General features: G+C 71.4%; 102 protein-coding genes, 1 tRNA gene and 2 pseudogenes (1 of these 105 running past the window's edge). 35 read left to right on the top strand and 70 right to left on the bottom strand.

Annotated features, from left to right (window positions below):
• The 3 genes from V6U90_RS09330 to V6U90_RS09320 form a co-directional block, all read right to left on the bottom strand.
• Positions 1–1,729, bottom strand: partial view of an ABC transporter ATP-binding protein gene (locus V6U90_RS09330; RefSeq protein WP_334433511.1) — the 5' portion only. Its footprint begins 257 nt before the window's first position; the window shows 1,729 of its 1,986 coding nt (coding positions 1–1,729); the start codon lies at positions 1,727–1,729; the stop codon falls past the left edge of the window.
• A gap of 177 nt (positions 1,730–1,906) precedes the next feature.
• The gene (locus V6U90_RS09325) at positions 1,907–2,671 is read right to left on the bottom strand and encodes an enoyl-CoA hydratase/isomerase family protein (RefSeq protein WP_334433449.1); all 765 of its coding nucleotides are present in this window, start codon (positions 2,669–2,671) and stop codon (positions 1,907–1,909) included.
• 46 nt (positions 2,672–2,717) lie between these two features.
• A complete protein-coding gene (locus V6U90_RS09320; RefSeq protein WP_007462679.1) occupies positions 2,718–2,945 on the bottom strand; it encodes a helix-turn-helix domain-containing protein in 228 nt (75 codons plus the stop codon).
• A gap of 206 nt (positions 2,946–3,151) precedes the next feature.
• On the opposite strand from V6U90_RS09320, the gene V6U90_RS09315 reads away from it, so the two are divergent.
• Entirely contained in the window at positions 3,152–3,748 is a 597-nt protein-coding gene (locus V6U90_RS09315; RefSeq protein ID WP_334433509.1) for a cadmium resistance transporter, read from the top strand.
• A 205-nt stretch (positions 3,749–3,953) separates the two neighbouring features.
• Here the strand turns inward: V6U90_RS09315 and V6U90_RS09310 are convergent, their stop codons facing one another.
• Positions 3,954–5,558, bottom strand: coding sequence for an ABC-F family ATP-binding cassette domain-containing protein (locus V6U90_RS09310; RefSeq protein ID WP_334433361.1), 1,605 nt, complete (start codon positions 5,556–5,558; stop codon positions 3,954–3,956).
• 244 nt (positions 5,559–5,802) lie between these two features.
• Here V6U90_RS09310 and ypfJ point away from each other — a divergent pair, with 244 nt between their 5' ends.
• Complete coding sequence (ypfJ, locus tag V6U90_RS09305; protein WP_334433360.1) at positions 5,803–6,720, top strand: KPN_02809 family neutral zinc metallopeptidase; 918 nt, start codon at positions 5,803–5,805, stop codon at positions 6,718–6,720.
• A gap of 64 nt (positions 6,721–6,784) precedes the next feature.
• Here the strand turns inward: ypfJ and V6U90_RS09300 are convergent, their stop codons facing one another.
• The 10 genes from V6U90_RS09300 to V6U90_RS09255 form a co-directional block, all read right to left on the bottom strand.
• Complete coding sequence (locus V6U90_RS09300; protein WP_334433358.1) at positions 6,785–7,426, bottom strand: acVLRF1 family peptidyl-tRNA hydrolase; 642 nt, start codon at positions 7,424–7,426, stop codon at positions 6,785–6,787.
• A gap of 26 nt (positions 7,427–7,452) precedes the next feature.
• Positions 7,453–8,076, bottom strand: a complete 624-nt coding sequence (locus V6U90_RS09295) for a LysE/ArgO family amino acid transporter (RefSeq protein ID WP_334433355.1) — start codon at positions 8,074–8,076, stop codon at positions 7,453–7,455.
• A 303-nt stretch (positions 8,077–8,379) separates the two neighbouring features.
• The gene (locus V6U90_RS09290; protein ID WP_334433353.1) at positions 8,380–8,766 is read right to left on the bottom strand and encodes a metal-sulfur cluster assembly factor; all 387 of its coding nucleotides are present in this window, start codon (positions 8,764–8,766) and stop codon (positions 8,380–8,382) included.
• Positions 8,763–9,236 carry a Fe-S cluster assembly sulfur transfer protein SufU gene (gene sufU / locus V6U90_RS09285; protein ID WP_334433351.1) on the bottom strand — a complete coding sequence of 158 codons (474 nt, stop codon included), beginning with the start codon at positions 9,234–9,236 and terminating at the stop codon, positions 8,763–8,765. Before sufU ends, V6U90_RS09290 begins: the two co-directional genes overlap by 4 nt.
• Positions 9,236–10,540, bottom strand: coding sequence for a cysteine desulfurase (locus V6U90_RS09280; protein WP_334433348.1), 1,305 nt, complete (start codon positions 10,538–10,540; stop codon positions 9,236–9,238). The genes sufU and V6U90_RS09280 overlap by 1 nt, the downstream gene beginning before the upstream one ends.
• A 32-nt stretch (positions 10,541–10,572) precedes the next feature.
• Positions 10,573–11,346 (bottom strand): Fe-S cluster assembly ATPase SufC, encoded by a 774-nt coding sequence (sufC, locus tag V6U90_RS09275; RefSeq protein ID WP_334433346.1) that lies wholly within the window; start codon positions 11,344–11,346, stop codon positions 10,573–10,575.
• Complete coding sequence (locus V6U90_RS09270) at positions 11,343–11,672, bottom strand: non-heme iron oxygenase ferredoxin subunit (RefSeq protein ID WP_334433344.1); 330 nt, start codon at positions 11,670–11,672, stop codon at positions 11,343–11,345. Before V6U90_RS09270 ends, sufC begins: the two co-directional genes overlap by 4 nt.
• Positions 11,672–12,817, bottom strand: coding sequence for a Fe-S cluster assembly protein SufD (sufD, locus tag V6U90_RS09265; RefSeq protein WP_334433341.1), 1,146 nt, complete (start codon positions 12,815–12,817; stop codon positions 11,672–11,674). Before sufD ends, V6U90_RS09270 begins: the two co-directional genes overlap by 1 nt.
• 55 nt (positions 12,818–12,872) lie before the next feature.
• Complete coding sequence (sufB, locus tag V6U90_RS09260) at positions 12,873–14,303, bottom strand: Fe-S cluster assembly protein SufB (protein ID WP_334433339.1); 1,431 nt, start codon at positions 14,301–14,303, stop codon at positions 12,873–12,875.
• Entirely contained in the window at positions 14,300–15,064 is a 765-nt protein-coding gene (locus V6U90_RS09255) for a helix-turn-helix transcriptional regulator (protein ID WP_334433337.1), read from the bottom strand. The genes sufB and V6U90_RS09255 overlap by 4 nt, the downstream gene beginning before the upstream one ends.
• Before the next feature lie 119 nt (positions 15,065–15,183).
• Between V6U90_RS09255 and V6U90_RS09250 the strand changes: the two genes are divergently transcribed.
• Positions 15,184–16,122: a COX15/CtaA family protein gene (locus V6U90_RS09250; RefSeq protein ID WP_334433507.1), complete on the top strand. Its 939-nt coding sequence runs from the start codon at positions 15,184–15,186 to the stop codon at positions 16,120–16,122.
• A 110-nt stretch (positions 16,123–16,232) separates the two neighbouring features.
• Here V6U90_RS09250 and V6U90_RS09245 read toward each other — a convergent pair whose 3' ends face one another.
• Together V6U90_RS09245 and V6U90_RS09240 are read right to left on the bottom strand one after the other, a co-directional pair.
• Positions 16,233–16,568, bottom strand: a complete 336-nt coding sequence (locus V6U90_RS09245) for a hypothetical protein (RefSeq protein WP_334433335.1) — start codon at positions 16,566–16,568, stop codon at positions 16,233–16,235.
• 264 nt (positions 16,569–16,832) lie between these two features.
• Complete coding sequence (locus V6U90_RS09240; protein ID WP_334433334.1) at positions 16,833–17,789, bottom strand: heme o synthase; 957 nt, start codon at positions 17,787–17,789, stop codon at positions 16,833–16,835.
• Between the two features lie 343 nt (positions 17,790–18,132).
• Between V6U90_RS09240 and tkt the strand changes: the two genes are divergently transcribed.
• Genes tkt through pgl form a run of 6 tightly spaced genes read left to right on the top strand, consistent with a single transcriptional unit; the run spans position 18,133 to position 26,544 of the window.
• Positions 18,133–20,271: a transketolase gene (tkt, locus tag V6U90_RS09235; protein WP_334433331.1), complete on the top strand. Its 2,139-nt coding sequence runs from the start codon at positions 18,133–18,135 to the stop codon at positions 20,269–20,271.
• 15 nt (positions 20,272–20,286) lie between these two features.
• The gene (gene tal / locus V6U90_RS09230; RefSeq protein WP_334433328.1) at positions 20,287–21,489 is read left to right on the top strand and encodes a transaldolase; all 1,203 of its coding nucleotides are present in this window, start codon (positions 20,287–20,289) and stop codon (positions 21,487–21,489) included.
• 49 nt (positions 21,490–21,538) lie between these two features.
• A complete protein-coding gene (locus V6U90_RS09225; RefSeq protein WP_334433325.1) occupies positions 21,539–23,194 on the top strand; it encodes a glucose-6-phosphate isomerase in 1,656 nt (551 codons plus the stop codon).
• Positions 23,195–23,225: 31 nt separating this feature from the next.
• Complete coding sequence (gene zwf / locus V6U90_RS09220) at positions 23,226–24,740, top strand: glucose-6-phosphate dehydrogenase (RefSeq protein WP_334433323.1); 1,515 nt, start codon at positions 23,226–23,228, stop codon at positions 24,738–24,740.
• Complete coding sequence (locus tag V6U90_RS09215; RefSeq protein WP_334433321.1) at positions 24,737–25,783, top strand: glucose-6-phosphate dehydrogenase assembly protein OpcA; 1,047 nt, start codon at positions 24,737–24,739, stop codon at positions 25,781–25,783. Before zwf ends, V6U90_RS09215 begins: the two co-directional genes overlap by 4 nt.
• Entirely contained in the window at positions 25,783–26,544 is a 762-nt protein-coding gene (pgl, locus tag V6U90_RS09210) for a 6-phosphogluconolactonase (RefSeq protein ID WP_334433318.1), read from the top strand. The genes V6U90_RS09215 and pgl overlap by 1 nt, the downstream gene beginning before the upstream one ends.
• Before the next feature lie 240 nt (positions 26,545–26,784).
• Here pgl and secG read toward each other — a convergent pair whose 3' ends face one another.
• The 10 genes from secG to V6U90_RS09160 form a co-directional block, all read right to left on the bottom strand.
• The gene (secG, locus tag V6U90_RS09205) at positions 26,785–27,048 is read right to left on the bottom strand and encodes a preprotein translocase subunit SecG (protein ID WP_334433315.1); all 264 of its coding nucleotides are present in this window, start codon (positions 27,046–27,048) and stop codon (positions 26,785–26,787) included.
• 100 nt (positions 27,049–27,148) lie between these two features.
• The gene (tpiA, locus tag V6U90_RS09200; protein WP_334433313.1) at positions 27,149–27,940 is read right to left on the bottom strand and encodes a triose-phosphate isomerase; all 792 of its coding nucleotides are present in this window, start codon (positions 27,938–27,940) and stop codon (positions 27,149–27,151) included.
• A gap of 4 nt (positions 27,941–27,944) precedes the next feature.
• Positions 27,945–29,144, bottom strand: coding sequence for a phosphoglycerate kinase (locus V6U90_RS09195; protein ID WP_334433310.1), 1,200 nt, complete (start codon positions 29,142–29,144; stop codon positions 27,945–27,947).
• Positions 29,141–30,145 carry a type I glyceraldehyde-3-phosphate dehydrogenase gene (gap, locus tag V6U90_RS09190; protein WP_334433307.1) on the bottom strand — a complete coding sequence of 335 codons (1,005 nt, stop codon included), beginning with the start codon at positions 30,143–30,145 and terminating at the stop codon, positions 29,141–29,143. The genes V6U90_RS09195 and gap overlap by 4 nt, the downstream gene beginning before the upstream one ends.
• A gap of 254 nt (positions 30,146–30,399) precedes the next feature.
• Complete coding sequence (gene whiA / locus V6U90_RS09185) at positions 30,400–31,380, bottom strand: DNA-binding protein WhiA (RefSeq protein WP_334433304.1); 981 nt, start codon at positions 31,378–31,380, stop codon at positions 30,400–30,402.
• Between the two features lie 54 nt (positions 31,381–31,434).
• Positions 31,435–32,409, bottom strand: coding sequence for a gluconeogenesis factor YvcK family protein (locus V6U90_RS09180; protein ID WP_334433302.1), 975 nt, complete (start codon positions 32,407–32,409; stop codon positions 31,435–31,437).
• A complete protein-coding gene (gene rapZ, locus V6U90_RS09175; protein ID WP_334433299.1) occupies positions 32,406–33,326 on the bottom strand; it encodes an RNase adapter RapZ in 921 nt (306 codons plus the stop codon). The genes V6U90_RS09180 and rapZ overlap by 4 nt, the downstream gene beginning before the upstream one ends.
• A 179-nt stretch (positions 33,327–33,505) precedes the next feature.
• The gene (locus V6U90_RS09170; RefSeq protein WP_334433297.1) at positions 33,506–34,408 is read right to left on the bottom strand and encodes an SWIM zinc finger family protein; all 903 of its coding nucleotides are present in this window, start codon (positions 34,406–34,408) and stop codon (positions 33,506–33,508) included.
• Between the two features lie 488 nt (positions 34,409–34,896).
• Positions 34,897–35,100, bottom strand: a complete 204-nt coding sequence (locus V6U90_RS09165; protein WP_334433505.1) for a DUF397 domain-containing protein — start codon at positions 35,098–35,100, stop codon at positions 34,897–34,899.
• Positions 35,101–35,116: 16 nt separating this feature from the next.
• Complete coding sequence (locus tag V6U90_RS09160) at positions 35,117–35,971, bottom strand: helix-turn-helix domain-containing protein (RefSeq protein ID WP_334433295.1); 855 nt, start codon at positions 35,969–35,971, stop codon at positions 35,117–35,119.
• A gap of 151 nt (positions 35,972–36,122) precedes the next feature.
• Here V6U90_RS09160 and V6U90_RS09155 point away from each other — a divergent pair, with 151 nt between their 5' ends.
• Positions 36,123–36,659, top strand: coding sequence for a hypothetical protein (locus tag V6U90_RS09155; RefSeq protein ID WP_334433293.1), 537 nt, complete (start codon positions 36,123–36,125; stop codon positions 36,657–36,659).
• Positions 36,656–36,826, top strand: coding sequence for a hypothetical protein (locus tag V6U90_RS09150; protein ID WP_334433291.1), 171 nt, complete (start codon positions 36,656–36,658; stop codon positions 36,824–36,826). The genes V6U90_RS09155 and V6U90_RS09150 overlap by 4 nt, the downstream gene beginning before the upstream one ends.
• 55 nt (positions 36,827–36,881) lie before the next feature.
• Here the strand turns inward: V6U90_RS09150 and V6U90_RS09145 are convergent, their stop codons facing one another.
• Together V6U90_RS09145 and V6U90_RS09140 are read right to left on the bottom strand one after the other, a co-directional pair.
• Positions 36,882–37,898: a hypothetical protein gene (locus tag V6U90_RS09145; protein WP_334433289.1), complete on the bottom strand. Its 1,017-nt coding sequence runs from the start codon at positions 37,896–37,898 to the stop codon at positions 36,882–36,884.
• 266 nt (positions 37,899–38,164) lie between these two features.
• A complete protein-coding gene (locus tag V6U90_RS09140) occupies positions 38,165–38,659 on the bottom strand; it encodes a winged helix-turn-helix transcriptional regulator (protein WP_334433286.1) in 495 nt (164 codons plus the stop codon).
• A 122-nt stretch (positions 38,660–38,781) separates the two neighbouring features.
• Here V6U90_RS09140 and V6U90_RS09135 point away from each other — a divergent pair, with 122 nt between their 5' ends.
• Positions 38,782–39,639 carry an SDR family oxidoreductase gene (locus V6U90_RS09135; protein ID WP_334433284.1) on the top strand — a complete coding sequence of 286 codons (858 nt, stop codon included), beginning with the start codon at positions 38,782–38,784 and terminating at the stop codon, positions 39,637–39,639.
• A gap of 90 nt (positions 39,640–39,729) precedes the next feature.
• On the opposite strand, the gene uvrC is transcribed toward V6U90_RS09135, so the two are convergent.
• A complete protein-coding gene (uvrC, locus tag V6U90_RS09130; RefSeq protein WP_334433282.1) occupies positions 39,730–41,670 on the bottom strand; it encodes an excinuclease ABC subunit UvrC in 1,941 nt (646 codons plus the stop codon).
• 9 nt (positions 41,671–41,679) lie between these two features.
• Positions 41,680–43,050: a jacalin-like lectin gene (locus V6U90_RS09125; protein ID WP_334433280.1), complete on the bottom strand. Its 1,371-nt coding sequence runs from the start codon at positions 43,048–43,050 to the stop codon at positions 41,680–41,682.
• A gap of 254 nt (positions 43,051–43,304) precedes the next feature.
• Between V6U90_RS09125 and V6U90_RS09120 the strand changes: the two genes are divergently transcribed.
• On the top strand, positions 43,305–46,577 hold the full coding sequence (locus tag V6U90_RS09120; RefSeq protein WP_334433277.1) for a penicillin acylase family protein: 3,273 nt from the start codon (positions 43,305–43,307) through the stop codon (positions 46,575–46,577).
• Between the two features lie 60 nt (positions 46,578–46,637).
• Here V6U90_RS09120 and V6U90_RS09115 read toward each other — a convergent pair whose 3' ends face one another.
• The 3 genes and pseudogenes from V6U90_RS09115 to rsgA form a co-directional block, all read right to left on the bottom strand.
• Positions 46,638–47,135, bottom strand: coding sequence for a Rieske (2Fe-2S) protein (locus V6U90_RS09115; protein ID WP_334433274.1), 498 nt, complete (start codon positions 47,133–47,135; stop codon positions 46,638–46,640).
• Between the two features lie 227 nt (positions 47,136–47,362).
• Positions 47,363–50,317, bottom strand: a pseudogene (gene uvrA / locus V6U90_RS09110) (excinuclease ABC subunit UvrA); the annotation flags it as partial.
• A 245-nt stretch (positions 50,318–50,562) separates the two neighbouring features.
• Positions 50,563–51,366 (bottom strand): GTPase RsgA, encoded by an 804-nt coding sequence (gene rsgA, locus V6U90_RS09105; RefSeq protein ID WP_334433272.1) that lies wholly within the window; start codon positions 51,364–51,366, stop codon positions 50,563–50,565.
• A 172-nt stretch (positions 51,367–51,538) separates the two neighbouring features.
• On the opposite strand from rsgA, the gene V6U90_RS09100 reads away from it, so the two are divergent.
• Both V6U90_RS09100 and V6U90_RS09095 read left to right on the top strand, forming a co-directional pair.
• Positions 51,539–52,255, top strand: coding sequence for a maleylpyruvate isomerase family mycothiol-dependent enzyme (locus V6U90_RS09100; RefSeq protein ID WP_334433270.1), 717 nt, complete (start codon positions 51,539–51,541; stop codon positions 52,253–52,255).
• A gap of 8 nt (positions 52,256–52,263) precedes the next feature.
• Positions 52,264–52,914, top strand: coding sequence for an MBL fold metallo-hydrolase (locus tag V6U90_RS09095; RefSeq protein ID WP_334433268.1), 651 nt, complete (start codon positions 52,264–52,266; stop codon positions 52,912–52,914).
• A 30-nt stretch (positions 52,915–52,944) separates the two neighbouring features.
• On the opposite strand, the gene V6U90_RS09090 is transcribed toward V6U90_RS09095, so the two are convergent.
• The gene (locus V6U90_RS09090; RefSeq protein ID WP_334433266.1) at positions 52,945–53,559 is read right to left on the bottom strand and encodes a DedA family protein; all 615 of its coding nucleotides are present in this window, start codon (positions 53,557–53,559) and stop codon (positions 52,945–52,947) included.
• A 70-nt stretch (positions 53,560–53,629) separates the two neighbouring features.
• Positions 53,630–54,352, bottom strand: a complete 723-nt coding sequence (locus V6U90_RS09085) for a class I SAM-dependent methyltransferase (protein ID WP_334433503.1) — start codon at positions 54,350–54,352, stop codon at positions 53,630–53,632.
• 150 nt (positions 54,353–54,502) lie between these two features.
• On the opposite strand from V6U90_RS09085, the gene V6U90_RS09080 reads away from it, so the two are divergent.
• Entirely contained in the window at positions 54,503–54,706 is a 204-nt protein-coding gene (locus V6U90_RS09080) for a cold-shock protein (protein WP_334433263.1), read from the top strand.
• A gap of 62 nt (positions 54,707–54,768) precedes the next feature.
• Here V6U90_RS09080 and V6U90_RS09075 read toward each other — a convergent pair whose 3' ends face one another.
• The gene (locus V6U90_RS09075) at positions 54,769–55,575 is read right to left on the bottom strand and encodes a hypothetical protein (protein WP_334433260.1); all 807 of its coding nucleotides are present in this window, start codon (positions 55,573–55,575) and stop codon (positions 54,769–54,771) included.
• A 288-nt stretch (positions 55,576–55,863) separates the two neighbouring features.
• Positions 55,864–57,267 carry a VTT domain-containing protein gene (locus tag V6U90_RS09070; RefSeq protein WP_334433257.1) on the bottom strand — a complete coding sequence of 468 codons (1,404 nt, stop codon included), beginning with the start codon at positions 57,265–57,267 and terminating at the stop codon, positions 55,864–55,866.
• Between the two features lie 135 nt (positions 57,268–57,402).
• Between V6U90_RS09070 and typA the strand changes: the two genes are divergently transcribed.
• A complete protein-coding gene (typA, locus tag V6U90_RS09065; protein ID WP_334433254.1) occupies positions 57,403–59,271 on the top strand; it encodes a translational GTPase TypA in 1,869 nt (622 codons plus the stop codon).
• Positions 59,272–59,379: 108 nt separating this feature from the next.
• Positions 59,380–60,246, top strand: coding sequence for a serine hydrolase (locus V6U90_RS09060; protein WP_334433251.1), 867 nt, complete (start codon positions 59,380–59,382; stop codon positions 60,244–60,246).
• A 47-nt stretch (positions 60,247–60,293) separates the two neighbouring features.
• On the opposite strand, the gene V6U90_RS09055 is transcribed toward V6U90_RS09060, so the two are convergent.
• On the bottom strand, positions 60,294–61,091 hold the full coding sequence (locus tag V6U90_RS09055) for a tyrosine-protein phosphatase (protein WP_334433249.1): 798 nt from the start codon (positions 61,089–61,091) through the stop codon (positions 60,294–60,296).
• 44 nt (positions 61,092–61,135) lie between these two features.
• Between V6U90_RS09055 and V6U90_RS09050 the strand changes: the two genes are divergently transcribed.
• A complete protein-coding gene (locus V6U90_RS09050) occupies positions 61,136–62,209 on the top strand; it encodes a mandelate racemase/muconate lactonizing enzyme family protein (protein ID WP_334433247.1) in 1,074 nt (357 codons plus the stop codon).
• Positions 62,210–62,282: 73 nt separating this feature from the next.
• Positions 62,283–63,206, top strand: coding sequence for a C40 family peptidase (locus V6U90_RS09045; RefSeq protein ID WP_334433245.1), 924 nt, complete (start codon positions 62,283–62,285; stop codon positions 63,204–63,206).
• A 135-nt stretch (positions 63,207–63,341) separates the two neighbouring features.
• On the opposite strand, the gene V6U90_RS09040 is transcribed toward V6U90_RS09045, so the two are convergent.
• From V6U90_RS09040 to pnuC, 3 genes are all read right to left on the bottom strand, one after another.
• Positions 63,342–64,343 carry a TerC family protein gene (locus V6U90_RS09040; protein WP_334433243.1) on the bottom strand — a complete coding sequence of 334 codons (1,002 nt, stop codon included), beginning with the start codon at positions 64,341–64,343 and terminating at the stop codon, positions 63,342–63,344.
• 343 nt (positions 64,344–64,686) lie between these two features.
• Positions 64,687–65,835 carry an AAA family ATPase gene (locus tag V6U90_RS09035; RefSeq protein ID WP_334433241.1) on the bottom strand — a complete coding sequence of 383 codons (1,149 nt, stop codon included), beginning with the start codon at positions 65,833–65,835 and terminating at the stop codon, positions 64,687–64,689.
• Positions 65,836–65,933: 98 nt separating this feature from the next.
• The gene (gene pnuC / locus V6U90_RS09030) at positions 65,934–66,554 is read right to left on the bottom strand and encodes a nicotinamide riboside transporter PnuC (protein ID WP_334433239.1); all 621 of its coding nucleotides are present in this window, start codon (positions 66,552–66,554) and stop codon (positions 65,934–65,936) included.
• Positions 66,555–66,704: 150 nt separating this feature from the next.
• Here pnuC and V6U90_RS09025 point away from each other — a divergent pair, with 150 nt between their 5' ends.
• On the top strand, positions 66,705–66,998 hold the full coding sequence (locus V6U90_RS09025; RefSeq protein ID WP_334433237.1) for an antibiotic biosynthesis monooxygenase family protein: 294 nt from the start codon (positions 66,705–66,707) through the stop codon (positions 66,996–66,998).
• A 151-nt stretch (positions 66,999–67,149) separates the two neighbouring features.
• Here V6U90_RS09025 and V6U90_RS09020 read toward each other — a convergent pair whose 3' ends face one another.
• The 6 genes from V6U90_RS09020 to V6U90_RS08995 all read right to left on the bottom strand — a co-directional run bounded on the left by V6U90_RS09020 (position 67,150) and on the right by V6U90_RS08995 (position 73,449).
• Positions 67,150–68,094 carry an STM4011 family radical SAM protein gene (locus V6U90_RS09020; protein ID WP_334433235.1) on the bottom strand — a complete coding sequence of 315 codons (945 nt, stop codon included), beginning with the start codon at positions 68,092–68,094 and terminating at the stop codon, positions 67,150–67,152.
• Positions 68,091–69,521, bottom strand: a complete 1,431-nt coding sequence (locus tag V6U90_RS09015; protein ID WP_334433233.1) for an STM4012 family radical SAM protein — start codon at positions 69,519–69,521, stop codon at positions 68,091–68,093. The genes V6U90_RS09020 and V6U90_RS09015 overlap by 4 nt, the downstream gene beginning before the upstream one ends.
• Positions 69,518–70,342, bottom strand: coding sequence for an STM4013/SEN3800 family hydrolase (locus tag V6U90_RS09010; protein ID WP_334433231.1), 825 nt, complete (start codon positions 70,340–70,342; stop codon positions 69,518–69,520). The genes V6U90_RS09015 and V6U90_RS09010 overlap by 4 nt, the downstream gene beginning before the upstream one ends.
• Entirely contained in the window at positions 70,339–71,532 is a 1,194-nt protein-coding gene (locus tag V6U90_RS09005; RefSeq protein ID WP_334433229.1) for an STM4014 family protein, read from the bottom strand. Before V6U90_RS09005 ends, V6U90_RS09010 begins: the two co-directional genes overlap by 4 nt.
• On the bottom strand, positions 71,529–72,458 hold the full coding sequence (locus tag V6U90_RS09000) for an STM4015 family protein (RefSeq protein WP_334433226.1): 930 nt from the start codon (positions 72,456–72,458) through the stop codon (positions 71,529–71,531). The genes V6U90_RS09005 and V6U90_RS09000 overlap by 4 nt, the downstream gene beginning before the upstream one ends.
• 82 nt (positions 72,459–72,540) lie before the next feature.
• Entirely contained in the window at positions 72,541–73,449 is a 909-nt protein-coding gene (locus V6U90_RS08995; RefSeq protein WP_334433224.1) for a GNAT family N-acetyltransferase, read from the bottom strand.
• Between the two features lie 83 nt (positions 73,450–73,532).
• Between V6U90_RS08995 and V6U90_RS08990 the strand changes: the two genes are divergently transcribed.
• Positions 73,533–74,324 carry an SDR family oxidoreductase gene (locus V6U90_RS08990; protein ID WP_334433222.1) on the top strand — a complete coding sequence of 264 codons (792 nt, stop codon included), beginning with the start codon at positions 73,533–73,535 and terminating at the stop codon, positions 74,322–74,324.
• Positions 74,325–74,405: 81 nt separating this feature from the next.
• Here the strand turns inward: V6U90_RS08990 and uvrB are convergent, their stop codons facing one another.
• From uvrB to rpsA, 3 genes are all read right to left on the bottom strand, one after another.
• Positions 74,406–76,505 carry an excinuclease ABC subunit UvrB gene (gene uvrB / locus V6U90_RS08985; RefSeq protein ID WP_334433220.1) on the bottom strand — a complete coding sequence of 700 codons (2,100 nt, stop codon included), beginning with the start codon at positions 76,503–76,505 and terminating at the stop codon, positions 74,406–74,408.
• Between the two features lie 385 nt (positions 76,506–76,890).
• Positions 76,891–77,841, bottom strand: coding sequence for a dephospho-CoA kinase (gene coaE / locus V6U90_RS08980; protein ID WP_334433218.1), 951 nt, complete (start codon positions 77,839–77,841; stop codon positions 76,891–76,893).
• 249 nt (positions 77,842–78,090) lie between these two features.
• Positions 78,091–79,584, bottom strand: coding sequence for a 30S ribosomal protein S1 (gene rpsA / locus V6U90_RS08975; protein ID WP_334433216.1), 1,494 nt, complete (start codon positions 79,582–79,584; stop codon positions 78,091–78,093).
• A gap of 358 nt (positions 79,585–79,942) precedes the next feature.
• On the opposite strand from rpsA, the gene V6U90_RS08970 reads away from it, so the two are divergent.
• From V6U90_RS08970 to V6U90_RS08955, 4 genes are all read left to right on the top strand, one after another.
• Positions 79,943–80,752 carry a class I SAM-dependent methyltransferase gene (locus tag V6U90_RS08970; protein ID WP_334433214.1) on the top strand — a complete coding sequence of 270 codons (810 nt, stop codon included), beginning with the start codon at positions 79,943–79,945 and terminating at the stop codon, positions 80,750–80,752.
• Between the two features lie 69 nt (positions 80,753–80,821).
• Entirely contained in the window at positions 80,822–81,445 is a 624-nt protein-coding gene (locus V6U90_RS08965) for a Uma2 family endonuclease (RefSeq protein ID WP_334433212.1), read from the top strand.
• A gap of 80 nt (positions 81,446–81,525) precedes the next feature.
• The gene (locus V6U90_RS08960) at positions 81,526–81,747 is read left to right on the top strand and encodes a DUF2945 domain-containing protein (RefSeq protein ID WP_334433210.1); all 222 of its coding nucleotides are present in this window, start codon (positions 81,526–81,528) and stop codon (positions 81,745–81,747) included.
• On the top strand, positions 81,734–82,102 hold the full coding sequence (locus V6U90_RS08955; RefSeq protein ID WP_334433208.1) for a DUF3140 domain-containing protein: 369 nt from the start codon (positions 81,734–81,736) through the stop codon (positions 82,100–82,102). Before V6U90_RS08960 ends, V6U90_RS08955 begins: the two co-directional genes overlap by 14 nt.
• Positions 82,103–82,170: 68 nt before the next feature.
• On the opposite strand, the gene polA is transcribed toward V6U90_RS08955, so the two are convergent.
• From polA to V6U90_RS08900, 11 genes are all read right to left on the bottom strand, one after another.
• Positions 82,171–84,861, bottom strand: a complete 2,691-nt coding sequence (polA, locus tag V6U90_RS08950) for a DNA polymerase I (RefSeq protein WP_334433205.1) — start codon at positions 84,859–84,861, stop codon at positions 82,171–82,173.
• A gap of 88 nt (positions 84,862–84,949) precedes the next feature.
• Complete coding sequence (locus V6U90_RS08945; RefSeq protein WP_334433501.1) at positions 84,950–85,702, bottom strand: amino acid ABC transporter ATP-binding protein; 753 nt, start codon at positions 85,700–85,702, stop codon at positions 84,950–84,952.
• Positions 85,703–85,734: 32 nt separating this feature from the next.
• Entirely contained in the window at positions 85,735–86,712 is a 978-nt protein-coding gene (locus V6U90_RS08940) for an amino acid ABC transporter permease (RefSeq protein ID WP_334433203.1), read from the bottom strand.
• A gap of 2 nt (positions 86,713–86,714) precedes the next feature.
• Positions 86,715–87,620 (bottom strand): ABC transporter substrate-binding protein, encoded by a 906-nt coding sequence (locus V6U90_RS08935; RefSeq protein ID WP_334433200.1) that lies wholly within the window; start codon positions 87,618–87,620, stop codon positions 86,715–86,717.
• Between the two features lie 32 nt (positions 87,621–87,652).
• Positions 87,653–88,363: an ABC transporter ATP-binding protein gene (locus tag V6U90_RS08930; RefSeq protein WP_334433197.1), complete on the bottom strand. Its 711-nt coding sequence runs from the start codon at positions 88,361–88,363 to the stop codon at positions 87,653–87,655.
• Complete coding sequence (locus V6U90_RS08925) at positions 88,353–89,138, bottom strand: ABC transporter ATP-binding protein (RefSeq protein ID WP_334433499.1); 786 nt, start codon at positions 89,136–89,138, stop codon at positions 88,353–88,355. The genes V6U90_RS08930 and V6U90_RS08925 overlap by 11 nt, the downstream gene beginning before the upstream one ends.
• A 55-nt stretch (positions 89,139–89,193) precedes the next feature.
• Entirely contained in the window at positions 89,194–90,303 is a 1,110-nt protein-coding gene (locus V6U90_RS08920; protein WP_334433194.1) for a branched-chain amino acid ABC transporter permease, read from the bottom strand.
• Positions 90,300–91,250 (bottom strand): branched-chain amino acid ABC transporter permease, encoded by a 951-nt coding sequence (locus V6U90_RS08915; protein WP_334433191.1) that lies wholly within the window; start codon positions 91,248–91,250, stop codon positions 90,300–90,302. Before V6U90_RS08915 ends, V6U90_RS08920 begins: the two co-directional genes overlap by 4 nt.
• 107 nt (positions 91,251–91,357) lie before the next feature.
• The gene (locus V6U90_RS08910) at positions 91,358–92,521 is read right to left on the bottom strand and encodes a branched-chain amino acid ABC transporter substrate-binding protein (RefSeq protein WP_334433188.1); all 1,164 of its coding nucleotides are present in this window, start codon (positions 92,519–92,521) and stop codon (positions 91,358–91,360) included.
• A gap of 253 nt (positions 92,522–92,774) precedes the next feature.
• On the bottom strand, positions 92,775–93,953 hold the full coding sequence (locus V6U90_RS08905; RefSeq protein ID WP_334433185.1) for a hypothetical protein: 1,179 nt from the start codon (positions 93,951–93,953) through the stop codon (positions 92,775–92,777).
• A gap of 82 nt (positions 93,954–94,035) precedes the next feature.
• On the bottom strand, positions 94,036–94,659 hold the full coding sequence (locus tag V6U90_RS08900) for an ANTAR domain-containing response regulator (protein ID WP_334433182.1): 624 nt from the start codon (positions 94,657–94,659) through the stop codon (positions 94,036–94,038).
• An 87-nt stretch (positions 94,660–94,746) separates the two neighbouring features.
• Between V6U90_RS08900 and V6U90_RS08895 the strand changes: the two genes are divergently transcribed.
• The 3 genes from V6U90_RS08895 to V6U90_RS08885 all read left to right on the top strand — a co-directional run bounded on the left by V6U90_RS08895 (position 94,747) and on the right by V6U90_RS08885 (position 96,393).
• Positions 94,747–94,829, top strand: a tRNA-Leu gene (locus V6U90_RS08895).
• Between the two features lie 14 nt (positions 94,830–94,843).
• Positions 94,844–95,611 (top strand): transcriptional regulator, encoded by a 768-nt coding sequence (locus V6U90_RS08890; RefSeq protein ID WP_334433179.1) that lies wholly within the window; start codon positions 94,844–94,846, stop codon positions 95,609–95,611.
• A gap of 146 nt (positions 95,612–95,757) precedes the next feature.
• A complete protein-coding gene (locus tag V6U90_RS08885) occupies positions 95,758–96,393 on the top strand; it encodes a DUF4304 domain-containing protein (protein ID WP_334433176.1) in 636 nt (211 codons plus the stop codon).
• 97 nt (positions 96,394–96,490) lie between these two features.
• Here the strand turns inward: V6U90_RS08885 and V6U90_RS08880 are convergent, their stop codons facing one another.
• Entirely contained in the window at positions 96,491–97,672 is a 1,182-nt protein-coding gene (locus V6U90_RS08880; protein ID WP_334433173.1) for a trans-sulfuration enzyme family protein, read from the bottom strand.
• An 83-nt stretch (positions 97,673–97,755) separates the two neighbouring features.
• Here V6U90_RS08880 and V6U90_RS08875 point away from each other — a divergent pair, with 83 nt between their 5' ends.
• Positions 97,756–98,235: an Lrp/AsnC family transcriptional regulator gene (locus V6U90_RS08875; RefSeq protein WP_208817593.1), complete on the top strand. Its 480-nt coding sequence runs from the start codon at positions 97,756–97,758 to the stop codon at positions 98,233–98,235.
• Between the two features lie 169 nt (positions 98,236–98,404).
• Entirely contained in the window at positions 98,405–99,409 is a 1,005-nt protein-coding gene (locus V6U90_RS08870) for an LLM class flavin-dependent oxidoreductase (RefSeq protein WP_334433167.1), read from the top strand.
• A 231-nt stretch (positions 99,410–99,640) separates the two neighbouring features.
• Here the strand turns inward: V6U90_RS08870 and V6U90_RS08865 are convergent.
• Positions 99,641–100,693: pseudogene (locus V6U90_RS08865) on the bottom strand (rhamnogalacturonan lyase family protein); the annotation flags it as partial.
• A gap of 165 nt (positions 100,694–100,858) precedes the next feature.
• Here V6U90_RS08865 and V6U90_RS08860 point away from each other — a divergent pair.
• Positions 100,859–102,322: a pyridoxal-dependent decarboxylase gene (locus V6U90_RS08860; RefSeq protein ID WP_334433164.1), complete on the top strand. Its 1,464-nt coding sequence runs from the start codon at positions 100,859–100,861 to the stop codon at positions 102,320–102,322.
• Between the two features lie 169 nt (positions 102,323–102,491).
• Positions 102,492–102,647: a hypothetical protein gene (locus V6U90_RS08855; RefSeq protein WP_334433162.1), complete on the top strand. Its 156-nt coding sequence runs from the start codon at positions 102,492–102,494 to the stop codon at positions 102,645–102,647.
• A gap of 88 nt (positions 102,648–102,735) precedes the next feature.
• Here V6U90_RS08855 and V6U90_RS08850 read toward each other — a convergent pair whose 3' ends face one another.
• Both V6U90_RS08850 and V6U90_RS08845 read right to left on the bottom strand, forming a co-directional pair.
• Positions 102,736–103,713, bottom strand: a complete 978-nt coding sequence (locus V6U90_RS08850; RefSeq protein WP_334433160.1) for a sulfite exporter TauE/SafE family protein — start codon at positions 103,711–103,713, stop codon at positions 102,736–102,738.
• A 120-nt stretch (positions 103,714–103,833) separates the two neighbouring features.
• On the bottom strand, positions 103,834–104,304 hold the full coding sequence (locus V6U90_RS08845; RefSeq protein ID WP_334433157.1) for an RrF2 family transcriptional regulator: 471 nt from the start codon (positions 104,302–104,304) through the stop codon (positions 103,834–103,836).
• Positions 104,305–104,484: 180 nt separating this feature from the next.
• Here V6U90_RS08845 and V6U90_RS08840 point away from each other — a divergent pair, with 180 nt between their 5' ends.
• A complete protein-coding gene (locus V6U90_RS08840; RefSeq protein WP_334433155.1) occupies positions 104,485–105,783 on the top strand; it encodes a protein kinase domain-containing protein in 1,299 nt (432 codons plus the stop codon).
• Positions 105,784–105,809: 26 nt separating this feature from the next.
• The gene (locus V6U90_RS08835; RefSeq protein ID WP_334433154.1) at positions 105,810–107,570 is read left to right on the top strand and encodes a substrate-binding and vWA domain-containing protein; all 1,761 of its coding nucleotides are present in this window, start codon (positions 105,810–105,812) and stop codon (positions 107,568–107,570) included.
• Between the two features lie 95 nt (positions 107,571–107,665).
• Here the strand turns inward: V6U90_RS08835 and V6U90_RS08830 are convergent, their stop codons facing one another.
• The 5 genes from V6U90_RS08830 to V6U90_RS08810 all read right to left on the bottom strand — a co-directional run bounded on the left by V6U90_RS08830 (position 107,666) and on the right by V6U90_RS08810 (position 115,223).
• The gene (locus V6U90_RS08830; RefSeq protein ID WP_442933552.1) at positions 107,666–108,535 is read right to left on the bottom strand and encodes an acyl-CoA thioesterase; all 870 of its coding nucleotides are present in this window, start codon (positions 108,533–108,535) and stop codon (positions 107,666–107,668) included.
• An 11-nt stretch (positions 108,536–108,546) separates the two neighbouring features.
• Positions 108,547–109,995, bottom strand: a complete 1,449-nt coding sequence (gene pyk, locus V6U90_RS08825; RefSeq protein ID WP_334433149.1) for a pyruvate kinase — start codon at positions 109,993–109,995, stop codon at positions 108,547–108,549.
• A gap of 308 nt (positions 109,996–110,303) precedes the next feature.
• Positions 110,304–111,650 carry a hypothetical protein gene (locus tag V6U90_RS08820; RefSeq protein ID WP_334433147.1) on the bottom strand — a complete coding sequence of 449 codons (1,347 nt, stop codon included), beginning with the start codon at positions 111,648–111,650 and terminating at the stop codon, positions 110,304–110,306.
• A gap of 237 nt (positions 111,651–111,887) precedes the next feature.
• Complete coding sequence (locus V6U90_RS08815) at positions 111,888–112,682, bottom strand: hypothetical protein (RefSeq protein ID WP_334433145.1); 795 nt, start codon at positions 112,680–112,682, stop codon at positions 111,888–111,890.
• 3 nt (positions 112,683–112,685) lie between these two features.
• Positions 112,686–115,223: an FtsK/SpoIIIE domain-containing protein gene (locus V6U90_RS08810; protein WP_334433143.1), complete on the bottom strand. Its 2,538-nt coding sequence runs from the start codon at positions 115,221–115,223 to the stop codon at positions 112,686–112,688.
• Positions 115,224–115,343: the final 120 nt, after the last annotated feature.

Genomic DNA, 115,343 nt, shown 5'->3' with positions numbered 1-115,343 from the left:
TCACCAGCGCGGTCCGGCCGGTCAGCGCCACCGCCAAGGCCCGCTGCACCGCCGCCTCCGACTCGGAGTCCAGGTGGGCCGTTGCCTCGTCGAGAATGACGATCGACGGCGCCTTGAGCAGCAGCCGGGCGATCGCGAGACGCTGCTTCTCCCCACCGGAGAACCGGTAGCCCCGCTCGCCGACCACCGTCTCCAGCCCGTCGGGCAGGGCCCGGACCAACCCGTCGACCTGGGCACCGGCCAACGCCGCCCAGATCTCATCGTCGGTGGCGTCGGGTTTGGCGTACCGCAGGTTCTCCGCGATGGTCTCGTGGAACAGGTGGGAGTCCTGGGTGACCACGCCGATCTCGTCGCGCAGCGACGCCAGCGTCGCGTCCCGGACGTCCACCCCGCCGACGAGGACCTGCCCGTCGGTGACGTCGTAGATCCGGCTGACCAGCATGGAGGTGGTGGACTTGCCGGCACCGGACGGCCCGACCAGGGCCACCATCCGCCCCGGCTCGACAGCGAAGGACACCCCGCGCAGCACCGGCTCGGAGAGCGTCCGGTCCAGCGTGGCGACATCCTCCAGCGAGGCGAGGGAGACCTCGGCCGCCGACGGGTAGCGGAAGTGCACGTCGCGGAACTCCAGCCGGCCGTCACCGCGCGGGATGGTCACCGCGTCCGGCCGCTCGGTGATGCCCGGGGTGAGGTCGAGCACCTCGAACACCCGGTCGAAGGAGACCAGCGCGCTCATCACGTCGACCCGGACGTTGGACAGCGCGGTCAACGGGCCGTAGAGGCGGGTGAGCAGCAGGGCCAGGGTGACCACGGTGCCGGCGCTGACCGCGCCGGTGACCGCGAGCCAGCCACCGAGGCCGTAGGTGAGTGCCTGGGCCAACGAGGCGACCAGCAGCATCGCCACGAAGAAGGTCCGGGAGTACATCGCCGACTGGATGCCGATGTCCCGAACCCGCTCGGCCCGCTGGGCGAACCGCTTCGCCTCGACCTCCGGCTGGCCGAAGAGCTTGACCAGCAGCGCACCGGCCACCCCGAACCGCTCGGTCATGGTCGCGTGCATCTTGGCACCGAGGTCGTACGACTCCTTGGTGATCTCGGCGAGCCGCTTGCCGACCCGGCGGGCCGGGATGACGAAGACCGGCAGCATCACCAGGGACAGCAGGGTGATCTGCCAGGAGAGGGTGAGCATGACCCCGGCGGTGAGCACGAGCTGGATGACGTTGCTGACCACCCCGGAGAGGGTCGAGGTGAACGCCCGCTGGGCGCCGAGCACGTCGTTGTTGAGCCGGCTGACCAGCGCGCCGGTCTGGGTCCGGGTGAAGAACTGCAACGGCATCCGCTGGACGTGGTCGTAGACCTGGGTGCGCAGGTCGAGGATGATGCCCTCGCCGATGCGGGCCGAGTACCACCGCTGGGCCAGCGAGAGCAGGGCGTCGACCACGGCCAGTCCGGCGATGAACAGCGCCAGCCGGACGATGGTGCTGTCGGCTGACGGGCCGCCCCGGGTGATCGTGTTGATCACGTCACCGGCCAGGACCGGGGTGGCCACCCCGATGGCGGCGGCGAACACCACGGTGACCAGGAAGACCACGATGTCACGTCGGTACGGCCGGGCGAAGGCGACGATCCGGCCGGCGGTCCCCCGGCTCAGCCGGTGACCGGCCACCTCGTCGGAGTCCCGCATGGCCCGGAGCATGCTCCAGCCGCCCATGCCGCCACCACCGGGCATCGGATGGGACACTCGTCACCTCCGGGTCTGGATCGCAGGTCGTCGGGTCCTATTCTCCCGACGGCTGCGACAACCTCAGAAGTAACCCGGATCTTCCCGAACGGTCCTTACTGTTACCCGGGCGACGGCAGCCGACATCCACGCCGGTCGGACGAATTTCCGGCCCGCCCCCGCGCACTACTCGCCGACGCCCGCCAGATCACGCAGGCGTCGGGTCTGTGCCTCCCGCTCGGCCCGTTGCTGCTCGGCATGGGACCGCCCGGCGGCCCCGGCGAGCAGGGCCTTGATCTCGACCACCGCGTCCCGGGGGCCGGCGAGCAGCGCCGCCACGAGATCGGCGACCGCCGGGTCCAGCTCGGCGGCGGGCACGACCACGGTGGCCAGGCCCAGACGCTGGGCCTCGACCGCGTCCAGCCGTCGGCCGGTGGCGCAGATCTCCAGGGCCCGGGCGTAGCCGACCAGCTCCACCAGCCGTTTGGTACCGGCCAGGTCGGGCACCAGACCGAGGGTGACCTCGGCCATGGACAGCCGGGCGTCTTCGGCGAGTACCCGCAGGTCGCAGGCGAGCGCCAACTGGAAGCCGGCACCGATGGCGTGCCCCTGCACGGCGGCGACCGAGATGATGTCCGGGCGGTGCAGCCAGGTGAACCCGGCCTGGAACCCGGCGATCCGGTCCGCGCACTCCTGCGGGGTGAGCGCGGTCAACGCCGCGATCGAGCCCTCTCCCGTGCCCCGTACGACGGACAGGTCGAGCCCGGCGGAGAAGGACCGGCCCTCACCCCGGACGACCACGACCCGGACGTCACCGGGCAGGTCCCGGGAGAAGTCGTGCAGCGCCCGCCACATGGTGGGGGTCTGCGCGTTGAGGACGTCGGGCCGGCACAACGTGACCGTCGCAACCGGCCCTTCGCATTCCAGCCGGACGCCGGCGTCGGAGGTCATCAGAACCCCCGACGCGGGAGCGGCCCGGACCAGACATGTGGGCGGGTCACGCCTTCTTGCGCCGGCGGGCTCCGCCGCGCTGACGCAGTTGCACGCCGGACTCGGTAAGCACGCGGTGGATGAATCCGTAGGAACGGCCGGTAGAGGCCGCGAGAGCACGGATGCTCTCCCCGGAGGTGTACCGCTTGACCAGGTCCTTGGCGAGCGTCTGCCGCTCGGCCCCGACGATCCGGCGACCCTTCTCAGTGCTGGTGGCTGTGCCGGTGGCTGCCATGTTGATTCCTCACGTCCCAGACTGTGCGGTTCGATACGGTCCCACCTATTAGACCGCCTCGGACGATCATGCGCTAGATATCAACTCTTCGCCAACCGACACGCACAGCATTGTCAGCTTCCGGATAGCGTGACGATGAGACCGACTAATGGCGCGAATCGCCCCGCTGACGGGCCATCGAACCAGGGCCGTACCCTGCGCCGGTGATGGACCTCCTCAGCACGGCGGCCGGCGCGGCCGTCATCTTCGCCGGCACCGACATCGACGACATCATCGTGCTGACCGTGCTCTTCGTCGCGGCCCGTCGGGGCGGGCGCCCCCGCCCCGGGCAGATCGTCGCGGGGCAGTACCTCGGCATCGGCGCCCTGGTCGCGGCGAGCGCCGTGGTGGCGGCCGGGCTGCTGGTCGTACCCGACCCGTGGACCGGGTTGCTCGGCCTGCTGCCGATCGGGCTCGGGGTACGCGCCCTGCTCAGCGGGGACGACGACGAGACACCCGAGGTGGTCGGGGGCACCCTGGGCGTGGCCGGCGTGACCATCGCCAACGGCGCCGACAACATCGCGGTCTACGTGCCGGTGTTCCGGGCGCTCGGCCCCACCCAGACCGGGGTGTTCCTGCTGGTCTTCGTCGTACTGGTCGCGCTCTGGTGCGCGGCGGCCGCCTGGCTGGGCGGCCACCCCCGGGTGGTACGCCTGGTGGAGCGGGCCGGGCGCTGGCTGGTACCGGCGGTGTTCATCATGATCGGCCTGGTGATCCTGATCAGCTCCGGCGTACCGGCGAGGCTGCTGGAGTTGGCCGGCTGAGCCGGTGGGACGGGATGCCCTGCCGGTACCCCGATCACGGCCTGCCCGGTCCACCAGGACTGCCCCACCGGCACCCGGTCCCTGGCCTACCCGGCCACCGGGACTGCCCTGCCGCGCCCCTGGTCCTGCCCTCCCGGCCGTCAGGGCTGCCCTGACCGCGCCCCTGCGACCGCCGGTGCCGGTTGCCGGTGGCCCGGCCCGGGCGTCAGGCCAACTCGACCAGTTCGAGCAGGTCGTCGCTCCAGGCGTCCTCGTCGCCGTCGGGCAGCAGGATCGCCCGGTCCGGCTTGAGCGCCAGCACCGCCCCCGGATCGTGCGTGACCAGCACGATCGCCCCGGGATACCGGGCGATCGCGTCGAGCACCTGCTCCCGGCTGACCGGGTCCAGGTTGTTGGTCGGCTCGTCCAGCAACAGCACGTTGGCACCGGAACAGACCAGGGTGGCCAGCGCCAGCCGGGTCTTCTCGCCACCGGAGAGCACCCCGGCCGGCTTGTCCACGTCGTCACCGGAGAAGAGGAAGGCGCCGAGGATCTTGCGCAGGTCGGTGTCGGACTGCTCGAAGGCGGCGCTGCGCATGTGGTCGAGCACGGTCCGCTCCACGTCCAGCGTCTCGTGCTCCTGGGCGTAGTAGCCCAGCCGCAGCCCGTGACCCGGTCGGACCTCACCGGTGTCCGGCTCCAGCAGGCCGCCGAGCATCCGCAGCAGGGTGGTCTTACCGGCACCGTTGAGACCCAGGATGGCCACCCGGGAACCCCGGTCGACGGCCACGTTGACGTCGGTGAAGATCTCCAACGAACCGTACGACTTGGAGAGACCGACGGCGGTGAGCGGGGTCTTGCCGCACGGTGTCGGACTGGGGAACCGGACCTTGGCCACCTTGTCGGCGACCCGGACCTCCTCCAGCCCGGAGATGAGCTTCTCGGCCCGGCGGGCCATGTTCTGCGCGGCGACCGTCTTGGTGGCCTTGGCCCGCATCTTGTCGGCCTGCGCCATCAGGGCACCGGCTTTCTTCTCGGCGTTGGCCCGCTCCCGGCGGCGACGCCGCTCGTCGGTCTCGCGCTGTTCCTGGTACGCCTTCCAGCCGAGGTTGTAGACGTCGACCACCGAGCGGGTGGCGTCCAGGAACCAGACCTTGTTGACCACCGCCTCCAGCAGCGAGGAGTCGTGACTGATCACGATCAGCCCGCCCTTGTGGTTGGCCAGGAAGCCGCGCAGCCAGGTGATCGAGTCGGCGTCCAGGTGGTTGGTCGGCTCGTCGAGCAGCAGGATGCCGCCGCCGTTTTCGCCGGCGTCGCGGAACAGGATCCGGGCCAGTTCGATGCGGCGGCGCTGGCCGCCGGAGAGGGTGCCGATGGTCTGGGCGAGCGCCCGGTCCGGCAGCCCGAGGTTGGCGCAGATCCGGGCCGCCTCGGCTTCGGCGGCGTACCCGCCGAGCGAGGCGAACTGGTCCTCCAGGGCGCCGTACCGCCGGACCAGCCGGTCGTCGACCCCCTCGGCCAGCTTGGCCTCGATCTCCTTCATCTGCGCCATCAGCACGTCGAGGCCACGGGCGGATAGCACCCGGTCCCGACCGGTGACCTCCAGGTCGCCGGTACGCGGGTCCTGGGGCAGGTAGCCGATCGCGCTGCGCCGGTCGATCTCACCGGCGTAGGGCTGCCCCTCACCGGCCAGCACCTTCAGCGTGGTGGTCTTACCGGCGCCGTTGCGGCCGACCAGGCCGATCCGGTCGCCGGGTTGTACGCGCAGCGTGGTGTCGGACAGCAGGATCCGGGCGCCGGCACGCAACTCCAGGCCAGTGGCAGTGATCATTTGTGCGGACTCGCTCTCGGGGGTCTGGAAGGGCTGACTCAGGGCACGCGAAAGCGCCGGCGGGAATAAACCCGTCGGCGCGGGGCGGTTCAGCCTTCGCAGCGCAGCACGGATCGATTGTACCGGGCGGTGTGGAACACCCCGCCGGATTACCGACCAAGATCATCGGGTACCGGATTCAGGTCCGGATCCGTCCGGCAACCCACACACCTGGAAACCGGATCACCACGCGATCGGGGTCACGATGGAGCTGAACGAGAACGCGCGAATCGACACCAGTCAGGTCGAGGACCGACGCGGGTCCGGTGGCGGCGGCGGGGGCATCCCCATCCCCATCCCGGCCGGCGGGGGCGGGCGCGGCGGACTGGTCGGCATCATCATCGCCGTCCTGGTGGCACTGGTCGGCGGCGGCTTCGGGCTGAACGCGATGAGCGGCGACGGCGGCGAGGCCGGCGACAACACCGCACTGGAGCAGAAGTGCGCGGCGGACGACGCGCTCCAGCAGCTCGACTGCCGCAACACCCTCTACGTCAACTCGATCCAGGCGTACTGGCAGCGGGCCCTGCCGGAGGCGTTCGGCGAGCGGTACACCCCGTCGAAGACCATCTTCTTCAGCCAGGGGGTGAGCACCGGCTGCGGGCAGGCCGACTCCGGCGTCGGGCCGTTCTACTGCCCCGCCGACGACCAGGTGTACATCGATCTCACCTTCTACCGGGTCCTCGCCGACCAGCTCGGCGCCGAGGGCGAGTTCGCCCAGCCGTACGTGCTGGCCCACGAGTACGGCCACCACGTGCAGGACCTGCTCGGCACCGAGGCGCAGATGCGCCGCCAGCAGCAGCGGGACCCGGGCGACGCGAACGCCCTGTCGGTCAAGCTGGAGTTGCAGGCCGACTGCTACGCCGGTGCCTGGGCCAAGAACGCCACCGGTACCGCCGACGCACAGGGACAGCGGATCTTCACGAGCATCAGCGAGCAGGACATCTCCCAGGCGATCGACACTGCCGAGAAGATCGGCGACGACGCCATCCAGCAGCGCTCCGGCCGCCCGGTCAACCCCGACGAGTTCACCCACGGCACATCGGAGCAGCGCAAGGAGTGGTTCACCCGGGGGTACCAGACCGGCGACCCGAAGTCCTGCGACACCTTCGGCAGCGGGAGCTGACCGCGTTCCCAGGTGTTAACAGGGGCCCCTTCCTATACCGAAAACGATAGGAAGGGGCCCTTCCTTACCGGACCAGGATGCGGACGGCGCGGGCGGCGGCGATCGCGTCGACCAGTACCGCGTGCCGGGGCTCCGGCACGTCGAGCAGCCGGTCGGCCCGGAGCGCGGCCAGCGGGGCGAGCCGCCGGTCGGCGAGTACCGTGTCGATCGCCCGCCGGTCGCCGCCGGTCACCAGGGTGGCCAGCGACGACGTCTCGGGCAGCAGCAGCCGGACGGCCAGCTCGGCGGCATCGCCCAGGGCCGCCCTGGCCTGGTTGTCCCGACGCCGGGCGAACCGCTGCTGCGACCAGCCACCGGCGGCGGTGCGGCCCTGCACGTACCGGGTGTCGACCTTCGAGGCGACCAGCTCGGTGCCGTCGGCCACCCCGACCGCCACCGCGCCCTTACGGGCGAGCAGCAGCCCGATCCGGCGCGGCGCCGCAGCGGCGGCGACGAACCCGGGGACGTCACCGGCCGGCGGGGCACCGGGCGGGGTGTGCAGCTCGGCGGTGGCGCCGTCCGGGGCAGCGAGCCGCAGGCCGTACTCCTCGACGGTGGTGGTGACCGGGGTGCCGTGCCGTTCGGCGAAGCCGTCGACCCAGCGCGGGACGCGGGCCGGGTCGACATCCACCCAGCGACCACCACCGGCAGCGGGTCGACTGGTCATGGGGCGACCGTACGGCACGCCGGTGCTCAGTCGGGCAGCAGCATGACGACCGCCAGCGCGGTGATCAGGGCGCTGGAGAGCAGGGCGGTGGTCAACCGGCCGCGCGGACCGGTCAGCACCCGGCCGACGAGGCTGCCACCGCCCGCGATGAGCAGCTGCCAGCTCGCCGAGGCGAGGAAGGCCCCCGCGACGAAGAGCCCACCGGCCAGCAGGTCCGGACCGGTGTCCGGGCGACCGAGGATGAGGGCCGTGAAGTAGAGCACCGTGGCCGGGTTGAGCAGGGTCAGCGCCAGTACCCCGGCGAACGCCCGCCACGGGGTGGTCAGCCCGGCACCGGTACGGCCCGGCGCGGCGGACGACCGGCGCCGGAGTGCCCGCCAGGCACCGTGGCCGGCGATGCCGAGCAGCACCACTGCGGCGAGGACGCGCAGCGGGCCGGCCACCGGGGTGATGAGATCGGCGAGGACTGCCCCGCCGAGCACGGCCACCATGGCGTAGAGACCATCGGCGGTGGCCACCGCGAGCGCGGCGGCGGCACCGACCCGGAACGAGGTACGGGCGCTGAGCCCGAGGATGAGCACGGCGATCGCGCCGACCGGGATCGCCACCCCGTAGCCGGCGAGCAGGCCGGCGACGAAGGCGCCGGTCACGACGGTCGGTGGCGGAGTGTCGAGGCACGGCCCCCGGTCGTCCGCTGTCGGCCCGTGGCGGTGGCCACGGCGACAGGGACGACGGGATACGGGGGCTTCTCGATCATCGGGCCATCGTGCTCTATCGGGGAGGCCGGCGCGACCGGTTATCCACTACCCGGGATCCGTCGCGGAACCGGAGTGGGCGGTCACGCGCCGGAGGAGGCGGAAAGGACAACGAGCGTGATACCGGTGAGGCATAAAAATGCCTCACCGGTATCACGCTCATCGGGACGATCGCGTCCCGTCGGCCGGTACGACCGGTCAGACGTTGAAACCGAGGGCACGCAACTGGTCACGACCCTCGTCGGTGATCTTGTCGGGGCCCCATGGCGGCAGCCAGACCCAGTTGATCCGGAAGTCCTGGACCAGGCCACCACCGGGCCCGGTGGTCAACGCCTGCCGGGTCTGGTCCTCGATCACGTCGGTCAGCGGACAGGCTGCCGAGGTGAGCGTCATGTCCAGGGTGGCGACGTTGTCGTCGTCGACGTGCACGCCGTACACCAGGCCGAGGTCGACCACGTTGATGCCCAGCTCCGGATCGACGACGTCCTTCATCGCCTCCTCGACGTCGGCGACGGCGGCCCTGCCGCCCGCACCGGCCGGCACCGCCGACGGCTCCGCCGCAGTCGCGGTCTCTTCGCTACTCATGCCTTCACCTCCGGGCTCGCGCCCACCCCGGCGCGTGCCGCGGCGTCCTTGAACGCCATCCACGGCAACAGCGCACACTTCACCCGGGCGGGGTAGCGGGCCACACCCGCGAACGCCACCCCGTCACCCAGTACGTCCTCGTCCGGCGTGACCTGACCACGGCCGGACATCAACTCCACGAACGCCTCGTGCACCCCGAACGCGTCCGGGACCGCCCGCCCGTGCAGTAGCTCGTGCAGCACGCTCGCCGAGGCCTGGCTGATCGAGCAGCCCATCCCGTCGTACGAGACGTCGGTCAGCACCGACCCGTCGGTGGCGACCCGGACGGTCACCTCGTCACCACAGGTCGGGTTGACGTGGTGCGCCTCCGCCACCCTGGCCCCCGGGTCGGTGCAGTCGCGCAGGCCACGCCCCTGCGGGTGCTTGTAGTGATCCAGGATGATGTCCTGGTAGAGACCTTCGAGCTGCATCAGCTGAACACCTTCCGCACCTGCTCCAGGCCACGCACCAGGGCGTCGATCTCCGCCGTGGTGGTGTAGAGGTAGAACGAGGCCCGGGTCGTCGCCGGTACGCCGTAGCGCACGCAGACCGGTCGGGCACAGTGGTGCCCCACCCTCACCTGCACCCCCAGGGCGTCGAGCACCTGGCCGACGTCGTGCGGGTGGATGTCACCGAGCGCGAAGGAGATGGTGCCACCCCGTCCGACCGGTACCGTCGGGCCGAAGATCCGCAGATCCGGCACGGAGGCCAACGCGTCCAGCGCGTACGCGGTGATCTCCTTCTCGTGCCACTGGACGGCCTTCATGCCGATCCCGGTGAGGTAGTCCACCGCCGCGCCGAGCGCCACCGCCTCGGCGATCGGCGGGGTGCCGGCCTCGAACCGGGCCGGCGGCGCGGCGAACGTGGACCGCTGCATGGTCACCGTCTCGATCATCGAGCCGCCGCCGAACACCGGCGGCATCGCCGCCAGCAGTTCGGCCCGGCCCCAGAGCACCCCGATGCCGGTCGGCCCGCACATCTTGTGCCCGGTGAAGACGATGAAGTCCGCATCCAGGTCGACGACGTCCACCGGCAGGTGCGGCACCGACTGCGAGCAGTCCAGCAGCAGCAGCGCCCCGACCTCCCGGACCCGCGCGGTGATCCGCGAGGTGGCGTTGACCGTGCCGAGGATGTTGGACATGTGCACCAGCGAGACGATCTTCGTCCGCTCGTTGACCAGTTCGTCGAGGTTCGACTCGTCGAGCCGGCCGTTCTCCGTGACGTTGAACCAGCGCAGGGTCGCGCCGGTCCGCTCGCAGAGCAGCTGCCAGGGGACGATGTTCGAGTGGTGCTCCATCTCGGAGATCACCACCTCGTCACCGGGGCCGAGCCGGAACCGGGGGTCGGCGTCCGCGCGCAGCGAGGCGTTGGAGAAGGCGTACGCCACCAGGTTGATCGCCTCGGTGGAGTTCTTGGTGAACACCACCTCGTCGACGCCCGGCGCGTTGATGAACGTGGCGATCTTCGCCCGCGCGCCCTCGTACGCCTCGGTCGCCTCGGTGCCCAGGGTGTGCACCGAGCGGGACACGTTGGCGTTGTGCTGCGCGTAGTGCCCGGCCAGCACGTCCAGCACCTGTCGGGGCTTGTGCGAGGTGTTGGCGCTGTCGAGGTAGACCAGCGGATGGCCGTTCACCTCCCGGCCCAGGATCGGGAAGTCCGCACGCACCCGCTCGACATCGAAGCGGGGCATGTCGTCGTACTGTGGCATACCCGCCGGGATCGCGATGGTGGTCATCTCGACAGCACCTCCTTCCGTCTTACCCGAGATCAGGCCCGCGCCGTACCGGCCCCGGCCACGTACCGCTCGTACCCCTCGGCCTCCAGCTTCTCGGCCAGCTCCGGGCCGCCCTCCTCGACGATCCGGCCGCCGACGAAGACGTGCACGAAGTCCGGCTTGATGTACCGGAGGATGCGGGTGTAGTGGGTGATCAGCAGCAGGCCGGTGTCACCGTTGTCGCGGACCCGGTTGACGCCCTCGCTGACCACGCGCAGCGCGTCGATGTCGAGGCCGGAGTCGGTCTCGTCGAGGATGGCCACCTTGGGCTTGAGCAGCTCCAGCTGCACGATCTCGTGCCGCTTCTTCTCACCACCGGAGAAGCCCTCGTTGACGTTGCGCTGGGCGAACGACGGGTCCATCTGGAGCTTCTCCATCGCGCCGCGCAGCTCACCGGCCCAGGTACGCAGCTTGGGCGCCTGCCCGTCGATCGCGGTCTTGGCGGTGCGCAGGAAGTTGGCCACCGAGACACCCGGCACCTCGACCGGGTACTGCATGGCCAGGAAGAGGCCGGCGCGGGCCCGCTCGTCGACGGACATGGCCAGCACGTCCTCGCCGTCGAGGGTCACCGAACCACCGGTGATCTCGTACTTCGGGTGGCCGGCGATGGAGTAGGCCAGGGTGGACTTGCCGGAGCCGTTCGGGCCCATGATGGCGTGCGTCTCCCCGGACCGGACGGTCAGGTCGACCCCGGCCAGGATCGGCTTGAGCTCCCCCTCGGGCAGCTTCACCGAAGCCTGCAGGTTGCGGATCTCCAGGGTGCTCATGACGGGTTCACTCCATTACTCGGCGTCAGGCTGACGTAGACGGCGCCGTCGCGGATCTCGACGGGGTAGACGGGAACGGGTTCGGTGGCGGGCAGCCCGGTCGGCTGGCCGGTACGTAGGTCGAAACGGGATCCGTGCAGCCAGCATTCCAGCGTGCACCCCTCCACCTCGCCCTCGGACAGCGCCACGGCGGCGTGCGAGCACTGGTCGTACACGGCGTAGAACTGGTCGTCCCCGCCGTGCACCACCGCGATCGGGGTGCCGTCGACATCCGCGCTGAGCACGGAGCCCTTCGGCAGGTCCTCCACGGAGCAGATCCGGATCATCAGGCGCCGGCCTCGATGAGTCGGGTCTCGATGGCCGCGCCGAGCCGCTCGCGCAGTTCCTCGACCGGGATCTTGTTGATCACCTCGGCGAAGAAGCCCCGGACCACCAGCTTGCGCGCCTCGTCGGCCGGGATGCCCCGGGCCATCAGGTAGAACAGCTGCTCGTCGTCGAAACGGCCGGTCGCGCTGGCGTGCCCGGCCCCGGCGACCTCACCGGTCTCGATCTCCAGGTTGGGGACCGAGTCGGCCCGGGCGCCGTCGGTGAGCAGCAGGTTCCGGTTGATCTCGTACGTGTCGGTGCCGGTCGCGGCGGCCTGGATCAGCACGTCACCGACCCAGACGGTGTGGGCGCTGGCACCCTGCAACGCCCCCCGGTAACCGACGTAGCTGCGGCAGTCCGGCACGGTGTGGTCGACCAGCTGGCGGTGCTCCAGGTGCTGGCCGGCGTCGGCGAAGTAGAGCCCGTACAGCTCCGCCTCGCCGCCCCGGCCGGCGTACTCCACGCTGGTGAACTGCCGGACCAGGTCACCGCCGAGGGTCACCTGGACGTGCACCACCCGGGCGTCCCGGCCGAGCCGGAGCCGGACGTGCTGGGCCTGCACGGCGTCGGACGCCCAGTCGGCGACGGTCACCAGGGTCAGCTTCGCCCCGTCGGCCACCGCCACCTCGACGTTGTCGGCCAGGGTGACCGAGCCGGTGTGCTCCAGCACCAGGGTCGCCTCGGCGAACCGGCCGACCTCGACGTAGGTGTGCCCGAACGCGACGCCCTCGGCGCCGGTGCCGGTCACCCGGATCAGGGCCGGCTCCGCGACGACCGCCTCCGGGGTCACCGACACCAGCAGTGCCCGGTCGGCACCGCCGTACGCCAGCGCGCTCACCCGGTCGAACGGGGTGAGCACCGAGCCGATGCGCGGGTCGTCGTGGCCGATCGTGTCGACGGTCACGCCCGACGGCAGCGACGCATGGTCGTGGTTGACCGTGGCGGTGGCGGCCGTCGCCCCGTCGGCCAGACCCCGCAGCCGCTTGAGCGGGGTGAAACGCCACTCTTCCTCCAGCCCGGTGAGGGTCGGGAAGTCGGTGACGTCGTACGAGCGGAGCGCCTGTGACTTGGTGCTGGGCGGCGGCGCGGAAGCCTGGGTAGTCATCTCGTCCTTGGTCTTCGTCGTGCGGGTGCGGTGGGCGGCAACGGGGCGGCCGGCGTCAGCCGACCGCGCCCTCCATCTGGAGCTCGATCAGGCGGTTGAGTTCGAGCGCGTACTCCATCGGCAGCTCCTTGGCGATCGGCTCGATGAAGCCACGCACGATCATCGCCATCGCCTCGTCCTCGCTGAGACCTCGACTCATCAGGTAGAAGAGCTGGTCGTCGCTGACCTTGGAGACGGTCGCCTCGTGCCCCATCGACACGTCGTCCTCGCGGATGTCGACGTACGGGTAGGTGTCCGACCGGGAGATGGCGTCGACCAGCAGCGCGTCGCACTTGACCGTGCTGCGGCTGTGGTGCGAACCCTCCAGCACCTGGACCAGACCCCGGTACGAGGTACGGCCACCGCCCCGGGCGATCGACTTGGAGACGATCGTGCTGGAGGTGTGCGGGGCGGCGTGCACCATCTTGGCGCCCGCGTCCTGGTGCTGCCCCTCACCGGCCATGGCCACCGAGAGCACCTCGCCCTTGGCGTGCTCGCCGGTCATGTAGACCGCCGGGTACTTCATGGTGACCTTGGAACCGATGTTGCCGTCGATCCACTCCATGGTCGCGCCCTCGTGGCAGACGGCGCGCTTGGTGACCAGGTTGTAGACGTTGTTCGACCAGTTCTGGATGGTCGTGTACCGGCAGCGTGCGTTCTTCTTGACGATGATCTCGACGACCGCGCTGTGCAGCGAGTCGGAGGAGTAGATCGGCGCGGTGCAGCCCTCGACGTAGTGCACGTAGGCACCCTCGTCGACGATGATCAGCGTCCGCTCGAACTGGCCCATGTTCTCGGTGTTGATCCGGAAGTACGCCTGGAGCGGGATCTCCACCTGCACGCCCTTGGGCACGTAGATGAACGAGCCGCCGGACCAGACGGAGGTGTTCAGCGCGGCGAACTTGTTGTCGCCGACCGGGATCACCGTGCCGAAGTACTCCTTGAAGACGTCCTCGTGCTCACGCAGCGCGGTGTCGGTGTCGAGGAAGAGGACACCCTGTTCCTCCAGGTCCTCACGGATCTTGTGGTAGACCACCTCGGACTCGTACTGCGCGGCGACACCGGCGATCAGCCGCTGCTTCTCGGCCTCCGGGATGCCCAGCTTGTCGTAGGTGTTCTTGATGTCCTCGGGCAGGTCCTCCCAGCTGGTGGCCTGCTTCTCGGTGGACCGGACGAAGTACTTGATGTTGTCGAAGTCGATCCCGGTGAGGTCGGCGCCCCAGGCCGGCATCGGCTTGCGGCCGAACAGCCGCAGACCCTTCAGCCGCAGGTCGAGCATCCACTCCGGCTCGCTCTTCTTGGCCGAGATGTCCCGTACCACCGCCTCGTTGAGGCCACGCTGGGCGACCGACCCGGCGATGTCCGGGTCGGCCCAGCCGTACTCGTAGCGGCCCAGGGCGGCGTGCTGCTCATCCTGGGTCAGGGGCTGGACGATCTGCTCGGTCATCTGTCTGTCCTCACAGTGGTGACGGTTCTACCGGACTGGACACGCCCCGGCTGCCCGGGGATGTGCGTGGTGCACACCCCGTCGCCGTGCGCGATGGTGGCCAGGCGCTGCACGTGGGTGCCGATCAGGCGGGAGATCACTGCGGTCTCGGCCTCGCACAGCTGGGGAAACTCGGCTGCCACGTGCGCCACCGGGCAGTGGTGCTGGCAGAGCTGGCCACCGGAGGCGATCGTGGTCGCGTTCGCAGCGTAACCCTCGGCGGTGAGCGCCCCCGCGAGCGCCTCCGCCCGGGCCAGCGGGTCGTCGCCGGCGCCTTCGAGGGCGGCACGGCAGCGGGTCTCCAGGGCGGCCACCTGCTCGGCCGCGAACGCGTCGACCGCGCCGGGACCGCCCTCGCGGGCGATCCAGCGCAACGCGGCGGTGGCCATGTTGTCGTAGTGGTGGGTGCCGCAGCGCCCCCGGGCGTCATCGGTCAGCAGGAAGACCTTGGCCGGCCGGCCGCGCCGGCGGTTGCCCCGCACGGACTGCTCGCGGGCCACCACGTCGCCGTCGGCGAGCATGGCGTCCAGGTGCCGGCGGATGCCCGCCGGGCTGAGCCCGAGTGCCGCACCGAGCTGCGCTGCGGTGACCGCGCCCCGCTCCAGCAGGAGCTGCCGGACCCGGTCCCGGGTGCGCAGGTCACCGGTGGCGCCGGGCGTGGCGGCCCCGGCGACCGGACCGGTCGCCAGCTGCTGCTCGGAGAGCGCCGCCATGTTTTTCACAACGCCAACGTTACGTAATTGGGTGACCGGTGGCAAACCCGCGGCACTGGTGATCCGGGCCACGGGGCCGGTCGGGCCGCCCGCCGGCTGACCACTACGCTACGTAGGATTAGCGCGTGATGCGTTTCGACCGGTTCCCGGTCCCCACCGCCGTCGTGCGCCGACTGGCGCTGGCCTCCATCGTCGCCAACGTCGCCATCGTCGGCACCGGCGGGGCGGTCCGACTGACCGCCTCCGGCCTGGGCTGCCCGACCTGGCCCCGGTGTACCGACGAGTCGTACACCACCACGGCCGAGATGGGCATCCACGGGGTGATCGAGTTCGGCAACCGGTTGCTCACCTTCGCGGTGGGCCTGATCGCGCTGGCCGCCCTGACCGCCGTGCTGCTGCACCCCCGGCGCCGGCAACTGCTGCCGATGGCGGTGGCGGTCTTCCTGGGCATCCCCGCGCAGGCGGTGATCGGCGGGTTCACCGTGCTGACCGACCTGAACCCGTGGGTGGTGGGGCTGCACTTCCTCGCCTCCACGGCGGTCCTGGTGCCCGCGTACGCGCTCTGGCGGCGCAGCGGTGAGCCGGACGGGCCGGCCGTGCCGACGGTCCCCGCCCCGCTGCGCACCCTGACCTGGCTGACCACCGTGGTCAGCGCCGCCGTACTGGTGATCGGGACCTGGGTGACCGGTAGCGGGCCACACGCCGGCGATCAGGGCGCGGCCCGCAACGGGCTGGACCCGGAGACCATCGCACAGGTGCACGCGGACGGCGTCTTCCTGCTCATCGGTCTGTCGGTGGCCCTGTGGTACGCGTTCCGCGCGGTCGGCGCCACCACAGCCGCCCGGGCCGCACTGCTGCTGCTCGGCGTCGAGCTGGGCCAGGGCCTCATCGGTTTCGTGCAGTACTTCACCCACCTGCCCGCGATCCTGGTCGGCGCGCACATGGTGGGGTCGTGCCTGGTCTGGCTGGCCACCCTGGCCGTGCTCTGGGCCACCCGGGAACGGGAGCCGGAGGCGGTGCCGGCACCGGCACCGGCCGAGGCCGACCGCCCGGTCGCGGTCGGCTGATCCCGCCGGGTACGACTCCCGCGGGTACGACTCCCTCCCGACACGACGAAGCGACCCGGGGTCTCCCCCGGGTCGCTTCCGTTATCGGGTCAGTTAGCGGACAAGGACTATCAACGGGCCATGGTGCGCCGGGCCATCGACCGCCACAGGTCGTTGCTCGGACGCATCTGGTCCATCAGTTCGCGTTCCCAGGTGTTCTCCACGGCAACTCCCGCTTTGGCGCAGGCCAGTCGTGCGATGTCCGTGCCGTCCGCGAACTGGTCAGCCCACGCGCCGTCCTCCCCCACGAGAACGATCCGCGCGCCCCGCTTGCCGACGTACTCAATGACCGCCTTCGCGCCGCCGTGGCCGGCGGCAAACGACTTGATGCCGGAGACCAGGCCGTTGAGAGCCTGGGTCGGAACGGTCTGTTCAGCCGTCAGCGTCGTATCGGAACCATCTGCCATACCGCGCAGCCTAAGCAAACCAACGCCGCCACGCGGGCCGACTATCGACAATTTGTGATGCCAATTACCTGCAGGTTTGGCCAGGAGCCGTGGCGTTTTGCCCGGTTTTATACCACTTTATCGTGATTTTCCGTCGGGACATTTGCCGCTACGCAGGGTGACCAGGTCACTGCATCGCGAATGGCGATAAAACTGCCTGACAGCCGCATAGCGCCCAGAACAGGACAAACCAGGCGAGGATCGGATCCGCCCGGACGCCGCTGATCAGATCAGCGCGTCCACCGCGACCGCCGCGAAGAGCAGCGTCAGGTAGGTGGTGGACCAGTGGAACAGCCGCATCGGCTTGACCGGCTCACCCCGGCGGGCCCGCCCGCACAGCTTGTGCGCCTCGACCAGGAAGATGCCGCCGACCAACAGCGCGGTCACCCCGTAGATCAGGCTCATCCCGAACGGCCACACCAGCAACGACGACAGCACGGTCAGCCACGAGAAGGCCAGGATCTCGGCGTTCACCCGCCGGGTCGAGGCGACCACCGGCAGCATCGGAATACCGGCCCGCGCGTAGTCGGCCTTGTACTTGATGGCCAACGCGTAGAAGTGCGGCATCTGCCAGAAGAAGACCACCGCGAAGAGCGCCCACACCGCCGGGGCCAGCGAACCGGTCACCGCGGCCCAGCCGATCAGCACCGGGGCCGCCCCGCAGACCCCGCCCCAGAAGGTGTTCGCCGCCGTGGTCCGCTTCAGCCACAGCGTGTAGACCAGGTCGTAGTAGGCGATCGCGGCCAGCGTCATGCCGGCCGCCAGCCAGTTGGTGAACGCGGCCATCAGGGCCACCGACACCACGGCCAGCACCAGCCCGAAGACCAGGGCGCTGCGGGGCGTCACGGTGTGCGCCGGCAACGGCCGCCGCTTGGTACGGCGCATCAACTGGTCGATGTCCCGGTCGATGTAGCAGTTGAGCACGCTCGCCGCGCCGGCAGCGAGGGAACCACCCACCAGCACCACGGCCACCAGCCACAGCGCCGGCACACCCCCGTCGGCCAGCATCATCGCCGGCACCGTGGTGACCAGCAGCAGCTCGACGATCCGGGGCTTGGTGAGGGCGACGTAGGCCGACACGACCGCCCGGACGTCCCGTCGGGCCCGGCTGCCGCCGGCCGCATCCCGCACGGACGGCTGCCCGGCGGGGGTGGTGACGGGGCGCTCGGTGATCATGCTCACGGATTGCACCTTCCGGCGTCGGCGCGTCGGCGCGGAGATTCTGGCGGCGGCGACCGACCCGGGTCCGGGTCCACACACCGACCGACAGCCTACGCGCCACCGTTTGCGCTGCCCGGGCGACCCGTCAACGGTGCGGGCGGTCACAGTCCGCCGACCGGACGGGACCCCCGACCGGACCGGACAGCGCGGACAGCCCGGCCCGAACCGGCACGGACGCCCAGCTCACCGTAGAACGAGATCCCGGGACAGACGTTGAGGACCGCTCGATAGGGTCACGTTTAGGACCCCTCGTTAGGGTCATCAGTGAGGGCTCTGCCCACCTGCTGCTAGGAGCACAACAAACGTGGCTGCCAACCGACCGGAGCAAGACCGACTCACCTGGTCCGACCTCGACCGCCGCGCCGTCGACACCGTCCGCGTGCTGGCCATGGATGCCGTGGAGAAATCCGGCAACGGCCACCCCGGCACCGCGATGAGCCTCGCGCCCGCGGCGTACCTGCTCTTCAACCGGGTCATGCGGCACGACCCCACCGACCCGCACTGGCCGGGCCGGGACCGGTTCGTCCTTTCCGCCGGGCACTCCAGCCTCACTCTCTACATCCAGCTCTTCCTCTCCGGCTACCCGCTGAACCTGGAGGACCTCAAGGCACTGCGGCAGTGGGGCTCGCTCACCCCGGGCCACCCGGAGCACGGCCACACCCCGGGCGTGGAGACCACCACCGGCCCGCTCGGCCAGGGCCTCGGCAACGCGGTCGGCATGGCGATGGCGGCCCGGCGGGAGCGCGGCCTGTTCGATCCGGACGCCGCCCCCGGCGCCTCCGTCTTCGACCACCAGGTCTGGTGCATCGTCTCCGACGGCGACATCGAGGAGGGCATCAGCCACGAGGCCAGCGCCCTCGCCGGCCACCAGCTGCTCGGCAACCTCACCGTGATCTACGACGACAACGAGATCTCGATCGAGGACGACACCCGGATCGCCAAGAGCGAGGACGTTGCCGCCCGGTACGCCGCCTACGGCTGGCACGTGCAGACCGTGGACTGGCGGCGGGGCGACGCCGACCAGGGCGACTACCACGAGGACGTCGATAAGCTGCACCAGGCGCTGGTGGCGGCCCGGGCGGAGACCGGCCGGCCGTCGTTCATCGCGCTGCGCACCATCATCGGCTGGCCCGCCCCGAACAAGAAGAACACCGGCAAGATCCACGGTTCGGCGCTGGGTGCCGCCGAGGTGGCCGCCACCAAGGAACTGCTCGGCTTCGACCCGGCGCAGACCTTCGCAGTGGACGAGAAGGTCCTCGCCCACGCCCGCAAGGTACTCAACCGGGGCCGCGAGGCACACGGGCAGTGGCAGCAGGTGTACGACGCCTGGGCCGCGGCCAACCCGGAGCGCAAGGCGCTGCACGACCGGTTGTCGACGCGTACCCTGCCGGCCGGCTGGACCGACGCGCTGCCGCAGTGGCCGGCGGACGCCAAGGGGATCGCCACCCGGGCCGCCTCCGGCAAGGTCCTGGAAGCCCTCGCCCCGGTCCTGCCGGAGCTGTGGGGCGGCTCGGCGGACCTCGCCGAGAGCAACAACACCACGATGAAGGGCGAGCCGTCCTTCGTCCCCAGCGGCCACGCCACCAAGGAGTTCCCCGGCCACGAGTACGGCCGCACGCTGCACTTCGGCATCCGTGAACACGCCATGGGCGCGATCCTCAACGGCATCGCGCTGCACGGCGGCACCCGTCCCTACGGCGGCACCTTCCTGGTGTTCAGCGACTACATGCGCCCCTCGGTCCGGCTGGCCGCGCTGATGAAGCTGCCGGTGGTCTACGTCTGGACGCACGACTCGATCGGCCTGGGCGAGGACGGCCCGACCCACCAGCCGGTGGAGCACCTCTCCGCGCTGCGCGCCATCCCCGGCCTGGACGTGGTCCGGCCGGCCGACGCCAACGAGACCGCGTGGGCGTGGCGCAAGGCCCTGGAGCACACCGACCGGCCGACCGCGCTGGCACTGAGCCGCCAGAACCTGCCGGTGCTCGACCGCAGCGAACTGGCCGGCGCCGAGGGCACCGCCCGGGGCGGCTACATCCTCGCCGAGGCGTCCACCGCCAAGCCGCAGGTGATCCTGATCGGTACCGGGTCGGAGGTGCAGCTCTGCCTGACCGCCCGGGAGCGGCTGGAGGCCGGGGGCACGCCCACCCGGGTCGTCTCGATGCCCTGCCAGGAGTGGTTCCGGGCACAGGACGAGGCGTACCGGGAGTCAGTACTGCCACGCGGGGTAAAGGCCCGGGTCAGCGTCGAGGCGGGCATCGCGATGTCCTGGCACGACCTCGTCGGCGACTGTGGCGAGAACGTCAGCCTGGAGCACTACGGGGCGAGCGCGCCGCACAGCGTGCTGTTCGAGCAGTTCGGCTTCACCCCCGACCGGATCGTGGCCGCCGCGCACGCGGCGCTGACCCGGATCGGCGACATCACCGGTTTCACGACCGGCAACTGAGGGGAGCGTGTGGGCATGACGGACCGACTGAGTGAACTCACCGCCACCGGCGTGGCGATCTGGCTCGACGACCTTTCCCGGGTACGGCTCAGCTCCGGCGGGCTGGACCAGCTCCGCCGGGAAAAGCACGTGGTCGGGGTGACCACCAACCCGACCATCTTCGCCAAGGCGCTCAGCGCTGCCGACGAGTACAACTGGCAGCTACGGGACCTGGCCGCCCGGGGGGTGGACGTCGAAGAGGCGGTCCGCATGCTCACCACCTACGACGTGCGGTGGGCCTGCGACGTGATGCGCCCGGCGTACGACGCCAGCGGGGGCGTGGACGGGCGGGTCTCCATCGAGGTGGACCCGCGCCTGGCGCACGACACCGACCGGACCGTCGCCGAGGCGAAGGCGCTGTGGTGGCTGGTGGACCGGCCGAACCTGTTCATCAAGATCCCGGCGACCGAGGCGGGACTGCCGGCGATCACCCGCACCCTGGCCGAGGGGATCAGCGTGAACGTCACGCTGATCTTCGGCCTGGACCGGTACTCGGCGGTGATGGAGGCGTTCCTGGCCGGTCTGGAGCTGGCCAAGCAGAACGGACACGATCTGACGAAGATCGGCTCGGTCGCCTCGTTCTTCGTCTCCCGGGTCGACACCGAGGTCGACAAGAGATTGGACCGGATGGCCGGTACGGCTTCCGACACCGCAGGCAAGGAGGGCGCGCTCGCGCTGAAGGGTCGCGCGGCGGTGGCCAACGCCCGGCTGGCGTACGAGCGCTACGCCGAGGTCTTCTCCAGTGACCGGTGGCAGGCCCTCGCCGACGCCGGTGCCCACCCGCAGCGCCCGCTCTGGGCGTCGACCTCGACCAAGAACCCGGACTACCGGGACGTCATCTACGTCGAGGAACTGATCGCCCCGGGCACGGTCAACACCATGCCGGAGTCGGTGATCCACGCCTTCGCCGACCACGGCGAGACGCCCGGTGACACCGTCACCGGCGCGTACGACGACGCCCGCGAGGTCTTCGCCGGCCTGGAGCGGGCCGGCATCGACTTCACCGACGTCATCGCCGTCCTGGAACGGGAGGGCGTGGAGAAGTTCGAGGCGAGCTGGTTGGAGCTGCTCGACGGGGTACGCCGGTCCCTGGCGGCCGCCGCGCACGGCACCGGCTCGCCCAACAAGGCCGCGAAGGGCAGCGCCGAGGCCGCCGCCCAGGCCGGGGGCAACGCGTGACCCGGGCCGCCGGGCGTCCGCTGACCGGACCGGTGGGCGGAGACCGGGCGTGAGTGACCTGTTCGACGGGCCGGCGGAGTGCGCCGCCGGCCTCACCGTGCACGGCGCCGACACGGTGGACGCCACCGCGCCGGCCTCGGCCCGGGCCGCCGTGACCGCCGCCGGCCTGCCCGGGCGGCTGGCCGGCAAGGACCCGACCATCTGGGGACCGGACGCCGAGGACGAGGCCCGGATCCGGCTCGGCTGGCTGGACACCCACCGGCGCAGCCGGGAACTGCTGCCACAGCTCGCCGAGCTGAAGGCCGAACTGGGCGACCTGGACCACGTGGTGCTCGCCGGAATGGGCGGCTCGTCGCTGGCCCCCGAGGTGATCTGCCGGACCCTGGGCCGCCCGTTGACCGTGCTGGACACCACCGATCCGGGGCAGGTCCGCGCGACGCTCGGCGACCGGCTGGACCGGACCGTCGTGGTGGTGTCCAGCAAGTCCGGTTCGACGGTGGAGACCGACAGCCACCGCCGGGCCTACTGGCAGGCGTTCCTGGACGCCGGGCTGAGCGAGGCCGAGGCCGGCCGGCACTTCGTCGTCGTCACCGACCCGGGCTCCCCGCTGGAGGCGACCGCCACCGAGATGGGCGCCTTCTTCATCCTCGCCGACCCCGAGGTGGGGGGCCGGTACTCGGCGCTCACCGCGTTCGGACTGGTGCCGGCGGCACTGGCCGGGGTCGAGGTGGCCGAGCTGCTCGACCAGGCGGACATGCTCGCCGACTCCCTCGGCGGGGAGCGGGACAATCCCGCGCTGGCCCTCGGCGCGGCGCTCGGCGCCGCCGCCACCAGTGGCCGGGACAAGGTCGCCCTGGTTTCCGACGGGACCGGCATCGAAGGGCTCGGCGACTGGGCCGAGCAGTTGCTCGCGGAGTCCACCGGCAAGTCCGGGGTGGGCATCCTGCCGGTGGTCGTCGAGTCGCCGCAGAGCCCGGGTGCCACCGGGGCGGACGTGCTCACCGTGACCTACGGTGGGGCGCTGCCCGTCGGTGCCGTACCGGGTGGCGGGATCACCCCCGACCTCGCGGTCAACGGGCCGCTCGGCGCGCACTTCCTGGCCTGGGAGTACGCCACCGCGCTCGCCGGGGCGGTCCTCGGCGTCGACCCGTTCGACCAGCCGAACGTCACCGAGTCCAAGCAGAACACCAGCCGCATCCTCGCCTCCGGCGCGCCGACGGGAACCCCGTCGTTCACCGAGGGCGCCATCGAGGCGTACGCCCCGGCGGGCGCCCCCGGCGACCTGGCCGGGGCGCTGCGCTGGCTCTGCGACGGGCTGGGCGACGACGGTTACCTCGCCGTGCTGGCCTACCTGGACCGGTCCGCCGACGCCGGTGCGGCCGACCTTCGGCCGCTGCTCGCCACCGTCACCGGCCGGCCGGTGACCTTCGGCTGGGGACCGCGGTTCCTGCACTCCACCGGCCAGTACCACAAGGGCGGACCGCAGGTCGGGTCCTTCCTGCAGATCACCAGCACCCCCACGGAGGATCTGGCGGTACCCGGTCGGCCGTACACCTTCGGTCAGCTCCAGGCGGCGCAGGCCGCCGGCGACCGGGAGGCGCTGACCGGCCGGGGCCGGCCGCTGCTGCGCCTGCACCTGACCGAGCGGGCCACCGGTCTGGCCCAGCTGCGCGACGCGGTACGCGGACTGGGGGCACGACAATGAGCCTGCAAGGTCAGTGGAGCGAGGAGGTGGCGTGAACCCACTGCGTGATCAGCAGGACCGTCGACTGCCCCGGATCCCGGAGCCCTGTGCTCTGGTGATCTTCGGGGTGACCGGCGACCTGGCCCGCAAGAAGCTGCTGCCGGCGGTCTACGACCTGGCCAACCGTGGCCTGCTCCCCCCGGGCTTCGTGGTGCTCGGCTTCGCCCGGCGGGACTGGGGGGACGGTGACTTCGAGTCGCTGGCCCACGAGGCGGCCCGCAAACACGCCCGGACCCCGTGGCGGGAGGAGGTCTGGGCCCGGCTGGCCGGCAACATCAAGTTCGTCGGCGGGTCGTTCGACGACGACGCGGCCTTCGACCATCTCGCGGCAACCCTGAACGACCTGCGGGAGAGCCACGGCATCGCCGGCAACGCGGCGTTCTACTTCTCCATCCCCCCGGCCGCCTTCCCCGTGGTGCTCAAGCAGCTCGCCCGGACCGGCATGGCCGACAACGAGAAGTGCGGCGGCTGGCGGCGGGTGGTGGTGGAGAAGCCGTTCGGCCACGACCTGCCCTCGGCCAAGGCGCTCAACGACCTGGTCGACGACGTCTTCACCCGGCAGGACGTCTTCCGGATCGACCACTACCTGGGCAAGGAGACGGTCCAGAACATCCTCGCCCTGCGCTTCGCCAACAGCCTCTTCGAGCCGCTGTGGAACTCCAAGTACGTCGACTCGGTGCAGATCACCATGGCCGAGGACGTCGGGATCGGCAGCCGGGCCGGCTTCTACGACTCGGCCGGCGCGGCCCGTGACGTGCTCCAGAACCACCTGCTGCAACTGCTCGCCCTGGTGGCCATGGAGGAGCCGACCAGCTTCGACGCGGACGAGATCCGCACCGAGAAGCTGAAGGTGCTCAGGGCGATCACCCTGCCTGCCGACGTCACCCAGGGCACCGTCCGTGGCCAGTACCTGCCCGGCTGGGTGGCCGGGCAGCGGGCCGTCGGTTACCTGGAGGAGGAGGGCGTACCGGCCGACTCGACCACCGAGACGTACGTCGCGGTACGGCTGGGCATCCAGAACCGCCGCTGGGCGGAGGTGCCGTTCTACATCCGGGCCGGCAAGCGGCTGCCCCGCCGGGTCACCGAGGTGGCCATCATGTTCAAGAAGGCACCCCACCTGCCGTTCAACCCGGCCGACATGGAGATGCTGGGCAACAACCAGCTCGTCATCCGCGTCCAGCCGGACGAGGGTGTGGTGCTCAAGTTCGGCTCCAAGGTGCCCGGGACGACGATGGAGGTCCGGGACATCGCGATGGACTTCCAGTACGGCGAGGCGTTCACCGAGTCCAGCCCGGAGGCGTACGAGCGGCTCGTGCTCGACGTGCTGATCGGCGACCGGACCCTCTTCCCGGACGCGGCCGAGGTGGAGCAGAGCTGGCAGGTGGTGGATCCGCTGGAGCAGGCGTGGGCGGACATCAAGCCGGAACCGTACCGGGCCGGTGAGTGGGGCCCCCGGGCCGCCGACGAGATGCTCGCCCGCGAGGGTCGGGCCTGGAGGAGAGCATGATCGGGCTCTGGGACACCACCGGCAACGAGGTGGTCAAGGCGCTCGCCGCGGAACGACGCAGCGCGGGCGGGGTGGCCAGCGGGATGGCCCTGACACTGATCGTCGTGGTGGACGAGAAGCGGGTCCGGGAGGCGGAGGCGGCGGCCACCATCGCCGCCGCAGCCCACCCGTGCCGGCTGCTGGTCGTGGTCCGCTCGGACGTGGACCAGGACCGCAACCGGCTCGATGCGGAGATCGTCGTCGGTGGCCGGCTCGGTCCGTGCGAGGCGGTGGTGACCCGGATGTACGGCCGGCTGGCCCTGCACGCCGAGTCGGTGGTGATGCCGCTGCTGGTCCCGGACGTGCCGGTGGTGACCTGGTGGCACGAGGAGCCACCGGCGGAGATCGCCAACGACTTCCTCGGCGTGGTGGCCGACCGCCGGATCACCGACGCCGCGCAGGCCAAGGATCCGATCGAGGCGCTACGCCAGCGGGCCCGGGACTACGCCCCCGGCGACACCGACCTGGCGTGGAGCCGGATCACCCCGTGGCGGACCCTGGTCGCGGGCGCGTTCGACACCACCGAGGCACAGGTGACCGGGACGAAGGTGGTCGCACCCCGTACCGACCCGACGGCTGCGCTGATGTCCGGGTGGCTGGCCGCCCGGCTCGGTGTCCAGCCCGAGTGGGAGCACACCGACGAGTTCCCCCGGATGCGGTCGGTCGAGCTGCGGTGCGCCAACGGTGACCAGTTCGAAATCGTCCGGGAGGACAGCATGGCGGCGTTCCGTCGGCCCGGCCAGGCCACCCGGAACCTGCCGCTGGTCCGCCGTCCACTCGGTGACGAACTGGCCGAGGAACTGCGCCGGCTCGACGCCGACCAGGTGTACGCCGAGGCGCTGGGGGCGGCGACCGGGCTGACCGGCCTGCAGTCCCGGCCCGCGCAGCGGGTGCACGTGTGGAAGGACCCGGCGACCGCCAGCCGGGCCGAGGCGGGCATCAGCGCCCACCCGAGACGAGCCAGGCGTGACCCGTACCGGCAGGACAGGGAAGAACAGCAGTGATGAGTGAGGCGAGTGTCGCCGTCCACGCGGACCCCGATCTGCTCGCCCAGGCGGTCGCCGTACGGCTGGTCGTCAAGCTCCTCGACGCGCAGGCCGACCGGGGTGAGGCGTCGGTCGTGCTGACCGGCGGACGGATCGCCGCAGCGGTGTACCGGGCCGTCGGCGCGCTGCCGGCCCGGGACGCGGTCGACTGGTCCCGGGTGGACGTGTGGTGGGGCGACGAGCGGTTCCTGCCGGCCGGGCATCCGGACCGCAACGAGACGCAGGCCCGGGCGGCACTGCTCGACGCTCTGCCGCTCGACCCGGCCCGGGTGCACCCGATGCCACCGTCGGACGGTCCGGCCGGCGACGATCCCGAGGCGGCGGCAGCCGGGTACGCGGCCGACCTGGCCGCAGCGGCCGGGCCGGGTGCGCTGGTGCCCCACTTCGACGTGCTGATGCTCGGGGTCGGTGAGGACGGGCACGTCGCCTCGGTCTTCCCCGGGCACCCGCTGAGCGGCGGAACCGGTCCGGTGAGCACGGTCCGGGACAGCCCGAAGCCGCCACCGACCCGGCTGACGTTGACCCTGCCGGCGATCAGCACGGCCGAGGAGGTCTGGCTGGTGGCCAGCGGGGCGGACAAGTCCCGGGCGGTCGGCATGGCGCTGGCCGGGACGGCTCCGGCACCGTTGCCGGCGGCCGGGGTACACGGTGTGCGGCGAACCCTCTGGCTGCTGGACCGGGCGGCGGCGGCCGAGGTGCCCCCGCGCCTCCCCCGCTAACCCCCCGGGGGCCCGCGCCCCCGGGACCCTCGACCGCGCGCCCCCGGGAGCCCACCCCGCCCCGCCCCGTCGATCATGGAGTTATGGTGGGGAGTTTTACCTAGATCGCCCCTTTTGTAGGGCACCACAACTCCATGATCGACGCAGGCTGGCGGGGTGGCCCGACGGTGAAAAGATCGAGCGCCGACCCACCCCGACAGGGGCGGGCCGGCGCTCGGCCGTTGAGACGGAGGTGGGTGCTCAGACCGTGCCGGAGTTGACCGCCAGCTTGAGCCAGAGCCCCAGCCCGATAATACAGGCGAACCAGACAAGACCCACCAGGACCGTGTACCGGTCGAGGTTCTTCTCGGCCACCGAGGAACCGGCGAGGCTGGAGCTGACCCCGCCACCGAACATGCTCGACATCCCGCCGCCCTTCCCGCGGTGCAGCAGGATCAGCAGGGTGAGCAGGACGCTGGTAATGATCAGCAACACGATCAACGTGTATGCGAACCAGATCGGCATGGTTGGGGTCAGTCCTCTCGTTGCGATCCCGGTCCGGCGGGGGGCCGGACGCGGCGACACCGACCGGTGGGCGGGCGGGCCATGCAAGGATAGCGAGCAGTCAGCGGCTGATGTGCTCCGGGAACCGGCAGATCTGCGCGAATTCTTCGGCGTCCAGGCTCGCCCCGCCGATCAGCGCACCGTCCACGTCCGGCTTCGCCATGATTCCGGCAATGTTGGACGACTTCACCGAGCCGCCGTAGAGGATCCGCACCTTCTCGGCGGTCTCCGCACCGAAGCTCTCCGCGAGCCGCTGCCGCACCGCGCCGCAGACCTCCTGGGCGTCCTCCGGGGTGGCCGTCTTCCCGGTACCGATCGCCCAGACCGGCTCGTACGCAACAACGACCTTCTCCACCTGCTCGGCGCTGAGCCCACGCAGGGCGGCGGCGAGCTGGTCCGCGCAGTGCCCCACATGCCGCTCCTGCTCGCGGATGTCCAGCCCCTCCCCCACGCAGAGGATCGGGGTCAGACCGTGGGCGAGCGCGGCGGTCACCTTCGCGTTGACCACCGTGTCGTCCTCGTGGTGGTAGGCACGCCGCTCCGAGTGCCCGACCACCACGTAGGTGCAGCCGAGCTTCGCCAGCATCGCACCGGAGATGTCCCCGGTGTAGGCGCCCGAGGCGTACGGCGACAGGTCCTGCGCGCCGTAGCCGATCAGCAGCTTGTCGCCGTCCACCGCGGTCTGCACGGTACGCAGGTCGGTGAAGGGCGGCAGGACCACCGTCTCCACGTCGGTGAGCTGCTTCTCGTTGAGGCTCGCCGCCAGCTTCTGCACCAGCAGGTTGGCCTCGAAGTGGTTCAGGTTCATCTTCCAGTTGCCGGCCATCAGCGGCCGGCGTACGGGGGTAGCCATCAGGTCAGTTCTCCAGAGCGGCGATGCCGGGGAGGGTCTTGCCCTCCAGGTATTCCAGCGAGGCGCCCCCACCGGTCGAGATGTGCCCGAACGACGACTCGTCCAGGCCCAGGGCGCGGACCGCTGCGGCGGAGTCACCGCCGCCGACCACCGTGAACCCGTCCACCTTGGTGATCGCCTCGGCGACACCCCGGGTCCCGGCGGCGAACGCCGGCATCTCGAACACGCCCATCGGGCCGTTCCAGAACAGGGTCCGGGCGCTGCCGATCACCTCGGCGAACGCGGCCACGCTGCGCGGACCGATGTCCAGCCCGAGCCGGTTGGCCGGGATCGCGTCGGCGGCCACCGTGTCGTGCCCGGCGTCCGGGGCGAACGCGGCGGCGGCCACCACGTCGACCGGGAGCATGATCCGACCCTCGGCCCGGTCCAGCAGGTCCCGGCAGGTGGCGATCATCTCCTTCTCCAGCAGCGAGGTACCCACCTCGTGGCCCTGGGCCTTGAGGAAGGTGAAGCACATCCCGCCACCGATGAGCAGCTTGTCGACCTTCGGCAGCAGCGCCTCGATCACGGCGAGCTTGTCGGAGACCTTGGAGCCGCCGAGCACCACCACGTACGGCCGCTCCGGCTCGCCGGTCAGCTTCGACAGCACCTCGACCTCGCGCAGCACCAGCCGGCCGGCGACGTGCGGCAGTCGCGCCGGTACGTCGTACACGCTCGCGTGCTTGCGGTGCACCGCGCCGAACGCGTCGTCGACGTACGCCTCGGCGAGCGCGGCGAGCTGATCGGCGAAGGCACCCCGCTCGGCGGCGTCCTTGCTGGTCTCCCCCGCGTTGAACCGCAGGTTCTCCAGCAGGGCGACGTCGCCGTCACCGAGCGCGTCCACCGCCGCGCCGGCCGACTCGCCGACGGTGTCGGTGGCGAAGCGCACGTCGGCGCCGAGCAGCTCACCCAGCCGGGCGGCGACCGGAGCGAGACTGTACTGCGGGTCGGGCGAACCCTTGGGGCGGCCCAGGTGGGAGCAGACCACCACCCGGGCACCCGCGTCGCGCAGCGCGGTCAGTGTCGGCAGCACCGCGCGGATCCGGCCGTCATCGGCGATCGAGCCGGACTGCTTGTCGAGTGGCACGTTCAGGTCGGCGCGCACCAGGACGCGCCGACCTGAAACCCCCTCGGCGAGCAGGTCATCGAGGGCCCGGACACTCACAGCGACTGACCCACCAGCTTGACCAGGTCGACCAGGCGGTTCGAGTAGCCCCACTCGTTGTCGTACCAGCCGACCACCTTGGCCTGGTTACCGACCACCTTGGTCAGACCGGCGTCGAAGATGCAGGACGCCGGGTCGGTGACGATGTCCGCCGACACGATCGGGTCCTCGGTGTAGACCAGGATGCCCTTCAGCGGCCCCTCGGCGGCGGCCTTCATCGCGGCGTTGAGCTCCTCGATCGAGGTGGCCCGACCCAGGTTCACGGTCAGGTCGGTGGCCGAGCCGGTCGGGATCGGCACCCGCAGCGCGTACCCGTCGAGCTTGCCCTTCAGCTCCGGCAGCACCAGGCCAATGGCCTTGGCGGCACCGGTGGAGGTCGGCACGATGTTCAGCGCGGCGGCCCGGGCCCGGCGGAGGTCGGAGTGCGGACCGTCCTGGAGGTTCTGGTCCTGGGTGTACGCGTGGATGGTGGTCATCAGACCGTGCTCGATGCCGAAGGTGTCCTGGAGAACCTTCGCCATCGGGGCGAGGCAGTTCGTGGTGCAGGACGCGTTCGAGATGATGGTGTGCTTCGCCGGGTCGTACTGGTCGTGGTTGACGCCCATGACGACCGTGACGTCCTCGTTCTTGGCCGGCGCCGAGATGATGACCTTCTTGGCCCCACCGTCGATGTGCGCCTTGGCCTTGGTGGCGTCGGTGAAGAAGCCGGTGGACTCGATGACCACGTCGGCGCCGAGGTCGCCCCAGGGCAGCTTGGCCGGGTCACGCTCGGCGGACGCCTTGAGGGTCTTGCCACCCACGGTGATCTCGTCGGCGGTGGCCTTGACCTCGTGCGGGAGCCGACCGAGGATGCTGTCGTACTTGAGCAGGTGCGCCAACGTCGCGTTGTCGGTCAGGTCGTTGACGCCGACGATCTCGACGTCGGCGCCGGACGCCAGCACCGCCCGGAAGAAGTTACGGCCGATGCGGCCGAAGCCGTTGATGCCAACCCGGATGGTCACAGGTCCCATCTCCTCGCTCTGGTCCGCCGGCATCAGCGTGTGGCCGGCGGTGTGTGCCGGCCCTGGGAGCCGGCCTTTGATAGGTCATCTCGGCCACCCCGCCGCGGTCGCAGGACCTGACCGCCGAGGCGGTTGGTGCGGCGCGGAGAACCGGTTGCCGGCCCCGTCGCCGTACGGTGCGACCTTATCCGAGCGGGTCACACCACGCAGCGCCGGGGCGTTAACCCGCTCCCGCCGGTACGCCTTTCGTCCTATCAGACCACGAGCATGTCGGGCGTGACGGCTGCTTCGGTATCCGGGATGCCGAGGTCACGGGCGCGTTTGTCGGCCAGGGCGAGCAGCCGGCGGATCCGTCCGGCGATGGCGTCCTTGGTCAACGGCGGGTCGGCCAGCGCACCCAGCTCCTCCAGGGACGCCTGGCGGTGCTCCAGCCGCAACTGCCCGGCCGAGGTGAGGTGGCTGGGCGCGTCGTCGGCGAGGATCTCCAGGGCCCGGGTCACCCGGGCGGCGGCGGCCACCGCCGCCCGCGCCGAGCGGCGCAGGTTGGCGTCGTCGAAGTTGGCCAGCCGGTTCGCGGTGGCCCGCACCTCGCGGCGTACCCGGCGCTCCTCCCAGGAAAGCACACTGGAGTGCGCGCCGATCCGGGTGAGCAGCGCGGCGATCGCGTCGCCGTCCTTGACCACCACCCGGTCCACGCCGCGTACCTCGCGGTTCTTGGCGATGATGCCGATCCGGCGGGCGGCCCCGACCAGCGCCAACGCCGACTCCGGGCCGGGGCAGGTGATCTCCAGCGCGGAGGATCGGCCCGGCTCGGTCAGCGAGCCGTGTGCCATGAACGCCCCGCGCCAGGCGGAGACCGCACAGCAGACGTTCGCCTGGACCACGTGCGGCGGCAGGCCGCGTACCGGTCGACCACGCACGTCGAGCAGACCGGTCTGCCGGGCCAGCGCCTCACCGTCCTTGACCACCCGCACGATGTAGTGGCTGCCCTTGCGCAGCCCACCGGAGGCGAGTACGTGGATCTCGCTCGGGTAGCCGTAGACGTCGGCGATCTCCCGCCGGAGCCGCCGGGCCACCGAACCGGTGTCGAGCTCGGCCTCCACGACCACCCGCCCGGAGACGATGTGCAGCCCGCCGGCGAAGCGCAGCAGTGCGGCCATCTCCGCCCGGCGGCAGCAGGGCTTGGGCACGTCGACCCGACTCAGCTCGTCCTTGACCGCAGCCGTCATCGCCATGTGCGTCCCCTTACGGACCGGGTTCCGGCGTGCTGCCGGTGATTACGTACGTGCTTAACGATCGGCGCCCAGGACAGGCACCAGCGCGGCGCCCAACGCCACCGGATCATGACGGGGGGTACCGTCCGGGACGGCGATCGGGGCGAGCACGAGTCGGGCACCCAGCGATTCTGCCGTACGCGCGACCGGTGCCGGATCGCCGACCGCCCCACCGTCGGCGACGACGAGGTCCACCTTCAGCTCGGGCAGGTACCAGCGCAGCGCGGCAAGGTGATCGGCGAGGGAGAGTCCGAGGGTCTCCTTCTCGACGGCGAGGTTCAGCGTGACCAGTCGCCGGGCCGGGCTGGCCACGATCGCCGCAGCGAGCCCGGGGACCAGCAGGTGCGGCAGGACACTCGTGTACCAGCTACCGGGACCGAAGATCAGCCAGTCGGCGGCGTGGACCGCCGCCACGGCCTGCGGGCAGGGTTCCGGGGCGACCGGGTTCAGCCGCAGCCCCTCCACCCGGCCGGTGGTCACCGCCACCTGGTGCTGCCCCCGGACGGTACGGATCTCGGCCGGCCGGTCCGGGTCGACGCCCCGGACCTGGGCCTCGATGCCGACCGGCTGGCAGGACATCGGCAGTACCCGGCCCACCGTGCCGAGCATCGCACCGGCGTGGTCGAGAGCGGCGACCGGATCGCCGAGCAGCTCCATCAGGCCGCAGAGCACCAGGTTGCCGACCGCGTGGCCAGCCAGCCCGTCGCCGGCTGCCGCGTCGGACGCCTGGGCGAACCGGTGCTGGAAGAGTCCGGCGCTACGCCGGGTCGCCGGATGGTCACCAGCGAGCGCTACCAGGGCCTGCCGCAGGTCACCGGGGGGCAGGCCGCCCCGCTCGGCGCGCAGCCGCCCGCTGGATCCACCGTCGTCCCCGACGGTCACCACAGCGGTGATGTCCAGGTCCAGTTCGGGCGCGCAGTGCCGCAGTGCCCGCAGGGACGTTGCCAGCCCGTGTCCGCCGCCGAACGCGACCACCCTGGTCACGCTCATTCGCGCCCCAGGTCGCGATGCTGTGCGTTGGCCGCCAACCGGGACCGCCGCAGCCGGGACGCCAACTCCTCGGCGATGGCGACACTGCGGTGCTTGCCGCCGGTGCACCCGACGGCGACGGTCAGGTACCGCTTGCCCTCCCGTTCGAAGCCCGGCGTGGTCTCGTTGATCAACTGCGCGTACGTCTCGACGAACGTCTCCGCACCGTCCTGCCCGAGTACGTACGTGCTCACCGCCTCGTCCCGGCCGGTGTGCTCGCGCAGCTCGGGCACCCAGTACGGATTGGGCAGGAACCGGGCGTCGAGCACGAAGTCGGCGTCGGGCGGCAGGCCGTACTTGAAGCCGAAGGAGAGCACGGTGACCCGGAGCTGGCGGGCGTCCTCCCCGCCGAAGAGCTCCTCGATGCGGCGACGGAGCTGGTTGACGTTGAGGTGGCTGGTGTCGATGATCACGTCGGCCTGGTCGCGGGCCTCCTCCAGCAGGCCCCGCTCGACGGCGATACCGTCGGCGAGCCGGCCGTCACCCTGCAACGGGTGGGAGCGCCGGACGCTCTCGAACCGGCGGATCAGCACGTCGTCGTCGGCGTCGACGAAGACCACCCGGGGCTGGAAGCCGCGTTCCTTGAGCGCCCGGATCGCCCCGGCCAGGTCGGTGGAGAAGGCCCGGGACCGGACGTCGAGCACCATCGCGGTACGCCGGGCGGCGCCACCGGCGGCGAAGGCCAGCTCGGCCATCTCGATCATCAGCGCCTGGGGGAGGTTGTCGACCACGTAGAAGCCGACGTTCTCCAGGGCCCGGGCGACCGTGCTGCGCCCGCCCCCGGAGAGCCCGGTGACCACGACCAGCGTGGTGTCCGCCGGGGCGGGTGTCGGTGTCGGTGTCGACGTTGTGATCTCCGGACCCGAGTCGTGGCTCATCGGTACCTCACCCATTCTTCCCCCGCCGTGGCGCCGGCACCCCTCCCCGGCCGACGCCTGGTCGATCTGCGACTCTATCCCGCCGCCCGACCGGCATCCGGCTGCTCCCGGCGACGCGCCCGCTGGCCCGTGAGCAGCCGCCCCGACTTCGGTCACTCGATTTCATGCGGGAGTGCTGGTCAGCGGCGAAGCTGCTGCAACCCCCTGACCCGCTGGCGACCGAGCACGGCCAGGTAGTCGTGCGGCTCGTCGAGGCAGGATTCGGCTTCGGCAGCGCGGATGATCTCGGCGAGCCGTTCGGCCAGCTCGTCCGGGTCGGGCTCGACCTCCACGCAGAGCTGCACATGCAGGTCACGCAGCGCACCGCCGATCTCGCCCGGCTCCTCCTCGTAGGTCTCCCACGCGTCGAACATCGGCGGGACGAGGCGGTCCCAGACCCGGGCGGCATGCTCGACCAGCAGCAGCATTTCCCCGGTCGGCGGTCGCTGGGCGAGCACCTGCACCGTCTCGACGATCGCCCGTCCGGCCTCTTCGATGTCGCGCAGGTCCCAGTAGCGCCCTTCGGTCGCCTCGTGGGCGAGGTTGTCGATGGTCCGGCGGGCGTCGGCCAGCGCGGTGTCGGTCAGCGGTCCGAGCTTTCCGGCGTACGCCAGCAGCCTGGCCTCCAGCACCGCGTCGGTGGCCGCGTGCTCGGCGAGCAGCAGCGCCAACCGCCGGGCGGGCAGTGTGCCCGCCACCTCGGCCAGCTCGGCGACCCGGGGATCGGTCTCCACGGCCGACTCCGGGGTGGCTGCCGAGGACCAGGCGAAACCGTCCTCCAGCGCGGCCTCGGTCAGCGCGACCGCGTGACCGCACAACTCCTCCGTGGACGGGCAGTCACACTCGGCGGTGAACCCGTCCGCAGTGATCCCCACCCACACCTCGTACGCCGGCCTGCTGCCCTCCCGGATGATGCACGAGGCGCCCCCGTCGACCTCGACGATGGTCTCGGGTTGCCCCGAGGCGAGTAGCTTGTCCGCTACCTCGCACGCCGCCGGGCCGGCCTCGCTCCGCAGAGCGTCAATGTCGATCCTCACCGCCATCCGGTCATTGAACCGGCACGGGTGATGCCGCCGGCATCGGGGGCGCCCCTACAGGTTTCGCGAAGCGGCGATCGGTGTGGTGGGGTGGGCAGGCCGTGGGTACGGCTCTGGTGTGGCCTGCTGGTCGACAGTCGCAGCAGCTCTTCGCAGCAGGAGTCCGATTCGCCGCCTGTCGAGTTCACCGCCTGTCGAGCTGCACCGTCTGTGCCAGCACGCGAGGCGGGCTGTCCGGTCGGGATGGCACCGGCCCCTGTCTCCGCCCGGATCGGCCTCGTCCGTCCCTGTGATCCACTCGGTTTCCTGGTAATCGGGGTGTCAGCCCCGCTCCGATGGCCCGATTTCCTGAAAACGGAGTGGATTGAGGGCGTCCCCGGGCATGGCTGGGTGCAGGTGGTGCCCGGCTGGCGAGTCGCGCGACGGTACGGACTGCGGGTCAGCCGGGAGGCGTAGCGGTCCGGGGGCGGCTGTCCCCAATGGTCGAACGTTGGTCAGTCGGGCAGAGCAGCCCGCAAACCGGTGACAAACGACGACCAGGCGGCCCGGTCAAAGATCAGAGCCGGTCCCGCTGGGTCCTTGGAGTCCCGCACCGCCATCACGTCCGCCAACTCCGCCACCTCGACACAGTTGGAATCACTGGCACCGCTTCGACGGCTCTTTCGCCACACCGCGCCTACCAGATCCGAAGACATCATGGGCAGCACTCCCAGGTCAGTCCGGGATCTCAGCGGCGACCCGTGACAGGAAGTCAGCAGACCGGTCAGGGTCGAGCGCCTTGGCCCGGAGGTGGTCGAACATGAGTCTATATCGGGTCACCTGCGGCTCCTCCTCCAGCAGAAGCGTGCTCATCTCGTTGCTGAGATATGCCACCGCGGGATCGAGCGCGGGATCGGCATAGTCGAGCAGGGTGAACGGCCCGCCCATCGCGGCGTGGGCACCCGCCGAGAAGGGCAGGATCTGAAGCTCGACAGTCGGCAGGTCGCACGCCTCGATCAGCCGGGCCAACTGGGCGCGCATCACCTTCGGGCCGCCGACCACCCGACGGACCGCCGCCTCGTCCAGCACGATCCAGAGGGCCGGCGGCACGTCCCGGGACAGCAGCACCTTGCGCCCCAATCGTGCCGCGATCCGCCTGTCGATCTCGTCCTGGTCGGCGGTGCTGCGGCCGGCTCGGACGATGGCGCGGACGTACTCCTCGGTTTGCAAAAGGCCGGGCACGTAGAGGCTTTCGAAGGTGCTGATGGCGGCGGCTTCCGCCTCGAAGCCGACGTAGTCGTCCGGCAGGACATCGCCGTAGGCGCTCCACCAGCCCTTCTGCCTCGCCTGCCGGTGCAGCGCGGTCAGCATCTCGCGCTCCTCATCGGACACCTCGTAGATGTCGAGTAGCGCTTCGATGTCCTTGGTCATCACCCGGGAGTGCCCCAGTTCGAAACGGATGACCTTGGTCCGATGCCAGCCGAGGAGCTTCGCCACCTCCTCGGAGGTACGCCCGGTGCGTTCCCGCAGTCGACGCAACTCGCGGCGGAGACGACGCGCTCTGATCGTCGGGCTCGGTACCTGGGCCACCATCAGTCCTTTCTCACGATGAGTGACTAACTTCCTACCACAGAGCCACGGTGAAACAACAACCCGATACACCGAATCACGACGTTGCATTTCTTTGCGAGGTGGGCCAAGCTCTCAGTGACCACCCCCTCACCGAGCGAGAGGTGTGCCAGTGACCGATAATCGATCGTCGCGTTGGGGACGGGGGCCGGGACGGACCAACGCGTCCCGGGCCGAGCTGTCCGCCGTCCTCGATTCCGCTGACCTCTCCGAACGGGTCCGGGCCGCCATCGCGCACGCCCTGGCCGACCCGGTCGCCGTCACGGCGTACGTCAATGCCGTGGCCAACCGGTATGCGACCGAGCGGGAGCGGCGGACCCGGCCGCTACTGCCGCCCGCCGCCGCCTTCGACCCGCGCCGCCGCTGGACGCTGCACCTGACCTACCCGGCGAACGACCTGCGCGACGCCCGCGACCAGGCGGTCACCTACGCCGAGGGACTGACCATCCTGCGCCCCGAGTTGGCCGCGAGCGCGGCGCTCATCTCCCGCGCCGACGCCTGGAACCACATCGAACCGGTCTTCTGCGGGCGGGTCGGCCCGGACGACGAAGTCTGCATGGATGTCGCCGGCCACCCGGGTTTCCACCGCGCAGCCGGGCTCGGCGGCCTCTGCTGGGGCGACGGGGACGACGACGGGACCGGGCGGTGACCGGCACACCGGCCTACCCCCGGGTGTCGCCGTGCCGACACTGCGGGCTGGTGGTGCTCCGCGACAACGACGGGCGGTGGATCCACGCCAACCTCTCGTACCTCTGCCGGGACCGCACCGGTGGCCTACGCGGCTCGTACGCGACACCGGAGCGAGCACCCTGGTAAACGCAGGGTGCCGGCGGTCCCGGACATCAGGGACCGCCGGCACCGAACGGGCAGCTCAGATCGCGCGGGCCACGCAGATCCGCGCGTCCAGCCGGGGACCGGCCTCGTAGACCATGTAGGACACCCCACCGTCGGTACCGAAGGTGGGCGCGGCGACCCGGCCGTTGTCGGACGCGATCGGGCTGTGGAACACCCCGAGGTGCACCTCCCGGTCGAAGGAGTTGCCGACCTCGGTGAGCCGCATCTTCCCGTCGTTGCCGTGGTAGACCACGTAGGTCGTGTTGTTGCGGTGCATCAGGTGCGGGGCGCTGATGTCGGTAAGCCCGTCACCGGACGGGGAGATCAGCGGCTGCGGGTCGAAGCTCCACCGGTCCCAGCCGTTCGGCGACCAGCCCCAGAAGATCTTGCGGTGCCCGGGCGAGATGAGGTGATAGCCCATGAAGAGCATCACGTACTTGTTGCCCAGGCCCGGCACGGAGTGTTCGAAGACCCGGGCGTACGAGGTCTCGGTGGTGTTGGGCACCAGGTTGGTGCTCAGGATCGGCGTCTCGTTGCTGAAGTTGATGCCGTCGCGGGAGCGGGCGACCCGGGTGCAGTTGTTCTCGCCGTGGAAGTAGAGGAAGAACTCGCTGGTGGAGGCGTTCCAGATGACGTGCGGCGAGGAGACGTGGCTGACCGTCGTGGTGGGCAGGTACCGGTCGATGATCGGGTTGCCGGGGTACTCGGTGTACGGCCCCTCCATCCGGTCGGCGTAGGCCAGGCAGATCCCGCCCGGCGCGTCGTGCGGGGCGTAGTAGAGGTAGTAGCGGCCCCGGGCGCCGGAGATCTTGTCGTAGACGCCCCGCACGCAGGGGAAGATGGTCTCGCCGGTCGGGTTGTAGACCAGCGGCTTGTTGAAGGCGTCACGGACGTACCGGAAGCTGGGGAAACCGGCCGGGCCGGCGAGGGCGGGGCCGCCGCCGGTGAGGGCGCCGAGGCCGCTACCGGTCGCGGCGGCGGTACCGAGCAGGGCGGCACCGCGCAGCAGTTTGCGGCGGCTCAGGGGGTGCGGTGGTTCGGGTGGCTGGTGCACGGGGGACTCCGATCAATGGGGGACGCCCGTTGACTGCGCAGTCGCGACGATTGGCCGGCCAGGCGACTGGCAATCACCGAGGGTGACACTGCTGGTGGTCGAGGAGGTTTGCCCTGTGGTCGATGAGTCTGCGCCGGGTCGGAATCGGCGGTCAAGGTGCTAATACGGATTATCAATAGAGCCCACCCGGGGCCTGGTTAATCACCAGGCAACCGTCGGGAAGCATCAGCGAAACAGACCGACACGTAGCGTGGCCGGAGGAGGCGTCAACGCCTCCGGTCGGCGGCGGACCGGTCGTACTCCGCCTGAGCCGCGAGCACCGTCCCCACCTCGCCCTCGACCAGTTCCAGCAGGCCGACCAGCTGCGCGGCGACCCGGGCCCCGAACGGGGTGAGGCTGTACTCGACGTGCGGCGGGATGGTCGCCTGCACGTCGCGGCGGACCAGGCCGTCCCGCTCCAGCGCCTGCAACGTCTGGGACAGCATCTTCTCGCTGACCCCGTCGACCCGACGGCGCAGGGCGTTGAACCGGTACGCCCCCTCGTGCAGCGCGGCGAGTGCCAGGATCCCCCACTTGCCGGCGATGTTCTCCAGCACCCGGCGGGAGTCGCAGTTACGGGCGAAGACGTCGGCGACAAGCTGGTCGTCGGCGTCGGGAGCCGGGCCGGGAGGAAGGGATCCGGCGTCGGAGACCGCGCCGGGGCCGGCGGATCCGGCGTCAGGGGCCTCCGCCGCGCCGGGGCTGACGGAGGACGCGGTCATGCCTCGACGGTACCCGGAGCGCCGACAGCAGCGACAGTGATACCGGTTACTAGGAGTTGGCACTTTCGAATAGTTAGTGCCAGGCTCCAGGTAAGCGATAGCCCGACCCTGAGGAGCAACCCATGATCGTCGTCACCGGAGCCACCGGTCAGCTCGGCCGGCTCGTCGTCAGCGAGCTGCTCAGCCGGGGCGTCCCCGCCAGCGACGTGGTCGCCGCCGTCCGCACCCCGGAGAAGGCCGCCGACCTCGCCGCCCTGGGCGTGGTCGTCCGCGAGGCCGACTACGACCGGCCGGAGACCCTGGACAGCGCCTTCGCCGGCGCCGACCGCCTGCTGCTGGTCTCCGCCAACGAGGTCGGCCGCCGGCTGGACCAGCACCGCAACGTGATCGACGCGGCGGTACGGGCCGGCGTGCGGCTGCTGGCGTACACCAGCCTGCTGCGCGCGGACACCTCCACCCTCCCGCTCGCCCCCGAACACAAGGCCACCGAGGAGCTGATCCGCGCCTCCGGGCTGCCGTTCTCGCTGCTGCGCAACGGCTGGTACACCGAGAACTACACCGGGAACCTGGCCGGCACCCTGGCCCACGGGGCGGTGCTCGGCAGCGCCGGCACCGGTCGGATCTCGGCCGCCACCCGGGCCGACTACGCCGCCGCTGCCGTCACCGTGCTGACCGGCGAGGGCCACGAGAACACCGTGTACGAGCTGGGCGGCGACCAGGCGTTCACCCTCGCCGACCTGGCCGACGAGATCGCCCGGCAGACCGGCACCGACGTGGTCTACCGGGACCTGCCGGTGGAGGAGTTCACCGCTGCGCTGGTCGCCGCGGGCCTGCCCGAGCCGTACGCCGCCATGCTCGCCGCCTGCGACCTGGGCATCGCCGAGGGTGAGCTGGCCACCGACCGGGACGACCTGCGCCGGCTCGCCGGCCGGCCGACCACGTCGCTGGCCGACGCGGTGGCCGTCGCGCTCAAGGGCTGAGCCGGATACCGCCCGGCAAGGCAGCCAAGCCGGGACACGCCCGGCAAGAAGGCTGAGCCGGATGCCGCCCTGAAGAGGGCTGAGCCGGGATCAGGATCCCGGTTGCGGATCGGCCGGGCCGCCCAGCGCGGCGAGGATCGCCTCGGCGGTCCGCCGGCCGATCCCCGGGACCTCGGTGATCTCCTCGACGCTCGCGCCGGCCAACCGCTTCAGCGAGCCGAAGTGTGTCAGCAGGGCCTTGCGGCGTACCTCGCCGAGGCCGGGGACGTTGTCCAGACCGGAGGCCGTCATCCGCTTGGAACGCCGCTCCCGGTGGAAGGTGATGGCGAACCGGTGCGCCTCGTCGCGGACCCGTTGCAGCAGGTAGAGCCCCTCGGAGGCGCGGGGCAGGATGACCGGGAAGTCGTCGTCTGGCAGCCAGACCTCCTCCAGCCGCTTGGCCAGTCCGCAGAGCGCCACGTCGTCCACGCCCAGCTCGGCGAGGGCCTGGGCGGCGGCGGCGACCTGCGGCTGACCGCCGTCGACCACCACGAGCTGCGGCGGGTACGCGAACCGGCGCGGCCGGCCGGTGGTCGGGTCTATCCCGGGGCGGTCCGGGTCGGCGGCCATCTCCTCGCCGATCTCCCCGGTCTCGGCACGTTCGGCGAGGTAGCGGGCGAACCGGCGGCGCAGCACCTCGCTCATCGCCGACAGGTCGTCGGTGGCGCCCCGGACGATGAACCGGCGGTACTCGCTCTTACGGGGCAGCCCGTCCTCGAAGACCACCATGCTCGCCACCACGTCGGTGCCCTGGATCTGGGACACGTCGTAGCACTCGATGCGCAGCGGTGCGGTCCGCATGCCCAGCGCCTCGGTGATCTCGTCGAGGGCCTTGCTGCGGGTGGTCAGGTCGCCGGAGCGGCGCAGCTTGTGCCGGGTCAGCGCCTCGGCGGCGTTGCGCGCCACGGTCTCCATCAGCGACTTCTTGTCGCCGCGCTGCGGCACCCGCAGGGTCACCCGGCTGCCCCGGTGGGTCGACAGCCAGTCGGCCAGCGCCTCCGCGTCGGCCGGCAGGGCGGGCACCAGCAGCTCCCGGGGCACGTCCGCCTCGCCCTGCTCGCCGCCGTACACCTGGGTGCAGAAGTGGTGCACCAGGTCGCCGGTACTCAGCTCCTCGGTTTTCTCCACCACCCAGCCGCGCTGACCCCGGACCCGGCCGTCGCGGACGTGGAAGACCTGGACGGCGGCTTCGAGGGGGTCCTCGGCGAAGGCGACCACGTCGGCATCGGTGCCGTCGCCGAGCACCACGGTCTGCTTCTCCATCGCCCGGCGCAGCGCCGCGACGTCGTCGCGCAGCCGGGCGGCCCGCTCGAACTCCAACTGCTCGCTCGCCTCGGTCATCTCGCGTTCCAGCCGGCGGACCATGGTGTCGGTCCGGCCGGCCATGAAGTCGCAGAACCCGTCGACGATCTCCCGGTGCTGCTCGGCGGAGACGGTGCCCACGCAGGGCGCCGAGCACTTGCCGATGTACCCGAGCAGGCAGGGCCGGCCGACCTGCCCGGCCCGCTTGAACACCCCGGCCGAGCAGGTCCGTGCCGGGAAGACCCGCAGTAGCAGGTCCAGCGTCTCGCGGATCGCCCAGGCGTGCGAGTACGGCCCGAAGTAGCGCACCCCCCTGCGCTTGGCACCGCGCATCACCTGTAGTCGCGGGTACTCCTCGTCGAGGGTGACCGCCAGGTAGGGGTAGGACTTGTCGTCGCGGTAGCGGACGTTGAACCGGGGGTCGTACTGCTTGATCCAGACGTATTCGAGCTGGAGCGCCTCCACCTCGGTTCCGACGGTGACCCAGTCCACCGACTCGGCGGTGGTCACCATCTGCTGGGTGCGCTGGTGCAGGCTCCACAGGTCACCGAAGTAGGAGTTCAGCCGGCTGCGCAGGTTCTTCGCCTTGCCGACGTAGATCACCCGACCGGTGCCGTCCCGGAAGCGGTAGACCCCGGGGGACTCCGGGATGGTGCCGGGCGCGGGACGGTAGGTGGAGGGATCGGCCACGCTCCGAGCCTAGTCCGTGGGCATGACACTCCAGATCGCGCCGAGCTGGTCGACCTCGGTGCCGCTGCGGCCGAAGAAGCCGGCGAACCGCCAACCGGGCGGCGCGGTGTAGGTCACCGCCGCCGAGGTCGGGGTGCCGCCGGACAGGGTACGGCCGTGGTTGGTGGTGAGCCGGATCGAGAAGATCCGGGTCTGGCCGTCCTTCCGCCCCTGGGTGAGGGTCACCGCGGTGACGTACTCGCCGTCGGCCAGGGTGAGGGCGGCGGCCGTCCCGCCGGTGCCCCCGTGGGTCAGGGTGCTGCCGTCGGCGAGCCCGACTCCGACCTGGTCGAGCCGGGATCCGGCGCGCAGCGAGACGCTGGTGACCCGGAGCCCGACGGCGTCCACGTCGGTGAACGGGGTGCCGTGCGGGCCGCCCCAGGTGTCGCTCATCCGCAGGCCGGGGTCGAGGGTCCAGTTGAACCAGGCGGCATGCGGGTAGTGGTCGGACAGCGGCTCGCCGGCCGGGTCCAGGAACCGGGCGTGCTCGTTGTGGTAACGCGTCAGGCCGAGCCGGATCAGCCGGTTACCCCGGAAGAGGATCTTGTCGACCACCTCGCAGGCGTTGGTGACGTTCGCCGGGTCGCAGGTCAGCGCCGGACTGCCGAGGGCGGGCGGCACCCCGCCGCGTTCCTGGAGCACCCAGGCGTCGGTGAGCCCGTTGGCGGCCACCAGGTCACGGATGTTGTCGCCGGTACGGGTGTAGCGGACGTTCAGGTCGCCCATCACGACGACCGCGTTGCCGGCCGAGTTGGCGGTGATGTACGCGGAGAGCTGGTTGAGGTTGGACCGGCGGGCCGCCAGGTCCGCCTCGGAGCTGCCGGCGTTCGCGTGGACGTTGTAGAAGTCCAGGTAGACGCCCTCGGCCAGGCGGATCCGGGAGCGGCTGAAACCCTTCGGGGTCAGGCAGTCGGTGCCGTTGCAGTCGTCCCAACGCACCCGGACGAAGTCCGAGTAGGGGAGGTTCGACATCGTGTTCAGCCCGTCGCCGAACGGCACTGGACCACTGGTCGGGGTGCGGTACGGGTGCCGGTCGGTGGCGTACAGGTCGGCGTGGTAGTTGAAGTCCTCCTGGACGTGCACGATGTCGTAGCCGTTGACCCGCTCCCCGATCGGCCGGGTGTTGACCGCCGGGTTGCTGCCGGAGAGCGGTTCGGGCAGGCCGGCGACGTTGTAGGTGAGCACCGAGAAGGCGCCCGAGGTGGTGGCCGGTGCCGGGGCGGCGGCCACCATGGGCGCGGTGGCAGGCGCGGATCCGGCGGCCTGCCTCGCGGCGGACGCGGGTACGGGGGCCAGGGCGGCGAGCAGTGCCACGGACGCGAGCAGACGCACGGGGATCATCCGACGTCCCTTCTCGACTTCGCCGGCCGGGTGTCGACAGCGGACCGGGCACCGGCCGTCTGCTGGGCGGGGACCGAAGGCTAACCCAACGGATCCAACACTCTCAATACTTGCGGGTAACCATCGGTGACGCAGTGATGGATGTCTTCCCATCCGGGAACCTGCCGCTTACCCTCGGGTAACTGAATGTTCTTCACGTAATGATCGGCACCCCCGTCCCCCACGTCATGATCCCCACCCCCCGGAGGATCACCATGCGCCGTACCACCACCCCACGCCGCCTCCTCGCCGGGGCGACCGCCGCCATCGGCGTCGCCGCCCTCCTCGTCGCCTCCCCCACCCCGCCCACCGCGTCCGGCGCACCCGCCGCCGCACCCGCCGGCACGACCGCCACCAGCAGCTTCGCCGCCGGTGACCACTGCCTCGGCGAGTGCGCCGACATCCTGCCGCCCGGCCAGAACGGCAACGCCACCCTGGTCGAGATCCTCGCCCACCAGACGCTGGGCACCCTGCCCCGGCACTCCGCCGACCAGCTCGGCCGGTACGCCGACCTGGTCTACGGCTACGCCGGGCTACGCGAGGACCAGATCGGCAGCTTCTTCCACGACGCGTCCTTCGGCGTACCGGCCGGACAGGTCGAACGGGACTACTCGCCCCGCGCCGACGTGCGGATCGTCCGGGACAAGAGCACCGGCATCCCGCACGTCACCGGCACCACCCGGGGCGGCACCATGTTCGGCGCCGGGTACGCCGGAGCCGAGGACCGGCTGTTCACCATGGAACTGCTGCGGCACGTCGGCCGGGGCACGCTCACCCCGTTCGCCGGCGGCGCGCCCGGCAACCGGGCCCTGGAGCAGAGCGTCTGGCACAACTCCCCGTACACCGAGGCGGACCTGGCGGCCCAGGTCCAGGCGCTGCGCACCAAGGGCGGTAGCCGGGGCGAGCAGCTCTACGCCGACGTCGCCGAGTACATCGCCGGCATCAACGCGTACATCCGCACCTGCATGGACAACCGCAACTGCCCGGGCGAGTACGTCCTGACCGGGCACCTCGACGCGATCACCAACGAGGGCGGCCCGGAGCCGTTCCAGATGACCGACCTGATCGCGATCGCCGGGGTGGTCGGCGGCCTGTTCGGCGGCGGGGGCGGCAACGAGATGCAGTCCGCGCTGGTCCGCATCGCCGCCCGGGCCCGCTACGGCACGGTCGAGGGCGACCGGGTGTGGACCGCGTTCCGGGGCCAGAACGACCCCGAGGCGGTGCTGACCCTGCACAACGGACAGAGCTTCCCGTACGGCGACGCCGCACCCGACGCGGCCAGCGTGGTGCTGCCGGACGCCAACTCGGCGAAGCCGGAGCCGATCTTCACCGACCCCACCGGCTCGGCCGGTACCACCACCCGGTCGCCCGGCTCCGGTACCGGCGCCGCCGCCGACCTCGCGGCGGCCCTGTCCGGGCTGACCATCACCCCGGCGAACCGGGGCATGTCCAACGCCGCCGTGGTCTCCGCCGCGCACTCGACGACCGGCCACCCGATCGCCGTGTTCGGCCCGCAGACCGGCTACTTCGCACCCCAACTGCTCATGGTGCAGGAGTTGCAGGGGCCGGGGATCAGCGCCCGGGGCGCCGCGTTCGCCGGCCTCAACCTCTACGTGCTGCTCGGCCGGGGTCAGGACTACGCCTGGAGCGCGACCTCCGCGACCCACGACATCACCGACACGTACGCGGTGCCGCTGTGCACCACCGACGGCAGCACGCCGACCCTGGCCAGCAACCACTACCTCCACCGCGGCCAGTGCCTGGCGATGGAGGAGCTGTCCCACGTCAACAAGTGGAGCCCCACCGTCGCCGACGGCACCCCGGCCGGGTCGTACAAGCTGATCGCCTGGCGGACGAAGCTGGGTCTGGTCGGCTGGCGGGCCACCGTGGGCGGCCGGCCGCACGCGTTCACCCAGCTCCGCTCCACCTACCGGCACGAGGCCGACTCGGCGATCGGCTTCCAGATGTTCAACGACCCGACCCAGATGGGTTCCGCCGCCGCCTTCACCAACGCCGCGAACAACGTGGAGTACTCGTTCAACTGGTTCTACGTCAACTCCACCGAGGCGGCGTACTTCAACAGCGGGCTGAACCCGGTACGCACCGCCGGGTCGAACCCGAACCTGCCGATGAAGGCCGATCCCGCCTACGAGTGGCAGAACTACGACCCGGCGACCAACACCGCCACGTACGCCCCGCTGGCCGCCCACCCCCAGTCGGTCAACCAGGACTACTACGTCAGCTGGAACAACAAGCAGGCCAAGGACTTCGGTGCCAGCGACGGCAACTTCAGCTTCGGCGCGGTGCACCGGGGTGACCTGCTCGACCGGCCGATGAAGGCGGCGGTGGCCGCCGGCCGCAAGTTCGACCGCGCCACCCTCACCTCCCTCGTGCAGCAGGCCGGCCTGACCGACCTGCGCGGCATCGAGGTACTCGACGAGCTGATCCGGGTACTGGAGAGCCAGCCGGTCACCGACGCCACCCTGGCCGCCGAGATCAGCCGGCTCAAGGCGTGGCGGCAGGACGGCGCGCTGCGGGTGGAGACGGCCAAGGGCTCGAAGGTGTACCGGCACGCCGAGGCGATCCGCACCTTCGACGCCTGGTGGCCGCTGCTGGTCCGGGGGATGTTCAAGGACCCGCTCGGCCCGGACCTCTACCAGTCGCTGGTCAACACCCTCCAGATCAACGAGTCCCCGTCCGGGCGCCAGCAGGGCGACGTGTCGACCCTGCCCTCGTCATCGGCCAGCGGGGGCCAGACGCACAAGGGCTCGTCGTTCCAGTACGGCTGGTGGGGGTACGTCGACAAGGACCTGCGGGCGGTGCTCGGTGATCCGGTCCGGGGCGGCCTCGGCCGTACCCACTGCGGCAACGGCGCCCTCACCGGGTGCCGGCAGATCCTGCTCGACACGCTGCGCGCGGCGGCGGCGACCCCGGCCGCCGAGGTCTACCCGGCCGACGCCACCTGCGCCGCCGGTGACCAGTGGTGCGCGGACGGGATCGTCCAGTCCGCGCTGGGCGGCATCACGCACGCCACCACCGCCTGGCAGAACCGGCCGACGTACCAGCAGGTGGTCTCGTTCCCGGCCCGGCGCGGCGACGACCTGAGCAACCTCGCCGCCGGACGGCCGGTGACCGCGTCCAGCAGCCAGTTCGGGTACGCCGCGACCAAGGCGGTCGACGGGGACCTGGGTACCCGGTGGGCCAGCTCCTGGTCCGACGACCAGTGGCTGACCGTCGACCTCGGCTCGGCGCGACAGGTGGGCCGGGTGACCCTGGCCTGGGAGGCGGCGTACGCGCGGTCGTACCGGATCGAGGTCTCCACCGACGGCACCACCTGGCGTACCGCCTGGTCGACCACGGTGGGTGACGGCGGCACCGACGTGGTGGCGTTCCCGGCCAGCACCGCGCGATACGTCCGGATGCGCGGGCTGACCCGGGCAACCACCTACGGCTTCTCGCTGTGGGAGATGTCGGTGTACGCCCACTGACGGTTCACTGACCGGCGGCGGTCGGGGCCGGCACGGGACGACCGGGCCGGCCCCGACCGGTCAGGCCAGCATGATCTGGTCGCCCTCGACCTTGATCTGCTTCTCCGGCAGCGGCCGGGGTGCCGGGCCGGCCTTGACCGAGCCGTCGGCGATGGAGAACTTGCTGTTGTGGCAGGTGCAGTTGATGGTGCCGGCGTCGACGTTCGCCACCGGGCAGCGCTGGTGGGTGCAGATCGGGTCGAACCCCTTGAACTCCCCGGCCGTGGGCTGGGTGATCACCACACCCTTCTCCGCGTAGATCCGGCCCCCACCGACCGGGATGTCGGCGGTCCGGGCCAGCGCGGACGCGCCCCGGTCGGCGCCGGCGTCGGCGCTGGGCGAGACCGCCGGGCCGCCACTGGTCGCCCCACCACCGGCGGTCGGGCCGCCGTCGCCGGTCGACCCGGCGTCGTCACCGCACGCGGCCAGGACGACCGAGGCCCCGACCGCACCCGCACCCGTCAACAACGCACGGCGGGACCGCCCACCCGGACCGGTCGACATCTGATCGTCGCTCATGCTGCCTCGCCTTCTTCCGGCTGCCGGCGGCTGGTTGACCGGTACCGGCAACTCGATGATCCGTGTCTACACGGTAGGCACCGATCCCCCTGACCGACGAACGCCGACGGTGTCGGCGACACGCCACCCGGTCAGCCGGCCTTGGCGGTCGACGCCCGGCGGGTCCGGGGGGCCGGCTTGGCCGCACCGTCCTTCGCCGCCGTGCCGTTCTTGGCCGCCGTGCCGTTCTTGGCCGCGCCGCCGTTGGTGGCACCGCTGCGGGTGGCGCTGCTGCGGCCGGCGGTGCCGTTGGCCTTCGCCGCCCGGGACACCGCAGCAGGGGCCCCCGTCGCCGGGCCGTCGAGACCGAGCACCGAACGGAGGAACTGGCCGGTGTGGCTCTCCGCCACCTCGGCGACCTCCTCCGGGGTACCCGCGGCGAGCACCGTACCGCCCCGGTGGCCGCCCTCCGGGCCCATGTCGATCAGCCAGTCGGCGGTCTTGATCACGTCGAGGTTGTGCTCGATCGTGATCACCGTGTTGCCCTTGTCGACCAGCCCCTCCAGCACCATCAACAGCTTGCGGATGTCCTCGAAGTGCAGACCGGTGGTCGGCTCGTCGAGCACGTAGACGGTCCGGCCGGTGGACCGCTTCTGCAACTCGGAGGCGAGCTTGACCCGCTGCGCCTCACCACCGGAGAGGGTGGGCGCGGGCTGGCCGAGCCGGACGTACCCGAGACCCACGTCGACCAGGGTCTTCAGGTGCCGGTGGATGGCCGGGATGGCGGAGAAGAACTCGGCCGCCTCCTCGATCGGCATCTCCAGGATGTCGGAGACGGTCTTGCCCTTGTAGTGCACCTCCAGGGTCTCCCGGTTGTACCGGGCGCCCTTGCAGACCTCGCAGGGCACGTAGACGTCCGGCAGGAAGTTCATCTCGATCTTGATGGTGCCGTCGCCGCTGCACGCCTCGCAGCGCCCACCCTTGACGTTGAACGAGAACCGGCCGGGGCCGTACCCCCGGACCTTGGCCTCGGTGGTCTCGGCGAAGAGCTTGCGGACGTGGTCCCACACGCCGGTGTAGGTCGCCGGGTTGGACCGGGGCGTCCGGCCGATCGGCGACTGGTCGACGCCGACGACCTTGTCCACGTGCTCCAGCCCGGCCACCCGGGTATGCCGGCCCGGCACCAGCCGCGCGCCGTTGATCTGGTTGGCCAGCACCGCGTACAGGATGTCGTTGACCAGGGTCGACTTGCCCGAGCCGCTCACCCCGGTGACCGCGATGAGCTGCCCGAGCGGGAACGGCACGGTCAGGTTGCGCAGGTTGTGCTCGCGGGCGCCGTGCACGACCAGCTCCCGCCCCGGGGTCTGCGGGCGCCGCTGCTGCGGAATCGGGATCGACCTGCGCCCGGACAGGTACGCCCCGGTCACCGACTCGGGGTTGGCCAGCAGGTCCGGTACCGAGCCGCTGTGCACGATCCGCCCGCCGTGCTCACCGGCGCCGGGGCCGATGTCGACGATCCAGTCGGCGGTGCGGATGGTGTCCTCGTCGTGCTCGACGACGATCAGGGTGTTGCCCAGGCTCCGCAGCCGCATCAGGGTGTCGATCAGCCGGTGGTTGTCCCGCTGGTGCAGCCCGATCGACGGCTCGTCCAGCACGTAGAGCACCCCGACCAGGCCGGACCCGATCTGGGTGGCCAGCCGGATGCGCTGCGCCTCACCACCGGAGAGGGTGCCGGCCGCCCGGTCCAGGGAGAGGTAGTCCAGACCCACGTCGACCAGGAACCGCAACCGGGCGTTGATCTCCTTGAGCACCCGCTCGGCGATCAGCTTCTGCCGGTCGGTCAGGGTCATCGCGCCGAGCAGTTCGGCGCACTCCCCCACCGACAGGTTGCAGACCTCGGCGATGCTCCTGCCGGCCAGGGTGACCGCCAGCACCTCGGGCTTGAGCCGGGCGCCGCCGCAGGCCGCGCAGGCCACGTCCCGCATGTAGCCCTCGTACTTCTCCCGGGACCAGTCCGACTCGGTGTCGGAGTGCCGGCGCTCGATCCACTGCATCACACCCTCGAACCCGGTGTAGTACGAGCGCTCCCGGCCGTACTTGTTGCGGTAGCGCACGTGCACCTGGTCACCGGAGCCGTGCAGGATCGTCTTCTGCGCCCGGGACGGCAACTGCCGCCAGGGGGTGTCCAGGTCGAAGTGCTCCGCCTCGCCGAGCGCCTCCAGCAGGCGGAGGAAGTACTCCAGGGTGTGCCCGCCCGACCAGGGTGCGATGGCGCCCTCGCGCAGGGTGCGCTCCGGGTCGGGGATCAGCAGCTCCGGGTCGACCTCCTTCTTGGTGCCCAGTCCGGTGCACTCGGGGCAGGCGCCGTACGGGGCGTTGAAGGAGAAGACCCGTGGCTCCAGGTCCTCGATGGCGAGGGGATGGTCGTTGGGGCAGGCCAGGTGCTCGGAGTAGCGACGCTCCCGGTTGGGGTCGTCCTCGGCCAGGTCGACGAAGTCCAGCAGCACCAGCCCACCGGAGAGACCGAGCGCGGCCTCGACCGAGTCGGTCAGCCGCTGCCGGGCGCTGGGCTTGACGGTGAGCCGGTCAATCACCACCTCGATGGTGTGCTTCTCCTGCTTCTTGAGCTTGGGCGGCTCGGTCAGCGCGTGCACCACCCCGTCGACCCGGGCCCGGGCGTACCCCTTGGCCTGGAGTTCGGCGAAGAGGTCCACGTACTCGCCCTTACGGCCCCGGACCACCGGGGCGAGCACCATGAAGCGGGTCCCCTCCGCCATGGCGAGGACCCGGTCGACGATCTGCTGCGGGCTCTGCTTGGAGATCCGTTCGCCGCAGACCGGGCAGTGCGGCTCACCGACCCGGGCGAAGAGCAGCCGCAGGTAGTCGTAGACCTCGGTGATGGTGCCGACGGTCGAGCGCGGGTTGCGGGAGGTCGACTTCTGGTCGATCGAGACGGCGGGACTGAGTCCCTCGATGAAGTCGACGTCCGGCTTGTCCATCTGGCCGAGGAACTGCCGGGCGTACGCCGACAGCGACTCGACGTAGCGCCGCTGCCCCTCGGCGAAGATCGTGTCGAAGGCGAGGCTGGACTTACCCGAACCGGAGAGCCCGGTGAAGACGATCATTGCGTCGCGCGGCAGGTCGAGGTTGACGTCACGCAGGTTGTGTTCGCGCGCGCCACGGATGATCAGTCGGTCGGCCACTGTCCGCGTACTCCCGGGAAGAAGATGTTGAGCGATCTGTCCGATTAACGAGTCCACCGGTCGGGCCGGGTGCGGGCGGTCCCGCACGGTCGGATCCGCACGATCGCGGACCCGGAGCCCGATGATGAAAGGCGCGCAGGCGGCGCCCCGGCAACTCTAGCCCTGGGGTACGACAAGTTACCCTGGGCCGCGCATTCCCGCAGCTCAGGATCGGCGGGCCCGGCCCGCTGACCGGTACCGACGGCTCAGCCCAGCGACGCACCCAGCCGGACCGGGAAGTCCAACCGGCCGGGAGTGTCGATCACCGCTCCCCCACCGGGCACCCGCACCAGCGCCCGGCAGACGCCACCGGGCCGCCGTCCGCCGTCGGCCCGACGGGCCGCCCCGACGCCCAGCACCGCCGCCCCGGCCAGCGCGTCCACCAGCGCCGACTTCCCCGCCCCCGCCGGGCCCAGCAGGGCCAGGGTCCGACCCGGGGGCACCAGCTCGCGTACCGCCGGCAGGCCCCGACCGGTCCGGACGCTGACCGGCAGCACCGGCACCCCGGGTACGGCCCGGTGCACCCGCGCGACGATGGCCGCCGGGTCCGCCGTCAGGTCGGTCTTGGTCAGGACCACCACCGGCTGCACACCGGCCGCCCGGATCGGGTCGACCAGCGCCGCGACCCGGGCACCGGCGGGCGCCGGGTGCACCGGCAGGACGACCGCCGCGACGTCCACGTTCGCCGCCAGCACCCCGGCCGGGCCGCCACGCCCGTCACCCGGATACGGCAGGGCGGTCCGGCGGGGCAGCACCGCCTCGACGGTGACCCGGCCGTCCGGCCAGGTGCCCAGCAGCACCCAGTCCCCGCTACCGGGCAGGGCGGCACGGTCCCGGGCGGCGTCGACGAACAACCCGCCGGAGAGGGTGGCCCGCACCGTACCGGTGACGCAGAACACGGTGCACACCCCGGTGTCGACCCGGGCCACCCGGCCGGGACGCAGGTCACGGCGGCGACCACCCGGCACGGTCGCCGGGTCCCAGCCGAGCGCGGCGAGATCGATGTTCACGTCAACTCCTGTCGTTCCGAAGCTGGTCTCCGGCGCCACCACGACCCACGACCGGCACCCCCACCACCTCCGTCCGTCCCGGCGACGCGTACAGGGCAGACGGTAGGTGGCCGACCCGAACACGGAAAGCTATTTCCCTGGCACCGCCGTCCGGGACGGTTAGGGTCGGACCGTGACGGCTGACCCACTCCTGCTCATCGGCGAGGTGGACAGCGCCACCGACCGCCTGCTGCGTACCGCGGCCACCTTCGACGAGGCCGCGCTGGCCGGGGACTCGCTGCTGCCCGGCTGGACCCGGGGGCACGTCCTGGCGCACCTGGCCCGCAACGCCGACGCCCACGTCAACATGCTCACCTCCGCGCGGACCGGCGAGCACATCCCGGCGTACCCGTCGGTGGCGGCCCGGGAGGCGGACATCGTGGTCGGCGCGGTCCGGCCACCCGCCGCGCACCTGGACGACCTGCGCCGTAGTGCCGACCGGTTCGCCGAGGCGGTGGCCGCCATGCCGGCGCGGGCCTGGGCCGCCACCGTCCAGGCCCGCGGCGAGCCCCGGTTGGCGGCCACCCTGGTCTGGACCCGGCTACGGGAGATCGAGGTGCACTACGTGGATCTCGCCGCCGGTTACCGTCCGGCGGACTGGCCGGAGGTCTTCGCACACCGGTTGCTGCACGAGGTGGTCACCGACCTCGGTGGGCACCAGGCGGCACCGTCGATGGTGCTGCGCTTCGACGGGAGCACGCACGAGCTGGTGGTCGGCGACCGGACGGCCGCACCGACCGTCACCGGCCCGGCCGCCGAGCTGGCCGCCTGGCTGGTCGGCCGTTCGCCCGGCGATATGCTCACCGTCACACCCGACGGGCCCCTGCCCACTCCCCCGTCCTGGAGATAGAGGACCACATGCCCTACAGCGGAGACGTCACTCCCGGTGGTGCGCCCGACGTCCGCGAACTCGACGCGCTGACCATCACCAAGGTCTCCGTCGGCCCGATGGACAACAACGCCTACCTGCTGCGCTGCCGGGCCACCGGTGAGCAGCTTCTCGTCGACGCCGCCAACGAGGCGCCCCGGCTGCTGGAGCTGGCCGGCGAGGCCGGTCTGGCCGCCGTGGTGAGCACCCACCAGCACATGGACCACTGGGTGGCGCTGGAGGAGGTGGTGGCCGCCACCGGGGCCCGCTCCCTGGTACACGTCGCGGACGCCGAGGGGCTGCCCATCCCGTCCGGGACAGTCACCGACGGTGACACCGTGACCGTCGGTGACTGCGCGCTGGAGGTCGTCCACATCGTCGGGCACACCCCGGGGTCGATCGCGCTGCTCTACCGCGACCCGGCCGGCATCCCGCACCTCTGGACCGGTGACTCCCTCTTCCCTGGCGGCCCTGGGAGGACCACAACTCCCGAAGAGTTTTCGCAGGTCATGGCCCATCTGGAGCAGAAGCTGTTCGGCCGGCTGCCCGACGAGACCTGGTTCTACCCGGGACACGGCCGGGACTCCACGATCGGCGCGGAACGGCCGCACCTGGCCGAATGGCGCGCCCGGGGCTGGTAGCCGGGTCCGGCCCCGAGCCGGGCCGGGCGGTCAGCCGGCGGTGGTCACCGCGCGCAGCCGCCGCCGGGTGGTCAGCAGCGCCAGCCCGCCGAGGAGCAGTCCCACGGTCATCGTCCCGATCATGGCGAACGATTCGCCGGGCAGCAGCCCGCCGAGGGCCCGCCCGAGGCTGCCGAGCAGGACGTAGAGCCCGGCCCAGAGCGCCGCGCCGAGGGTCGCGCTGGCCAGGAACCGCCGGTACGACATGCGCAGCCCGCCGGCGGCCAGCGGCAGCAGGGCGTTGAACACCGGCAGGAACGGCGCGACCAGCACCATCCGGCCACCGCCCCGGCGCAGGACGCCCTCGGCGGCGGCCCACCGGGCCTCACCGATCCACGACCCCAGGCGGCTGTGCCGCATCCGGTCGCCGAAGAGCCGGCCGACCAGGAAGGTCACCGACCAGCCGGCGAGACAGCCGGCGACCACCGCCGCGTACGCACCGGCACCGGCAGCGGGACGGCTCACCCCGACCACGGCGAGCACCGCCACGTCACCCGGGACCAGCACCCCGACCAACGGGATGGCGTCGAGCAGCATCACCACCCCGAGCACCGTCATGAGCAGCCCCGGGGGTAGCTCGCCGATCCGAATCAGCTGGTCCTGCATACCCGCACGCTATGCGGCCACGGCCAGTGCCGGCATCGGGCGCGGCACCCCGGTCACCCCTGATCTTGTGTCAGGGGATTTCCCCGGGTAGGGGTGGGCCGCACGCCAGCCGCAGCACCTGGACCCGGGGCACCGGGGTGTCTGCGAACGCCTCGGTGGTCGGTACCCGGTAGCTGGTCACCACCTGCATCCGGTCGATGGGCAGGTGTCCCCGCCCCGGGTCACCGACCAGCACCGTCGCCCCGCTGGCGGCGGTGCGTTCCAGGAACGGCAGGACCCGGGCGGCCATCGGGGCGTCGTAGAAGACGTCCCCGGCCAGGAGCAGGTCCGTCTGGGGTACGGAGTCCAGCAGGTCACCGTCGGTACAGGTGACGTGTACCCCGTTGGCCTGGGCGTTGAGCGCGACGGCCGCGGCGGCGTACGGGTCGATGTCGTTGACGGTGACCGACCCGGCGCCGGCCAGGGCGGCGGCGATACCGGCGAGCCCGGATCCGGTGGCCAGGTCGAGTACCCGCCGTCCGGCGACCACGTCCGGATGGTCGAGTAGGTACCGCGCGAGGGCCTGCCCGCCCGCCCACACCGAGGCCCAGTACGGCGGCGGCAGCGGATGCCCCGCCTCGGCCTCCATCCGCGCCCACCAGACGATGGCGTCCTCGGCGAGGTGCAACCGGACCTCGGGGACGAACGGCGCGTCCACCAGCCGTATCCGGTCGAGTCCGTCGTCTCCGGCGGAGACCTTGCCCCGCAGGTCGGTCAGTGCGGCGTCGGTCAGGGTCTCCATCAGCGCAAGCATGCCGCACAGTTGGGCAATCGGGGCGAGGTTCGCCACGGCGACCCGCCACTTCGGCCCGCACATCCCGCGAAGGGTCGCTACTGTCATGGGCGTACGGGGCGATCACCGGCACGCCGCCGGGGATCTCCCGCCTGGCACAGGGAGAGATGCATGGCAACCGGCACGGTCAAGTGGTTCAACTCTGAAAAGGGCTTCGGCTTCATCGAGCAGGACGGTGGCGGCCCCGACGTCTTCGTCCACTACTCGGCGATCGCCTCCAGCGGCTACCGGGAGCTGAACGAAGGCCAGAAGGTCGAGTTCGACGTGGTGCAGGGGCAGAAGGGCCCGCAGGCGGACAACGTCCGGCCGCTGTAGTGCTTTCCGGCGGGGCGGTTACGGTCACCGCCCCGCCGGGCCTACCCGCCTGACCTGTCGGCTCAGCTGACCAGTCGACGGGCCAGTTCGTCGGCGACCTGCTGGGCCAGGGTCGGCGGGATCGCCGAGGCGATCGCCGTCGGTGTCAGCGTGGCGAGTACGCCGGCCACGATGGCGGGTTCGTCGGTGAAGTCCCGCACCAGTAGCTGCGCGACCTGCTGGGTGAGCAGGTCGATCTTCTGCTCGGCGTTGACCGCGGCGTTGCGTGCCTCGGCGAGCAGTTGTCCGGCGGTCCGGCGGCTGTCGCCGCTGCCGAACTGGGCACCCCAGATCTCGCTCACGGTCGGCATGTCGTCCTCCTTGGGGATCAGACCGATCTCGGTCAGGTAGCGGCGGTACAGCGGTGTCTCGTCCCGACCGGCCTTCGTGGCGTCGCGGAAGTAGCTGAGGTGGGTGTGGGCGAGGTGGCTGCGGTCCCCGGTGGTCCGCCGGGCCAGCCGGTCCCAACGCCTGACCACCGCACCGTCCGGCGAGTAGATGACCTCCCGGATGTCCTGGGTGTCCGCCGTACCGGCCGTGCACTGCTGCACGCACCAGACCGAGAAGGTCCGCAGGTTGTGGGTCCGACCGCCGACGGTCACGGAGAACATGCCGATGTCGATCGCGGAGGCGTTGAGGGTCAGGCCGGCGCTGTCGCGGGGCGACTCGACCACGGAGTAGTCGTTGGCCACGACCCGGTCCGAGCCGCAGTGGTAGCCGCCAACGTGGTGGACGTCGCCGACGATGCCGACGGTCGCCGGTGCGAGGTTGTCGAGGTGGTCCAGGAGCAGGCTGCGGACAGCCAGTAGGTTCGCTGGAGCCTGAGTCATACGGCCCCCTTCACTCTCCTCACCATTACGGTGAGTACTGATTCGGGGCGCACTGAGACCGCCTGCCAGTTAGCGGAAAATGAACCAGAGGCGTCCCGAACATTGGTGCACATCATCGTGCCGATACGGCAACCCTAGCCAGACAAATCAGTAAATGCCCAGTTCAAGGCGGGTTGGTTCAGACTTAAACCCGACTGCTCGATCCGCCCAGGATTGACGCGTGAGCAGACTCTCCGGAGACGGTTCAGGGGGCACGCACGACGCCGAGGTACCCACCGGGCGGTGGCGTCACCGCGTCGGGGCCACCGCTGTCCCCTGCACCGGTTCGACCGGGGTCGTATCCCCGACCGCCCGGTCCCGGGTCGCCCAGGCCACCATGAACACCGCGGTCCAGGCCACCCCGAGCAGCACCGAACCAACCGTCTCGCTGGCCGAGTTCAACCCCAGGTAGAGCCGGGCCCCAGCGACGAGAACCGCGCCCACCGCCGCCCCGGTCCACGCCGCCACCGCCACCGGCCAGCGGGCCCGTCGCGCGAACAGCCAGGCCAACGTGCAGAGGCTGGCGGTGACCACGGTGTTCTGGGTCGGGAAGAGCAACCCACCGGCCGCGTCCTGACCCGGCCGCTCCGACTGGATCAGGTCGGCGACCACCGCCAGCACCACCAGCGGCAGGAACGCCCCGACACTGCCCAACACACTCACCAGATCCACCCGCCACGGCCGGCTACGCCAGGCCAGCAACGCCGCCACCAGCGCCACGACCACGATCAGGAACGATCCGCGCAGCACCGACACCAACGACAGCGCACCATCCACCATCCCCGGGGTACGCCGGGGCGCCAACCAGCCGGCGATCACCCCGTCGACCAGCCCCAGCCCGCTGCGCCGGACCACGAGACCGAGCAGCCACGCCAGGCCCAGCCCCACCCAGAAGATCAGCACCAGCCCGGCGGTCAGGTTGAGCAGCAGCGTCCACCCCGGCCCGATCCGCATCGCCAGCAGGAAGAACAGCACCCCGTACCGGTTGGTGAACCAGCGCAGCGGCGGCAACTGCCCGGCCCGGGCCAGCAACGCCCGCACCGGGTCCGGGTTACGCCCCAGCCAGCGCCCACCCAGCAGGATCGCCGCGACGCAGAGCAGCAGCACCAGCACCGCCCCGGTGGCCCGCCCCAGATAGCCGGAAACCGTCTCGTACGACTCCCCGGCCAGGTAATCGACCAGCACCGAACCGCCCACCCAGCCGGCCACCCCGGTCATGTTCCACGGCGCGAACCGCCGGTACGGCATCCCGGACGCACCCGCCAGCCGGGGCACCAGGGTCCGGGCGAACGCGACGAACCGCGCGGCGAACACCCCCCGCCCGCCGAGCCGGTGCAGCAGGTCATCGGCCTTCTGCCAGCGCGCGGGCCCCACCCGCGCACCCCAGCGGCCGGCCCGCAGCCTCGGCCCGTGGCGCCGCCCGGCGCGGAACGCCACCGCGTCCCCCACCACCGCGGCCGTGATCATCACCACCAGCGCCGGGGCGAGCCGCAGCGTCCCGGCGTACGCCAGGAACCCCACCAGCAACAGAGTCGCCTCGCCCGGCACCAGCAACCCGACGATCACCGCGGTCTCACCGGCCACGATCAACCCGGCCAGCAGGTAGATCAGCGGCGCCGGCAGATCCCCCAGCCACGTCAGCAACTCATGCATCCCGTACCCCGAACACGACGGCCAGCATGCCAGCCACTGTGACCGGCGGGACAGAAGTTTCCGCAGAGATCCGGGGCAGGTCGGGGAGCGACCCCGACTCGGCCCTGATCGGCACCGGGCGGGAGAATGGGTTTCATGCAGCTTCGCACCGACCTACGCAACGTCGCCATCATCGCCCACGTCGACCACGGCAAGACGACCTTGGTCGACGCCATGTTGCGGCAGGCCGGCGCCTACAGCTCCCGTGGTGAACTGACCGACCGGGTGATGGACTCGATGGACCTGGAACGCGAAAAGGGCATCACCATCCTGGCCAAGAACACCGGCGTCCGCTACCTGCCCGCCGACGGCTCCGACCCGGTCACCATCAACATCATCGACACCCCCGGCCACGCCGACTTCGGCGGTGAGGTCGAGCGCGGCCTCACCATGGTCGACGGCGTGATCCTCCTCGTCGACGCCAGCGAGGGCCCGCTGCCGCAGACCCGCTTCGTGCTGCGCAAGGCACTCAAGGCCCGCCTGCCGATCATCCTCGTGATCAACAAGGTGGACCGGCCGGACGCGCGGATCAAGGAGGTCGTCGACGAGGCGTACGAACTCTTCCTCGATCTCGACGCCGACGAGGAGCAGATCGACTTCCCGATCGTCTACGCCTGCGCCCGCGACGGCATCGCCTCCCTCACCCAGCCCGCCGACGGCGCGGTGCCCGACGACAGCAGCTCCCTGGAGCCGCTGTTCCGCACCCTGCTGGACACCATCCCGCCGCCCGCCTACGACGACGCGGCCCCCCTCCAGGCGCACGTCACCAACCTCGACGCCTCGCCCTTCCTGGGCCGGCTCGCGCTGTGCCGGGTCCGGCAGGGCACCATCAGCAAGGGCCAGACCGTGGCCTGGTGCCGCACCGACGGCACCACCCAGCGGGTCCGCATCTCCGAGCTGCTGATGACCGAGGGCCTGGAGCGCAAGCCCGCCGACTCCGCCGGCCCCGGCGACATCATCGCCGTCGCCGGCATCCCGGAGATCATGATCGGTGAGACCCTGGCCGACGCCGAGGACCCGCGCCCGCTGCCGCTGATCACCGTCGACGAGCCGGCCATCTCGATGACCATCGGCACCAACACCTCGCCGCTGGTCGGCCGGGTCAAGGGCGCCAAGGTCACCGCCCGCATGGTCAAGGACCGGCTCGACAAGGAACTCGTCGGCAACGTCTCCCTGCGGGTCCTGCCCACCGAGCGGCCCGACGCCTGGGAGGTGCAGGGCCGTGGTGAGCTGGCCCTGGCCATCCTGGTCGAGCAGATGCGCCGCGAGTCCTACGAGCTGACCGTCGGCAAGCCGCAGGTGGTCACCCGGGAGATCGACGGCAAGACCTGCGAGCCGGTCGAACGGCTCACCATCGACGCCCCCGACGAGTACCTCGGCGCCATCACCCAGCTGCTGGCCACCCGCAAGGGCCGGATGGAACAACTGGTCAACCACGGCACCGGCTGGATCCGGATGGAATGGCTGGTCCCGGCCCGGGGTCTGATCGGCTTCCGCACCGAGTTCCTCACCGACACCCGGGGCACCGGCATCCTGCACCACGTCTTCGAGTCCTACGAGCCCTGGTTCGGCGAGCTGCGTACCCGCAACAACGGCTCCCTGGTCGCCGACCGGGCCGGCGCGGTCACCGCGTTCGCGATGATCAACCTCCAGGAACGCGGCCAGCTCTTCGTCGAGCCGACCACCGAGGTGTACGAAGGCATGATCGTCGGCGAGAACTCCCGCTCCGACGACATGGACGTCAACATCACCAAGGAGAAGAAGCTCACCAACATGCGGGCCTCGACGTCCGACGAGACCGAGAAGCTGATCCCGCCGCGCAAGCTCTCCCTGGAACAGGCCCTGGAGTTCTGCCGCGAGGACGAGTGCGTCGAGGTCACCCCGGCGGCCGTCCGGATCCGCAAGGTGGTGCTCGACCAGACCGCGCGGGCCCGCGCCACCGCCCGCCGCAAGCACGCCAACTGACCGATTCCCGGACCGGCCCACCACCGGCCCGGGTCACCACCCGCACGATCCAGACCGGGCCGGGTGCCGTCCGACGGCACCCGGCCCGGATCGGTTACCGTCTGCGCCATGCTCGCCGACGATCTCGACAACCTGCTGCACGCCGTACCCGGCACGGTCTCGGTCCACGTCGGTCGGCTCGACGGACCACCCACGTACACCCGGCTGCCCGACGCCACCCACTACGCGGCCAGCACCATGAAGGCCGCCGTGCTCGCCGCCCTCCACCGGGCCGCCGACGCCGGCCGGCTCGACCTGGACGACCCGGTCCCGGTACACAACCGGTTCGACTCCGCGCTGACCGGCGCACCCCGGTTCGGCTGCGCCCACGACTACGACAACGACGACGCGGTCTGGGACCGGCTCGGGCACACCGCACCACTGCGCTGGCTCGCCGACCGGATGATCGTCCGCTCCAGCAACCTCGCCACCAACATCGTCCTCGGCCACGTCGGTCTGCCCGCCGTCGCCGAGGTCTGGTCACTGGTCGGCGCCCGGCACAGCGTCACCGGCCGGGGCATCGAGGACTTCGCCGCCCGCGAGGCCGGCATCACCAACCTGGTCACCGCCGCCGACCTGGCCGCGCTGCTGGGGGCGATCGCCCGGGGGGCGGCCACCCCCGGCCCACTCGCTGCGCCGGCCGCCTGCACCACCATGCTCGACGTGCTCTTCGCCCAGGAACACCGGGAGGACCTGGCCGCCGGGCTGCCCGACGGGGCCAAGATCGCACACAAGAACGGCTGGGTCCGGGGCGTCCGGCACGGCGCCGGCGTGGTCTTCCCCGACGACGCTCCCCCGTACACCATCGTGGTCTGCACCACCACCGACCTCGCCGACGGTGGACCCAGCGGCGAGGAGACCGAGGACGACGCCTGCCGGCTGATCGCCCGGATCTCCGCCGCCGTCTGGGCCGCCCGCCACGCCCTCGGCCGGTAGCCGCAGCCGGACCCGGCCGGGCCGCCACTGCCGGGCACCACTGCCGGTCAGGCCAGCAGGTTCTCCCGCAGCGCGGCCCGCACCTCGGCGGTCACCCCCAGACCGTCCCGCAGGTACCTGTCGAACGAGCCGTACACCCGCGCCACCTCGTCGTAGGCGGCGTCCAGGTACTCCGGGCGGACCTGGAGCACCGGCCGCACCACCTCGACGTCCAGCCCCGGATGCCGCCGGCCCATCGCCTCCAACAGCACCTCCTGCAGGCTCGCGGTCCGCTCGTTGGTCAGCAGGTATTCGGCCCGCACCGCCTCGGCGTCCACCCCGAGCACGGTCAGCAGCACCACCGCCAACCAGCCGGTACGGTCCTTGCCCGCGCTGCAGTGGAACAGCAACGGCAGGTTCGGCGACTCCGCCGCCAGGCGCACCGCCCCGGCGAACCCGGCCCGCGCCGACTCCCCGGTGACGAACCACCGGTAGATGGCCGCCATCGCCGCCGGAGTGCCCTCCCGCGCGAGCCCTCCGTACCCGGACAGGTCATGCCCGAGCACCAGCGCCGACACGTAGGTGAAGAGCGGGTGCGTCGGGTCGTACACCGGCAGGTGCACCACGCGGGGATCACCCGGCAGCCGGTCCGCCGGGGCCACCTCGATCTCCGGCCCACCGCGCAGGTCCACCACGCAGGCCACCCCGAGCCGGTCGAACACCGGCAGATCCTCGTCGACCAACCGACCCAACGCCGCACTGCGGATCAGCCGCCCCGCCCGTACCCGCCGACCACCCGCACCCACCAGGCCACCGAGGTCCCGCGCATTCGGCGAACCCAGCAGTTCCCAGTCCTGCCCGACCATTCGGCCTCCCCAGAGCCCCACATCTTGCGTATAGGGTGCCCCACATGACGATCGCCGCGGTACGCACCCACCGGCTTTCCGCCCCCTTACACACCCCCTTCGTCACCGCCCTGCGCCGCACCACCACGGTGGACACCCTGGTCGTGGAGGTAACCGACACCGACGGCTGCTCCGGGTTCGGCGAGGCACCCCAGGTCTGGCAGGTGACCGGCGCGTCGATCGGTGGGGCGCAGGCATGCGTACAGGAGATCCTCGGTCCCCTGGTCGCCGGGCTCGACCCGGACGACCTGGTGGCCCGCTGCGCGGAGGTGCGCCGCGCGGTGGTCGGCAACGAGGCGGCCAAGGCGGCCGTGGACGTCGCCCTGCACGACCTGGCCGCCCGTCGCCTCGGCGTACCACTGGTCCGGCTGCTCGGCGGTACCCGGCTGCGGGTACCCACCGACGTCACCCTCTCCGCCGGGGACGCGGTCGACCTGGCCACCACCGCCAAGCAGCGGTGCGCCGAGGGCTTCACCGTGCTGAAGCTCAAGGTCGGCACCGACCCCTCCGGTGACCTGGCCCGGGTCCGCGCGGTACGCGCCGCCATCGGTTCCGAACCGAGGCTGCGGCTGGACGCCAACCAGGGCTGGACCCCACGGGAGGCGGTCCGGGTGATCCGGGGCATCGAGGACGCCGGCCTCGACGTCGAACTCGTCGAGCAACCGGTCGCCCGCCGCGACATCGAGGGCATGGCCTGGGTGAGCGACCGGGTGGACACCCCGATCCTCGCCGACGAGTCGGTCTTCGACGTGCGGGACCTGGTCGAGGTGATCCGGCACCGGGCCGCCGACCTGGTCAACGTCAAGCTCGCCAAGTGCGGTGGGCTCGCAGTGGCGCGTACCCTGCTCGACCTGGCCAGCGCCCACGGGGTCGGCACGGTCGTCGGATCCATGATGGAGAGCCAGGTCGGGCTCGGCGCGGCGGCCAGCCTCGTCGCCGCGTACGGCACGTCCGCCGTCTCCGATCTCGACGCCGCCTGGTGGCTGGCCTGGTCACCGGTACGCGGTGGCATCCGGTACTCCGGCGCGGAGGTGGTCCTGCCCGACGCACCGGGGCTCGGCATCACCAGCCTTGACTGAAGGAAAACTACACAGCCTTCTTGATACCCGTCGGTAAATTTCATATTGTCGGATGGGGTCGGGAGGAGCAGAGATGGGCTGGCAACCGCAACCTGGCCGGGAGGCCGTCATCCGCGTCGCGGTGGCCACCCTCTGGACCGCCCCGGAGGCCGTCCGCCCCATCGACCGGCCCGCCCTCACCGACCGCACCGACATCGCCGGCTGGATCGCCGCGATGGACGCCGACCAGCAGGTCGGCGACTGCGTACTCAGTCAGCTCCTGCTCGGCGAACGGGTGCTGGTCACCGACGTCCGACCCGACGGCTGGGCACACGTCGTGGCGGTCGAGCAGCCAGCGGCGAAACTGGACCCCCGGGGCTACCCCGGCTGGCTCCCGGTCGACCAGCTCACCGCCCCACCCGAGCCACCCCCGGCCGACCTGCTGATCGTCGACGCCACGGTCACCGGTCTGCACGCCACCCCCGGCGGCCCCGTGACGGTGCCAGGGGTCATCCTCGGCACCCGGCTCGCGCCCGCCGGCCCCGCCCGCGACGACTGGCGACCCGTGCACGCCCCCGGGCATCCCGCACCGCTCTGGCTCCCCGACGCCCACCTCGCGCCCGTCCCGACCGACGCACCGACGCCGGACGGGGTGCTGGCCGTCGCCCACCGGCTACTCGACGTGATCTACCTGTGGGGCGGGGTGTCGGCCTACGGCATCGACTGCTCCGGACTGGTGCATCTGGCCTGGCGACGGTTCGGGGTACGCCTGCCGCGCGACGCCGACGACCAGGCCCGGGCCACCACCCCGGTCCCGCTGGGCACCGAACGTCCCGGGGACCTCTACTTCTTCGCCCGACCCGGCAGACCGATCCACCACATCGGCATCGTCACCGCCACCCCCCGACCCGGGGACGACCGGCGGATGCTGCACGCCTGTTACACGAAACGGCGGGTACTGGAGGAGCAACTGCCGGCGGAACGGACCGCCACGCTGGTCGGTGTGCACCGGGTCTGACCGCAGCTCCGGCCGGCGCATCAGGACGGGCCCCGCCACCGACCACGGCGATCATGGAGTTGTGGTGCCCGGACTGCGCCACTTCGCGGCTTTTGCGGGGCACCACAACTCCATGATCCATGCGGGAGACGGACCCTAGCGGTGCGCCGCCCCGGCCAGTTCGCGGCGCCGGTCGCGAGCCGACTTGACCAGACTGGCCACCGTCGCCACCGCCAGGGTGCCGAGGATGACCACCAGGGAGAGCCAGATCGGGATGTGCGGCGCCCAGCCGACGTGCTCACCGTCGTTGATGAAGAACAGGTTGTTGTCGGCGAGCGCCTCCAGCACCAGCTTGACGCCGATGAAGCCGAGCACCACCGCGAGGCCGATGTTGAGGTAGACCAGCCGGTCGAGCAGGCCACCGAGCAGGAAGTAGAGCTGGCGCAGGCCCATCAGCGCAAAGACGTTCGCGGTGAAGACCAGGTACGGCTCCTGGGTGATACCGAAGATGGCCGGGATGGAGTCCAACGCGAAGATCAGGTCGGTGGTGCCGATGGCGATCATCACGGTGAGCATCGGGGTGAAGAGCCGCCGACCGTACGGCCTGGTGGTCAGCTTCGCCCCGTTGTACTCCTTCGACAGCGGCAGCGCCCGACGGCTCCACCGGATCAGCACGTTCTCCTGGAACTCGTCCTCGTCCGGCTCACCCTGCCGGAAGAAGTTGATCGCCGTGTAGATGAGGAACGCGCCGAAGATGTAGAAGACCCAGGAGAACTGGGAGATCAGCGCGGCGCCCGCCGCGATGAACCCGCCCCGCATGACCAGGGCGAGGACGATACCGATCAGCAGCACCTTCTGCTGGTACTGCCGGGGTACCGCGAACCGGCCCATGATGATGACGAAGACGAAGAGGTTGTCCACAGAGAGGCTGTACTCGGTCAGCCAGCCGGTGTAGAACTCCCCGGCAGTCCCGGCACCCGAGGTCAGCCAGAGCCCGACGCCGAAGAGCAGCGCGAGGCCCACGTAGAAGGCGACCCAGAGACTGGACTCGCGGATGCTCGGCTCGTGCGGCCGGCGGCCGATGATCAACAGGTCGGCCAGCAGGACCGCCGTCAGTACGACGAGGGTCGCGGCCCACACCCATCCGGACACGTTCAACTCATTTCCTCCGGCAGACACGCGGCATCGGGCACACCGTACGCCCCCACGGGGCCCGGTGTGCTGGCGACGCTGACTCTGGTGACTGTCGGAGGTCTCTTCCGCCACCGCCGCAGGACGGTGACCGACGGTGCCGGGTCAGGCCGGCGAACCGGTTGACCGTGCTGACGACACCACCGCGGGGGAATACTCCCCTCCTCGGCCGCCATTGTTCACCATGACCGCCCGGCAGCGCACCTCCAGGAGCGCCTTTTGCCAGGCAGGTCACTACCCGCAGGGGCATCCTAGGAGGCTAGGTGTTGCCCTGGCCGGGCCGGGAGGGACCAGCGCCACCTGCCGAAGATCAGCCCCCGACCAGCGGATCCACCAGCGACCAGCCGGCCGCCAACAGGGCGTCGCAGGCCGCCACCGCACGGGACAGACGCTGCTCGTGCGGACCCGTGAGTTCCACCACGGGTACCCCGCTGTCCGCGAGGACCGCCCGGAACCGCTCGGTCATGCCGGCCCGTAGGTGCGCCCCGTCCCGCAGCCCGTCATCGTCGAACGGCACCCCGTGATGGTCGGTGAGCAGGTAGAGGTCCGGCGTGCGGGCCGCCGCCCGGACCACCGCGGAGGACGAGCCGAGGTAGCGCTGCTCCCAGACCGAGGTCGCCCGGGTGTCGGTGTCGCAGATCAGCAGTGGACCGGACTGCCGGGCCGCCGCGTCCTCGGCCGCCTGCTGTTCCCGTACCACCTCGACGAAGTCCGCCCGGCCCCACACCACGTCGGAGACGGTGGCGTCCGGCCGCTCCGACCGCAGCACGGCCAACTTCCGGGCGGTCAACTCGCGGCCGTACTCGGGTACCCAGCGGGTCCGGTAGTGCGCCGCCAGCGCCGCCGCCATGGTGGTCGTCCCGGGCGACTCCGCGCCGACCACCACCACCCGCCGGACGAACCAGGCCCGCACCGCCGGGTGCAACCACCGCCAGTGCCCGACCGGATCGGCCCGGACCGCCGTACCGGAGACCGGTACCGCGAGCCGGTCCGGGTCGACGCACACCGGTACCGCCCCGAACCGGCGGGCCAGTTCCGCGCCGTACGCCTCGGAGGAGAAGACCGCGTCGAACCGAACCGGGCCGGCGGCGGCCCGGAAGACGGCGCAGTGTGCGTCCCAGACGGCCGGGTCGGCGTAGTCCACCGGGTGGTCGTCGTACACCCCGACGAACCGCACGTGCGGGCTGGCCGCGTGCGCCTCGCGCAGCCAGTCGAGCCGGGCGGCGAGCGGAATCGACTCCCGGGAGGACGGCGCCACCACCACGGTCACCGCGGCACAGCGCGCCGCTGCGGCGTCGATCAGTGCGTGGTGCCCGGCGTGCGGCGGGTAGAACTTCCCCACCACCAGCGCGTGGCGGAACTCGGGCCGCCGGTCGGCGGCCGGTGGGGCCGCAGGTGCGCTGGTCCCGGCAGCAGGACCGGGCCCCGGCCCGGGGCCGGTCACGGCGGGGTCGGTCACGACGGGGTCGGAATCGACGGGGTCGGAATCGACGGGGTCGGGATCGACGGGGTCGGGATCGACGGGGCCGGTCACGACGGGGTCGGGATCGGCGGGGGTCACGGCACCACCGGGGCCGGGCCGGGAGCCAGCGGTTCCGGCTCCGCCCGCCGCCGCAGGTCCGCCGACCAGGCCCGCAGACCGAGCACGCAGAGCCCCAGGAAGATCACATACAGCAGCGCCGTCAGGTGCAGTCCCTTGTAGAGGTAGAGCGGAATGTAGATCAGGTCGGCGACGATCCAGATCCACCAGCTCTCCACCAGCTTGCGGGTCTGGCCGTACGTGGCGAGCAGGGAGAGCGCGGTGGTCAGCGCGTCCGCCAGCGGTACGGTCGAGTCGGTGTACCGGGTGAGCACCAGCCAGAGCCCTCCGGTGAGGGCCACCCCGGCGACCGCCAGGCCGGTCCACTCGCCACGTCCGGTCCGGCTGACCCGCAGCCGGCTGCGCTGCGCCCCGCCGAAGAGCCAGTTCCACCAACCGTAGAGGCCGAGGACGACGTAGACGACCTGGAGGCCGGCGTCGGCGTACAGCCCGGCGGTCCAGAACAGCACCATCAGCAGCAGCACGTTGACGATGCCGACCGGCCAGTTCCACAGCCGCTGGCGGGCCACCAGCCAGACATTGAGCACCCCGGTGGCGAAGCCGAGCAGCTCCGCCCAGGTGGTGGGGGTACCGGCCACGGTCACCGCCGTACCGGTCAGCTAGTCGATCATGCGTCCTCCCTGCGGATCCCGCCGCGCGCCACGATCCGGCCGCTCACCCTAGAGCAGAAAATGGACGGCGGACACCCCGGTCACGGGACGGTCCACGCAGCGTGCGAGGCTGCCGCCATGGTGCTTGAGGTCGCTCTGATCGATGTGGTTCCCGGTCAGGAGGAGCAGTTCGCAGCGGCGTACGCCGAGGGGCACACCGTGCTGGCCGGCACGCCCGGCTGCCGGTCGGTCCGGATGACCCGGGGAATCGAGTCGCCCTCGCGGTTCGTACTGCTCGTCGAGTGGGACTCGGTGGAGGCACACGAGCAGGAGTTCCGGGCCACCGAGCGGTTCACCCGCTGGCGGACCCTGATCGGGCCGTACTTCGCCGGTCCGCCGGTGGTGGAGCACTTCACCGACGTACCGGCCTGATCCGGAGGCTTTCGTCGTACCCTCCGGCTAGGGTCCTCCCGGGCCGGATCCGACGGGCACGGGGCCGTCGGATCCGGCCCGTCGATCCGGGACCGTCGATCCGGGACCGTCGATCCGGGACCGTCGATCCGGGACCGTCGATCCGGACGGATCAACCCGCCACGGCCGGTTCCGGTGGGCACGGCGGAGCCGACCAGAGCGGTTCCGCCGGGATCCGCTCCAGCACCCCACCGGCGAACACGTCGTACAACGGCAGCGTCCGCAGGTGGACGTACCCGATGTGGCAGTCGCAGCTGGTCTGCGGGCAGGGACGGGGTCGCAACGCGGCGCGGTACGACCCGTCGTAGAGATTGCCCAACGGTGCGTCGACGAAGTGGCAGCGGCGTACCTCACCGTCCCCCCGCACCGAGATGACACTCTCCCCCGTCCGGCAGGACCGGCCCGCAGACGGGTGTGGCCGGACGCTGTAACCGAAGAGCGGGTCCAGGGCCGACCAGTCGGCTTCCTCCTGCGGCGGGTACCGGTAGCCCTCGGCGGCGTTGATCCACAGGTAGACCTCCGCCGGCAGCGCGGCACGCAACCACCGTGCCTCGGCGAGGTGCCCGGGTAGGCCCACCATGCCCACCGAGAACCGGATGCCCCGGTCACGCAGGCCGGTGCAGCGGTCGAGGAACGCCGACCGGCTGACCTGCCCAGGGTGGTAGGTCGCCCAGAACGCGATCCGCTGCCGGTCGGCGTCGGCCAGCCAGTCCAGCCGGCAGGCCAGGTTGGTCTGGATGGCCACCCGGTCCACGTGCGCCAACCGGGAGAGCGTCACCAGCGCCCGCTGGTACCAGGAACGGGTCAGCCCCTCGCCCCACGGGGTGAACAGCACCGAGAGCCGGTCGCCGTGCGGGTTGCCGGTCACCCAGTCGACGAACCGCTCCAGGGCCACCCGGTCGGCGCGCAACTGCTCACGGGTGTCCCGCCGCTTGGCGAACGGACAGTACGGGCAGTCGTAGTTGCAGCTGGCCAGCGGGCCCCGGTAGAGGATGCGCAGGTGCATCGGCCCGGCCGGCCCAGCCGGGCCGGGCATCCCGAGGAATGTCCTGGTCACCGCCACGCGTACCCCGCCATGGCGGCCCGGACCGGGCCGGAGACCAGCCACGGCCCGATCGCGTCGGAACGCTCCAGGCCGGCGTCGGTGAGCACCACCCGGTCCGGGCCCAGCTCGACCCAACCCCGCTCCACCAACGTGGTGAGCTGGGAAAAGTCCTCCTCCACCGGGCTGCCGAAGCGGTCATGGTACCCGGCCGGCGCGAAGCCGTCCGCCCGCAGCAGGGACTTGACCAGCCAGCGGCGCCGTTGTTCCACACCGTCGAGGGCGAACCCGACCTCCGCCACGTCGAAGTCGGTGGCCGGGCGGCGCAGGTAGTCCTCGATGATCGCGCGGACCTGCCCGACACCCACCGCGTAGTCGAACGAGTAGTGCAGGTCGGTGGTGTAGGACCGGGCACCGCAGCCGAGGCCGACCATCCCGTCGTCCTGGCAGGAGTAGTCCGGACCGTCCGGGTCGGGCAGGTCCGCCCGGCGGAAGTGGCGCAGGGACAGTTGCCGGTAACCGGCGGCGCGCAGGGTGTCCCGGCCCTGGCGGTAGAGAGCCAGCCGCTGGGCGTCCCACTCCGGGTCGGTGTCGGATCCCCCGGCCGGCGGATCCCGCCGGTCCGCCGGCCGCACGGGCGGCGGGGCCACCCGGCTCTCGGCGTGCGGATCGGGCGGCCGGGCCGCCCCGGCCGTGGGGAGCAGGGGTACCGACCGCCGGCCCAGGCCGGTGAGCGGGCGGACGTAGAGCGGGTAGAGGAACAGCTCCTCGGGTTGCCAGGACAGCGCCGCCGACAGTGACTGCGCCCAGGTCTGTGCCGTCTGGCCGGCGATGCCGTAGATCAGGTCGAGGTTGACCGTGTCGATCCCCGACGACCGGATGGTCGCCAGCGCCCGTTCCACCTCGTCCCGGCGCTGGGGACGGCCTGCGGCCCGCGACTCGGCGTCCAGGAAACTCTGCACCCCCATGCTGATCCGGGTGGTGCCGCGTTCGGCGAGTACCGAGATCCGGTCGGCGGTGGCGGTGGCCGGGGACGTCTCGACCGCGGTGGGTACCGCGCCGGGGCGGGCACCGAACCGGGTGAGCAGGTCGAACAGCGCGGTGAGCTCGGCGGCGGTCAGATAGGTGGGAGTGCCACCACCGATCGCGATCCGGGCGTAGTCGGTGTCACCGAGCGCGTCGGAGACCCGGTCGGCCTGCGTGCCGAGCTGGGCCAGGTAGCGGGCCACCTGCTCGGCGGGCGGGTTGGCCCGGGTGAACAGGTTGCAGAACCCGCAGCGCATCTCGCAGAACGGCAGGTGCAGGTAGAGGAAGAGACCGTCCCGGCGCTCCCCCGCCCAGACGTCCCGCAGCGCCGGGCGGGGCCGCAACGGCCGGTACGCCGTCTTGTGCGGGTACGCGTAGAGGTAGCCCTGATAGGGCGAACCGTCCAGTGTGGTCATGCCGGATTCCCCGTTCGGTTCCACGTCCCCGGTTCGAGGACGAACTGTGCGTACGGCACCGTCCACACCACCTCGTGCCCGAACCGGTGACCGGTGTGGCCGTCCTCGCCGTAGGCGGTGCCGTGGTCGGAGCAGAGCACCACCAGGCAGGGCCGGCCCCGACCGGTCAGCGCGGCGAAGAGCCGGCCGACGTGCCGGTCGACGTACTCCAGGGCGGCGGCGTGGCTGGCCAGGCTGTCGTCCCCGGCGCCGGGCAGGTAGTGCCGGTTGGGCTGGTGCAGCGCGGCCACGTTGACGAAGAGGAAGAGCGGCCGTCCGTCCGGGACCGTGGCGACCACCCGGTCGACCCGGTCGAGTTGCGCCTCGAAGCAGCCCGGTGCGGTGACGCCGAACTCCGGCTCCCAGTGCGTCTCGGCGAAGAGCCCGGGCAGCACCCGGCCGAGCGGCGAGGCCGGGTTGAAGAAGCCCACTCCGCCCACGCAGACGGTGTGGTAGCCCAGACCGGCGAGGGCGGTGACCACGTCCGGCGCGTCGAAGACCCAGGTGTCCTCGGTGGCGCTCACGCTGCCGGGGAACGCTGCCGCGAAGAGCCGGGGGTGCGGGCCGGGGCTGGTCGGGGTGGGCAGGAAGCCGGCGAAGAATGCCTGGTGTGCCGCGTAGGTGAAACTCGCCGGGGTGTGCCGTCGTTCCCACCTGCCGCCCGGCAGGGCCCGGACCAGGTTGGGGGTACGCCCGGCGGCGGCCAGGTCCCGGGCGACGTCGTAGCGCAGCGTGTCCAGGGTGACCAGGAGCAGGTCGTGGCTGCCGAGCAGGGTCTTCACGCCGGCACTGCCGGTCGGGCGGCGGCCGGTGGTGCCGGCGGAGGGCTCAGCGGCGGGACGGTCACCGGCGGGTCGGCCATCGGGGGCACGGCCATCGGGGGCACGGTCACCGGCGGGACGACGAAGCGGCCGGCGGCCAGGGCGTGCAGCTGCGCGTCGTAGCTGTCCCGGCCGGCGTCGTCGTGCAGCCTGGGCAGCAGGTCGCCGAAGGCGTTCACCTCGGCCACCGCATGCCGGCGCCAGTCCGAGCCGATCAGCAGGTCCACCCCGGCGTGCAGGCAGCCGGGGAAGGCGGCGGCGGCCCGGACGCAGGTGGTCAGCGCCCCGGCGTACCCGACCGGACCCAGCGCCTCGCGCACGGCGGCCAGGTCACCGCGTACGTTGCCGAGGTGCAGGTTGGTCAGCGGCCCCCGGCTGGCCCGGACCACCACGTGGGACGGCTCGCCGGCGACGACCAGGACCCGCAGGTCGACCGTCCGCTGGCCGATCCCCGCCTTGGGAAACCAGCGCTCGACGTGCAGGCCGTCCGGCGCAAGCCGGTCCACGATCGCCGCGACCTCGGACTCGGTGCGGTAGTCGCGGACCCGGAGCGAGTTGAACAGCCGCCCGTCGTCGGTCAGCTCCACCGAGGTCGTCGCGCGGATCCGCCCCGGGGCGAGCTGGAGGGCCAGCACCCCGGAGGCCGACGAGGCGTGCGCCGGTTTCACGAACACCCGGGACCACCCGGCGCTCCGCAGCGCCGCCCGCAGCCCGGCCCAGTCCCCGGCAACGGTCGGCAGGGCCGGCGGCACCGATACCCCCAACCGGGTGAGCCGGGCGTGGCAGGCCCGCTTGTCGAACATGACGGCGATGTCCCGTGGATCGTTGAGCAGCGTGGCGCCGGCCCGGGCGGCGGCCTGCGCGAGCCGGTCCAGGGCGGCGCACAGGCCGGCGTACCAGGCCGCCAGCCCGGTGATCTCACCGTGGGCGGCCGGTACGGTGGCGCCGCGCAACAGCCGGTCCACCTCGGGGTCCTCGCCCGGCGAGTCGACCCGGACCAGGCCACCGGTTGGTAGCTCGACGGGCCCGGCGGCGAGCTGCCGCCAGGGCAGCACGGTGACCGGGCGGGCGGCCCGGACGGCAGCGGCCAGGAACAGCGCCACCCGCCGGTTGTCCGGGTTACCCACCACCACCAGCGGTGTCACCGTCATTCCGCGACGGCCACGTACCGGTCGCCGTCGGAGTCGGCCTCCTCCCGGTCGGAGAGGTCGACCTCGACCCCGGACAGCTCCCGGGCCAGCCGCGCGGCGGACTCCTCGCTGACGTAGTGGTGGTGCAGGTCGAGCCGGCGCAGATGGGTGAGGGACTGCCCGGCCAGCAGCGCCGCCGCACCGGCGTCGGAGAGGACCCCGAGGGAAAGGTCGAGGGTGTGCAGTCGGGCCACCACCGGCGCGCCGGCCACCGCGGCGGCGACCTCGTCGGCGATCATGGCGTCCCGCAGGCCGAGGTAGGTGAGGGCGGGCAGCCGGGTACCGGCGAGGATCGGTACGAGGTCATCGACGGTGGCGTCGCCACCGTACTGCGGGTCACCGAGCCACAACTCCAGGTGCTCCAGGGCCGGCAGGTCGCAGTCGGCGACCGCCCGGACCACCCGTGCGGGCAGGCCACCGGCCTCGATGGCCAACTCCCGCAGGGCGGTGTGCCGGACCGGCGAGAGCGTCAGCCCCTCGGTGGCACCCCGGACCCGCAGCACCTCCAGCGCCGGGTACGCGGCCAGCAGCGGCGTGATGTCGTCCTGTCGGATCCAGGAGATCTCGCACTCCTCGAACGTCATCTCGCCGAGGAAGAGCGCCCGCAGCCCGGTCAACCGGGACGCGAGGTCGGCCAGCAGCGTGACCGGCGGGGGCGTGTCGTAGGCCGACCCCCAGGCACCGATCACCAGGGCCTGCACCGAGGCCGGGTCGACGGTCTCGACGAACTGCATGATCTGCGCGGCGAAGTCCTCGGCGGAGGTGTCGTACTCCGGGGCCTCCAGCCGCCACGCGATGCCGGTCTGGTAGGCCGCCAGCGGGTCCGCCGGGTCGAAGGCCACCACCGGTAGGCCGGCAAACTCGGTGACATGCTGGTTGATCGTCATGGCGCTTCTCCCGGGCGCTGGAGGGGTCAGGCGGGCGAACGATAGCAAGGTCGACCGACACCGCCGCCGGGCCGGCGGGACGTCAGGAAACGGGTTCGAAGCGGGCCCGCCGGCCGACGACGGCGAATCCGAGCCGCCGGTAGAGCTGCCCGGCCGGATTGTCCACGTTCACGTCGAGCAGCACCTCGCGCACCGCGTCCGCGCGCATCCGGCGCAGCGCCTCGGTGACCAGGGCCGCCCCGAGCCCGCGACCGCGCTGCTCCGGCCGGACCCCGACCTGCACGATCCAGCCCTGCGCGCAGGTGACGAAGGCGACATCACTACCGGTGTCGTCGGTACCGGTGTCGTCGGTCGCGAGCAGCGACCACCCGGGGCGGAACTCCTCGTCGCCGGCCGTCCAGTCGACCCAGCGTTCGGCGGACCAGCCCGGGAAACCCGGGCGACCGGCGAAGGCCGCGGTGTAGACCGCGAAGAATCGTGGCGCCAGCGCGGTGGACCAGGCGGCGAGCCGGATCCCGGCCGGTACTGCGACGTCAGGCAGCGCGGTACCGGCCAGGTCGAAGCGCATGACGTCCTCGGCGAAGATCCGGTGCAGGCCCCGGCTGGCGAAGAGCGCGGCGGCCCCGTCGGTGAGCGCCTCGGTCTCCACCACGACCCCGTCCCCCACCGTGGGAGCCTCGGCCAGACCCCAGTCCAGCAGCGCCGACCCGATCCCGCGCCCCCGGCGGGCCGGGTCGACCAGCCCCAGGTACACCGCCTGACGCCGCCCGGCGGTGGCGTGCTGCCGGAGAGCGGCGGCACCCACCAGCCGGCCCGCCCGGTCGACGGCGCACCGGGCCACCCCGTCCGCTGCGGCGAACCGCCGGCCGAGGAAGGACTCGGACGCGATCAGGGGCAACCCGCCGTCCACCGCGAGGCAACGCGCGGCGAGTGCGGCGACGTCGGGCAGGTCGGCGGCGGTGAGCGGACGCCAGGTCAGGTCGGTGTGCACGGGCGCACGGTAGACCAGTCACCGGGGACGGACATCCGAATATTCGTTCGCCCGGACGGACCGCGACGGACTTGAATGCGATCATGACGGAACGGATCGCGTTGGTCACCGGAGTCAGCCGGCGGGTCGGGATCGGCGCGGCGGTGGCCCGCCGGTTCGCTGCCGCCGGCTACCGCCTCCACCTCACCGGACTACCCGCCTTCGACGAGGCCCAGCCGTACGGCGGTGATCCCGAGGGGGTACCGGCGCTCCTCACCGAACTGGCCGGGCGGGCCACCTACCAGGCGGTCGACCTGCTCGATCCGGCCGCGCCGGGTGAGCTGGTCGCCGAGACGGTACGCCGGCACGGCCGGATCGACGTGGTCGTGGCGGTACACGCGTACTGCACCGACACGCCGCTGGGCAGCCTCGACCCGGCTGAGATCGACCGGCACCTGATCGTGAACGTACGGGCCAGCATGCTGCTGGCCGAGGCGTTCGTCGCGGCCTTCACCTCCCAGCGGCCGACCGGGTCCGGTGGCCCCGCTCGCGCGGACGGGCGGCTGGTCCTCTTCTCCACCGGGCAACGGCTCGGCCCGATGCCGAACGCCCTGGCCTACGCGGTCAGCAAGGCCGCGGTGGAGAACCTGACCGTCCAGCTCGCACTCCTCCTGATGCCGCAGGGCATCACCGTGAACTGCGTGCACCCCGGCCCGACCGACACCGGGTACGCCCCACCGGAGGCGTACGCGGCGGTCGCCCGGCGCTTCCCCGGCGGCCGCTGGGGTACCCCGGACGACGCCGCTCGGCTGGTGGAGTGGCTCTGCTCGCCGGACGGTGGCTGGATCACCGGGCAGGTGATCGACTCCGAGGGCGGCTTCAACCGGTACGGCTGACCACCGGTCCGACCGCCGCCGGTGCCCCGCCACCCCCGTTACCGGGCAGGGTTGGCGCCGGTGCGCCGACGACGACCTCGGTCACTTCACCCCGGTGGCGTCCATCCCGCGCAGTTCCTTCTTCAGCTCCACCACCTCGTCCCGGATCCGGGCGGCCAACTCGAACTGCAACTCCCGGGCGGCGGCCAGCATCTGGTCGTTGAGCTCCTGGATGAGCTGGGCCAGGTCGGCGCGGGCCATCCCCGCCCGGGAGGTGGTCGCGGTGGCCCGGCCCCGGCTGCGGGTCTCGGCCACCGGGGCCTTGCCCCGGGAGAGCTGCCGGGCCGCACCGCCGATGGACGAGGTGTCCTCCGCCTCCCGGTAGATGTCGTCCAGGATGTCGTGGATCTTCTTCCGCAGCGGCTCCGGGGTGATCCCGTGCGCCTCGTTGTGCGCGACCTGCTTGGCCCGACGCCGGTTGGTCTCGTCGATCGCGCCCGCCATCGACGGGGTGATCTTGTCGGCGTACATGTGCACCTGGCCGGAGACGTTCCGGGCGGCCCGACCGATGGTCTGGATCAGCGACCGGCCGCTACGCAGGAAGCCCTCCTTGTCGGCGTCGAGGATGGCGACCAGCGACACCTCGGGCAGGTCGAGCCCCTCCCGCAGCAGGTTGATGCCGACCAGCACGTCGTAGTCGCCCTTGCGCAGCTCCCGCAGCAGCTCGACCCGGCGTAGCGTGTCGACCTCGGAGTGCAGGTAGCGCACCCGGATGCCGTGCTCCAGCAGGTAGTCGGACAGGTCCTCGGCCATCTTCTTGGTCAGCGTGGTGACCAGTACCCGCTCGTCCCGCTCGGTCCGTAGCTTGATCTCGTGCATGAGGTCGTCGATCTGCCCCTTGGTGGGCTTGACGACGACCTCGGGGTCGATCAGACCGGTCGGACGGATCACCTGCTCGACGAACTCCCCCTGCGCCTGCTCCAACTCCCATGGCCCGGGGGTGGCGGAGAGGAAGACCATCTGCCCGACCCGTTCCAGGAACTCGTCGAACCGCAGCGGCCGGTTGTCCGCCGCGCTGGGCAGCCGGAACCCGTGGTCGATCAGCATCCGCTTGCGTGACGCGTCGCCCTCGAACATGCCGCCGATCTGCGGGATGGTGACGTGCGACTCGTCGATGACGGTGAGGAAGTCGTCGGGGAAGTAGTCGAGCAGGCAGTGTGGCGGGCTGCCCGGCAACCGGCCGTCGATGTGCATGGAGTAGTTCTCGATGCCGGAGCAGAAGCCGACCTGGCGCATCATCTCGATGTCGTACGTCGTGCGCATCCGCAGCCGCTGCGCCTCCAGCAGCTTGCCCTGCCGCTCCAACTCGGCCAGCCGCTCGGCCAGCTCGACCTCGATGTCGCGGATCGCCCGCTCCATCCGCTCCGGGCCGGCGGCGTAGTGGGTGGCCGGGAAGATCAGCAGGTGGTCCACCTCGCGCACCACGTCCCCGGTGAGCGGGTGCAGGTAGTAGAGCTTCTCCACCTCGTCGCCGAAGAGTTCGATGCGCAGGGCCAGTTCCTCGTACGCCGGGATGATCTCCAGCGTGTCGCCCCGGACCCGGAACGTGCCCCGGTTGAAGGCCATGTCGTTGCGGGTGTACTGGATGTCGACCAGCCGCCGCAGCAACTGGTCGCGGTCCACCTCCTGGCCGACCCGGATCCGGACCGCCCGGTCGAGGTATTCCTCCGGCGTGCCGAGGCCGTAGATCGCGGAGACCGTGGCCACCACGATCACGTCCCGGCGGGTGAGCAGCGACATGGTCGCCGAGTGTCGCAGCCGCTCGACCTCCTCGTTGATCGAGGAGTCCTTCTCGATGTAGGTGTCGGTCTGCGGGATGTACGCCTCGGGCTGGTAGTAGTCGTAGTAGGAGACGAAGTACTCCACCGCGTTGTGCGGCAGCAGCTCACCGAACTCCTTGGCCAACTGCGCGCAGAGCGTCTTGTTGGGGGCCAGCACCAGGGTCGGCCGTTGCAGTCGCTCGACCAGCCAGGCGGTGGTCGCGCTCTTGCCCGTACCGGTCGCGCCGAGCAGCACCGAGTGCCGGTCGCCCCGCCGCACCCGCCGCTCAAGGTCATCAATGGCTGCCGGCTGGTCCCCGGCCGGGGAGAACTCGCTGACGACCTGGAACCGGCCGTCCAGCCGTGGAATGTCGAGCGCCATGACAACAACGGTACGCCGACGGTGTGACAGCCAGCGGAGACCACCCTGAGTGCACGATCGGCTTCGATATTCGCATTGTGTGGCCCTGCTCAGCGGGTTACCGTTTCCGGGTAGGCCGCCCGCGGCGGCCGACCGGGCCGGCAGCCCCGCCCTCACCTGGCAGGCCGCCCCCGGCGTGACGGTTGCAGCCCCGGCTCCGCCGGCGTGCGCGCTGTCGCGGTCGCGCCTGACGCGCTGACCGGCCGCCGCGGGCGCCCCTAGACACCAGCAGGCGCCCACCGGACGACTGCGGAACCGGGCGGACCGAGCGGCCCCACACCATCTCCGATGTGACTACCACACCGACTGGGGTGGGCCCGGCCGGTCGGGCACGGACACCGGTGTCTCAGGTCCTGACCAGGACCCGCAGGTCGACCGGACGGCCGGGGTCGGCGCTGCCGTACCGCCACCCACCCGGCGATCGCGGATGGTCGGCCGGCTCCGGCCACGCCGGGAACCCGGCCCCGGCCAGCGGCTCCGCCATCGCCGTCGCCTGTGCCACGGACGCCACCGTCAGCCGCATGTCGATGATGTCCTGTTCCGGGAGCCGCCCCTGGGCGGTCGGCCCGACGTGGCTCAGCCCCTCCGCCACCGGCCCCAGGGTGTGCCGCAGCCGGGCGGCGAGCCGGGCGTACTGCGCCGGCCAGGTCGGATCGCCGGCACCACCGGTCAGCGGGAGGCCGGGTACCGGTCGGCGGGTCCGCAGGTTGTGCTCGTAGGGCACCAGGCGGTCGCGCCAGAGGTGGTCGACCGTATCGTGCAGCTCGGCGAGCCCGGCGTCGTTGCCCAGCACCACGTCCGCCGCCGCCCGCCGACGGATGTCGTCGGCCTGGGCACGGATCCGCTGTACCGCCTCGGTGGTACCCATCCCCCGGTCCCGGACCAGTCGCCCGATCCGGGTTGATTCCGTCGCCTCGACCACCAGCACCAGGTGGTAGGTCGGTGCGAGCCCCACCTCCACCAGCAGCGGCACGTCGTTGACCACCACCGCGTCAGCCGGGGCGGCACCGGTAAGCTGGACCGTCCGGGCGCGGACCCGGGGGTGGACGATCCTCTCCAGTCGCCGTCGGGCCGCCTCGTCACCGAAGACCAGTGCGCCCAGGGCCGGCCGGTCCAGGCTGCCGTCCGGGGCGACCACGCTGCTGCCGAACGCGGCGACGATCTCCGCCAGCCCCTCGGTGCCGGGCGCCACCACCTCCCGGGCCAGCCGGTCCGAGTCGATGACCACCGCCCCGAGCCCGGCGAGCCGGCTCGCCACGACACTCTTGCCCGAACCGATCCCGCCCGTCAGTCCCACCCTCAGCACCACACCAGTCAACCGGACCCGTCCGGCCACCCGCATCCGCCCCCCACCCCACCGTCCGGCTGGCGCCGGGCACCTCGATGGTCAGCCGGCCACCGGTCGCCTCGACCGCTGGGTAGGGACGTACCCCGCCGGGCGGCGACAGCACCGGGCACCGGCCGGTAGCCGGGGGCGGAACGGGACGGGCCCCGTCCCGCGACCGGATGAACCGGTCGCGGGACGGGGCCCGGGTGGTGCCTGCTGTTACTTGCCGCCGGCCAGCTTCTCGCGCAGCGCGGCCAGCGCCTCGTCGGTGGCCAGGGTGCCGGCCGGCTCCTCGGCCTGACGCGACGGGGCCGGGGTGGTCGAGGTCGCCCCACCGGTACCGGCCGGAGCCGCCGGCGGGTTGGCAGCGGCCTCGGCCTCGGCGGCCCGGGAGGACTGCACCTGCTTGGTGTGCGCCTCCCACCGCTGACGGGCCTCGGCGTACTGCTGCTCCCACGCCTCGCGCTGCTTCTCGTAGCCCTCGAGCCACTCCCCGGTTTCCGGGTCGAAGCCCTCCGGGTAGATGTAGTTACCCTCGGCGTCGTAGGTCGCGGCCATGCCGTAGAGGGTCGGGTCGAAGTGCTCCTCGCCCTCGACGAAGCCCTCGTTGGCCTGCTTGAGCGAGAGCGAGATCCGCCGCCGCTCCAGGTCGATGTCGATGACCTTGACCATGACGTCCGAGCCGACCTGGACGACCTGCTCCGGGATCTCCACGTGGCGCTCGGCCAGCTCGGAGATGTGCACCAGACCCTCGATGCCGTCGTCGACACGGACGAACGCACCGAACGGCACCAGCTTGGTGACCTTACCGGGCACGATCTGCTGGATCGCGTGGGTCCGGGCGAACTGCCGCCACGGGTCCTCCTGGGTCGCCTTCAGCGACAGCGAGACCCGCTCGCGGTCCAGATCGACGTCCAGGACCTCGACCTCGACCTCCTGGCCGACCTCGACAACCTCGGACGGGTGGTCGATGTGCTTCCAGGACAGCTCGGAGACGTGCACCAGACCGTCCACACCGCCGAGGTCGACGAACGCACCGAAGTTGACGATCGACGAGACGACGCCCTTGCGGACCTGGCCCTTCTGCAGCTTGTTGAGGAACTCGGTACGCACCTCGGACTGCGTCTGCTCCAGCCACGCCCGGCGGGACAGCACCACGTTGTTGCGGTTCTTGTCCAGCTCGATGATCTTGGCTTCGAGCTCCCGGCCGACGTACGGCTGCAGGTCCCGCACCCGGCGCATCTCGACCAGCGAGGCGGGCAGGAAGCCACGCAGCCCGATGTCGAGGATGAGGCCACCCTTGACCACCTCGATGACCGAACCGCGGACGACGCCGTCCTCGTCCTTGATCTTCTCGATGGTGCCCCACGCGCGCTCGTACTGCGCCCGCTTCTTCGAGAGGATCAGGCGACCCTCCTTGTCCTCCTTCTGGAGGACCAGGGCCTCGATGTGATCGCCGACCGTCACCACCTCGGCGGGGTCCACGTCGTGCTTGATCGACAACTCGCGCGAGGGGATGACACCCTCGGTCTTGTAGCCGATGTCGAGCAGGACCTCGTCCCGATCGACCTTGACGACGGTGCCTTCGACAATGTCGCCGTCGTTGAAGTACTTGATGGTCTCGTCGATCGCGGCGAGGAAAGCCTCCTCGGAACCGAGATCGTCGTGGGTGACCCGGGTGGCGCTCGAGGAGGCCTCGATGCTGCTCGTCATGTGGGCGGTTGCTCCGGTCGGATGGTGTGTCACAGCAGGCGTCGCGCAGTGACCTTTTCGCGCCAGCGGATCCGCCGTCGGGCGCACCGGACGATCACCCGCACCGGCTCGACGCCGGCGGCGAGATCGTAAGGTGGCTCCGTCGACCGCGGGCCTGCTCCCTGCCGAGGCACGCTATCCGCGAGCGCATCGAACAGCCTACCGTGCGCATTACCACAGCGTGCAAGCCCTCCCGGCGGTTCGGCCGCTGGTCAACGTGCGTAACCCGCGAAATCACCCAGTATCCCGCAAAGATGTCTGCTCGGTCACACCCGTGCCCGCCGCCCGGGTGCCCCGACCAGGGGCCTAGCGTGGCGGGGTGCAGAACGACGAACCCACCGTCACCCGCCGGCCGGTCGACGACGCCGACGCCCGCCGGGCCAGTCGCCGCTGGTGGGACTCCGACGCCGACGACTACCAGGCCACGCACGGCGGCTTCCTGGGCGAGGTGGACTTCGTCTGGTGCCCGGAGGGGCTGCGCGAGGCCGACGCGGGGTTGCTCGGCGAGGTACGCGGGCAACGCGTCCTGGAACTCGGCTGCGGGGCCGCCGCCGCCGCGCGCTGGCTGGCCACCCGGGGGGCCCGGCCGGTCGCCCTGGACCTCTCCGCCGGGATGCTGCGACACGCCGCCACGGCGGCGCGGCTGTCCGGGGTACGCGTGCCGCTGGTCCAGGCCGACGCGCTGGCCCTGCCCTTCACCGATGCGGCCTTCGACACCGCCTGTACCGCGTTCGGCGCGATCCCCTTCGTCGCCGACTCGGCGGCGGTGATGCGGGAGGTCCACCGGGTGCTGCGCCCCGGCGGTCGCTGGGTCTTCTCGGTGACCCACCCGATGCGCTGGGTCTTCCCCGACGATCCCGGTGAGGCGGGGCTGGTGGCGGTCAACTCCTACTTCGACCGGCGTCCGTACGTCGAGCAGGATGCCACCGGCATGCCCAGCTACGTCGAGCAGCACCGCACCCTCGGTGACCGGGTCCGGGAGCTGGTCGGCGCCGGGTTCCGCCTGGTCGACCTGGTGGAACCGGAGTGGCCGGAGGGGCACGAGGAGATCTGGGGGCAGTGGAGCCCGCTGCGCGGCCGGCTCTTCCCCGGTACCGCGATCTTCGTGGCGGAGAAGCCGGCCGGCTGACCGCGGGTCGCCGCCCGTCGCACCCGTTGTGCGCCGCGCGGTGGCGGTTGCGGGCGTACCCTGACGCAGGTGAGCGCTGAGCCGATCCCAAGGTCTCTCGGTTCTGGTTCCAGGTCCACCGGGCTGTGGCAACCGGACCCGGCACGGCAGCAGCGGGCCGACTACACGGTCGAGGACCTGCTGCATCTGCCACACGACGTCCCCCGTGTCGAACTCGTCGACGGAGTCATCCAGGTGACACCCTCCCCCACCCTGGGCCACCAGAGTGTTTCCTTCCTCCTCACCCGCTGGCTGGTCCAGCACGCACCGGCCGGACTGCGGGCCGCCCAGGCGGTCGGGGTCGCACTCTCCGCCAACTCCAGCCGGCAACCGGACGTGCTGCTGCACCGCGCCGGGGTGGCGATGGACCGCGCCTACCTGTCCCCCGGGGACGTGGTGCTCGCCGTGGAGATCGTCTCGCCCGGGACCCGGCGCACCGACCGGTTCACCAAGCCCGGCGAGTACGCCGCCGCCGGCATCCCGTACTACTGGCGGATCGAGCTGGACCCGGTGCACGTGTACGCGTACCGGCTCGGCCAGCAGATCGGCCCGAGCGGTGACCGGCAGTACGAGCTGATCACCGACAGTGCGGAACTGATCGAGCTGACCGAGCCGTTCGAGACCAAACTGGCGATCGAAGAGATCACCCCCTGACCCGGGGCCCGGTGGCCGCGACCCGGGTTGGCGGCATACCGGGCCCGTTTCGGCGCCCCGGGGCCGGGTAGCCAGCGGTCATGGCCGAGCAACGGACGTTCCGCCCGGGCGACCGGGTCTCCTGGGCCAGTCACAGCGGTCGCGCGCACGGCGTGGTCAAGGAGAAACTCACCGAGCGGACCCATGTCCGCGGGCATCCCGTCGACGCGTCGATGGAGCACCCGCAGTACCGGATCCGCAACGACGACTCGGGCCGGGATGTCGCCCACAAGCCGGAGGCGCTGCGCCATGAGCAGGGATGACCGCGCCGGCCGGGGCGACGAGGGCCGCGACACCTACCGGGAGTTCACCGACGCGGTGAACATGAAACCCGGTGAACTGTCGTCCTGGCTGGAGACCGAGGAGTCCAAGACGGTCGGCTGGCACAAGGGCGGCCGGACCGGCGGCGGCGAGTCGGTCGGGCACGAGTCCGGCCGGAGGATCATCGGATTGCTGCGCCGCAAGCGCAACGAACTGTCCGAGGCCGACTACAAGCACATGCGCAAGGTGGTCGGGTACGTGCGCCGGCACATGGCCCAGCGCCCGAGCGGCGACGTGCGGGACACGAAGTGGCGCTGGTCGCTGATGAACTGGGGGCACGACCCGCTGAAACGCTGACCCGGGTGGGCCGGGGCAGGCCGGGGCGGCCCGCACCGCCACACCCGGCCAGCCGGGCAGCGCACGGGTCAGTGGTCGGCGCTGTGCCAGTCGCGGCCCTCGCCGACCGAGACCTCCAGCGGCACCGACAGCGGGTACGCCCCACCCATCTCCCGCCGGACCAGTGCCTCCAGCGCCGCCCGCTCATCCGGGGCGACCTCGAAGACCAGCTCGTCGTGGACCTGGAGCAGCATCCGGGAGCGCAGCCCGGCGTCGCGCAGCGCCGTGTCCACGTGCAGCATGGCCAGCTTGATGATGTCCGCCGCCGAGCCCTGGATGGGGGCGTTGAGCGCCATCCGCTCGGCCATCTCCCGACGCTGCCGGTTGTCGCTGACCAGGTCGGGCAGGTAACGGCGGCGGCCCAGGATGGTGGAGGTGTAACCGTCCTGCCGGGCCCGGTCGACCACCTCGCGCAGGTAGTCGCGCACCCCGCCGAAGCGGGAGAAGTACTCCTCCATCAATGCGCGCGCCTCCTCGGCGCTGATGCCGAGCTGCTGGGAGAGCCCGAATGCGCTCAGTCCGTACGCCAGGCCGTAGTTCATCGCCTTGATCTTGCGGCGCTGGTCGGCGGTCACCTCGTCGAGCGGCACGGTGAAGACCGACGAGGCGGTGGCGGCGTGGAAGTCGGCCCCCGAGTTGAACGCCTCGATCAGGGCGTCGTCCGACGACAGGTGCGCCATGATCCGCATCTCGATCTGGCTGTAGTCGGCGGTGAGCAGGCACTCGTAGCCGTCGCCGACCACGAACGCCCGGCGGATCCGCCGCCCCTCCTCGGTACGGATCGGGATGTTCTGCAGGTTGGGGTCGGTCGATGAGAGCCGCCCGGTGGCCGCCACCGTCTGGTTGAAGGTGGTGTGGATCCGGCCGTCGTCGGCGACCGACTTGAGCAGGCCGTCGACGGTCGACTTGAGCTTGGCCACGTCCCGGTGGCGCAGCAGGTGCGCCAGGACCGGGTGCGGGTTCTGCGCGTGGAGCCACTGCAACGCGTCGGCGTCGGTGGTGTACCCGGTCTTGATCTTCTTGGTCTTGGGCAGGCCCAGCTCGGTGAAGAGGATCTCCTGGAGCTGCTTGGGCGAGCCGAGGTTGAACTCCCGCCCGACCACCTCGTACGCCGCCTGTGCCGCCGCCTTCACCTCGGCGGCGAAGTGCGCCTCCAGCTCGGAGAGGTAGTCGTTGTCGGCGGCGATGCCCACCCGCTCCATGCCCGCGAGGACCCGCACCAGCGGCAACTCCACCCCGGCCATCAGCTTGGCGGACTGCTCGCCGTCGCGGGACAGCTCGGCGTCGATCGCGTCGGCCAGGTCCAGGGTGGCCCGGGCGCGGAGCATCAGATTCTGCTCGGCCTCACCGTCGTTGCCCAGCCCGTCCAGGGTGAGCTGGCCGTTGTCCGGGGTGTCGACCCGAAGCTCCCGGTGCAGGTAGCGCAGGGCCAGGTCGGTCAGGTCGTAGGAACGCTGGTCGGGACGGGCCAGGTAGGCGGCGATCGCGGTGTCCCGCACCACCCCGGCCAGGGACCAGCCGTGCGCGGCGAAGGCCAGCAGCGCCGGCTTGCTGTCGTGCAGCACCTTGGGCCGGTCGTCGGCGGCCAGCCACGCCCCGACGGCCGCGTCGTCGGCCGGGTCGAGCCGCGTCGGATCGAACCAGGCCGCCGCCCCGGCGGCGGTGGCCAGGGCCAGGCCGGTAAGGGCGCCGCCGCCCCGGCCGAAGGTGCCGGCGACCGCGACCCCGACCGGGGTACCCGCCGGCGTGTGACCGGCCAGCCAGGCGGCCACCGCGCCGGGCTCGGTGAGCACCGCACCGGCCAGGTCGAACCCGGCCTCGGCCTCCGGCTCGACGGCGTCGAGGTACTGGTAGAGCCGGTCCCGCAGGATCCGGAACTGGAGGGTGTCGAAGACCTGGTGCACCGCCTCCCGGTCCCAGCCGGCCCAGCGGGCGTCCTCAGGTCGCAGTGGCAGGTCGAGGTCGGAGACCAGGCAGTTGATGTCGTAGTTGCGGATCACGTCGGCGAGCCGCTCGCGCAGGCTCTCCCCGGCCTTGCCCTTGATCTCGTCGGCCCGGGCGATGACACCCTCCACCCCGCCGTACAGGTTGATCCACTTGGCGGCGGTCTTCGGCCCGACCCCGGGCACCCCGGGCAGGTTGTCGCTGGTCTCCCCGACCAGGGCGGCCAGGTCACGGTAACGCTCCGGCGGGACGCCGTACTTCTCGGTGACCGCTGCCGGGTCCATCCGGGCCAGGTCGGAGACGCCCTTGCGGGGGTAGAGCACGGTGACCCGGTCGCCGACGAGTTGCAGGGCGTCCCGGTCGCCGGTGCTGATCAGCACGTCCATGCCCTGGTCACGCCCCTGGCAGGCGAGGGTGGCGAGCACGTCGTCGGCTTCGTAGCCCTCCTTCTCCACCACCGGGATACGCAGCGCCGCGAGCACCTCCTTGACCAGGCTCACCTGACCGGCGAAGTCGGCCGGGGTCTCCGACCGGCCGGCCTTGTACTCGGCGTACTTCTCGGTGCGGAAGGAACGGCGGGAGACGTCGAACGCCACCACGATGTGCGTGGGCTGCTCGTCGCGGAGCACGTTGATCAGCATCGAGGTGAAGCCGTAGACCGCGTTTGTCGGCTGCCCGGTCGTGGTGGAGAAGTTCTCCACCGGGAGGGCGAAGAACGCCCGGTAGGCCAGCGAGTGGCCGTCGACAAGGAGCAGGCGGGGGGTCGAAGCTGTCACAGCAGGTGACTCTAGCCGGCCGCTGTGACAGCTTCGGACACCGGCACGTCCGGCGGTGCGGCCCCACGCCGCCGCACCGCCGGTCCGGTCAGAGCACCTTGGCCAGGAACGCCTTCGTCCGGTCGTGCTGCGGGTTGGCGATGACCTCCCGGGGTGCCCCGGACTCGACGACCACGCCCCCGTCCATGAAGACCAGCGAGTCGCCGACCTCGCGGGCGAAGCCGATCTCGTGGGTCACCACGATCATGGTCATCCCGTCGCGGGCCAGGTCCTTCATCACGTCGAGGACCTCACCGACCAACTCCGGGTCGAGTGCGCTGGTCGGCTCGTCGAAGAGCATCAACTTCGGCTGCATGGCCAACGCCCGGGCGATCGCCACCCGCTGCTGCTGACCGCCGGAGAGCTGCCCCGGGTACGCGCCGAGCCGGTCGCCCAGCCCGACCCGCTCCAGCAGCGCCGCCGCCCGCTCCCGGACGACGCTCCTCTTCTCCCCGCGTACCCGCAGTGGCGCCTCCATCACGTTGGCCAGTGCGGTCATGTGCGGGAAGAGATTGAACCGCTGGAACACCATGCCGATCGAGCGGCGCTGCGCGGCCACCTCCGACTCGCGCAGCTCGTGCAGTTTCCCGCCGCGCTCCCGGTAGCCGATCAGCTCGCCGTCCACCCGGATCCGACCGGCGTTGATCTTCTCCAGGTGGTTGATGCAGCGCAGGAAGGTCGACTTACCCGAGCCGGAGGGGCCCAGCAGGCAGCAGACCTCGCCAGCGCGGACCTGAAGGTCGATGCCCTTGAGTACCTCCAGCGACCCGAAGGACTTGTGCACCTGCTCGGCCCGGACCATCACGTCCTGCTCCCCCGCCGGACCCGTATCCGTCACCGCTGGACCGCCTCTCCGGTCGTCCCGCCGGCCTCGGCGGCCAGCCCGCGCAGCTTCACCCGGGCCTGCCCGGCCCGGCCGTGCCCCCGGGAGAAGTGCCGCTCCAGGTAGTACTGCCCGACCAGCAGCACGCTGGTCAGCAGCAGGTACCACAGGCAGGCGGCGACGAGCATCGGAAAGACCTGGAAGGTCCGGTTGCCCACCGCCTTGAGCTGGAAGAACAGCTCGGTGGAGACCGGCACGAAGGCCACCAGCGAGGTGTCCTTGAGCATCGCGATGGTCTCGTTGCCGGTCGGCGGGATGATCACCCGCATGGCCTGCGGCAGCACGATGCGGCGCAGGATCTGGCCGCGCTTCATGCCCAACGCCTGGGCCGCTTCGGTCTGCCCCTCGTCGACCGACTGGATGCCGGCCCGGACGATCTCGGCCATGTACGCCGCCTCGGAGAGCCCCAGGGCGAGCAGGCCGGCGACGAAGCCGGTCAGGATGTCCACGGCGCTGAACCCGAACAGCCGCGCCTCGAAGTCCTGGATGCCGAAGAGCGCACCGATCTGCCGGTCGAAGGGCAGCCCGACCTCGATCCGCGACCAGAGGATGCCGAGGTTGCCGAAGAGGATCGCCAGCACCAGCCGGGGCACCGCCCGGAAGAACCAGGTGTAGGCCCAGGCAACCCCGCGCAGGATCGGGTTGTCGGACAACCGCATGACCGCGATGACCACGCCGAGCCCGACGCCGATCAGCATGGCCAGCAGGGTCAGCGCGATGGTGCCGCGCAGTCCTTCAATGATCGGCGGACGGAACATCTCGTCGACCATGAACGACCAGTTGAAGGCCCGGTTGGTGACCAGCAGGTGGACGAACATGGCGACCAGCACGCCGATCACCCCGACGGCGACCCAGCGTCCGGGATGCCGGACGGGCACGGCCTTGATGGGTTCCGGCCGTGCCCGCTCCGATTGTGTCTCCAGTGACATGGTTACGGGTTGAGCGCCGGGTTGTCGATGCCGCCGGCCTCGACGCCCCACTTGCTCAGCGCCGCCTTGTACGAGCCGTCGGTGATCACGGCCTGCACGGCCTCCCGGACCGCCTCGGCGAACGCCGTCTGGTCCTTCTTCACCACGTACCCGTACGGCGCCGACTCGTAGATGTCACCGAGCAGTTCCAACTGGCCGTTGGTCTGCTTCACCGCGTACGCCCCGACCGGCGAGTCGGCCAGCATGGCGTCGTTCTTGCCGCTGACCACCGCAGCGGTCGCGTCGCTCTGCGCCTGGTACTGGTCGATGGTGATCGCCGGCTTGCCCGCGTCGGTGCACTTCTTCGACCGGGCGGTGATGTCGTCGAACTGCACCGTGCCGGTCTGCACCGCGATCTTCTTACCGCAGGCGTCGTCCGGGCTGACCTTGTTCGGGTTGCCCGACTTCGTCGCCCACTGGGTGCCGGCGGAGAAGTAGCTGACCATGTTGACGCTCTTCTTGCGCTCCTCGTTGATGGTGAACGACGAGACGCCGACCTCGTACTTGCCCGAGTCGACACCCGGCAGGATCGCGTCGAACGGCGCCGACTCGAACTCCGCCTTCAGCCCGAGCTTCGCCGCGACCGCGTTGAACAGGTCGATGTCGAAGCCGACCACCGTCTTGCCGTCGGCGTCGAGGAACTCGGCCGGCGCGTACGTCGAGTCCGTGCCGACCTTGATCACACCGTCGGCCTTGATCGCGTCCGGCACCTTCGCGGCCAGCGCCGCGTCGGCCGCGCCGGTCGCCGAGGGGCCCGCCCCGGGCTGCTCGGTGCTCTCCTTCTCGCCGCACGCGGCGAGGGAGAGGGCGAGCAGTGCGGCACCGGCCGCACCGACCACGGCCCGCCGGCTGCTGTTGCTGATGAACATGTGACGACTCCTTAGAACAGGGGTGGATCCGGTCAGGCCACGCCGAGGTACGCCTCTTTGACCGCCGGGTCGTGCAGCAGCTCCGCGCCGGTCCCGCTCTTGACGATCCGACCGGTCTCCAGCACGTACGCGCGGTGCGCCCGGGCCAGCGCCTGCTGGGCGTTCTGCTCCACCAGCAGGACCGTGGTGCCCTGCTCGTTGATCTCCGTGATGATCTGGAAGATCTGCTGGATCAGCATCGGCGCCAGACCCATCGACGGCTCGTCGAGCAGCAGCAGCTTCGGCCGGCTCATCAGCGCCCGCCCGACGGCGAGCATCTGCTGCTCACCGCCGGAGAGGGTGCCGCCGGGCTGCTTGCGCCGCTCGGCCAGCCGGGGGAACAGCTCCAGCACCCGGGCCAGGTCCTTGGCCACCTCGGCACGGTCCCGTCGGGTGTAGGCACCCATGTCCAGGTTCTCCAGCACCGTCATACCGGGGAAGATCCCCCGGCCCTCCGGCGCCTGGCACAGCCCCCGGCGGACCCGCAGGTCGGCCCGGAGCTTGGAGATGTCCTCACCGTTGAACCGGATGCTGCCCGAGGCGATCGGCCGGATACCGGAGATCGCCCGCATGGTCGTCGACTTCCCGGCACCGTTGGCACCGATCAGCGCGACGATCTCCCCCTCACCGACGGTCAGGCTGATGCCGTGCAGCGCCTGGATCCGCCCGTAGAGCAGGCTGACATTGTCGATCTCAAGCAGCATCGTCCGGTACCCCCAGGTACGCCGCGATCACGCGGTGGTCCTCCCGCACCTCGGCGGGGAGCCCCTCGGCGATCTTCTTTCCGAACTCCAGCACCACGAGCCGGTCGGTAACCCCCATCACCAGGCGCATGTCGTGCTCGATCAGCAGCACGGTCACCCCCTGGTCCCGGACCTGCCGGATGAGCTGGAGCAGCTCCTCCTTCTCCGCCGGGTTGAAGCCGGCGGCCGGCTCGTCCAGGCAGAGCAGCACCGGGTCGGTGGCCAACGCCCGGGCGATCTCCAACCGCCGCTGCTCACCGTAGGAGAGGTTGCGCGCGGTCTCGTGCATCCGGTGCCGGATCCCGACGAACTCCAGCAGACGCTCGGCCTTCTCGATCCCGTCGCGCTCCTCGCGCCAGTGCCGGGGCAGCCGGAACAGCGCCGAGATCACGCTGGTCTTGTGGTGCGCGTCCGCGCCGACCTGGACGTTCTCCAGCGCGGTCATCTCCGGGAAGAGACGGATGTTCTGGAAGGTCCGGGCCATGCCCATCTGGGTGATCTGGTGCCGCTTCTTGCCGGTGATCCGCTGACCCCGGAACCGGATCTCACCCTCGGTGGGCTGGTAGATCCCGGTCATCGCGTTGAAGCAGGTGGTCTTGCCGGCACCGTTCGGTCCGATCAGACCCAGGATCTCCCCCTTGTAGAGGGTGAAGTCCACGTCGTTCAGCGCGACCACACCACCGAAACGCAGCGTGACGTGGTCCACCTCCAGCAACGGCTCCCGGCCCGCCGGCAGGTTCTCCGCCGCCGGGGCCGACGCCTGCGCCGGTACGGTCGGCTTCTGCTCGGTGTCACTCACCGACGGTCACCTCCTTGCGGCGGTCCTTGAACTCCGCCGCTCGTCGCCGGTTCGGGATCAGACCCTCCGGCCGGAAGATCATCATCAGCACGAGCACCAGACCGAAGAAGAGGAAGCGGTACTCGTACAGCTCGACGCCGAGCAACTCGATGCCCCGGAACCGCTCGATCATGTACGCCACCAGGCCGCCACCGACGATCGCCCCGACGATGTTGCCGGAACCACCGAAGATCACCGCAGCCAGGATGATGATCGAGTTGAGCAGTTCGAAGTTCTGCGAGTTGACGAAGTTCTGCTTACCGGCGAAGAGCGCACCGGCCAGACCGGCGATCGCCGCACCCGCCGCGAACGCCCACAGCTTGAACTTGAACGTCGGCACGCCCATCAGCTGCGCGGCGTCCTCGTCCTCCCGGATCGACACCCAGGCCCGGCCCACCCGGCTGTTGGTCAGGTTCCGCACCCCGAGCACCACCAGGATGATCAGCGTCAGCACCAGCCAGTAGTACGGCCGGGCGTCGAGCACCCCGAAGAAAGGACGGCCGTCGGCGTACTTACCCGGCGGGTGCGGGATCTGATTGAAGCCCCGCTGCCCCTTCAGGAACTCCGAACTGACCGCGGCGATCCGGATCATCTCCGCGAAACCCAACGTCACGATCGCCAGGTAGTCACCCCGCAACCGCAGGGTGGGCGTACCGAGCATCACCCCGGAGACCATGGTCAGACCGATCGCCACCGGCACCACCAGCAGCCACGGCCAGAGCGTCTTCAGGTCACTACTCGGCGAGGTCAGCACCGCCACCGTGTACGCACCGACCGCGAAGAACCCGAAGTAGCCCAGGTCCAGCAGACCGGCGAACCCGACCACGATGTTCAGCCCCACCGCCAGCAGGACGTAGATCGAGACGGTGAAGAGCACCTGCGTGAAGTTCGAACCCGTGGTCGGGATCGGACCCAGGTACTGGTAGAAGCCCGGGTTGGGCAGGGCGTAGAAGAACGCGATCACCGCCGCCAGCGTGGCCCAGCGCACCCAACGCGGCGCACCCCGCCAACGTTCGCCGGCCGCCTGCCGGCTGTCGCGTACCTTGTCCACGATGCTCGTCATGCCCGCGCCCTCCCCAGTGACTCGCCGAGCAGACCGGTGGGACGGAACATCAGCAGCACCACCAGGACCGCGAACGCCGCCGCGTCCTTCCACTGGCTGCCGAACAGACCCGAGGCGTAGTTCTCCACCACACCCAGCAGCAGGCCACCCACCAAGGCGCCCCGCAGGTTGCCGATACCGCCGAGCACCGCAGCGGTGAACGCCTTCAACCCGAGCAGAAAACCGACGCTGTAGGTCAACGTGCCGATCCGCACGTCGTAGAGCAGACCCGCCACCCCGGCCATCGCCCCACCGGCGATGAAGACCATCAGGATGATGCGGTCCTTGTTCACACCCATCAGCGCGGCGGTGTTGGCGTCCTGGGCCACCGCCCGGATGCCCCGGCCGACCCGGCTGCGGTTGATGAAGACGTCCAACGCGATCATCATCACCAGCGCGGCGCCGATGGTGAGCAACTGCACCGAGTCGATCGGTACCCCGAAGATACTGAACAACGGCTTGGTGCTGACCAGGCTCGGCGCACCCTGCGGCAGCCGGCGGGTCCAGATACCGAACGCCTCGGAGATGACGATCGAGGCACCGATCGCCGTGATCAGGAACGCCAGCGGCGGGGCATTGCGCTTACGCAGCGGCCGGTAGGCCACCCGTTCGATCACCGTGGCGGTACCCGCCGACGCGATGGCGGCGACGAGCATCGCCACCAGCAGGTAGAACAGGATCGAACCGATCCCGGCGACCTGCGAATTCTGGTCGAGGCCAAATCCGTTCCACGTCCACAACGCGGCGAAGGCACCGGCGATGAAGACCTCGGAGTGGGCGAAGTTGATGAGTCTCAGCACGCCGTAGACCAGCGTGTAGCCAAGCGCGACCAGGGCGTAGATGGCGCCCTGCGTCAGGCCGGTCGTGGTGAGTTCCCCGAAATTGGAGAACAGTCCGTCGAAGTCCAAGGGAGGGATACTCCATCAGGTCTGGAAACAAATCGGGTGCAGCCGGGAGCGCGAGCTTCCCGGCCGCACCCGCGATCACATCTGAACCGCTGTAGCAGCAGCAGCCGTCAGGACTTCGGGACCTCCTGGTCCGGAACGACCTTGCCGCCCTGGACCTTGAACGCCCAGACCTTGACCTGCGCCGGGTCGAGCTCGCCGCCCTGGACGAACTTGTAGGACGCCGCGACACCCTCGCCGCTGTAGCCCTTCACGAACTCCAGCAGCGCCGGACGGGTGGTCTTGCCGGCCTTGATCCCGGCGAGCAGGATGTTCGCCGCGTCGTAGGCGGTGTCGCTGTAGGTACCCGGGTCGGTGCCGTTGAGCGCCTTGTACTCCTGGACGAAGGTGCCCCGCGCCTCAGCAGCCGGCGCGCACGGGCAGGTCAGGATGGTGCCCTCGGCAGCCGCCGCACCAGCGGAGGTGATGTACGCGGCGTCGTTGACACCGTCACCGGCGACCAGCGGCGCGGTGACCCCGGCAGCGGTGAGCTGCTTACGGATCAGACCGGCCTCCTGGTAGTAACCACCGTAGAAGACCGCCTGGGCGCCGGAGGCCTTGACCTTGGTCACCACGGCGGAGAACTCGGTCTGCTTGCCCTCGCCCTGGACCTTGTCCGAGCCAACGACCGCGGCACCGAGAACCTTCTTGACCTCGTCGGCCAGACCCGCGCCGTACGCGGACTGGTCGTCGATGACGTAGACCTTCTCGGCCTTCAGCACGTTCTTGATGTAGTTACCGGCCGCCGGGCCCTGGCTGAAGTCGTTGCCGACCGCCCGGAAGAAGGTCTTCCAACCCTGCTCGGCGAGGCTCGGACGGGTTGCGGAGGGGGTGATGGTGACCAGGCCGGCTTCGTTGAACAGCGGGCCGGCCGCCTCCGACTCACCCGAGTAGGCCGGGCCGACGATGCCGAGGATCTTGGTGTCGTCGATGGCCTTCTGGGCCAGACCAGGCGCCTGGTCCGGGCTGCCCTGCGAGTCCAGCGGGACCAGCTCGACCTTGCAGTCGGCGTTCTCCTTGTTGTACTTGTCGACCGCCAGCTTGACGCCGTTGTTCTCGTTGATACCCAGCGCGGCCGAGCTGCCGGTCAGCGCGCCGAAGAACGCGATCTTGTTGCCACAGGCGTCGCCACCGGACGCATCGCCGCCGTCACCGCTGGAGCACGCGGTGGCCCCACCGGCGACGAGCGCCATCATGGCCACGCCACCGAACACGCGTGCGAGCTTCTGCCTCAAGGCCGAACCCTCCTCCGTCCAATGGTCCGAACCACCCGCTGCCAATTGGCCATTGCGGGGCGGGCGAACCAGACCGTCGTCGCCGGTCTGGGGCCGGACGTTATCCCAATCACGGGGGGTGAGGAAGACCCGGAAGAGTGGGTTGACCGAACCGTTACACGCCGCAGTGGCTTGGAAACATCTGCTGTAAGAACCACAGTCCCAGCCACCTCTATGGGCCCCCGGAACACCATTCCAACGAGCCCCGCGGCGCTCAACCGGACTCCGCCGGCAACACCGCCCACCAGACACCGGACCGCCCGCCGTCATCGACGACGACCACCAGACGACCCGCGGAAACCGCCACCGCGACCGCCTTGTCACCCCCGGCCGGCACCGATGCACCCGGACCCGTCATTGGGCGCCAGGACCCACCGGTGTCCCCGGAGACCCAAAACGAGTGGCCCGCACCGTCGACCGTCACCGCGACCAACCGGCCGTCACCGGCCGCCAGTCCACTCACCGTCGGCACCACTGTCCCCGACGCGCTACCGAACCGGGCCGCCACCCGCCAACCCGCACCGTCCGGCCGCCAGGCCGCGAAACCCGTACCGGCCGGACCGACCGCCACCGGCGTCGTCCCCACCATGGTCACCCGCCGGGGCTGCCCCGGCTCGTCCGCGCCGGCCACCGGCACCCGCTGCCAGGCCCGACCGTCCGCCGAGGTCCAGACCAACGGCGACAAGGTGGTACGCCCCGGCACCAGCAGCCCGCCGACCGCCAGCCAGCCTGCGGGGGTGGCCACCACGTCGTACGCCGTCGTCCGTCCCCGGGCGTCCCCGGCCAACTCCGGCGCGCCCTCGATCAACTCGAACCGGACACCGTCCGTCGACACCCAGGCGGCGGCACCGTCCCGTCGGGCACCCACGATCAGCCACCCGGCCGTGCCACCCGCCACCCGGGCCACGTTCACCGCGTTCGGGCCGCCGTACAACTCGAACGGGGCGGCCATTTCCACCAGCCGCCCGCCGGCCAGATGCCAGTTACTGGTGCGGGGGTTACCGTGCGCCCCACCGTTCTTCGCGCCGAGCACCGCCAGCCGGTCGTCCCGGCAACCGGCGGCGTAGAGCACGTTCTGCTCGCCGTAGTAGGTCACCGGAGCCACCGGAACCGACGTCCAGGTGACGCCGTCCGGGCTCGTCCAGGCAGCCGGTCGGGTCTGGTCGGCACCGGCGTCCGAGCCGCCGACCACGTACCACCGGCCGGCGCAGGCGACCACGTCCCGTACCAGCAGCCGACCGGCCGGACCCGGCGGCGCCGGCAGCACCGCCGACTGCCAGGGCACCTCGACCGGTCGCGGTGGTGGCGGGCCGCCGGACTCCGCCCGGCACGCCACGCTCCCCAGCAGTACGACGACGACGCCGATGACCACCAGCACAGGCCGTGGAAGCATAGACCTGATCCTATAGATCAGGACGGGTCAGGGACCATCCCGACATGCCGGGCCCGCCACCGGCGGCGGGGCCGGCCCGCGCTCAGGACGCCGGCTGCTGCGCCGCCTCGCCGCCCGAGGTCTCGGCCAGGATCCGGTCGGCGACCTCCTTCATGGTCATCCGGTGGTCCATCGCGGTGCGCTGGATCCACTTGAAGGCCTGCGGCTCGGTCATGCCGTACGTGGTCATCAGCGCGCCCTTGGCCCGCTCCACCGCCTTGCGGATCTCCAGCCGGTCGGTCAGCCCGGCGACCTCGGCCTCCAGCGCGCTCAGCTCCGAGTAGCGGGACAGCGCGATCTCGATCGCCGGCACCAGGTCGCTCTTCTGGAACGGCTTCACCAGGAAGGCCATCGCACCGGCCGCCCGGGCCCGCTCCACCAGGTCCCGCTGACTGAACGCGGTGAGGATGATCACCGGCGCGATCCGGGCACCGGCGATCCGCTCGGCGGCAGCCAGGCCGTCCATGATCGGCATCTTGATGTCGAGGATGACCAGGTCCGGCTTCAGGTCCTCGGCGAGCCGGACCGCGGTTTCGCCGTCGGCGGCCTCACCTACCACCTCGTAGCCCTCTTCGGTGAGCATCTCGGCCAGGTCCAGCCGGATCAGCGCCTCGTCCTCGGCGATCAGTACCCGTCTACGCGCGGCATCCGTCTGCGTCTCGGCCACGAGCCCTACCCCCACCGTTTTCTGATCCCTGGACTGCTACCACCCATGTTCCCGCAGAAGCGTAGTCCGGTACAGTTGGGCCCACCGGCCGGGATGGTGGAACGGCATACACGGATGTCTCAAAAGCATCTGCCCGAAAGGGCTTGCGGGTTCGAATCCCGCTCCCGGCACAACTGTCGTACGTGTGTTCGATTATTGCGGGATGCATCCCGCTGAACTCCGGACGCGTGCGCGTCATCAGTACCTCGCCGGCAGCACCATCGCTGAGGTAGCGCGCCAGCACGGATTGCCCTACCCCACAGTGTGGCACTGGTGCCGTGATCGGCCACAACCGGCGGTCAATGGCACCGCACTACGGTGTTTCCGGTGCCGCCCTGGCCTGGACGGCCCCGAGGACCCGACGGCCTATGCCTATCTGCTCGGCCTCTATCTCGGCGACGGTCACCTGACCACCTCAGCACGGGTGCCTGTGCTGCGCATCGCGTGCAGCGACGCCTGGCCCGACCTGATCGATCTCTGCGAGGCGGCGATGCGCGCCACGCTCGCCGCCTCCGTGCAGCGCGTCCAACAGCCGGGCTGTGTGAGCGTGCAGAGCTACGGGACGCACTGGCCCTGCCTGCTGCCGCAGCACGGCCCTGGCAAGAAGCACGAGCGCCCCATCGTGCTCGCCGGCTGGCAGCGGCAGATCGTCGCCGCGCACCCGGGGCACTTCCTGCGCGGGCTCTTCCACTCCGACGGCGCGCGCTTCGCTAACCCGGTGCGCCGTAACCAGCGGATTTACGTCTACCCGCGGTACATGTTCAGCAACCGGTCGGCCGACATCATGCGGCTCTGCCAGTGGGCGCTGGACCTGCTCGGGATCGCCTGGCGGATGAATCGGCCGAACTCGCTGTCGGTGGCGCGGCGGGACGCGGTGGCGGCGTTGGACCGCCATGTCGGTCCGAAATCCTGACCGGCGGTGCGCCGGCCGGGCGGATCTCCCGGGCCGACCGGCGCACCGGTTCCGTCCGGCTGCCTGACCGCGCACGTGTGCGACCCCTCGGCTGCTGTGGGTTTGGGCCTGGTCCAGGGGTTGGCGGGTCGCCGTATCGTCGGGCCATGTCTGATCTTGATGCGGTTGTGCGGGGCCTGATGCGCGACGTCGGGTCCGCGCTGCGGCCGTTGGGCTTTCGCGGTTCGGGTGGGTTGTGGCGGCTGGTCACGACCGGGGGCGTCGCCGTGGTCGAGAAGCAGGGGTCGCGGGGTTCGACCTGGGACGCGAAGCTGTTCTACCTGAACACGGCCGTGGTGCCGACGGCGTGGTGGGAGTGGGAGAAGGGGTCCGCCGGCCGGATCGACAAGGCGGGCGGGGCCGACGGGATCCGCGTCCTCGAAGGCCGGGTGGAGTGCACCGATCCCGGCCATGCCGATAGCGGGTACGCCGACCGGTGGCGGGTGACGGCGGGCACCGACGTTGACCGGCTGCGCGCTGATCTTCTCGCTGGTGTGGCACGGTCGGCCGGCCGGTTGGTGGAGCTGCTGGCACCGGGCCGCTACCTCGATGAGCTGCTGGCCCTGCCGGACAAGCAGGTGGGTCACTGGCAGGCGCTGGTGGTGCTGCTCGCCGAGCGCGGACCGTCGGCGGATCTGGACGCCGCGTATGTCGGGCTGCGCGACGCCTTCGCCGACCGGCCGCGGGCGGCTGGACATGTCGAGCGGCTCATCGGCTGGGCGCAGGCCCGGGCCTCTGGCTGACCGGGCAGGGACCCCCGGGCCTGCACGTCGTCCCGAAGTCCTGACCCGGGGCCCGACGGTCGGAGGTCCCGTCCCGACCGTCGGACCTCCGGCGCCGTCAGCCGGTGACGCTGGCGAGCGCCTGGGCCAGGTCGTCGCAGAGGTCCTCGGGGTCCTCCAGGCCGACGGAGATCCGGAGCAGGGCCGCGGCGGGTTTTGCGTCGCCGGCCACCGGGCGGTGGGTAAGTGACGCGGGGTGCTGGATGAGGGTGTCCACCCCACCGAGGCTGACGGCGTGGGTGATGAGCCGGCAGGCTCCGGCCACGGCTTCGGCGGCCGGGGCTCCGCCGCGTAACTCGAAGGCGAGCAGGCTGCCGGTGCCGGACATCTGGCGGCCGACCAGGCCGTGCGGGTCGGTGCTGCCGGGATGGTGGACGGCGGTGACGGCGGGGTGGGCGGCGAGCCAGGCGGCGATCTTCTGGGCGCCGGCCTGTTGCGCGCGGACCCGGACGGGGAGGGTCTGGAGTCCCCGGTGCAGCAGGTAGCCGCCGAGCGGGTGGAGGATCGCACCGGTGAGGGCGCGGACCTGGCGTAGCCGGGTGGCCCAGGGTTCGTCGCAGGCCACGACTCCGGCGAGGACGTCGCCGTGTCCGCCGATGCTCTTGGTGGCGCTGTGCAGCACGAGGGCCGCTCCGTGCCGGGCGGGTTGCTGGAGGACGGGGGTGGCGACGGTGTTGTCGACCAGCAGGGGTACGTCGCCGGCGGCGGTGGCGAGGGCGGCGATGTCGACGAGGTCGAGCGTGGGGTTGGCGGGGGTCTCGACGATGACCAGTGCGGTGTCCGGGCGTACCGCGTGGGCGACCTGGTCGGCGTGGGCCCAGGTGACCTCGGTACCGAGGAGTCCGGTGGCGAGGACGTGGTCGGTGCCGCCGTAGAGGGGTCGGACGGCGACGATGTGCCGCTGCCCGTCGCGGGTGGCGGCGAGCAGGGTGGCGGTGAGGGCGGCCATGCCGCTGGCGAAGGCGACGGCGGCACCGGTGTGTTCGAGTTCGGCGAGGGCGGTCTCGAAGCGGGCGACCGTGGGGTTCCAGAGGCGCTGGTAGACGGGGGTGTGTCCGGGCGAGAGGGGGCCGCCGGTGGCGAGGAGTTCGTAGGCGTCGCCGCCGGCGTCGACCGAGGGCAGGGGGTTGGTGGTGGAGAGGTCGATCGGTGGCACGTGTACGCCGAGGGCGGCAAGGTCGTCGCGGCCGGCGTGCACGGCCCGGGTGTCGGCGGTGGCCATGGGCGAAGCGTCGAACATCAGGGCAACGCAAAGCAACCGATCCGCATATAATTCTGCACTTTCCCCGAACTTGTAATTTTGTTCGAGAAAGGCGGTGCTGCGTGCCTACCGCGCCGAATGATGTACGGCCCTTCGCCCAGCTCGACGAGACGGACCGGGCGATCCTGTCGGTCCTGGCGGCTGATGGCCGGATCCCGAACAATGCGCTGGCCGAGCGGGTGGGGGTGGCGCCGTCGACGTGTCTGGCCCGGGTGCGGGCGTTGCGGGAGAGCGGGGCGATCCGGGGATTCCACGCGGAGATCGATCCGGCGGCGCTGGGGGTGCCGTTGCAGGCACTGGTGTCGGTCCGGCTCGCCGCACACGCGCGGGACGCGGTGGACGCGTTCCGGGCCCGCTCGGTGCGGCTACCCGGGGTGGTGTCGGTGTTCCATGTGGCCGGCGCGGAGGATTACGTGCTGCATGTGCGGGCGGCGTCCGGGGACGCGCTGCGGGACTTCGTGCTGGATCACCTGGCGGTGGATCCGGTGGTGCAGCACACCCAGACGTCGTTGATCTTCGAGCAGGCCCGGGGCCGGGGCTGAGGCGTTGGGAAGCCCCGGGGCCGGGGCTGCGGCGTTGGGAAGCCCCGGGGCCGGGGCTGCGGCGTTGGGGAGGACCGGGGCCGCCCCCGGCGCTGTCCCGGCCGGGTGAGGTTCCCGACTGTCCGGCCGAATCGGAACAATCCCGCGCCCGGACGGGTTGACCAGGCGCGTGACCGACGTACCGCTCTCCGTTCTTGATCTTGCTCCGGTCGCGGCCGGCACCTCCGCCGGTGCGGCCCTGCGGCACACCACTGAGCTGGCCCGGCGGACCGAGGAGCTGGGCTTCCACCGGTTCTGGGTGGCCGAGCACCACAACATGCCGGCGATCGCCAGTTCCGCACCGGCGGTGCTGATCGCCCACCTGGCCGCGCACACCGCGACGATCCGACTGGGTTCGGGTGGGGTGATGCTGCCCAACCACGCGCCGCTGGTGGTGGCCGAGCAGTTCGGCACCCTGGCCGCCCTGCATCCGGGCCGGATCGACCTGGGTATCGGGCGGGCGCCCGGTACCGACCAGATGACCGCCCTGGCGCTGCGGCGCACCCGGCAGGGGCTCTCGGCGGAGGACTTCCCGCGCGAACTGGCGGACCTGATGAACTACTTCACCGGCACGGACCCGGGGCCGATCGTGGCCACCCCCGGTCGGGGCGACATGCCGGCGGTCTGGCTGCTCGGGTCCAGTGGTTTCAGTGCCCAGCTCGCCGGACTGCTCGGGCTGCCGTTCTCGTTCGCGCACCACTTCAGCGCGGCCAACACGCTGCCCGCGCTGGCGCTCTACCGGCAGCACTTCCGCCCGTCGGAGTGGCTGTCCGAGCCGTACGCGATGGTGGCGGTGAACGTGGTGTGCGCGGAGACCGACGAGCGGGCGGAGTGGCTGGCCGGGCCGGCGGGGTTGTCGTTCCTGAAGCTACGTGCGGGCCGGCCGGAGCCGCTGGTGTCACCGGAGGAGGCGGCGGCGTATCCGTACACCGACCTGGAGCGCGAGTTCGTGCTCCAACGGCGCCAGGGTCAGGCCATGGGGTCGCCGGAGACGGTGCACCGCCAGTTGACCGAACTGCGCGAGCGGACCGGGGCGGACGAGGTGATGCTCACCACGATGGTCTACGACATCGCCGACCGGGTGCGCTCGTTCGAGCTGGTCGCGGAGCGATTCGGGCTACCGACCGGGGCATGACGACGGCCGTCCGGGCGGCGAAACACCAGCTTCATACTGGCGACACCTGCCCGCCGTACACGGCCTCTAACGTTGTTTCCGGTGGTGGTACGACATCCGTCGGTCAGGGACGGGTCGCGGATGTCGCGGTGTGGTGCACCGGTCCGGTCGGGTGATTCACCGGACCGGACCGGTGCCATCTCTGGTTCCCGGTCTGCCCGGGCAGGGGTCAACGCGCCCGGGGCCGCCGGTTCACCGCAGGTAGATGTTCGGCGTGGGCGGGGTGGCCATGCCGTCGCCGATGTGGAAGCCCGGGTGCGGGGGCTGGTTGTAGGCGGTGTTCTGCCAGGCGATGGCGACCCGGTACTGCGGGTCGTGCAGCAGGGTGTGGATCCGGGTGCCGGTCGGCGTCGGGGTGGACTTGGTGCCGTTGTTGGCGGACACGCTGCTGCCGGTGAGCAGCCGGGTGTCGCCGCTGGTGCCGTACTTGCCGATCCGGGTACCGTCCAGCAGCTCACGGGTGGTGTCGCCGTCCCACCAGGCGAGGAAGTTCGCCGAGGACGGGGTCCGGCCGACCAACGAGCCGCCGGTGTTGAACAGGTTGGTCATGGTGGTGCCGGCGCCCCAGAACTCGGCACCCGCGCTGCCGGCGTCGATGTCACCGGCGACGCCCCGGCCCGGCCCCTCCGCCCCACCGTTGTTGGGTCGCTGCCAGATGACCTGCCCGGTCCGGGCGTCGTGCACGTCGGCGACGGAGAGGTTGTGGTTGCCCTGCCCGTACGCGGCACTGCTGCCGGAGTTGTTGGAGTCGAAGGTCCACCGCTTGGTCAGGGTGCCGTTGCGGAAGTCCCAGGCGGCGACGACCGCACGGGTGTAGTAGCCCCGCGCCATGATCAGTGACGGGCGTTCCCCGTCCAGGTAGGCGGTGGCGGCCAGGAACCGGTCCACCCGGTTGCCGTAGCTGTCGCCCCAGGAGGAGACGGTGCCCCGGGGCGGGTCGTAGTTGACGGTGGAGAGCACCGCGCCGCTCCGGCCGTCGAACATGGTCAGGTACTCCGGACCGGCCAGGATGTAGCCGGAGGAGTTGCGGTGGTCGGCCGAGGACGAGCCGATGGTCTGACCGGTACCGGACCGGGTGCCGTCGGCGGTCTTCATCGCCACCTCGGCGTCCCCGTCGCCGTCGTAGTCGTACACCTGGAACTGGGTGTAGTGCGCCCCGGCCCGGATGTTGCGACCCAGGTCGATCCGCCACAGCCGGGTACCGGTCAGCGTGTAGGCGTCGACGTAGACGTTGCCGGTGTACCCGCGAGGGGTACGCCGCAGCGGTGTCGACAACCGGCCGGACGGCCGGGATGACCTGGTGGTCCCCACGCACCGACGATGCTATGGCAAGCGCTTTCCGAGGGCAACGAAACCGGACGTTGCCGCATCGCCCTTGCCCGGCACCGGATTCCTTGATCGACTCATCACATGGCAGAGGCACCGCACATGGACCCGGACGAGTTCCGCCGCCACGGCCACGCGATGGTGGACTGGATCGCCGACTACTGGTCGACCGTCGCCCAACGGCCGATCACCTCGCAGGACCCGCCGGGCGCGGTCGCCGCCCGGTTGCCGCTCGCCGCGCCCGAGCGGGGCGAGGAGTTCCCGGCGATCCTCGCCGACCTGGACAAGGTGGTCGTCCCCGGCCTGACCCACTGGCAGCACCCGAACTTCTACGGGTACTTCCCCGCCAACGTCTCCGGCCCGAGCGTGCTGGCCGACCTGCTCAGTTCCGGCCTCGGCGTGCAGGGCATGCTCTGGGCGACCAGCCCGGCCTGCACCGAGGTGGAGACGGTGATGATGGACTGGCTGGCCGGTCTGCTCGACCTGCCGGAGCGGTTCCGTTCCACCGGTACGGGTGGCGGGGTGATCCAGGATTCCGCGTCCTCGGCGACCCTGGTCGCCACCCTGACGGCGCTGCACCGGGCCAGCGGCGGCGAGTGGCGGGCCAGCGGCGTCCAGCGCCGTTACCGGGCGTACACGTCCACCCAGGGGCACTCCTCCATCGAGAAGGCCGCCCGGATTGCCGGACTGGGCGCGGACGGCGTACGGCCGGTAGAGGTGGACCCGGAGACGTTCGGTATGCGGCCGGACGCGCTGCGGGCCGCGATCGAGGCGGACCTGGCCGCCGGGGACGTACCGGCGATCGTGGTGGCGACCATCGGCACCACCTCGACCACGGCGATCGACCCACTGCCGGAGATCGGGGCGATCTGCGCCGAGTACGGCATCTGGCTGCACGTCGACGCGGCCTTTGCCGGGGCCGCCGCGGTCTGCCCCGAGCTGCGCTGGACGCACGCCGGGTTGGAGTACGCGGACTCCTACTGCTTCGACCCGCACAAGTGGCTGCTCACCGGCTTCGACTGCGACGCGTTCTGGGTGGCCGACCGGGCGGGTCTGGTGGAGGCGCTGACCGTGATGCCGGAGTACCTGCGCAACGCGGCCACCGGATCAGGTGCGGTCATCGACTACCGGGACTGGCAGGTGTCTCTGGGACGGCGGTTCCGGGCGCTGAAGCTCTGGTTCGTGCTGCGCTGGTACGGCGCGGAGGGGCTGCGCGCGCACATCCGGTCCGGGGTCGCGCTGGCCGACCGGCTCGCCGGGCTGGTACGCGCCGACGACCGCTTCGAACTCGTCGCCCCGCACCCGTTCTCGCTGGTCTGCTTCCGGTTGCGGGCCGGCGACGAGCCGAGCACGGAGCTGCTGGAACGGGTGAACGCCACCGGTCGGGCCTATCTGACCCACACCCGGGTCGGTGGCCGGTACACGCTGCGGATGGCGATCGGCGCCCCGCAGACCACGGAGGCGCACGTGCTGCGGACCTGGCAGCTGATCAGCGAGACCGCGACCGCCCTGGTGGGTCAGGGTCCGACCGCCCCGGCCCATCCATAGTGCACCAGGGCGTCTGCCGCGGCCACGGCTGACGGTGGGCGCCCGGGTCGGTGGACGACCAGGGTCGGGACGCTGTCGAGCTGCTGGCGTCAACGGAGCAGCGCCCGGGCCGGCTCGGGCACCGGCGCCCCGACCAGGCACGGACGGCGCCCCCGGGCGGCCGCTCCACATGGCCGACGACGCGGTTGCCGTCGACGAACCGGTGCTGGCCAACGACCCGGTGCTGGCCGATTACCTGGTTGTGGCCGGGCTCGTCCGGCCGGTCCGGCGACCGCATGCACCACCGACGCAGGCGTGGACGGAGCAGCTCGACAGGGCGACCTGAACCTACCGGAGCCCGGGCCGAACCGGGTGGCGCCGGTGCACGACACCCTGCCCGCGCAGTGCCCGACCGGGAACGGCCCGGAACCGGGTCAGCGGGAGCCGGCGGGGACCTCCGGCGCCCCGGCCGGGACGTCGGCGGCCAGCAGTCCGTCGGCGGTGGTGTCGGTTCGGGTATCCCCGGCTGCCGCAGCGGCGGCGACGGCCCGCGCCCGGCGGGTGCGGCGCAGCGCCCGGACGGCGAACACCAGGGCGACCACCCAGCCGACCGCGAGCAACCCGTACCCGACCAGGCTGACCGGCCCGGCCACCTCGGCGGTGCGGAACAGGGTGCGGGCGTTGGTCAGCACGATGACCCCGCCGATGGTGGCGCCGAGCAGTTGGGCCGGGACGATCCGGACCAGCCAGGCCGCGACGGGAGCGGCGATCAGGCCACCGATCAGCAGCGCGGCCACCGTCGGCAGCAGGAAGCCCTCGCTACCCAGGCCGATGAGGAAGCCGATACTGGCCGCACCGGCGACGACGAACTCGGCGGTGTCCACCGATCCGATCACCTTGCGTGGCTCCATCCGACCGGACACCAGCAGTGCCGGGGTGGCGACCGGCCCCCACCCGCCACCGCCGGTGGCGTCGACGAAGCCGGCGACCAGCCCGAGTGGGGAGAGGAACCGGGCCCGTAGCGGACCGGCCACGCGGGCGGCGCGCAACGGGCGCGAGAAGCGGATCAGCAGGTACGTGCCGAGGGTGAACAGGATGCCGGCCATCCAGGGTGCGGCGGCGGCGGTCGAGATGGAGCTGAGGAAGGTGGCCCCGGCGAAGGCGCCCACGGCCCCGGGCACGGCGATCCGGGCAACCACCCGCCAGTCGACGTTGCCGAAGCGCCAGTGGGCGAACCCGGCGGCGAGCGTGGTGCCGATCTCGGCCAGGTGTACCGACGCCGACGCGGCGGCGGGTGCGACACCGACCAGCAGCAGCAGGGTCGACGAGGTCAACCCGTACGCCATCCCGAGTGCACCGTCGACGAGCTGTGCGATGAGCCCCACCACGGCGAGGATCAGCAGCTTACGCACGAGCGCCTCCAGACTTTTCGGCATCTCCTATCGACTTGGTCGAGAATGCGGCACGGACGGGCCGCCGGTCAAGCCCTACCGTGTGACGGGATGCCGACCGTCGCCGGACGGCGGAGTGCCTCAGGTCCAGGCGCGGGGATCGGCGACGAGTTCGCGTACCTGCTCGGGCAACTGGCCGGCGGCCACATCCGCGACGGTGACCAGCTCCAGGATCTGCCGCTCACTGGCCCGCAGGGCGATCCACACCTCCTGGAGGGCCCGGGCCGCGCCGGCGTACCCCAGATCCTCCGGGCGCTGCCCCCGGACGTGGGCCAACGGCCCGTCGATCACCCGGATCACCTCGGCCAGGGAGATCTCCCCGGCCGGGCGGGCCAGCCAGTATCCGCCCTCCGGACCCCGCTGGGCGTGCACGATTCCGCCCCGCCGCAACTGGAGCAGGATGCTCTCCAGGAACTTCGGCGGGATCGCCTGGGCGCGGGCGATCTGCTCGGCGGTGAGGGGCCGGGACCGGCCGAGGTTGTCGGGGTCAGCGACCGCCGCGAGCTCGGCGGTCGCTCGCAGCGCGTAGTCGACCCGGGCGGAGAGACGCATGCCGGCTAGGGTATCCGCCCTCGTCAGCCGGCCGGTCGGCCGCCCCTCAGCCGATCGGCCAACCGGTGCCGGCTGCCATCGGCGGCGGAGTCGTGACACGATACCGGTGTCCTCGACCGGTGACCGGCTGCCCGGCACGGGTGTCGTGGAGCGGAATTCACCGGGTTGAATGGGGCGGCGATGCCGGACGTTGTGCCACTGGGCACCTACGACCCCCGGGCGACGGGTCCGTACCGCCTGGTCGGGCGACTCGGGGCCGGTGGCCAGGGTGTGGTCTACCTGGGCCTGGACGGCCAGGAGAACCGGGTCGCGGTCAAGATGATCAATGTTGACCTGCGCCACAACCCGAAGGCGAAGTCCCAGTTCGTCAAGGAGATCACCGCCGCCCGACGGGTTGCCTCGTTCTGTACCGCGCAGATCCTCTTCGCCGATTTGGACGCCGAACCGCCCTACGTGGTCAGCGAGTACATCGAGGGCCCGACGTTGCAGCGCCGGGTCCGCGACTCCGGCCCGATCTCCGGCAACGCGCTGCACCGGTTGGCCGTGGGCACGGCCGCCGCGCTCGCCGCGATCCATCTCTCCGACGTGGTCCACTGTGACCTGAAGCCGGACAATGTCATCCTCGGCGCCGACGGCCCCCGGGTGATCGACTTCGGGATCGCCCGGGCGCTCGACGTGACCGAGACACAGACCAGCCGGATCATGGGGACGGCACCCTACATGTCACCGGAGCGGTTCCGTGGCGAGCAGATCGGTCCGGCGGCCGACGTCTTCGCCTGGGCGGCCACCATCGCCTTCGCCGCGACCGGGCGACCGCCCTTCGGCACCAGCCCGGTCATGGCGGTGATGAACCGGGTACTGCACGAGCCACCCGACCTGGCCGGGCTCTCCGGCAGGCTCGCGGAGCTGGTCGACCGGTGCCTGGCGAAGGCCCCCGAGGCCCGCCCCCGGGCCCAGGAGGTGCTGATGCTGCTGCTCGGGTACGCCGGTGCCGACCTGGCGTCGTCACCGCCGATCGGCACCGTGTTGTCCGCGGCCGAGGAGGCGGTCACCATGGTGACCCCGTCCGCACCGGTCGAGCCGGTCCGGCCCGCCCCCCAGGCCCGGCCCGCCTCCCAGGCCCGGCCCGCCCCCCAGGCCCGGCCCGCTCCGGTGCCGGTCACCGCCGCCGGTCCGGTCCCGGGCCCGACTCGGTCGGACACCTGGCGTCGCCGCGCGGCCCGGCAGGCCGGCGACGCGTGGGGGATCTCGATGGCGATCTTCCTCGGCTCGGCCGGCGGGGCCGTGGGTTACGTGGCCTCCACGACGGTCAGCACCGCGGCACTGGTGGGCACGGCATCCTTCGCCGTGGTCTACAGTGTCCGCCTGCTGGTCGCCACGACCTTGACCGCCGGCACCGGTCCGGAGGACGGTGGACCGGATGCGGACACCAGTCACAATGGGCCAGCAGACGAAGGTCGGGCGACACTCCGCTCCTGACCCGGCCGACCACTCTGGAGGATCCGATGGTTTCCGGTCGACCTACCGCGCGCCCCTGGCTGCCGTACACCGTCGCCGTGCTCGCCGGACTCGCGGTGATCGCCGCGGCCTACCTGGTCGTCCGGCCGACCCCCGGCGCGGACCGGACGGACTGCGTGACGCTGGAGGTGAATTCCTCCACCGAGAAGAGCGACCTGCTGGCCAGCCTCGCCGAGCGGTACCACCGCAGTGACCGGCGGTTCGGTGGCCGGTGCGCCGCGATCACCGTGCGCGAGCTCACCTCGGGCACGGCGATGGAGGCGCTGGCCGAGGGATGGTCGACCAAGGTACCCGGGCTGCCGGTCCCGCAGGTGTGGCTGCCGACCTCGTCGTTGTGGGCCGGTCAGCTCAGGCTCCTCGACGAGAAGGCGGGCCGCGAGCCGCAGACGCCGGGCAAGTTCCCGTCGATCGCGAGCAGCCCACTGGTGATCGCCATGCCCCAGGAGAAGGGTGAGCTGATCCAGCAGCGCGGCCCGCTCGGCTGGGGCGAGATCCTCGGGCTCTCCGGCAGCAGCGGCTGGGCCGAGTACGGACGGCCGGAGTGGGGCCGGTTCACCTTCGGCAGGGACAACCCCAACACCTCGACCTCCGGGCTGGCCGCCACCCTTGCCATCTACTACGCGGCGGTCGACCGGTCCAACGACCTGACCGTCACCGACCTGACCCAGCCGGCGGTGACCCAGTTCGTCCGGCGGATCGAGGCGAACGTGTCGCACTACAGCGACGACGCGGTGGAACTGATCCGGGATCTCGCCGAGGCCGACGCCGGCGGCACGGCCAACAGCGACCTGAGCGCGGTCGTCATGCAGGAGGAGCTGGTTTACCTCTACAACGAGGGCCGGGTCAGCCCGGTCCCGGGGCAGAAGCCGAAGGTGCCGCTGGTCGCGATCCACCCGAAGGAGGGCACCTACAACCTCGACCACCCGTACGTGGTGCTCCCGTCGGCCAGCCCGGAGCAGCGCGCCGCCGCCGACGACTTCCTCGCCTTCCTTCAGGAGACCCCGCAGCAGCGCAGCTTCGCCGCCGAGGGCTTCCGCGACCACAAGGGCAACGCCTCTGCCGAGCTGCTCAGCACGGTGCGCTCCCAGACCACCGGATCGCTCAGCTACTTCTCCCCACCCGAGCCGCAGGTGGTGGCGGCGATGCTGAATAGCTGGCGGACGCTACGCAAGAAGGCCAACATCCTGTTCGCCGTCGACACCTCCGGCTCGATGAAGGCCACCATCGGGAACCGGACCCGGTTCCAGGTGGCGACCAACGCCGCAGCCAACGGGGTGAAACTGCTCAACAGCGAGGACCGGGTGGGCCTCTGGTCCTTCTCGTCGGAGACCACCCAGCGACCGAAGGCTCCGTACAGCCAGGAAATCAGGCTCGGCCCGTTCGACCAGAACGCCTTCAACCGCAAGCTCGCCGGCCTGCGGGTGGAGGGCAGCACCGCGCTGTACGCCACGGTGCGGGCCGCACACCGGCATGTGCTGGACAACTACGACCCGGACCGGATCAACGCGGTCGTGGTGCTCACCGACGGCCGCAACGAGTACGCGAAGGACACCAACCTGAACCGCCTGCTCGCCGACATCGCGTTGGACCCGGACCGCCCGGTCAAGGTCTTCTGCATCGCCTTCGACGAGCAGTCCGACTTCGAGACCCTGGACCGGATCGCCAAGGCGTCGGCCGGTAAGGCGTTCGACGCCCGCGACCCGGCGAAGATCGACGAGGCGTTCGTCAAACTGGTCAGCAGCTTCTGACCGGGCCGGCACGGTGCCCCGGCCGGCTGGCCGGGGCACGCCGGTCGCCGGTCAGCCGGCCGAGGTGCAGCCGACACCGGGTCAGCCGACGCGGGTCAGCCGCCCACCCGACGCAGCAGCCCCTCCTGCACCACGCTGGCGAGCTGCCGGCCGTCGGCGGTGAACATCCGACCGGTGGCCAGGCCACGGCCGCCGGACGCGGACGGGCTCCAGCAGTCGTAGAGGAACCACTCGTCGGCCCGGAACGGCCGGTGGAACCAGAGCGCGTGGTCCAGGCTCGCCCCGACCAGGCCGCCCGGTCCCCAGACCTCCCCGTGTACCGAGAGCACCGAGTCGAGCAGGGTCAGGTCGGAGGCGTACGTCAGGGCGCAGGCGTGCAGCAGCGGATCGTCGGGCAGCTTGCCGTCGATGCGCATCCAGACCCGCTGGTGCGGGTCGGCGGGCCGGTCACCGGGGCGTACCCAGCCCGGTTCCCCGACGTACCGGACGTCGATCGGGCGCGGAATGGTCGCCCAGATGCCGAGCCGCTCCGGGTAGCGGGAGAGCCGCTCGGTCATCGTGGGTACGTCGTCCGGGCCGGGTACGTCCAGCGGGGCCGGCGCCTGGTGGTCCAGCCCCTCCTCCTGCCGCTGGAACGAGGCCGACATGAAGAAGATCGGCTTGTCGTGCTGGAGGGCGACCGAACGGCGCACCGAGAACGACCGGCCGTCCCGGACGTTCTCCACCTGGTACTCGATCGGTTCGGCGGGGTCGCCGGGGCGGACGAAGTAGCCGTGCAGGGAGTGCACGGTGCGGGAGGCGTCGACGGTGCGGCCGGCGGCCACCAGGGCCTGACCGGCCACCTGGCCGCCGTACACCCGCTGCGAGCCGACCTGGGGGCTCATCCCCCGGAAGGTCATCTCGCCGGTCTGCGCGAGGTCCAGAACCTCCAGCAGCCCGTCGACGGCGGCCTGGCCGACGGCCACCTCCCGAGGGGTCACCGCAGCGCCCGCGCCGCCGCAGCGTCCACAAGCGAACCGAGCTGGTGCACCCGCAGCGTGTTGGTGGAGCCCGGCGTGCCGGGCGGGCTGCCCGCGACGATCACCACGTAGTCACCGGGGTTGGCCCGGCCCAGCCCGAGCAGTGCCTGGTCGACCTGACGGAACATGTCGTCGGTGTGCTGCACGAACGGCATCAGGAAGGTCTCCACGCCCCAGGAGAGGGCGAGCTGGTCACGCACCTCCGGTACCGGGGTGAAGGCCAGCAGCGGCAGGTCGCAGTGCAGCCGGGAGAGCCGCCGGACGGTGTCACCGGTCTGCGAGAACGCGACCAGGGCCTTCGCCCCGATGTTGCGGGCGATCGACGACGCGGCGGAGGTGAGGGCACCGCCGTGGGTACGCGGGTCGTGCTGGAGCCGGGGCACCCCGATCGAACCGGACTCGGTGGTGGTCACGATCTTGGCCATGGTGCTGACCGTGAGCACCGGGTACTTGCCGACGCTGGTCTCGCCGGAAAGCATCACGGCGTCCGCACCGTCGAGCACCGCGTTGGCCACGTCCGAGGCCTCGGCCCGGGTGGGACGGGAGTTCTCGATCATGGAGTCGAGCATCTGGGTGGCCACGATGACCGGCTTGGCGTTCTCCCGGCAGAGCTGCACCGCCCGCTTCTGCACCAGCGGCACCTGGTCCAGCGGAAGCTCCACACCCAGGTCACCACGGGCCACCATGACGCCGTCGAAGGCGGCGACGATGGCCTCAAGGTTGTCGACCGCCTCCGGCTTCTCGACCTTGGCCAGCACCGGCCGGTGTACGCCGGCCTCGGTCATGATGTTCCGGACGAGCTTGATGTCCTCCGCCGAACGGACGAAGGAGAGCGCGATCAGGTCCACCCCGAGACCGAGAGCAAAGCGCAGGTCCTCGGCGTCCTTCTCCGACAGGGCCGGGACACTGACCGCGACGTTGGGCAGCGAGATGCCCTTGTTGTTGGAGACCGGACCGCCCTCGGTGACCAGGCACCGGATGTCGTTGCCGTCGATCGAGCTGACCTCGACGGCGACCCGCCCGTCGTCGATCAGCAGCCGGTCACCCGGCTTCACCTCCTGCGGGAGCTTGCGGTAGGTGCAGGAGACCCGGTCCTTGGTGCCGAGGATGTCGTCCCCGGTGATCACCACCGAGTCGCCGGTACGCCAGTCGTGCGGCCCGTCGGCGAACCGGCCCAACCGGATCTTCGGCCCCTGCAGGTCGGCGAGGACGGCGACGGCGTGCCCGGTCGCCTGGGCCGCCTCCCGGACCAGGCGGTAGACCTGCTCGTGGTCGGCGTGGCTGCCGTGGCTGAAGTTGAGCCTCGCCACGTTCATACCGGCCTCGACGATCCCCCGGATCCGCTCCGGTGACGAGGTGGCGGGGCCAAGAGTGCAGACAATCTTCGCGCGGCGTGTCACGCCCATCAGGCTAGTCTCTCCCCCGGGCCGGGCTGCCGACCGACCCCTTGCGGAACTGCGAACAGTTGTCCAACGACGCGTGTGTCACGCGTGACCGGCGGGTGTCGCCACACCGGGACGTTGTCGGCGGGCGTCAGCGACCGCGCGTCGGGAATCGTACCGCTCGCGGTCACCCCGCCGCCCACCCGCACCGCCGACTCCGTCGGCTGCGGGGGCCTCACCCGGGCGGTCGACAGGTGACCACGCGAGGTGAACGCACGCCGACCGGTGGCCGGGTCCGCGGGGGTGCGGCGGGGGATCCTGGCGCCGGCCGGTCAGCCCGCCCGGGACGCGGGTTCCGCGACGTCGCGCCGGACACCGTCCGTCGCCGTCTCCCGGGCCGCCGGTACCGGGGACTCGCGGGGTGATCTGCGGAGAACGGCGCCCCAGGGGGTCCACGGCGCGGACAGCGCCACCGCGACGGCGTAACCGAGCGCGGCGGCCACCGGCAGCCACATCGGCAGCATGAGCCGGTCGTACTCGGTGGCCACGGGATGGGCGACCACCAGGGCCAACCCGGACAGGCCGGCGGCGGTCCAGAGCACGACGACCGGTCGGGCCCGCGCGACGAAGACCAACGCCGACAACCCGACGGCGACCAGCGGCAGCGGAGAACTGATCAGGTTCCGGCCGTACGCGGGCCAAAAGGTCAGGTTGCGCTGCACCAGGAAGCCGATCGGGTCGGCGGTGTCCGGCCGGGTGAAGTGCTTGGTGGCGAAGTCCTGGATGGTCTCGTTCAGCGACGGCAGGGCGAACAGGTGGCTGATCGCGTACCAGCCGGCCAGGGCGAGCAGTCCGACACCACCGGTGACGAGCGCCACCCGGCGGTTCCGCGGCCGGATCACCAGGGCCGTGGCAGCGACCACCACCAGCACCAGGGCCAGGGCCACCCCGTTGGCCGATTTGGCAAGGAACAGCCAGGTCAGTGCCGTCACGGTCAGCACGGGACCGGCACGCCAGTGACCCCGCCAGAGCAGGGTCACGCCCAGGATCACGCCCAGACAGCCGACCAGCATCGCCCCCTCGGCCAGCATCCGGGTGATCCAGAATCCGGACGGCAGCAGGTAGATCAGCACCGCGGCACCCACTCCGGCCGATCGGCGACCGAAGGCGAGCAGGACCGCCAGATAGGCGAGGATCCCGACGAGCACACCGAGCAGCATGGTGGCGAGCATCATGCCGCGCCACGCGCCGAGGAGCTTCACGAAGGGAGCGGCGAAGAGCGGATATCCGGGCCGGCTGTCGAAGATGGCGATGTAGCGCGGGGAGACGCCCCGCTGGGGATAGCCGTCCCGGCAGTAGCGCGGCGAGCCCTTCCGCCGCGCGGCCCGGTCGATGTCCCGGCACACCAGCTCGCTCGCCCGGGTCGAGGCGGCCGCCGGATCGGTACCGGCGAAGATCTGCGCCTGCCGGAGGTACCAGTACGCGTCTCCGGAGGCGGCGATTCGCCGGGGATCGTCGTACCGGGCCAGGAACAGCCCACCGCTCAGCACGGCCACCAGCAACAGCCAGGCCAGCTCGACCCGGGGTCGACGAGCCGGACGGGAAGCGCCGCTGAGCGCGGCAAACCTCTGCCCCTGGTCCGGCGATGGCGTCGGCGTCCCCCGCTCCGCTTCTCGCATGGCCGGACCATATCCCGGCAACCACCCGAGATCATGCCATTAAGGAATGGACACACCGCTGAGCGCTTGAACGCTGGTAAGCCACTTTCCGCCACGCGCTTGACGCCCAACTCCCTGCGGCGCTGCAACAGGCCCCGAGCACCTCCGACGACGAGCAGCAGTAATAAGATTCACCAATCTGGATGCCCCGCTCGCCGGCTGAGCCGGCACCCTGGGCGGCTGGCCGGCACCCCGCCGTCAGCCGCCCAGGGTCAGCTCGATGAACCCGCAGTACAGCACCGGCGCGCCGATGAACGTGACCAGGAAACCGAGGTAGCGGTAACGGGGCGGGGTGCCGACCACCAGCGGTGGCTGGCCGTACCGGCCGAGCAGCAGGTATCCGGCGAAGAACGCCAGGGTGGGCAGCCCGGCGAGGGTCCAGGCGAGCTGGGTGAAGGTGTCGATCGCACCCCACCGGTAGCCGAGGTCCAGCATCAGCATCAGCGGCGCGGTCGCCAGGAGGCAGCCGGCGTAGACGGCAAGCGCCCGCGCCAGCGGCGACAGGCCGGGCAGCAGCAGGGGCTGCTGGCCCAGCGCCTCGGTCCGGGCCAGCGCAGCCTCGGCGGCATCCGCCGCCTGACGGGCCCGGTCCAGCTCGGCGGCCGGGTCCAGCTCGGCCGGCGGCCGGGGCGCCGGCACCGTCGGGACCGGGCTGGTCGGCAACGCCAGCGTCGCCGATCCGTTCGGCAGTTCCGGGTACGCCGGCTGCGGCGCGGCCCCCGCCGGAGGCGGCCCGTCACCCGGTACGGCTGGCACCGGCTCCCCCGGCGTGCCGGCGGTGGCACGGGGCACCGCCGGTACCGCCGGTTCCCTGATCACCTGCCTCAGCTGGCGCAGCCGCACCTCCTGCCCGGCCAGCCGGTGCCCGAGCTGGTCGACCGCGCCCTGCAGGGCGGACCGCCGCCGGGTGTCGGCGGCGGCGTTGCGCTCCCCTGTCCGGCGCAGCTCGGACAGGTGCCGGGCCAGTGCCGCGTACTCCTCGAACGTGGACACCGTCTACCGCTCCTCGTCCAATTCGTAACCGGGACGGACGAACGGCACGATCAGCCGGGTCCGCTGGTCGTGCCGGTCCACCAGCAGCGCGCGGTTGGGCCGCGGCAGGTAGGCCAGGTCCGGCACCCCGAGGTGCAGGCCCAGCTCCGGGCCGGGGACGTTCAACGCCACCAGGCAGGCCAGGTCGTCCCGGTTCTGCGAGCCACCGAGGTCCTCGGCGAGCCGGCGCAGCCCACGCCACCAGCCGAGCAGGTGCACGCCGTACGCCGGCCCCTGGCGGAGTACCCCGCGCAGGTCGTCCAGACCGGAGCGGAACGCCTCGTCCCGCAGGCCGAGTACCCCACTGGCCGCGTCCATGCCGAACACCACGAGATAGGTGCGACCGGTCGGTGTCTCCGGGGGCGCGGCCAGGGTCCGCAACGCCTCCCGCAGCCCGGTGGCATCCAGCCGGGTCACCGGGTGACCGGCGGCGGTCAGTTCCCCGGCGCAGTCGTCGGCGATCTCGTCGGCCCCGGCGACCAGCGGGGCGAGCAGGAACCGGGCGTCCCCCGGGGTGTGCTGGCGGGCCACGCTGACCGTGGCCGCGTGCAGCACGTGCGCGCCGACCACCGAGGTACCGACCACGCCGACGTGCCGGCCCGGGGTGGCATCCAGCGCGAAGCAGGCCGAGGTGAGGTCGACGTCGACGGTCCGGCCGACCAGGGCCAGCGGCCGACGACCGCCTGGCCGCAGCCCGCGTACGGTCGGGTCGTCGTCGAGGTGGGCGAGTTCGTACCCCCGGAAGACCGCCGGCGCGGGTGCGGTGGCGGCCCGCGACTGCCACAGCTCGTGCCGGAGCAGGGCCATCTCGGCGGCGTGGGCGTGCGCGTCGGGGAACCGGACGACCGTGTTCGCACCGGCGATGCCGGCGGACCGGTTCACGATGGCCGAGCCGACCGGCAACCCGCCGGCGGTGTCGTTGAGCGGGTCGAGCACCCCTGACCCACCGGGCAACGCGACCCGCAGCGGGAACTGCCCGAAGATCGAGTCCGCCTTGCCGTAGAGCGCCTCGATGCCGGCCATGCTCTGGCTGGCCAGCACCAGGTGGATGCCGTAGGAACGGCCCTTGCGGGCCAGCTCCTCCAGCAGCGCGGCGGCTTCCCGGGCCACCGCGTCGTTGCCGGCGAAGAGCACGTGGAACTCGTCGACGACCGCCACCACGCGCGGCACCGGGGAGTCCCGGGGCAGGTCGGCGAGCTTGGTGACGCCGTGCCGTTTCAGGGCGGCGGCCCGCCGGTTCAGCTCCCGGCGCAGCTCGCGCAGCACCGCCACGCCGTACTCCCGGTCGGACTCGATGCCGACCGCACGGGCATGCGGGATCCACGACGGGTCCCGGCCGGTGGGAACGAACTCCGAGAAGCTGACCCCCTCCTTGAAGTCCAGCAGGTAGAGCGACAGCTCCTCCGGGGAGTACCGGGCGGCCAGCCCGTAGAGGACGTCGAGCAGAAAGACCGTCTTACCGGCGCCGGTGCGCCCGCCGACCAGCCAGTGCGGGGTGGCGTCGTCGAAGGCGAGGACGACCGGCTCCCGACCGGCCCGGCCGATGACGGTACGCAACCCGGTGGCCGAGGACTCCGCCCACCGCCGGTCGGGCAGCAGGTCGGTGACGTGCAGGGCGTTGCTGCGCCGGCTCGCCGCGGCCAGGTGCTCGGCGAGCGCGACGACGGTCCGTTCCGGCGGGTCGCCGTCGAGCTGTACCGGGGCGGCCAGGCCGGTGCCGTCGGTGCTGAACGGGTGCCCGGGCGGATCGCCGACGAAGGCGTACCAGTGGTCCAGCCGTACCCGGGTGGTGGCGCCCAGCGGCGGCGGGGCGACCGGGCCGGCCGGCGCGCCGGGATAGCCGGCGAGCAGGACACAGACCGCAGCGGCGGGTCCGGCGTGGGTGAGCGCGGCGAGCCGGTGCAGGTCCCGGCCCTGCGGGGCGGAGGCGGCGACCAGCAGCAGCAACTCGCTGCCAACAGCGGCCTGCTGCGCCGCCCGGGCGTGCCGCTCGGCCTCGTCGAGCGCCCCGTCCACCTCGTCGTCGTTGGTCGCCGGTGGGGCCAGCACCCCGGCGTCGACCAGCGGGCGCAGCGGGAGGAAGGTCGCGCCGAGCGCGGCGTGGTCGAGCGCGACCACGCGGACCGTGCCGGCCGGCGCCATGGCCAGCAGGCGCAGGGTCAGCGCCCGCAGCAGCGCCGCCACCCGGGGATCCCGGGCATCGGACTCGACAGCCAGGTGGTTGCCGCCGGCCAGCGGTACGACCGCGGGAAACCCGCCGTGCGGGCCGGTCGCCTCACCGAGCCGGACCGGTACCGGTGCCCGGGTCAGATCGAGGGCGCCGGGCGGCGGGGTGGCGATGGCGTCACCGAGGCGGGCCAACCGGTCGGCGACGTCGGCGGCGGCGTCCGGGGTGGTCGGCCCGGACGGTCCGGCCAGCAACCGGCGGACCGTGTCGAGATGCTCGCGGGCCTGCCGGTGGGCGGCGACCGCCTGCCCGTACGTCGTCGCGAGCCTGCCCACCCGTCCCCCAACCCTGCACTCACGCCCGGCGTAGTCAGCAGAACACTAACCGAAGCGCGGCGGCGGGCGGCCACCCCGGGCGGGATGTGTGCCGCCCCGTGCCGGTGTGCGGGGGTGGGG

This window comes from Micromonospora sp. CPCC 206060 (assembly GCF_036906895.1).
Classification (GTDB): domain Bacteria; phylum Actinomycetota; class Actinomycetes; order Mycobacteriales; family Micromonosporaceae; genus Micromonospora.
This window is presented reverse-complemented; position numbering and strand designations above follow the sequence as displayed.

Coding starts and splice junctions, on each gene's coding strand:
- V6U90_RS09325 (WP_334433449.1), bottom strand. CDS start 2,671: ATGACCTCCGACGCCGGCGTCCGGCTGGAATGCGAAGGGCCGGTTGCG.
- V6U90_RS09320 (WP_007462679.1), bottom strand. CDS start 2,945: ATGGCAGCCACCGGCACAGCCACCAGCACTGAGAAGGGTCGCCGGATC.
- V6U90_RS09315 (WP_334433509.1), top strand. CDS start 3,152: ATGGACCTCCTCAGCACGGCGGCCGGCGCGGCCGTCATCTTCGCCGGC.
- V6U90_RS09310 (WP_334433361.1), bottom strand. CDS start 5,558: ATGATCACTGCCACTGGCCTGGAGTTGCGTGCCGGCGCCCGGATCCTG.
- ypfJ (WP_334433360.1), top strand. CDS start 5,803: ATGGAGCTGAACGAGAACGCGCGAATCGACACCAGTCAGGTCGAGGAC.
- V6U90_RS09300 (WP_334433358.1), bottom strand. CDS start 7,426: ATGACCAGTCGACCCGCTGCCGGTGGTGGTCGCTGGGTGGATGTCGAC.
- V6U90_RS09290 (WP_334433353.1), bottom strand. CDS start 8,766: ATGAGTAGCGAAGAGACCGCGACTGCGGCGGAGCCGTCGGCGGTGCCG.
- sufU (WP_334433351.1), bottom strand. CDS start 9,236: ATGCAGCTCGAAGGTCTCTACCAGGACATCATCCTGGATCACTACAAG.
- V6U90_RS09280 (WP_334433348.1), bottom strand. CDS start 10,540: ATGACCACCATCGCGATCCCGGCGGGTATGCCACAGTACGACGACATG.
- sufC (WP_334433346.1), bottom strand. CDS start 11,346: ATGAGCACCCTGGAGATCCGCAACCTGCAGGCTTCGGTGAAGCTGCCC.
- V6U90_RS09270 (WP_334433344.1), bottom strand. CDS start 11,672: ATGATCCGGATCTGCTCCGTGGAGGACCTGCCGAAGGGCTCCGTGCTC.
- sufD (WP_334433341.1), bottom strand. CDS start 12,817: ATGACTACCCAGGCTTCCGCGCCGCCGCCCAGCACCAAGTCACAGGCG.
- sufB (WP_334433339.1), bottom strand. CDS start 14,303: ATGACCGAGCAGATCGTCCAGCCCCTGACCCAGGATGAGCAGCACGCC.
- V6U90_RS09250 (WP_334433507.1), top strand. CDS start 15,184: ATGCGTTTCGACCGGTTCCCGGTCCCCACCGCCGTCGTGCGCCGACTG.
- V6U90_RS09245 (WP_334433335.1), bottom strand. CDS start 16,568: ATGGCAGATGGTTCCGATACGACGCTGACGGCTGAACAGACCGTTCCG.
- tal (WP_334433328.1), top strand. CDS start 20,287: ATGACGGACCGACTGAGTGAACTCACCGCCACCGGCGTGGCGATCTGG.
- V6U90_RS09215 (WP_334433321.1), top strand. CDS start 24,737: ATGATCGGGCTCTGGGACACCACCGGCAACGAGGTGGTCAAGGCGCTC.
- pgl (WP_334433318.1), top strand. CDS start 25,783: ATGAGTGAGGCGAGTGTCGCCGTCCACGCGGACCCCGATCTGCTCGCC.
- secG (WP_334433315.1), bottom strand. CDS start 27,048: ATGCCGATCTGGTTCGCATACACGTTGATCGTGTTGCTGATCATTACC.
- tpiA (WP_334433313.1), bottom strand. CDS start 27,940: ATGGCTACCCCCGTACGCCGGCCGCTGATGGCCGGCAACTGGAAGATG.
- whiA (WP_334433304.1), bottom strand. CDS start 31,380: ATGGCGATGACGGCTGCGGTCAAGGACGAGCTGAGTCGGGTCGACGTG.
- V6U90_RS09180 (WP_334433302.1), bottom strand. CDS start 32,409: ATGAGCGTGACCAGGGTGGTCGCGTTCGGCGGCGGACACGGGCTGGCA.
- rapZ (WP_334433299.1), bottom strand. CDS start 33,326: ATGAGCCACGACTCGGGTCCGGAGATCACAACGTCGACACCGACACCG.
- V6U90_RS09170 (WP_334433297.1), bottom strand. CDS start 34,408: ATGGCGGTGAGGATCGACATTGACGCTCTGCGGAGCGAGGCCGGCCCG.
- V6U90_RS09165 (WP_334433505.1), bottom strand. CDS start 35,100: ATGATGTCTTCGGATCTGGTAGGCGCGGTGTGGCGAAAGAGCCGTCGA.
- V6U90_RS09140 (WP_334433286.1), bottom strand. CDS start 38,659: ATGACCGCGTCCTCCGTCAGCCCCGGCGCGGCGGAGGCCCCTGACGCC.
- V6U90_RS09135 (WP_334433284.1), top strand. CDS start 38,782: ATGATCGTCGTCACCGGAGCCACCGGTCAGCTCGGCCGGCTCGTCGTC.
- V6U90_RS09125 (WP_334433280.1), bottom strand. CDS start 43,050: ATGATCCCCGTGCGTCTGCTCGCGTCCGTGGCACTGCTCGCCGCCCTG.
- V6U90_RS09120 (WP_334433277.1), top strand. CDS start 43,305: ATGCGCCGTACCACCACCCCACGCCGCCTCCTCGCCGGGGCGACCGCC.
- V6U90_RS09115 (WP_334433274.1), bottom strand. CDS start 47,135: ATGAGCGACGATCAGATGTCGACCGGTCCGGGTGGGCGGTCCCGCCGT.
- V6U90_RS09095 (WP_334433268.1), top strand. CDS start 52,264: ATGCCCTACAGCGGAGACGTCACTCCCGGTGGTGCGCCCGACGTCCGC.
- V6U90_RS09090 (WP_334433266.1), bottom strand. CDS start 53,559: ATGCAGGACCAGCTGATTCGGATCGGCGAGCTACCCCCGGGGCTGCTC.
- V6U90_RS09085 (WP_334433503.1), bottom strand. CDS start 54,352: ATGCTTGCGCTGATGGAGACCCTGACCGACGCCGCACTGACCGACCTG.
- V6U90_RS09080 (WP_334433263.1), top strand. CDS start 54,503: ATGGCAACCGGCACGGTCAAGTGGTTCAACTCTGAAAAGGGCTTCGGC.
- V6U90_RS09075 (WP_334433260.1), bottom strand. CDS start 55,575: ATGACTCAGGCTCCAGCGAACCTACTGGCTGTCCGCAGCCTGCTCCTG.
- V6U90_RS09070 (WP_334433257.1), bottom strand. CDS start 57,267: ATGCATGAGTTGCTGACGTGGCTGGGGGATCTGCCGGCGCCGCTGATC.
- typA (WP_334433254.1), top strand. CDS start 57,403: ATGCAGCTTCGCACCGACCTACGCAACGTCGCCATCATCGCCCACGTC.
- V6U90_RS09060 (WP_334433251.1), top strand. CDS start 59,380: ATGCTCGCCGACGATCTCGACAACCTGCTGCACGCCGTACCCGGCACG.
- V6U90_RS09055 (WP_334433249.1), bottom strand. CDS start 61,091: ATGGTCGGGCAGGACTGGGAACTGCTGGGTTCGCCGAATGCGCGGGAC.
- V6U90_RS09050 (WP_334433247.1), top strand. CDS start 61,136: ATGACGATCGCCGCGGTACGCACCCACCGGCTTTCCGCCCCCTTACAC.
- V6U90_RS09045 (WP_334433245.1), top strand. CDS start 62,283: ATGGGCTGGCAACCGCAACCTGGCCGGGAGGCCGTCATCCGCGTCGCG.
- V6U90_RS09025 (WP_334433237.1), top strand. CDS start 66,705: ATGGTGCTTGAGGTCGCTCTGATCGATGTGGTTCCCGGTCAGGAGGAG.
- V6U90_RS09015 (WP_334433233.1), bottom strand. CDS start 69,521: ATGACCACACTGGACGGTTCGCCCTATCAGGGCTACCTCTACGCGTAC.
- V6U90_RS09005 (WP_334433229.1), bottom strand. CDS start 71,532: ATGACGGTGACACCGCTGGTGGTGGTGGGTAACCCGGACAACCGGCGG.
- V6U90_RS09000 (WP_334433226.1), bottom strand. CDS start 72,458: ATGACGATCAACCAGCATGTCACCGAGTTTGCCGGCCTACCGGTGGTG.
- V6U90_RS08990 (WP_334433222.1), top strand. CDS start 73,533: ATGACGGAACGGATCGCGTTGGTCACCGGAGTCAGCCGGCGGGTCGGG.
- uvrB (WP_334433220.1), bottom strand. CDS start 76,505: ATGGCGCTCGACATTCCACGGCTGGACGGCCGGTTCCAGGTCGTCAGC.
- rpsA (WP_334433216.1), bottom strand. CDS start 79,584: ATGACGAGCAGCATCGAGGCCTCCTCGAGCGCCACCCGGGTCACCCAC.
- V6U90_RS08960 (WP_334433210.1), top strand. CDS start 81,526: ATGGCCGAGCAACGGACGTTCCGCCCGGGCGACCGGGTCTCCTGGGCC.
- V6U90_RS08955 (WP_334433208.1), top strand. CDS start 81,734: ATGAGCAGGGATGACCGCGCCGGCCGGGGCGACGAGGGCCGCGACACC.
- V6U90_RS08945 (WP_334433501.1), bottom strand. CDS start 85,702: ATGGTCCGGGCCGAGCAGGTGCACAAGTCCTTCGGGTCGCTGGAGGTA.
- V6U90_RS08940 (WP_334433203.1), bottom strand. CDS start 86,712: ATGTCACTGGAGACACAATCGGAGCGGGCACGGCCGGAACCCATCAAG.
- V6U90_RS08935 (WP_334433200.1), bottom strand. CDS start 87,620: ATGTTCATCAGCAACAGCAGCCGGCGGGCCGTGGTCGGTGCGGCCGGT.
- V6U90_RS08930 (WP_334433197.1), bottom strand. CDS start 88,363: ATGCTGCTTGAGATCGACAATGTCAGCCTGCTCTACGGGCGGATCCAG.
- V6U90_RS08920 (WP_334433194.1), bottom strand. CDS start 90,303: ATGACGAGCATCGTGGACAAGGTACGCGACAGCCGGCAGGCGGCCGGC.
- V6U90_RS08905 (WP_334433185.1), bottom strand. CDS start 93,953: ATGCTTCCACGGCCTGTGCTGGTGGTCATCGGCGTCGTCGTCGTACTG.
- V6U90_RS08885 (WP_334433176.1), top strand. CDS start 95,758: ATGTCTGATCTTGATGCGGTTGTGCGGGGCCTGATGCGCGACGTCGGG.
- V6U90_RS08880 (WP_334433173.1), bottom strand. CDS start 97,672: ATGTTCGACGCTTCGCCCATGGCCACCGCCGACACCCGGGCCGTGCAC.
- V6U90_RS08860 (WP_334433164.1), top strand. CDS start 100,859: ATGGCAGAGGCACCGCACATGGACCCGGACGAGTTCCGCCGCCACGGC.
- V6U90_RS08855 (WP_334433162.1), top strand. CDS start 102,492: ATGGCCGACGACGCGGTTGCCGTCGACGAACCGGTGCTGGCCAACGAC.
- V6U90_RS08845 (WP_334433157.1), bottom strand. CDS start 104,304: ATGCGTCTCTCCGCCCGGGTCGACTACGCGCTGCGAGCGACCGCCGAG.
- V6U90_RS08840 (WP_334433155.1), top strand. CDS start 104,485: ATGCCGGACGTTGTGCCACTGGGCACCTACGACCCCCGGGCGACGGGT.
- V6U90_RS08835 (WP_334433154.1), top strand. CDS start 105,810: ATGGTTTCCGGTCGACCTACCGCGCGCCCCTGGCTGCCGTACACCGTC.
- pyk (WP_334433149.1), bottom strand. CDS start 109,995: ATGGGCGTGACACGCCGCGCGAAGATTGTCTGCACTCTTGGCCCCGCC.
- V6U90_RS08820 (WP_334433147.1), bottom strand. CDS start 111,650: ATGCGAGAAGCGGAGCGGGGGACGCCGACGCCATCGCCGGACCAGGGG.